Origin of the sequence: Xanthobacter sp. (genome assembly GCF_041911315.1) — a bacterium.
In the GTDB taxonomy this organism is placed as follows: Bacteria; Pseudomonadota; Alphaproteobacteria; order Rhizobiales; family Xanthobacteraceae; genus Xanthobacter; species Xanthobacter aminoxidans.
In genome coordinates this window covers 1-94,959 of the sequence record NZ_JAYRPE010000027.1, presented here as the reverse complement: position 1 = coordinate 94,959, position 94,959 = coordinate 1, and the positions used below count along the sequence as shown (strand labels likewise).

The 94,959-nt window shown below is 67.6% G+C and carries 83 protein-coding genes, 5 tRNA genes and 2 pseudogenes; 34 read left to right on the top strand and 56 right to left on the bottom strand.

Features of this window, described 5'->3' with window-relative positions; all coding sequences use genetic code 11:
• The 8 genes and pseudogenes from ACE3QW_RS10540 to ACE3QW_RS10505 form a co-directional block, all read left to right on the top strand.
• Window positions 1-120 (top strand): annotated as a pseudogene (locus ACE3QW_RS10540) (IS5/IS1182 family transposase); the annotation flags it as partial.
• 229 nt (window positions 121-349) lie between these two features.
• Window positions 350-688: a GCG_CRPN prefix-to-repeats domain-containing protein gene (locus ACE3QW_RS10535; protein ID WP_250167611.1), complete on the top strand. Its 339-nt coding sequence runs from the start codon at window positions 350-352 to the stop codon at window positions 686-688.
• A gap of 49 nt (window positions 689-737) precedes the next feature.
• Window positions 738-1,241 (top strand): Spy/CpxP family protein refolding chaperone, encoded by a 504-nt coding sequence (locus tag ACE3QW_RS10530; protein ID WP_374251457.1) that lies wholly within the window; start codon window positions 738-740, stop codon window positions 1,239-1,241.
• Window positions 1,242-1,288: 47 nt separating this feature from the next.
• Complete coding sequence (locus tag ACE3QW_RS10525; protein ID WP_029557040.1) at window positions 1,289-1,771, top strand: cupin domain-containing protein; 483 nt, start codon at window positions 1,289-1,291, stop codon at window positions 1,769-1,771.
• Between the two features lie 85 nt (window positions 1,772-1,856).
• Window positions 1,857-3,326: an FAD-dependent monooxygenase gene (locus ACE3QW_RS10520; RefSeq protein ID WP_374251456.1), complete on the top strand. Its 1,470-nt coding sequence runs from the start codon at window positions 1,857-1,859 to the stop codon at window positions 3,324-3,326.
• A 78-nt stretch (window positions 3,327-3,404) separates the two neighbouring features.
• Complete coding sequence (locus ACE3QW_RS10515; protein ID WP_374251455.1) at window positions 3,405-4,493, top strand: DUF917 domain-containing protein; 1,089 nt, start codon at window positions 3,405-3,407, stop codon at window positions 4,491-4,493.
• A complete protein-coding gene (locus tag ACE3QW_RS10510; protein ID WP_374251454.1) occupies window positions 4,490-6,040 on the top strand; it encodes a hydantoinase/oxoprolinase N-terminal domain-containing protein in 1,551 nt (516 codons plus the stop codon). Before ACE3QW_RS10515 ends, ACE3QW_RS10510 begins: the two co-directional genes overlap by 4 nt.
• Before the next feature lie 96 nt (window positions 6,041-6,136).
• Complete coding sequence (locus ACE3QW_RS10505; protein ID WP_374251453.1) at window positions 6,137-7,396, top strand: hypothetical protein; 1,260 nt, start codon at window positions 6,137-6,139, stop codon at window positions 7,394-7,396.
• On the opposite strand, the gene ACE3QW_RS10500 is transcribed toward ACE3QW_RS10505, so the two are convergent.
• From ACE3QW_RS10500 to dld, 6 genes are all read right to left on the bottom strand, one after another.
• Window positions 7,368-9,131 carry an NAD-dependent malic enzyme gene (locus ACE3QW_RS10500; RefSeq protein ID WP_374251452.1) on the bottom strand — a complete coding sequence of 588 codons (1,764 nt, stop codon included), beginning with the start codon at window positions 9,129-9,131 and terminating at the stop codon, window positions 7,368-7,370. The two genes, ACE3QW_RS10505 and ACE3QW_RS10500, sit on opposite strands and share 29 nt — an antisense overlap.
• Window positions 9,124-10,935, bottom strand: coding sequence for a CocE/NonD family hydrolase (locus tag ACE3QW_RS10495; RefSeq protein WP_374251451.1), 1,812 nt, complete (start codon window positions 10,933-10,935; stop codon window positions 9,124-9,126). Before ACE3QW_RS10495 ends, ACE3QW_RS10500 begins: the two co-directional genes overlap by 8 nt.
• Window positions 10,936-10,993: 58 nt before the next feature.
• Window positions 10,994-11,362, bottom strand: coding sequence for a hypothetical protein (locus ACE3QW_RS10490; RefSeq protein WP_374251450.1), 369 nt, complete (start codon window positions 11,360-11,362; stop codon window positions 10,994-10,996).
• Complete coding sequence (locus ACE3QW_RS10485) at window positions 11,359-11,694, bottom strand: hypothetical protein (protein ID WP_374251449.1); 336 nt, start codon at window positions 11,692-11,694, stop codon at window positions 11,359-11,361. The genes ACE3QW_RS10490 and ACE3QW_RS10485 overlap by 4 nt, the downstream gene beginning before the upstream one ends.
• A gap of 59 nt (window positions 11,695-11,753) precedes the next feature.
• Entirely contained in the window at window positions 11,754-13,361 is a 1,608-nt protein-coding gene (locus tag ACE3QW_RS10480; protein WP_374251448.1) for a thiamine pyrophosphate-binding protein, read from the bottom strand.
• A 65-nt stretch (window positions 13,362-13,426) separates the two neighbouring features.
• Window positions 13,427-15,226 carry a D-lactate dehydrogenase gene (gene dld / locus ACE3QW_RS10475; protein WP_374251447.1) on the bottom strand — a complete coding sequence of 600 codons (1,800 nt, stop codon included), beginning with the start codon at window positions 15,224-15,226 and terminating at the stop codon, window positions 13,427-13,429.
• 320 nt (window positions 15,227-15,546) lie between these two features.
• Between dld and ACE3QW_RS10470 the strand changes: the two genes are divergently transcribed.
• The 6 genes and pseudogenes from ACE3QW_RS10470 to ACE3QW_RS10445 form a co-directional block, all read left to right on the top strand.
• Entirely contained in the window at window positions 15,547-16,719 is a 1,173-nt protein-coding gene (locus ACE3QW_RS10470; protein WP_374251446.1) for a hypothetical protein, read from the top strand.
• A gap of 104 nt (window positions 16,720-16,823) precedes the next feature.
• Window positions 16,824-17,456 carry a UbiX family flavin prenyltransferase gene (locus ACE3QW_RS10465; RefSeq protein ID WP_374251445.1) on the top strand — a complete coding sequence of 211 codons (633 nt, stop codon included), beginning with the start codon at window positions 16,824-16,826 and terminating at the stop codon, window positions 17,454-17,456.
• Complete coding sequence (locus tag ACE3QW_RS10460) at window positions 17,456-18,937, top strand: UbiD family decarboxylase (RefSeq protein WP_374251444.1); 1,482 nt, start codon at window positions 17,456-17,458, stop codon at window positions 18,935-18,937. The genes ACE3QW_RS10465 and ACE3QW_RS10460 overlap by 1 nt, the downstream gene beginning before the upstream one ends.
• Before the next feature lie 71 nt (window positions 18,938-19,008).
• Window positions 19,009-19,533 carry a phenolic acid decarboxylase gene (locus tag ACE3QW_RS10455; RefSeq protein ID WP_374251443.1) on the top strand — a complete coding sequence of 175 codons (525 nt, stop codon included), beginning with the start codon at window positions 19,009-19,011 and terminating at the stop codon, window positions 19,531-19,533.
• 137 nt (window positions 19,534-19,670) lie between these two features.
• Complete coding sequence (locus ACE3QW_RS10450; RefSeq protein ID WP_374251442.1) at window positions 19,671-20,726, top strand: hypothetical protein; 1,056 nt, start codon at window positions 19,671-19,673, stop codon at window positions 20,724-20,726.
• A gap of 82 nt (window positions 20,727-20,808) precedes the next feature.
• Window positions 20,809-20,973: pseudogene (locus tag ACE3QW_RS10445) on the top strand (DDE-type integrase/transposase/recombinase); the annotation flags it as partial.
• Window positions 20,974-21,400: 427 nt separating this feature from the next.
• Here ACE3QW_RS10445 and ACE3QW_RS10440 read toward each other — a convergent pair.
• From ACE3QW_RS10440 to ACE3QW_RS10405, 8 genes are all read right to left on the bottom strand, one after another.
• Window positions 21,401-21,477: transfer RNA gene (locus tag ACE3QW_RS10440), tRNA-Asp, on the bottom strand.
• A gap of 268 nt (window positions 21,478-21,745) precedes the next feature.
• Window positions 21,746-21,821 (bottom strand) — tRNA-Val (locus tag ACE3QW_RS10435).
• Between the two features lie 355 nt (window positions 21,822-22,176).
• A complete protein-coding gene (locus ACE3QW_RS10430; protein WP_024278722.1) occupies window positions 22,177-22,455 on the bottom strand; it encodes an HU family DNA-binding protein in 279 nt (92 codons plus the stop codon).
• 325 nt (window positions 22,456-22,780) lie between these two features.
• A complete protein-coding gene (gene lon, locus ACE3QW_RS10425; protein WP_024278721.1) occupies window positions 22,781-25,201 on the bottom strand; it encodes an endopeptidase La in 2,421 nt (806 codons plus the stop codon).
• Between the two features lie 417 nt (window positions 25,202-25,618).
• On the bottom strand, window positions 25,619-26,887 hold the full coding sequence (clpX, locus tag ACE3QW_RS10420; RefSeq protein WP_024278720.1) for an ATP-dependent Clp protease ATP-binding subunit ClpX: 1,269 nt from the start codon (window positions 26,885-26,887) through the stop codon (window positions 25,619-25,621).
• A 477-nt stretch (window positions 26,888-27,364) separates the two neighbouring features.
• Window positions 27,365-28,000, bottom strand: coding sequence for an ATP-dependent Clp endopeptidase proteolytic subunit ClpP (clpP, locus tag ACE3QW_RS10415; RefSeq protein WP_024278719.1), 636 nt, complete (start codon window positions 27,998-28,000; stop codon window positions 27,365-27,367).
• A gap of 99 nt (window positions 28,001-28,099) precedes the next feature.
• Entirely contained in the window at window positions 28,100-29,452 is a 1,353-nt protein-coding gene (gene tig, locus ACE3QW_RS10410; protein ID WP_374251441.1) for a trigger factor, read from the bottom strand.
• A gap of 156 nt (window positions 29,453-29,608) precedes the next feature.
• Window positions 29,609-29,693: transfer RNA gene (locus tag ACE3QW_RS10405), tRNA-Leu, on the bottom strand.
• Window positions 29,694-30,150: 457 nt separating this feature from the next.
• On the opposite strand from ACE3QW_RS10405, the gene ACE3QW_RS10400 reads away from it, so the two are divergent.
• Entirely contained in the window at window positions 30,151-31,392 is a 1,242-nt protein-coding gene (locus ACE3QW_RS10400; RefSeq protein WP_374251440.1) for a multicopper oxidase family protein, read from the top strand.
• A gap of 130 nt (window positions 31,393-31,522) precedes the next feature.
• On the opposite strand, the gene ACE3QW_RS10395 is transcribed toward ACE3QW_RS10400, so the two are convergent.
• Entirely contained in the window at window positions 31,523-32,986 is a 1,464-nt protein-coding gene (locus ACE3QW_RS10395; protein WP_374251439.1) for an NAD(P)H-hydrate dehydratase, read from the bottom strand.
• Between the two features lie 249 nt (window positions 32,987-33,235).
• On the opposite strand from ACE3QW_RS10395, the gene ACE3QW_RS10390 reads away from it, so the two are divergent.
• Complete coding sequence (locus ACE3QW_RS10390; protein WP_012115561.1) at window positions 33,236-33,574, top strand: P-II family nitrogen regulator; 339 nt, start codon at window positions 33,236-33,238, stop codon at window positions 33,572-33,574.
• A 61-nt stretch (window positions 33,575-33,635) separates the two neighbouring features.
• Complete coding sequence (gene glnA / locus ACE3QW_RS10385; protein ID WP_024278715.1) at window positions 33,636-35,051, top strand: type I glutamate--ammonia ligase; 1,416 nt, start codon at window positions 33,636-33,638, stop codon at window positions 35,049-35,051.
• Window positions 35,052-35,129: 78 nt separating this feature from the next.
• On the opposite strand, the gene ACE3QW_RS10380 is transcribed toward glnA, so the two are convergent.
• The gene (locus ACE3QW_RS10380) at window positions 35,130-35,981 is read right to left on the bottom strand and encodes an RNA methyltransferase (RefSeq protein WP_374251438.1); all 852 of its coding nucleotides are present in this window, start codon (window positions 35,979-35,981) and stop codon (window positions 35,130-35,132) included.
• Window positions 35,982-36,246: 265 nt separating this feature from the next.
• Here ACE3QW_RS10380 and ACE3QW_RS10375 point away from each other — a divergent pair, with 265 nt between their 5' ends.
• Window positions 36,247-37,461 (top strand): NADP-dependent isocitrate dehydrogenase, encoded by a 1,215-nt coding sequence (locus tag ACE3QW_RS10375; protein ID WP_029558814.1) that lies wholly within the window; start codon window positions 36,247-36,249, stop codon window positions 37,459-37,461.
• Between the two features lie 90 nt (window positions 37,462-37,551).
• Here the strand turns inward: ACE3QW_RS10375 and ACE3QW_RS10370 are convergent, their stop codons facing one another.
• The 6 genes from ACE3QW_RS10370 to ACE3QW_RS10345 all read right to left on the bottom strand — a co-directional run bounded on the left by ACE3QW_RS10370 (window position 37,552) and on the right by ACE3QW_RS10345 (window position 46,483).
• A complete protein-coding gene (locus ACE3QW_RS10370; RefSeq protein WP_081837746.1) occupies window positions 37,552-38,715 on the bottom strand; it encodes a cyclic nucleotide-gated ion channel in 1,164 nt (387 codons plus the stop codon).
• Between the two features lie 7 nt (window positions 38,716-38,722).
• Entirely contained in the window at window positions 38,723-40,465 is a 1,743-nt protein-coding gene (locus ACE3QW_RS10365) for a cation:proton antiporter (RefSeq protein WP_374251437.1), read from the bottom strand.
• A 207-nt stretch (window positions 40,466-40,672) separates the two neighbouring features.
• Window positions 40,673-43,324, bottom strand: coding sequence for an alanine--tRNA ligase (alaS, locus tag ACE3QW_RS10360; protein WP_374251436.1), 2,652 nt, complete (start codon window positions 43,322-43,324; stop codon window positions 40,673-40,675).
• 264 nt (window positions 43,325-43,588) lie between these two features.
• Window positions 43,589-44,674 (bottom strand): recombinase RecA, encoded by a 1,086-nt coding sequence (gene recA / locus ACE3QW_RS10355; RefSeq protein ID WP_029558818.1) that lies wholly within the window; start codon window positions 44,672-44,674, stop codon window positions 43,589-43,591.
• Window positions 44,675-44,952: 278 nt separating this feature from the next.
• A complete protein-coding gene (locus ACE3QW_RS10350) occupies window positions 44,953-45,759 on the bottom strand; it encodes an SDR family NAD(P)-dependent oxidoreductase (RefSeq protein WP_374251435.1) in 807 nt (268 codons plus the stop codon).
• Between the two features lie 16 nt (window positions 45,760-45,775).
• Window positions 45,776-46,483 (bottom strand): glutathione S-transferase family protein, encoded by a 708-nt coding sequence (locus ACE3QW_RS10345; RefSeq protein WP_374251459.1) that lies wholly within the window; start codon window positions 46,481-46,483, stop codon window positions 45,776-45,778.
• A gap of 162 nt (window positions 46,484-46,645) precedes the next feature.
• Here ACE3QW_RS10345 and ACE3QW_RS10340 point away from each other — a divergent pair, with 162 nt between their 5' ends.
• Both ACE3QW_RS10340 and ACE3QW_RS10335 read left to right on the top strand, forming a co-directional pair.
• Window positions 46,646-47,344 carry a glutathione binding-like protein gene (locus ACE3QW_RS10340; protein ID WP_374251434.1) on the top strand — a complete coding sequence of 233 codons (699 nt, stop codon included), beginning with the start codon at window positions 46,646-46,648 and terminating at the stop codon, window positions 47,342-47,344.
• Window positions 47,345-47,410: 66 nt separating this feature from the next.
• Window positions 47,411-47,998 carry a TetR/AcrR family transcriptional regulator gene (locus tag ACE3QW_RS10335; protein ID WP_374251433.1) on the top strand — a complete coding sequence of 196 codons (588 nt, stop codon included), beginning with the start codon at window positions 47,411-47,413 and terminating at the stop codon, window positions 47,996-47,998.
• A gap of 11 nt (window positions 47,999-48,009) precedes the next feature.
• On the opposite strand, the gene ACE3QW_RS10330 is transcribed toward ACE3QW_RS10335, so the two are convergent.
• From ACE3QW_RS10330 to ACE3QW_RS10310, 5 genes are all read right to left on the bottom strand, one after another.
• Window positions 48,010-48,840, bottom strand: coding sequence for an anti-sigma factor (locus ACE3QW_RS10330; RefSeq protein WP_374251432.1), 831 nt, complete (start codon window positions 48,838-48,840; stop codon window positions 48,010-48,012).
• Window positions 48,837-49,481 carry a sigma-70 family RNA polymerase sigma factor gene (locus ACE3QW_RS10325; protein WP_374251431.1) on the bottom strand — a complete coding sequence of 215 codons (645 nt, stop codon included), beginning with the start codon at window positions 49,479-49,481 and terminating at the stop codon, window positions 48,837-48,839. The genes ACE3QW_RS10330 and ACE3QW_RS10325 overlap by 4 nt, the downstream gene beginning before the upstream one ends.
• Window positions 49,482-49,632: 151 nt before the next feature.
• Window positions 49,633-49,980 carry a plastocyanin/azurin family copper-binding protein gene (locus tag ACE3QW_RS10320; protein WP_374251430.1) on the bottom strand — a complete coding sequence of 116 codons (348 nt, stop codon included), beginning with the start codon at window positions 49,978-49,980 and terminating at the stop codon, window positions 49,633-49,635.
• 69 nt (window positions 49,981-50,049) lie between these two features.
• Window positions 50,050-51,018 (bottom strand): metallophosphoesterase, encoded by a 969-nt coding sequence (locus tag ACE3QW_RS10315; RefSeq protein WP_374251429.1) that lies wholly within the window; start codon window positions 51,016-51,018, stop codon window positions 50,050-50,052.
• A gap of 128 nt (window positions 51,019-51,146) precedes the next feature.
• Window positions 51,147-52,094 carry a LysR family transcriptional regulator gene (locus ACE3QW_RS10310; protein WP_374251428.1) on the bottom strand — a complete coding sequence of 316 codons (948 nt, stop codon included), beginning with the start codon at window positions 52,092-52,094 and terminating at the stop codon, window positions 51,147-51,149.
• Window positions 52,095-52,225: 131 nt separating this feature from the next.
• On the opposite strand from ACE3QW_RS10310, the gene ACE3QW_RS10305 reads away from it, so the two are divergent.
• From ACE3QW_RS10305 to mtnK, 7 genes are all read left to right on the top strand, one after another.
• The gene (locus ACE3QW_RS10305) at window positions 52,226-52,789 is read left to right on the top strand and encodes a carboxymuconolactone decarboxylase family protein (protein WP_024278699.1); all 564 of its coding nucleotides are present in this window, start codon (window positions 52,226-52,228) and stop codon (window positions 52,787-52,789) included.
• A gap of 139 nt (window positions 52,790-52,928) precedes the next feature.
• The gene (locus tag ACE3QW_RS10300) at window positions 52,929-53,576 is read left to right on the top strand and encodes a pyridoxamine 5'-phosphate oxidase family protein (protein WP_374251427.1); all 648 of its coding nucleotides are present in this window, start codon (window positions 52,929-52,931) and stop codon (window positions 53,574-53,576) included.
• A 98-nt stretch (window positions 53,577-53,674) separates the two neighbouring features.
• Window positions 53,675-54,493 carry a DUF2064 domain-containing protein gene (locus ACE3QW_RS10295; RefSeq protein WP_374251426.1) on the top strand — a complete coding sequence of 273 codons (819 nt, stop codon included), beginning with the start codon at window positions 53,675-53,677 and terminating at the stop codon, window positions 54,491-54,493.
• 37 nt (window positions 54,494-54,530) lie between these two features.
• On the top strand, window positions 54,531-55,598 hold the full coding sequence (locus tag ACE3QW_RS10290) for a radical SAM/SPASM domain-containing protein (protein WP_374251425.1): 1,068 nt from the start codon (window positions 54,531-54,533) through the stop codon (window positions 55,596-55,598).
• Complete coding sequence (locus tag ACE3QW_RS10285) at window positions 55,599-56,327, top strand: glycosyltransferase family 2 protein (RefSeq protein ID WP_374251424.1); 729 nt, start codon at window positions 55,599-55,601, stop codon at window positions 56,325-56,327.
• Window positions 56,328-56,336: 9 nt separating this feature from the next.
• Window positions 56,337-57,227 (top strand): nucleoside phosphorylase, encoded by an 891-nt coding sequence (locus ACE3QW_RS10280; protein ID WP_374251423.1) that lies wholly within the window; start codon window positions 56,337-56,339, stop codon window positions 57,225-57,227.
• 13 nt (window positions 57,228-57,240) lie between these two features.
• Window positions 57,241-58,503 carry an S-methyl-5-thioribose kinase gene (gene mtnK / locus ACE3QW_RS10275; protein ID WP_374251422.1) on the top strand — a complete coding sequence of 421 codons (1,263 nt, stop codon included), beginning with the start codon at window positions 57,241-57,243 and terminating at the stop codon, window positions 58,501-58,503.
• A gap of 16 nt (window positions 58,504-58,519) precedes the next feature.
• Here the strand turns inward: mtnK and ACE3QW_RS10270 are convergent, their stop codons facing one another.
• Window positions 58,520-58,990, bottom strand: a complete 471-nt coding sequence (locus ACE3QW_RS10270; RefSeq protein ID WP_374251421.1) for a PRC-barrel domain-containing protein — start codon at window positions 58,988-58,990, stop codon at window positions 58,520-58,522.
• A 116-nt stretch (window positions 58,991-59,106) separates the two neighbouring features.
• Here ACE3QW_RS10270 and ACE3QW_RS10265 point away from each other — a divergent pair, with 116 nt between their 5' ends.
• The 3 genes from ACE3QW_RS10265 to ACE3QW_RS10255 are packed head-to-tail and all read left to right on the top strand — an operon-like array spanning window position 59,107 to window position 62,622.
• Window positions 59,107-59,772, top strand: coding sequence for a cytochrome b/b6 domain-containing protein (locus ACE3QW_RS10265; RefSeq protein WP_374251420.1), 666 nt, complete (start codon window positions 59,107-59,109; stop codon window positions 59,770-59,772).
• A gap of 14 nt (window positions 59,773-59,786) precedes the next feature.
• The gene (locus tag ACE3QW_RS10260; RefSeq protein WP_374251419.1) at window positions 59,787-60,578 is read left to right on the top strand and encodes a molybdopterin-dependent oxidoreductase; all 792 of its coding nucleotides are present in this window, start codon (window positions 59,787-59,789) and stop codon (window positions 60,576-60,578) included.
• Between the two features lie 19 nt (window positions 60,579-60,597).
• A complete protein-coding gene (locus ACE3QW_RS10255) occupies window positions 60,598-62,622 on the top strand; it encodes a hypothetical protein (RefSeq protein WP_374251418.1) in 2,025 nt (674 codons plus the stop codon).
• A 74-nt stretch (window positions 62,623-62,696) separates the two neighbouring features.
• Here ACE3QW_RS10255 and ACE3QW_RS10250 read toward each other — a convergent pair whose 3' ends face one another.
• Window positions 62,697-62,966 (bottom strand): hypothetical protein, encoded by a 270-nt coding sequence (locus tag ACE3QW_RS10250; protein WP_374251417.1) that lies wholly within the window; start codon window positions 62,964-62,966, stop codon window positions 62,697-62,699.
• Between the two features lie 247 nt (window positions 62,967-63,213).
• On the opposite strand from ACE3QW_RS10250, the gene ACE3QW_RS10245 reads away from it, so the two are divergent.
• Both ACE3QW_RS10245 and ACE3QW_RS10240 read left to right on the top strand, forming a co-directional pair.
• Complete coding sequence (locus tag ACE3QW_RS10245) at window positions 63,214-63,765, top strand: sigma-70 family RNA polymerase sigma factor (protein ID WP_024278687.1); 552 nt, start codon at window positions 63,214-63,216, stop codon at window positions 63,763-63,765.
• Window positions 63,762-64,400, top strand: a complete 639-nt coding sequence (locus tag ACE3QW_RS10240) for an NrsF family protein (protein WP_250165645.1) — start codon at window positions 63,762-63,764, stop codon at window positions 64,398-64,400. The genes ACE3QW_RS10245 and ACE3QW_RS10240 overlap by 4 nt, the downstream gene beginning before the upstream one ends.
• A gap of 59 nt (window positions 64,401-64,459) precedes the next feature.
• On the opposite strand, the gene ACE3QW_RS10235 is transcribed toward ACE3QW_RS10240, so the two are convergent.
• A complete protein-coding gene (locus tag ACE3QW_RS10235; protein WP_374251416.1) occupies window positions 64,460-65,446 on the bottom strand; it encodes an alpha/beta fold hydrolase in 987 nt (328 codons plus the stop codon).
• 118 nt (window positions 65,447-65,564) lie between these two features.
• A complete protein-coding gene (locus ACE3QW_RS10230) occupies window positions 65,565-66,467 on the bottom strand; it encodes an alpha/beta fold hydrolase (protein ID WP_374251415.1) in 903 nt (300 codons plus the stop codon).
• Window positions 66,468-66,665: 198 nt separating this feature from the next.
• Between ACE3QW_RS10230 and ACE3QW_RS10225 the strand changes: the two genes are divergently transcribed.
• Window positions 66,666-67,241 (top strand): ABATE domain-containing protein, encoded by a 576-nt coding sequence (locus ACE3QW_RS10225; protein WP_374251414.1) that lies wholly within the window; start codon window positions 66,666-66,668, stop codon window positions 67,239-67,241.
• 7 nt (window positions 67,242-67,248) lie between these two features.
• Here ACE3QW_RS10225 and ACE3QW_RS10220 read toward each other — a convergent pair whose 3' ends face one another.
• The 7 genes from ACE3QW_RS10220 to ACE3QW_RS10190 form a co-directional block, all read right to left on the bottom strand.
• Window positions 67,249-69,135, bottom strand: a complete 1,887-nt coding sequence (locus tag ACE3QW_RS10220; protein ID WP_374251413.1) for a putative bifunctional diguanylate cyclase/phosphodiesterase — start codon at window positions 69,133-69,135, stop codon at window positions 67,249-67,251.
• A 215-nt stretch (window positions 69,136-69,350) separates the two neighbouring features.
• A tRNA-Met gene (locus tag ACE3QW_RS10215) sits at window positions 69,351-69,427 on the bottom strand.
• A 193-nt stretch (window positions 69,428-69,620) separates the two neighbouring features.
• Window positions 69,621-69,968, bottom strand: coding sequence for an AzlD domain-containing protein (locus ACE3QW_RS10210; protein WP_250165640.1), 348 nt, complete (start codon window positions 69,966-69,968; stop codon window positions 69,621-69,623).
• Complete coding sequence (locus ACE3QW_RS10205) at window positions 69,965-70,702, bottom strand: AzlC family ABC transporter permease (protein WP_245272239.1); 738 nt, start codon at window positions 70,700-70,702, stop codon at window positions 69,965-69,967. The genes ACE3QW_RS10210 and ACE3QW_RS10205 overlap by 4 nt, the downstream gene beginning before the upstream one ends.
• A 160-nt stretch (window positions 70,703-70,862) precedes the next feature.
• Window positions 70,863-70,947: transfer RNA gene (locus tag ACE3QW_RS10200), tRNA-Leu, on the bottom strand.
• A 143-nt stretch (window positions 70,948-71,090) separates the two neighbouring features.
• Complete coding sequence (locus tag ACE3QW_RS10195; RefSeq protein WP_029558848.1) at window positions 71,091-71,516, bottom strand: DoxX family protein; 426 nt, start codon at window positions 71,514-71,516, stop codon at window positions 71,091-71,093.
• Window positions 71,517-71,650: 134 nt separating this feature from the next.
• Window positions 71,651-72,049 (bottom strand): iron-sulfur cluster assembly accessory protein, encoded by a 399-nt coding sequence (locus ACE3QW_RS10190; protein WP_024278584.1) that lies wholly within the window; start codon window positions 72,047-72,049, stop codon window positions 71,651-71,653.
• 280 nt (window positions 72,050-72,329) lie between these two features.
• Here ACE3QW_RS10190 and ACE3QW_RS10185 point away from each other — a divergent pair, with 280 nt between their 5' ends.
• Window positions 72,330-76,112 carry an EAL domain-containing protein gene (locus ACE3QW_RS10185; protein ID WP_374251412.1) on the top strand — a complete coding sequence of 1,261 codons (3,783 nt, stop codon included), beginning with the start codon at window positions 72,330-72,332 and terminating at the stop codon, window positions 76,110-76,112.
• Between the two features lie 15 nt (window positions 76,113-76,127).
• Here ACE3QW_RS10185 and ACE3QW_RS10180 read toward each other — a convergent pair whose 3' ends face one another.
• The 18 genes from ACE3QW_RS10180 to ACE3QW_RS10095 all read right to left on the bottom strand — a co-directional run bounded on the left by ACE3QW_RS10180 (window position 76,128) and on the right by ACE3QW_RS10095 (window position 94,285).
• Window positions 76,128-76,397 (bottom strand): DUF1467 family protein, encoded by a 270-nt coding sequence (locus ACE3QW_RS10180; protein WP_374251411.1) that lies wholly within the window; start codon window positions 76,395-76,397, stop codon window positions 76,128-76,130.
• 51 nt (window positions 76,398-76,448) lie between these two features.
• Entirely contained in the window at window positions 76,449-76,853 is a 405-nt protein-coding gene (gene mce, locus ACE3QW_RS10175; protein ID WP_029558851.1) for a methylmalonyl-CoA epimerase, read from the bottom strand.
• An 85-nt stretch (window positions 76,854-76,938) separates the two neighbouring features.
• A complete protein-coding gene (locus ACE3QW_RS10170; protein ID WP_024278580.1) occupies window positions 76,939-78,609 on the bottom strand; it encodes a ribonuclease J in 1,671 nt (556 codons plus the stop codon).
• Between the two features lie 211 nt (window positions 78,610-78,820).
• The gene (locus tag ACE3QW_RS10165; protein ID WP_374251410.1) at window positions 78,821-79,588 is read right to left on the bottom strand and encodes a biotin--[acetyl-CoA-carboxylase] ligase; all 768 of its coding nucleotides are present in this window, start codon (window positions 79,586-79,588) and stop codon (window positions 78,821-78,823) included.
• Between the two features lie 3 nt (window positions 79,589-79,591).
• A complete protein-coding gene (gene nuoN / locus ACE3QW_RS10160; RefSeq protein ID WP_374251409.1) occupies window positions 79,592-81,022 on the bottom strand; it encodes an NADH-quinone oxidoreductase subunit NuoN in 1,431 nt (476 codons plus the stop codon).
• Between the two features lie 16 nt (window positions 81,023-81,038).
• Window positions 81,039-82,550 (bottom strand): NADH-quinone oxidoreductase subunit M, encoded by a 1,512-nt coding sequence (locus tag ACE3QW_RS10155; RefSeq protein WP_374251408.1) that lies wholly within the window; start codon window positions 82,548-82,550, stop codon window positions 81,039-81,041.
• Between the two features lie 2 nt (window positions 82,551-82,552).
• A complete protein-coding gene (nuoL, locus tag ACE3QW_RS10150) occupies window positions 82,553-84,478 on the bottom strand; it encodes an NADH-quinone oxidoreductase subunit L (protein ID WP_374251407.1) in 1,926 nt (641 codons plus the stop codon).
• Window positions 84,479-84,482: 4 nt separating this feature from the next.
• Window positions 84,483-84,791 carry an NADH-quinone oxidoreductase subunit NuoK gene (gene nuoK / locus ACE3QW_RS10145; RefSeq protein WP_024278575.1) on the bottom strand — a complete coding sequence of 103 codons (309 nt, stop codon included), beginning with the start codon at window positions 84,789-84,791 and terminating at the stop codon, window positions 84,483-84,485.
• Window positions 84,792-84,802: 11 nt separating this feature from the next.
• Window positions 84,803-85,411: an NADH-quinone oxidoreductase subunit J gene (locus tag ACE3QW_RS10140; RefSeq protein WP_029558857.1), complete on the bottom strand. Its 609-nt coding sequence runs from the start codon at window positions 85,409-85,411 to the stop codon at window positions 84,803-84,805.
• Between the two features lie 196 nt (window positions 85,412-85,607).
• The gene (nuoI, locus tag ACE3QW_RS10135; protein ID WP_024278573.1) at window positions 85,608-86,096 is read right to left on the bottom strand and encodes an NADH-quinone oxidoreductase subunit NuoI; all 489 of its coding nucleotides are present in this window, start codon (window positions 86,094-86,096) and stop codon (window positions 85,608-85,610) included.
• A 43-nt stretch (window positions 86,097-86,139) separates the two neighbouring features.
• Entirely contained in the window at window positions 86,140-87,159 is a 1,020-nt protein-coding gene (gene nuoH, locus ACE3QW_RS10130; protein ID WP_374251406.1) for an NADH-quinone oxidoreductase subunit NuoH, read from the bottom strand.
• Window positions 87,160-87,209: 50 nt separating this feature from the next.
• Window positions 87,210-89,288 carry an NADH-quinone oxidoreductase subunit NuoG gene (gene nuoG / locus ACE3QW_RS10125; RefSeq protein ID WP_374251458.1) on the bottom strand — a complete coding sequence of 693 codons (2,079 nt, stop codon included), beginning with the start codon at window positions 89,286-89,288 and terminating at the stop codon, window positions 87,210-87,212.
• A gap of 117 nt (window positions 89,289-89,405) precedes the next feature.
• The gene (gene nuoF / locus ACE3QW_RS10120; RefSeq protein ID WP_374251405.1) at window positions 89,406-90,710 is read right to left on the bottom strand and encodes an NADH-quinone oxidoreductase subunit NuoF; all 1,305 of its coding nucleotides are present in this window, start codon (window positions 90,708-90,710) and stop codon (window positions 89,406-89,408) included.
• Between the two features lie 5 nt (window positions 90,711-90,715).
• Window positions 90,716-91,405, bottom strand: coding sequence for an NADH-quinone oxidoreductase subunit NuoE (nuoE, locus tag ACE3QW_RS10115; RefSeq protein ID WP_374251404.1), 690 nt, complete (start codon window positions 91,403-91,405; stop codon window positions 90,716-90,718).
• Window positions 91,406-91,479: 74 nt separating this feature from the next.
• Entirely contained in the window at window positions 91,480-92,667 is a 1,188-nt protein-coding gene (locus ACE3QW_RS10110; protein WP_029558862.1) for an NADH-quinone oxidoreductase subunit D, read from the bottom strand.
• Between the two features lie 32 nt (window positions 92,668-92,699).
• The gene (locus tag ACE3QW_RS10105) at window positions 92,700-93,329 is read right to left on the bottom strand and encodes an NADH-quinone oxidoreductase subunit C (RefSeq protein ID WP_024278567.1); all 630 of its coding nucleotides are present in this window, start codon (window positions 93,327-93,329) and stop codon (window positions 92,700-92,702) included.
• A gap of 15 nt (window positions 93,330-93,344) precedes the next feature.
• Window positions 93,345-93,929, bottom strand: a complete 585-nt coding sequence (locus tag ACE3QW_RS10100) for an NADH-quinone oxidoreductase subunit B family protein (RefSeq protein ID WP_024278566.1) — start codon at window positions 93,927-93,929, stop codon at window positions 93,345-93,347.
• Window positions 93,920-94,285 (bottom strand): NADH-quinone oxidoreductase subunit A, encoded by a 366-nt coding sequence (locus ACE3QW_RS10095; RefSeq protein ID WP_024278565.1) that lies wholly within the window; start codon window positions 94,283-94,285, stop codon window positions 93,920-93,922. Before ACE3QW_RS10095 ends, ACE3QW_RS10100 begins: the two co-directional genes overlap by 10 nt.
• Window positions 94,286-94,959: the final 674 nt, after the last annotated feature.

The window sequence follows — 94,959 nt, the reverse complement described above, 5'->3', positions numbered from 1 at the left end:
GTCGAGAACCTGTTCGCCAAGCTCAAGGACTGGCGCCGCATCGCCACACGCTACGACCGTTGCGCTCACACCTTCTTCTCTGCCATCTGCATCGCAGCTGTCGTCATCTTCTGGCTCTGATCAATGAGTCCTGAGCCTAGCTTGATCTGTTCGGCCTCGGCCCCCGGTGGTGCCGATGGTCGCGGCTGTTTTGATGACGGAGCGCCGGGAGACGACAGGGCGCATCACCAGTTCTGTCGATGCGCCGTGAGCGCGGTGGAGATAATTCCCTGGCACCGGGTCCGCAAAGGGGCCCCTTGGTGCGGGCTGCGATCTTCGAGGCCCGGGACGTCTCACTGCGAGTGATCCCATGCGAAACACCTTCGGACTGATTTCCGGCCTGTGGCTCGGTACGCTGGCGGTGCTGCCGGCCTCGGCGATGCCTCTGGCGCGCCCTCCCGTGCCAGAGTCCGCCGTCGTGACCCCCATCGCCCAAGGTTGCGGTCCGGGCTGGTGGCGTGGGCCGTGGGGGCATTGTCGTGACACCCCCTATACCGGCCGCGTGCCGGGCGGCGGGTGGGTCTACGACCTGCCCCCCGCCTACGGCTACTTCGGCAATGGCTGCCCTCCGGGCTACTGGCACGGGCCGTGGGGCCACTGCCGCGACACCCCCTATCACGGTCGGCTGCCCGGTGGCGGATGGCAGTGACGGCAACGGCCGTCTCCTCTCAAATCCAGCGACACGGAAGATCCTGACCATGAACTGCACTCTTGTGGCCGCCCTGACGGGCGCTCTTCTCATCGCCATGCCCGCAGCGCAGGCCCAGACGGCACCGCCGGCCGGCGCGCCGCCGGCGCCGCCCGTCGTGGAACTCTACAGCGCGGCGGATGCCCAGGCCGTGCTCGAGGCGCGCCTTCTCGCGCTGAAGACGGTGATGACCCTCAGTCCCGAACAGCAGAAGCTCTGGCCGCCGGTGGAGGCCGCCATCCGCGCGGTGGCGAAGCTGTCCGCCGAGCGCCGGGCCGAGCGGGCAAAGGCGCCTCCGCCGGCTGATTTCGTCGAGATCCTGGACCGCATCGCCGATGCCGAGGCGCTGCGGGCGCGGGACCTCAAGACCGTGACAGCCGCGCTGAAGCCTCTCATCGCGTCTCTCACGCCGGAGCAGCAGCGGCGCATCCCCGCCTTCCTCGGACTGCGCGAAGGCACCGGCGGCCTGCCCCAGCCCACCGCCGAGATCTGGCTGTTCGAGGAAGAAAACTAGGATCAAATCGATATCATCCCATCACCTGCGGTCTCACGGAGGCTCCCATGCCCATCTCGTTCCTGCATTCGAAAGGAACCGAAGCGCCCATCAAGATCCCCGCCATCGGGCTCGACCTGTTCGTGCGCATGCCGCCGGCGGCGAGTTCGGGCGAGTTCTGCTTCATCGAGACCATCAATGCCCCCGGCGCGGGTCCGCCCCGGCATCGCCACCGCGAGGCGGAGATCTTCCGCGTCATCGAGGGCCGGTATCTCTATGAGGCGGACGGCCAGCGCTTCTATGCCGAGGCCGGTGACGTGGTGAGCATTCCCGGTGGGGTCGAGCACGGCTTCTGCAACGTGACCGACAAGCCCGCGCGCCAGTACATCCTCATGGCTCCGGCGCTTGATGCGGCAGCCTTCTTCACCGAGCTGGCCGGCGTGATGCACGATGGCATCCCCGACCAGGCCGCGCTCAATGCCTTCGGGCTGAAATGGCACGTGGAATTCCTGGGGCCGCCCGTCAACAGGAACGATCAGCCCACGGAATAATGCGCCGCCGCGCAGCCACCATCGACGCAAGATCGAGGTTCGCCCCGCTAGGCGGGCCGAAGCACAACATCAGGGGGAGGACAGGATGAAGGATCCGGTGCTCATCGCCGGCGCGGGGCCGGTCGGCCTGACAATGGCCCTGGAACTGGCCCGATACGGCGTCCCGGTACGGATCATCGACAAGGTCCCCGAGGCGACCCACACGTCCCGGGCCGTCGCGGTGTGGCCACGAACGCTGGAACTGCTCGACCGCTCCGGGGCGGCGGCGGACATCATCGCCATGGGCAACAAGGTCACCGTTGCCAACATCCTGTCGGGTGGCCGTCCGGTGGCCTCGCTGTCGCTCGACCAGATTCCTTCACCCTATCCGTTTGCGCTGATGGTGCCGCAGTACGACACCGAAGCCGTGTTGCGGCGTCACCTCGCAGCTCACGGCGTCACGCCCGACCTCGGCGTCGAGCTCCTCGGTTTCGAGCAGGACGAGGATGGCCTCTCCGCCCGCATGAGGGAGCCCGACGGCACGGAGCGCACCGAGCCATATGCCTATCTGGTGGCCTGCGACGGCGCGCACAGCGTCGTGCGCCATCACCTCGGCCTCGACTTCCTGGGCGATACCCTCGGCCTCGACTGGACGCAGGGTGACTTTCACCTGAGCGGATATCCCTTTCCCTCCTCGCAGATGGCCATCTTCTGGCATGAGGGCGGACCGCTGCTGTTCTTCCCCATGGCGCCCGACCGCGCGCGCATCATCACCAGCCTCGGCCCCTCGACCGCAACGCCGCCCGTCGCGCTGGACCAGGAGGCGTTCCAGAAGATGATCGACGCCCGTGGCCCCGGGGGCATCACACTCACTGGCACGGAATGGGTCAGCGCCTTCCGCATCAACGAGCGGCAGGTGGAGAACTATCGGTCCGGGCGGGTCTTCCTCGCCGGCGATGCGGCTCACATCCACAGCCCGGCTGGCGGGCAGGGCATGAACACCGGCATGCAGGACGCCATCAATCTGGCGTGGAAGCTGGCTCTTGTGATCCGCGGCCTCGCCAGCGCGCCGGCGCTGCTGGAAAGCTATGATCTGGAACGCCGCCCGGTCGGCGCACGGGTGATCGCGGCCTCCGGGCGCATGACCCGGATCGGTACGCTGGCCGACCACACGCTGCAGCATGTGCGCGACTTCGTCGCCCATATCCTGATGGGGCTGTCGCCGGTGCAGCGGGCCATCACGGGGCTGATGGCGGAAGTCTCCATCGGCTATCCGGACAGCCCGCTCAACGGACCCTGCCAAGGCGAAGCGAAGGCCGGCGCGCGGGTGCGGCCGGTAGCGGGGGAGGTGCCGTTCGGCGTGGGCGACACGCCGCTGTTCACCGCCTGCGGTGGTGCTGGCGCAGCCGAACTCGCCGCACGCTTTCCCCGGCTCGTGGCCGCGGCGGCACTGAGATCAGACGGCGGGGGAATCCTGTCGCTGGTCCGTCCGGACGGCTACCTTGCCGCCCAGGTGGAGGATGCGGACTGGCAGGCGCTCGTGCCCTATCTCCAGCGGATCGGGACGGAGCGGTGACCGCCCGTCGCGTGAAACCATCCCCCAATGGCCACGGCGGGCGAAACAACCGCCCGCTTCACAGCTGAAGGACCTGCGATGCCTCGCCTCCTCGATGCGGAAGAGCTTGACCTGCTGGCCATCGGCGCCTGGATTCTCGGGACCGGAGGCGGCGGATCGCCCTATGCCTCCCACCTCGTCGCCCGGCAATTCTATGAGGACGGCGGCCGGATTGCCCTTCTCGATCCCGACGAACTGGCCGACGACGATGTCGTGGCCGTGGTCTCGACCATGGGCGCTCCGCTGGTGTTCCAGGAACGGATGACCGATGCCGCCTTCGCCTTGAAGCCGGTGCGGGTCATGGAGGCTTTCCTCGGCCGGCCGTTCCGCGCCGTGATGACGGTGGAGATCGGCGGCTGCAACGCGTTCCAGCCGCTCCTCGTCGCCGCGGCATCGGGCCTGCCGGTGGTGGATGCGGACGCCATGGGGCGGGCCTACCCCGAGGCCCAGATGCAGACCTTCTCGATTGCCGGGCTGCAGATGGTCCCGCACGTCGTTTCCGACATCCGCGACAATGACGTCATCATCCCCACCGCGTCCGGCTGGCATGAGATGGAGCGCGTGCGGCGCAAGGTCTGCACGGAATACGGTTCGGTCGCCACCACCTGCCAAGCCCCGCGCACCGGCGCGGAGGTGAAGCGTCACGCGGTCCTGCGCAGCCTGTCGCACGCCATCGCTTTGGGGCGCGAGGTGCGCGGCGCGAAGGCGGCGCATGAGGATCCGGTCGAGGCGACCGTGGCCGCCGCCGGCGGGAAGCGGCTCTTCACCGGCAAGGTGACGGATGTGCAGCGCCGCACCACCGAGGGGTTCCTGCGCGGCTCCCTCATCCTCGCGGGCCTCGGCGAGGATGCCGGCGCCTCCTTCGACATCGCCTTCCAGAACGAGTTCACCATCGGGCGGCGCGACGGCGCGGTGATCGTCACAACGCCCGACCTGATCTGCGTGCTTGACACCATCTCGGGCGAGGCCATCGGCACGGAGAGCCTGCGCTACGGCCAGAGGGTGACGGTCATCGCCCTGCCGTCGCAACCGATCCACCGCAGCGCCGAGGGGCTGCGCCATGTCGGCCCGCGCGCCTTCGGCCACGACGTGGAATTTCGCAGCGTCTTCGGGGAGGAGCCGGCATGAGCCGCATCGGAATAGACGTCGGCGGGACCAATACCGATGCCGTCCTGCTCGAAGGCGGCAAGGTGCTCGCCGCGCTGAAGCGACCGACCACCGTCGATGTCGCGGACGGCGTGCGCCAGGCACTGGTCGATCTGGTGGCCGCGGCTGCAGGCCATCCGGCCCTGGGGCGGATCGAAGCGGTGATGATCGGCACCACGCATTTCACCAATGCCGTGGTGGAGCGCCGCCATCTGGACCGGGTCGCTGCTCTGCGCATCGGCCTGCCCGCCAATGCCGGCCTGCCGCCCTTCATCGGCTGGCCGAAGGACCTTGCGGCAGCCATGCGGGGCAGCATCCACATGGTGGCGGGCGGTCACGAATATGACGGGCGGACCCTGGTGCCGCTGGATCGCGCGGCCGTGCGGCGCGAGGCGCAGCGCATCGCGGAGAGCAGCATCAGCTCGGTCGCCATCACCAGCGTGTTCTCGCCGCTCACCGATGCCTGCGAGCGCGAGGCCGCGGAAATCGTGCGGGAGGTGATGCCCGCGGCGCGCATCACGCTCTCCCACGAGATCGGGCGGATCGGCCTGCTCGAACGGGAGAATGCGGCGCTGCTGAATGCCGGGCTGCAGGGGCTTGCCCAGCGCACCACCGCCGCCTTCGTGCGGGCGCTGCGCGAGAGCGGCATCACGGCGCCGCTTTATCTCACGCAGAATGACGGCACCATCATGCAGGGGGCGGTTGCCGAGCGCCATCCCGTCTATTGTTTCGCCTCCGGTCCCACCAACAGCATGCGCGGCGCCGCCTTCCTTTCGGGCCTGACCGACGCGCTGGTGGTGGATGTGGGCGGCACGACCACCGACGTGGGCTGCCTCAAGGGTGGGTTTCCGCGCCAGGCCAATGCGATGGTCGAGATCGGCGGGGTGCGCACGCTGTTTCGCATGCCGGACCTGATCTCCATCGGCCTCGGCGGCGGCACGGAGATCGCCGATGACGGGCGCCGGATCGGTCCGGGTAGCGTCGGCTTCCGGCTGCCGGAAAAGGCGCTGTGCTTCGGCGGCGATACGCTGACCGCCACGGACATCGCGGTCGCGGCCGGACGGATCGCGCTGGGAGAGCCGGGCCTCGTGGGCAGGCTGCCCCGCCCCCTGGTGGCCGACAGCCTCCGACACATGGAACACATGGTTGCGGAGGTGGTGGACCGCATGAAGACCGATGCCGCGCCTATACCCCTCATCGCGGTGGGCGGCGGGAGCTTTCTGGTGCCCGATCACATGGAGGGGGTCTCGGAGGTGGTGCGCATCGAGCACCATGCCGTGGCCAATGCGGTGGGCGCCGCCATTGCGCAGGTGAGCGGCGAGGTGGACCGCATCTTCTCCGGTGTCGAGCGCGACGCGGCGCTCGATGAAGCGCGGCGGGAGGCGACGCGGCGGGCGATTGAAGCCGGCGCTGAGGCGGGCACCGTGCAGACGCTCGACGTGGAGGACATTCCGATCGCCTATCTCCCCGGCAATGCGCGCCGCGTGCGCGTGCGTGTCGTTGGAGAGATCGCGCGGCTCGCCGGGTAGCGCAGGGGGGGGCGGATGGCCAGCGAGCGCCGATCGCCCGAGCGGCGGCCTCCTACATCCTGCATGTTCCGATCTGGCCAAGTTAAGGAACGCCACATGCACAAGGAACTCAGTGAAGCAACGCCGGACGGACAGAGTCGGCCGGTCTCGCGCATGTATCGGGAAGCTTCGCCCACGGAATTGATCTACATTGCCACACGCATGATCGTCGTCAGCCGCAGCAGCATCTCCGGAACGATCGGCAGGGCGCAGTTCGAGGCGGCCGTCGCGCATCTCGAAGCGCGGTATGGAATCCTGCGCTCGGTGGTCGAGGACGGGTATTTCGTGGAGCGGTCCGATGACCGATCGGCGATCGAGGCCTGGCTGCCCGCCGATAGCTGCTCCGCCGAGCCCCTCTACGCCCAGCTGCTGAACGCCGACCTCGATACTTCGAAGACGCTCTATGCCATCCACGTCATCGCCGCCGATGACGCGCTCGATGTCTTCATGCTCACATCCCATGCGATCACGGACGCAATCTCGCTGATCGAGCTGCATTCCTGTCTCGCCCACATGTGCGATTGCGTCGTGCGCAGCGAGGCCCCGGCCCTCGGCGTGCAGCCGTTCCCGACCCCGGTCGATGAAGCTGTGAGCCGCAGCCTGGCGGCGCTTGGAACGAATGCGCCGCCGTCTTCCTATTCCGGAGTGTTCGCCGAGATTCCCATGGCCGCGCCCCATGATGGCGGCCCCGTGACCCATCGGCTCGAACGCGTCGTGATCGGGGCGGATGCGATGCATCGGATCAAGGCGGCGAGCCATGCCACCGGCTCTTCGGTGCACGCGCTGCTGCTGGCCGCGTTCGCGCTCGCCATAGGTGATATCGCGGACGGACACCCGCGTCAGATTCTCATGCGATCATCGGTGGACATGCGCCGGCGGCTCGAGCCCCACGTTTCCCCCGAACTGGTCTTCACCGCCATCACCGGGCACATCACGCCCGTCCCCGACCTCGACCGGCCGATGATCGAGATCGCCCGCTTCATCTTTGACGATGTCCATCAGGGACTGGCCAACGGCAGCATTTTTCACGACTACATCAATTATCCCAGGGCATTCGGCAGCCCACAGCAGGCGCCGGTCGCCATCAATGTTTCCGATATCCAGACGGTGCAGTTCCACTGGCCGGTCGAGCATTTGGCCGTGACCGGATTCGAGTATGCCTTGGGCTGGATGAAGAAATTCCCGAATGTCTCCGTGTCGGTCTACGACGGCACGCTGGTCGCCAACATCGTCTATGTGGAAGAGTTCGCCGCCCCGGCAACGATCCGCGCCATCTCGGACGGCTTCGTCAGGAGGCTCGACTCGGTCTGCGCATAACTGAGGCCATGCGCCGACGCACGCGGCGCGGGTGCCGGGGGCACGTCCCCTGTGCAGTGAGCGGGACGTAACGCGGCGTCCAGACCTTGGCGCGGATGCGTTGCTGGATCTCATCGACCGGGACGTCGGGTGCGGCGCCTTCCCGGTGCGCCTGCATCGCGACCGCGAGGGCGACCTTGGCCGCGACCTCGCGCAGGGCGCTCACCGGAGGCAGGAGATTGTGCTTCGGGTTGCGGCTCGCCGGCGACGCATTTGCCAGCGCCTTCGCTGCCGCCATGAACATGCCATCCGTTACGCGGCTCGCGCCGACCGCCAGAACGCCGAGGCCAACTCCCGGAAAAATGTAGGAATTGTTGGTCTGGTCCACCTTGAAGCGGGTGCCGTCGCGCGGGAGCGGGGGAAACGGGCTGCCGACGCCCACCAGAGCCCGCCCATCGGTCCAGGCCTCGATATCCGCCGGCGTCGCTTCCGCGCGCGAGGTGGGGTTCGACAGGGGAAAGATGACCGGCCGCGGGTTGCACGCGGCCATGGCGCGGACCACCGGTTCACCGAAGGCGCCCGCCTGGCCGGAGACGCCGATCAGCACGGTCGGCCGTGCATTGCGCACCACGTCGAGGAGCGCAATCGTGTCGGGATGGTCGAGCGTCCAGCCTTCGATGGCCCGTCTGCTCTGCACGAAGGGGGTCTGGAAGGGTGCAAGACCGGGCATACCGTCCATCAGCAGCCCATCACGATCGATCATGAAGAAGCGTCGTGCCGCCTCGCTGTCCGACAGGCCGGCATCGCACATGGACGTGCGGATCAGGCCTGCAATCCCGCAGCCGGCCGAGCCGGCGCCGAACACTGCCACCCGCTGCTCGGTCAGTGGCACGCCGGTGACGTTGATGGCCGCCAGCAAGGTGCCGGTCGCCACCGCCGCCGTGCCCTGGACATCATCGTTGAAAGTGCAGAGCCGGTCGCGATAGCGCTCCAGCAGGCGCGTCGCATTGCCCTTGGCGAAATCCTCCCATTGCAGGAGGACCTTGGGCCAGCGCCGGATGACGGCACAGACGAAGGCCTCGATGAAGTCGTCATACGCCTGGCCTCGCACCCGCTCGTGGCGCCAGCCCACATAGAGCGGATCGGCGAGGCAGTCGGCATTGTCCGTTCCCACATCGAGCAGGATCGGCAGGGTGGTCGCCGGATGCAGGCCGCCGCAGCCAGAATAGAGCGCGAGCTTGCCGATGGGGATGCCCATGCCGCCCGCCCCCTGGTCTCCCAGCCCCAGGATGCGCTCGCCATCGGTCACGACGATCGCCTCCACCGCGTCGAAGCGCGGCTGCGCGAAGATCTGGTCGAGCCTTGACTGATGCGGAATGCTGAGAAACAGGCCGCGCGGCTTGTGATAGAGGCGGCTGAACTGCTGGCAGCCGGCGCCGACGGTCGGCGTGTAGACGATGGGCAGCAGCTCTTCCAGGTTCCCGACCAGCGTCGCGTAGAAAAGGGTTTCGTTGATGTCCTGCAACTCGCGCAGGAAGGCATAGCGTTCGAGATCGGTCTCGAACTGGCGCAGCGACTGCAGGGCGCGGGAGATCTGCTCGTCGAGGGTGGAGACATGCGGCGGCAGCAATCCGTGCAGATGGAACGCGTCGCGCTCTTCCTCGGAGAAGGCCGTGCCCTTGTTGAGCTGGGGGTCGGCCAGCAGTTCGTACCCGCTCAACGCGGTGGATACGAGCGCGGGGGTCGCTTCAGACATAAAGATCGCTCCTGCACTCGCCGGCCCGGGCGAGTTCGATGTAGGTGTCATGTCCGTAATGGAGGGTGTTGCGCGCGTAATAGGGCGGCACCTGCATGTCGAACTGCGCGTGCCCGTGGCTGACGTCGCTGCGCAGGAGATCGGTGCGGCTGGCGATGTCGAGGCGCAGCCGCTCGCCTGGCTTCAGCACCAAGGGCTGCGGCGTGAGGCTGAAGCGCAGCGTCACCGGGACGCCGGGGGTGAGCGGCTCGGGCGCATCGATGTCGATGGCGATCTCGGTCGCAGTGGAACGCGCCGCGTCGATCCTGCGGCAGGCAGGGCGGATCGTCCCGATGGAGAGGATCTGGTAGCCGCCGTCTGCCGAGACGATGCCGGTGCGGGCCACCACGTGGGAGTCGATCTCGTTGGAGCTGAAGGAGAGGCTCAGCGTCACCGGGCCGGTCAGCTCCATCTCCTCCTCTATCGGCAGCTCGAAGGTGAGGCGCTGGGTCTCCACCTCGTCGAAACCCGCCGTCACGATGGCGCCGAGGGGCACCGCCGCCCATCGGTTCGCCCCGCCTTCGCCCGGCGCGCTGTCGAGGCGATGGGTTGCAGCGTCGGGGCCATTGGAGGCGGGGTAAAGGCGCAGTGCCGTGCTGCCGGGCAGCGGCCAGTCGGAAGCGCTGCGATAGTCCTTCGCCCCCTCGATCCAGTATCGCACCCGCGGCTGCGCGGCATAGCCGTTGCACGCGCCGTAGACGAGATGGTCGAAGAAGGCCAGCGCCTCCAGCTGCCAGGCATAGACCGGCAGGTCGTAGGTCGCCGGGCCGACGATCAGCCAGCGCCGGTTCCTCGGCGTGCCGGCATTCTCGAACAGATCGTAGGCGCCGAACTGGTGCAGGTTGAGGTACCCGGCATTCTGCACCACCACGAACGGCACCTCGATGTCCCCCAGCGCGCCGGACGGACCGGACGGCAGCACGCTCGTCGCCCGGGTCTTGCCGTCGAGCATGAGGGCGGCGAACAGGCGGCGCGTCTGGAGCGCCGGCACCTCCCGCTGGAAGGTCTTCATGATCCGCGTCATGCGCTTCTTCAGCTGCGGCCACCACAGGTGCTTCAGGGCTGAGTTGGTGATGTGGCTCACCACCGCGCGCAGCAGCGGCGGCACGCGCAGCCTGAACTGCAGGGGCGTGAAGTTCGCCCCCATCCAGAGCGCGAAGAAATCCGGCTGCGGCGCGCCGCCGAACATGGCGATGTGGCGGAAGAAGTCCGTGCACATCTCGTTGGTGAAGAAGCCCTTCAGCGCCGGCGGGCGCAGCCGCGCCACCTGCGGCTGGGTCAGCCCGTAGTATGAAGTGCCGAACAGAACCACCTGCCCGTCGCACCAGGGCTGGGCCGCCGCCCATTGGATGACCTTGGCGTGGTCCTCCACGTCCGTGTCGTTGAGATAGACGGCGTCGGCGCCGCCCGCGCGGCCCATGCCACGGCGGGTGACGATGACATGGGCATAGCCGCGGTCGGTGAAGACCGGCGGGCTGCCAGTCTCGTTGTTGCCGGCAGGCACGCCGGCGGCCTGTAACTCCTTGGAATAGGCGGCGAAGCAGACGACCGCAGGATAGCGGCCGGGTGCCTTGGGCACATAGACATCGGCGGCGAGCGCGATGGAGGGTGCCACCTCGACCATCTGGTCTGCGAGGACGCGGCAGCCCAGCCCCGACTTCGCGGCGGGTCCCGGCGTCCAGCCGGCGAGCTGCGCGCCGAACAGGCCGCCCTTCGGCGCGATGAGATTGTCCCAGAAGCCCGGCTTCCCGGTCTTGGCCGTCATGTGCATCCCCCCCCCCCGGACTCGGGCTCACCGCGCCTGATCTTCGCGCCGGCGCGCCCTACAACTGCGAGATGTCGAGCCCCGTCTTCTTCTGCGCGGCGAGGCGCATCTCTCGCACCACCCATTTCTGCCTGTCGTCCGGGATGAAGAAGCCGCCGATGCCGGACGAAAAGAGCAGGTCGAAGACCCGCTCCGTCACCTCGGTGAGCGCCTGCTCCATGTCCTCACCGGCTTCGGGCGTCGGGGGCACCATGATGACGATGGTGTCCTCCGCTTGCTCGATGATCTCGATCTTGAAATCCGGGCCCGGCGTGTAGCCGAACTCGGCGCAGACCACCCCGACCGGGTCGGCGAGGAGCTTTGCGCGGTAATCGGGATCGGTGGCGATGCGCTCGTAATTCTTCTCGACGAAATCGGCATTGCTCACGGCTGATCTCCCTCGGTGCGGGCCGCGTTGCGCAGGGCCAGCAGCTTGAATTTGGCGGCCACGGGCACGAGCCAGATGAACAGGCCCTGGCTGGACCACAGGTCCATCTGGTTCAGCGGCGCCGGCGGCGGGGGCGATTGCGGTGCGCGGGCGGGCGGGATGGTGAAGTAGACCCGGTCGCGCCGCTGCACCACCACCTTCACCTTGACGCTGGCCGGCACCGCGACGCCCATGGACTTGAGCGCCCCGACCGGGTCGCTCTCCACCTGCGCGGCGAACGCATCGTCGGTCCACACGCGCCGCGTCAGCTCTTTCTCGAAATCTCCGGACACGGATGTCTCCCAATTCTGTTTCGATGGGATGCGGCGGGCGATGAGGCGCCGCCGCTAGCTCACGGCTCGCGATTGATGATCAGGAAACTCGGACCTTGATGCGCCAGCGCGCGGGCGAGCACGTCGCTGACGCTCTCGACAGCGTCGATCGTCTCGACGCGCGCGCCGAACCCCTCGGCAATCTTGCGCATGTCTACATCGGGATCGCTGAAGTCCAGGCCGACGAAGTGCGTGGTCGCGATGGTCGTCCCCATCACGTTGCACCACAGGTCCTTCAGCAGCCGGTATTCGTTGTTTACGAAGCAGATGAAGATGGACGGGATGGAATACTTCGCCGCCGTCCACAGTGCGTGGATCGAGAACAGGCTCCCGCCGTCGCCGACGAAGCAGGCGGCATGCTGGCCGCTCGCTAGGCCGATGCCGACGCCCAGCGGCAGGGCCCAGCCCAGACCGCCGCCGCGCGGCGAGAAATGCACGTTCCGGAAGCCAAGGCTCACCGCCATGTCCTGCACGATGGCGTCCTCGGACGAGCCTTCCGTGATGACGTGGGTGGACCGGTCGAGATGGCGCAGCACCGCCAGGATCAGCGCATCGCTCGCGTGCGCTCCCGAAGCGGGATATTTCGCGTCCAGAGCTGCCTCGTCGACCGTCCGCGCGGCGGCTTGCGCCGTGTCGGCGCCGAGCGCCGTCGCCAACGCATCGAGTGTCGCGCGGATGTCGCCGAGCACCGCCATGTCGCAGGGAAAGTCGAAGCCCAGCTGGCTGGCCGCCGGCGCGATCTGGATGACCTGCAATTCCGGCGGCAGCGCCTGGAGGCCATCATAGGTGAAACTGTCCACCTTCTCGCCGATCAGCAGCATGGTGTGGTAGCGGCCGAGCGTCTTGTTGATCGCCTTCGTGGTGGGCGGAAGCTGGCCGCGGAAGTTCGGATGCAGCGGATCAACCGTGCCCTGCACATGGAAGGGCGCGGCATAGATGTCGGCGCCGAGCGCGCTGGCGATGCGGCTGACGGCGTCTATGCCGTGCGCCGCGCCCACCGCATAGTCGGCGACAATGGCGAGCTTGCCCCTCGGCACCGCTGCGAGGGCGGCGGCCACCTCGCCGATGGCGCGTGGCGCCACATCCTCAATGATGCGCGTCTTCTTGAACGTCGTACGCTCGGTCTCCTCCAGCATGAAGTTCATGGGAATGGAGAGAAAAATGGGACCGGTCGGCTGGAGCCGTGCATGCAGGTAGCAGCGCTGCAGGGCGACGGCGAGATCGTCCGTGCGCGTCACCTCATAGGCATATTTGGTGGCGGTCTCCGCCAACTGGACATTGGGCGCGCCGAGCACCGGATTGTGGATGAGGAACCGGGAATCCTGCTGCCCGTTGATGACCAGCAGCGGCACGCCGGACATGAGCGCGTTGCGCATGTTGAACATGCCGTTGGCGAGGCCGGGATAGGTGTGCAGGCTGACGATGGACGGCTTGCCGGTGATCAGCGCATAGCCGGCGGCGATGCCCACCGCGCTCGATTCATGCAGCGACAGCACATAGGTGGCCTTCGAGGCCGCCACCGCCGCGAGAAAGGTCGTCTCCGTGGTTCCGGGATTGCCGAAAACAAACGGAATTTCATAAGTCTCAAGGAAATCCTGGATGAGCTCGCCACCGGTCCGGGTCGTCATGTTCGCTCCAATGATCTTGCCGGAGCCTGCCGAGTGGCGTGCGCCGTACTTGGTATTTCAAATGGTCAGCCGCCGCACCGGAAGGTGCCGGGTGCACCGGCCTGTCCGCGCGGCATCCAGTGCGCGCATTTGGTGGTGCGACCGATCCCCGGATTGAACGTGTTGCAGGGATCGAGCGCCTTGAAATGGTCGACCATTGCGGGCTTTGCGAAGTAGAGATGCCCCACATTGTGCTCGGCGGGATATTCCGCGCCGCGCTCATCGAGCAGCTTCCACATGGCGTGCTCGATCTCCTCGCAATTGCTGCCCTTTGCCACGATATAGTCCTGGTGGAAGACGTGGCAGAAGAAGTGGCCGCAATAGAGCTCGCGGATCAGGTGCTTCTCGATGTCCGCGGGTAGCGTCTCGAACCAGTTCTCGTCGTTGCGGCGCAGCGCGATGTCGAGCGCCACGATATCCTCCACCTCGCGGTCGTGCACCGCGCGGTAGCGGATCGCCGCGCCGGCAGCGGCAAAGCGGTGCAGGAAGGCCTTGTCGCCTTCATCGGGCGTGCACTCGAAATAGTCGCCGGTCTTCGACGGGAAGATCGACTTCAGATAGGCGCGCGCCTCCGTGATCCCGTCGTCCCCCATCTTCAGAAGAAGATAGTGCTCGAAGCGGTCGCGATAGTCGGTCATTCGCTTAGGCAGATGCTTGGGGAAGAGATGGCTCAGGGCCTGCAGCATCTTGGCGCTGAGGTTCTTCGGCAGAAAGCTGAAGCGCCGGCAGATATTGTCGAACGCCGCCTCAAGGGCGTACAGCCGCGGAATCATGTCCGTGCCGAGTGTGTTGATCACCACGAAGGTGTCCTTGCCATAGACCTCCGCGCAATTGAAGGAGTCCCGGTGCATGTACTCGCCTTCGATCGGCAGATTCTTGAAGTGTCCGAGGATATGGCGGCGGATGCCTTCGAGTTCGCCGGTGTCGTTCGAGCCAATGTAGAAGACGACCTGTTCCTTCTCCTTCGGGAAGGTGTCGAGCCGCACCGCCATGAGCATCACCTTGCCGGCGCTGCCGGAGGCCTCGAACAGGCGACGCGGATCGGCATTGAAGCGGGACGGGGTTGGCGCCGCGATGTCGCGCACATGGTCCGCATAGTCATGGTCGGAGGCGGCACGGGTGGGGTCGTTGACGATGTCGGCGGGGGTGAAATCGCCGCTCTCGACCCGCCGGAGGATCGTCTCCGGATCATTGCCCAGCGCGATGCCGAGATGATTGACGAGATGCAGGCTGCCCGCCTCATCCAGCCGCGCGAACAGAGCGAGCTGGGTGAAGGCCGGGCCACGATGGATCAGGGCGCCGCCGGAATTGTTGCAGACGCCGCCGAACACCGACGCGCCGATGCACGACGAGCCGATCACCGAGTGCGGCGCGCGGCCGATCCTGTCCAGGGCCTTTTCCAGATGGAACAGGGTCGTGCCCGGCAGGCAAACCACCTGCGTCCCGTCGTTGATCAAGTGCAGGCCCTCGATACGCATGGTGTTGATGAGCACGACGCCACGGTCGTAATCGTCCCCGTCGGGGGTCGAGCCGCCGGTGACCCCGGTGTTGGCCGACTGCATGATGACGATCTTGTCCGCCGCGATAGAGGCCTTCAGGACGCGCCATTGCTCCACCAGCGAGCCGGGCCGCACCACGGCGACCACCGGGCCGGAACCGAACCTTATGCCGGTGCGAAAGCGCCGCGTCGCCTCCGGGCTCGTCAGAACGTGCGATCGACCGACGATCTCTTGCAGGACTGCAATGAGGTCCGCTTCATCCGCGACCGTCTTGTGTCCGGCCGCGTCGCGCGTTGGGACGCTCAAATCGAGGAATGCAGCGTCCATGACGACAGGTCTCCCTCACGTCACCTCTGGCTATCAGCCGGATGCGGTAAACGGCTTGATCTGGTGATCGTCCCTGAAACAGATCCGTCGGTGGCTTATGGGCCGCCCGGCGTGGGCTTATGAGACGGCAGCCTATCGCTACGGCATTGGAACGCACATCAACAGAAGTGGTGAGGTGCCCAAGATTGTTGTTCGACTTGAAAGAAGAACGGAGGACCCGGGTAACGCCGCCTTAGCCGCACTCCCTCCTCTAGGTCAGGATGCGTTGTAAGGCCTGCAATTCTCTGGCATCTTCCGGCTACCTTCAAGGTTGCCCCAGCGTGAAAGACACGGAGCGCGAGCTCGCCGATTGCGTCGGCGCTATCTACCAGGCCGGCGCCGGGGACGGCAGTTGGTTCGACGTCGGCGACCGGATTTGCCGGATCATGGATGCCCGGCGCGCCCTGCTGGTCATCGGAGGTCCCGGAGGGGCTCGCAACTTGCTGATGCCTGCCGACGGCAGCGAGACCGCCTATTCGGCCTATTTCCACGCCAGAGACCCCTATGCTGCCAAGGCCCGCTACGACTTTGCGACAGCGCGGGCCCACCACCTCGGCAACGCGAAGCTTGGCGCCGAGCTTGTCGCCGAAACAGAACTCCTCCGCAGCGAATATTACTTCGACTTTGCGCGACATCACGAGCGTCGTCATGTGATCGGCGGCATGGCCGGCCTCACGGAGGCGACTCCGATATTGGTGTCCCGCGGCGACGACACGGGAGCATTCGACGAAACCCATGTCCGCCTGCTGAAGACGCTCATGCCGCACGTGCAGCGCGCCATTGAGCTGCGCGCACGGCTGGGGCGGGACGACGAGGCTGTGGCCCTGACACGGGCCGCCCTGGATGCGCTTCCCGTGGGCGTGAGTGTCGTCGATGCGGGGCTGAAGATCCGCTTCATCAACGATCTCGCCCGCAGGTATCTGGCTGTTCCCGATTCCGGTCTGTTCTCCATGCGCTCGGGTCCTTATGCCGGCAGTGGCGTGTACCTCGCGGCCATGTCCCGCGAAGAGGCCGGCATGCTCCGCAAGCTCGTTGCCTCCTCCACTTCAGGGGGCTCCGGGGGTGCTATGCGTGTCACCTCGCGCAACGGCACCATTGCCGCGCTGACGGTCGCCCCGGCGCCGCGGGGCCTTGCCAATGACGTGAGCGGGCGGGACGAAGGCGATGCCAGGGAGCCCTTGGCCCTCATCCTCCTGCGGCCGCTCAATCGCAAGGTGGTGCCACAGGCGGACATGCTGTGCGAGATGTTCGGCTTCAGCCGCGCTGAGGCGGAGGTCGCCGTCGCGCTCACCGGCGGTGCCAGCGCCGAGGATGTGGCGCGCGGACGCGGTGTCTCGCTCATGACCGTCCGCAGCCAGATCCGATCGATCTTGGGCAAGTCGGATGCAGAGAACCTGCGCGACTTCGAGCGCACCATGGCGACCCTCGGCGCACTCGTGCCGCAACGGCGTTGAAGGGTGTTCGGTCGGCCCGCGTCCCGCATAGACAGTTCTGACGATGAGGCCTATGGCCCGGCTGGCTAGGCTCCGTTCTATCGAACCGGGACCGGACGCACGCCATGCAAGAGCACGTCATCCCTGCGCCACGCCGGCGCATGATCGTCGGGATCAGCGGCGCCACCGGGATCATCTACGGGCTGCGCGCCCTCGAGGTGCTGCGGAGCCTCGACATCGAGACACATCTCGTCATGTCGAAGCCGGGTGAGCGCACCCTTGCCCACGAAACCGAGCTGAAGGTGCGCGACGTCCGCGCCATGGCGGACTTCAACTATCTGGATGCCGACATCGGCGCCGCCATCGCCTCCGGCTCGTTCCGCACCATGGGCATGATCGTCGCCCCCTGTTCGGTACGGAGCCTGTCCGCCATCGCCGCCGGCAACACCGACGGCCTGCTCACCCGCGCGGCCGACGTCTGCCTGAAGGAGCGCCGCCGGGTGGTCCTCATGTTCCGCGAGACGCCCGTGCATGCGGGCCCCATCCGCGCCATGGCGCAGGCCACCGAGAACGGCGCCATCGTCTTCCCGCCGGTGCCGGCCTTCTATGACCGACCCGCCTCGTTGGAGGAGATGGTGAACCATACCGTCGGGCGCGTGCTCGATCTGTACGACCTCGACGCAGGCCTGTTCAATCGATGGGGTAGCCAGCCGGACGCAGTTCCTCCCGCCGCCGCGCGCGCCAGGGGAGACGCCTGATGCCCCTCACCGATCTGCGCCTCTATATCGAGGCCCTGCGCAGCCTCGGGGAAATCCAGGAGATCGACGCGCCGGTCTCCCTCGATCTGGAACTCGGCGCCATCATCCGGCGCTGCATCGAGACCGGGGCGCCGGCGCCCCTGTTCAACGTTCTCTCCGACCACCCCGGTCGCTTCCGCATCCTTGGTGCTCCGGGCGGCACCAGCGCGCAGCCCGGCATGGAGCTCGTGCGCGTTGCTGTCGCGCTGGAGCTGCCGCCGACCACGGGCGGTCTCGCGATCGCCGAGGCCATTGCTGCGAGCCTCGACAGGCCGGCCATCGCCCCCGTGGTCGTGGACGATGCGCCGGTGTTCGAGAACATGCTCACCGGGGACGCGGTGGATCTCGCCGCGCTTCCCGCGCCGCTGCTGCACTATGGGGACGGCGGGCGCTATCTCAACACCTTCGGCTGCATCGTCGCACGCACGCCAGACGCCGCCTGGACCAACTGGTCCATCGCCCGGATGATGGTGGTCGACGGCACGCGCCTCTCGGGCATCGTGGCGCCGGAGCAGCACCTCGGCATGGTGGCGAAGGCCTGGGCGGATCTGGGCAAGCCGATGCCGTTCGCGCTGGCGCTCGGGGTGGAGCCCTCCATTCCCTTCATTTGCGGCATGCCGCTGCCGGCCCATGTCAACGAGAGCGGGCGCCTCGGTGCGCTGATGGGGCGCGCGATCAGGACCGTGCGGTGCAGGACGGTCGAGCTTGACGCTCCCGCCAGCGCGGAGATCCTGATCGAGGGACACCTCCATCTCGACGAACTCGTCGAGGAAGGCCCCATGGGCGAGTTCGCCGGCTACATCCCTCTCGATACGCCAGCGCGCCGGCCCACCTACCGGGTTTCCGCCATCAGCCACCGCGACAACGCCATCCTGCCGGTGGTGGTCGCCGGCGAACCGGTGGAGGAGAACCACACCGCCTGGGGCCTGCCCAGTTCGGCTCAGCTCCTCCACGACCTGCGCCAAAGCGGCATCCCGGCCACCACGGCCTGGATCCCGCTGCAGTCGGCGCTGCACTGGCTGGTGGTCACCGTTCCGCGCGACTGGCGCCGCCGGAGCGGCGTCGGCGAGAGCGAGGCGTTGTGCCGGCGGATCGGCCAGACGGTGTTCGCGAGCAAGGCGGGGGCGGTGATCCCCAAGGTGATCGTGCTCAATGACGACGTCGATCCGACGGACCTGAAGGAACTGGTCTGGGCCTTCGCCACGCGCTGCCATCCCCTGCTCGGCCATGCCGTGTTCGACGACATCGAGGCCGCGCCGCTTCTCGCCTATCTCCGCAGGAGCGAGAAGGTCTCAGGCCACACCGGCAAGGTCGTCTACAACTGCCTTGCACCGGACGAATGGGGCGAAGCCCTGCCGATGCGGGCATCGTTCCGCCATGGCTATCCGGCGGACATTGTCGACCGCGTGCGGCGGCGCTGGAGCGAGTACGGATTCACGTAAACGTCGCCCATCCACCCCACGTCAACAACAGCCGGTCCGGGCATCAGCCCAGCGCCGGAGAGAGGAAAGCCATGACCGACGCATTCGACTCCACCCATACGGCGGAGATCGCCGCCTTCGTGGGCAAGCACATCATCTATACTTATGCCAATGGCTGGCAGTATGAGATGTACTTCAAGAACGACCGCACCATCGACTACCGCGTGCATGGCGGCATGGTCGGCGGGCGCTGGGTGAAGGGCCAGGAGGTCCACATCGTCCGCCTCGCCGACGGCGTGTACAAGGTCTCCTGGCACGAGCCGACCGGCACCTGCGTGAGCGTCGCCTACAATCTCAATGAGAACCGCGCCCACGGCGCCACCTTCTTCCCGCGCTGGATCGAGGAGGAACCGAAGAAGATCATCGGCTTCCAGAACGAAAAGATCGACCTGATGCGCCAGTATCGCGACGCGGAGCCGACCTATCCGACCATGCTCGTCGACGAGTTCGCCGACATCACCTTCGTGGAGGAGTGCGGCCGCGACGACGAAAGCGTCATCGCCTGCGCGCCCGAGGATCTGCCCGCGGGCTATGCGACGCGCCGCAACGTGGGCTGATAGGCTCCGGCGACTGGCGGGACATGGAGCTTTCGACAATGGGTGTCGGGGACCTCAATCGTCGTCAAGCCGCCATGCTCGGTATAGCCTTGGCCGCGGCATGGCGCGCTCCGGCCCAAGCACAGACGAGATCCCCGATGCTCTATCCGGGCGAGGAATTGACCGAGGCGGCCGGCTATCCGGCTCTGGTGCGGTTCGAGCCGGGGCGCGAGGGCCTTCCCCTTGTGGTGTTCGTCACAGGAGGCGGGGTGCTCGGCCGCATCGCCTATGGACCGCCCGGAGGAAGGGCCGCCGATTTCCTTTGCCATTGGCTGCATGAGGATGGCTTCCCGTCGCTGATCCTGTCCTATCCCATCGACAACAGGGCTGTGTTCGACGCCGCATTCCCGCAGTTCTCGGTCACCGACTGGGCTGAGCAAAGCGCCGAGATCATCGCCCGCTACATGGACCGCAATGACCTGCCGGCCAACGCCATCGTGCTCGGCTGGAGCATGGCGGGGCGGATTGCAGAGCCGCTTCATGCCGCCCTGCGCGGCCGGGGAAAGGGCATCGAGCTTTTCATCGCGATGGCCGCCGCAACGGCGCTTCCCAATACCCTGCCCGGCCTCGACCACCTGAAGCCAGCCAAAAGCGGCCTCGCCGCGATCACGGGCGCCTACCTCGACTGGCTGCTCCGATGCCTCGCGGATCAGAACGCGGTGGCGGACCACTTGGTGCTCGATGCCGACGTGTTCGCCCGCGAGATGACCGGCGATTTCCCGGTCGGGCTTGCGGCATCGGCCATGCGCTACCGGGACGAAGCGTTCGTTCCCGACCCGGCCGCAGACGCGCGTGAGGTCGGCACCGCGCAGTATCGCGCCTTTCCGCCGCTCGCCTTAATGACGCATACCTCTGCGATCGACGCCCGGCACGTGCTCACCGACCGCTCCACCTGGGGCGTCTACATCACCCAGCAGCTGTGCGAAGGTCTCGTTTTCTCGCAACCGGACAAGCTCGCCGCGCTTTCCGCCGAGACATGGGCGGCGCTGGTCGAGCACGTCAGGACCGCCGCCCCGCGGCTGAGCGCGACGCTGCCGGGCAACCACATGTTCTTCCTTGGAGAGACTGGTGCGCGCAGAACCGTGCAGACGTTGAAACTGCTCAGGCAGACCGCCGCAGACGTTGCAGGTGAGATCTCACATCTTATGGACTGAAAAATCGTCCATCCCGCCCCCGATTGCGCGAGCGGCATTGTTTCCCCGCCTAATGCTCCTTCAGATTTGCCCCTCGCTGAAACGGCTACGGGACGACCGTCACCCGGCGACGCGGAGCAATGAGACCTGGGCGATGGACTTCGTCCACGACCAGCTCGCCACGGGCCGCAAGAGCCGGGTTTTGACCATCGTCGACACCTTCACGCGGTTCTCGACGGCGATGGATCCTCGGTTCAGCTATCGGGGCGTGGCTGGAGCACGAGGTCGTACGGCTGTATAAGCGCGCCGTTCGGAATAGGTATTGCGGGCTCGCGACTGTGATTGCCGTCGCTCGGGACACTCAACCTGCACCAGTCGACGTTCGGCAGCTGAAGGCCTCTCAGATCGCCCAGGATAGGCAGGGAGGGCTCGCCTTCACCGAGCGCGGGAAATCTCCCCCCAACGTTCCTGTCTGTGAGGTCCTGTCTCTCGGCGTTGAACGCCCTCTTTAAGACCCACGCGCCAGTCAATCTGGCTTCAATTCGAGAGGCTCAGGCAGCACGGCGCTTGGGTCGACCAAAACTGGCAGCCCTCGACAAACCGGAAAAAGTTGGAGCTATGGCTGTTCGAAAGTTGGAACGCCCCCGGAATCACGAACGAAAAGGGGGAAGAGTGATCCACCTCAGCACGAGGGATGGCGGGAGTGACGGGGCTCGAACCCGCGACCTCCGGCGTGACAGGCCGGCGCTCTAACCAACTGAGCTACACCCCCGGACCGGCGGAAGGTCTTGCCGACCGCCGAGGAGAGCGGCGTGGTACGGCACCCCTCCGCCCAAGTCAAGCAAGCCGCGCATTTTTTGCCGGGAAGTTGTCCACAGCCCCCTTAAGATTGAGCGCTGGCAGCACTTTGTGGCGCTGCCGGCATTGCGGGTTCTGACCGATGTTTGCGGGGATTCGCAGGGCGCGCGGAGGCGCGAACGGCCCACGTTCGCGTGGGTGGAATCGCGGATGCCGACGTGGGGAGAGGATGGAGCTGGACATGGTGGGCGGTGACGGGCTCGAACCGCCGACCCTCTCGGTGTAAACGAGATGCTCTACCAACTGAGCTAACCGCCCGGTCGTCGCAGGACCTTCCGGCGCTATAATCCGCCCAGGCCGCAGCGGCAAGGGTGGGAATGCGGCTGGGGCGTGGAACAGCGGCTGCGCGCCGGCATGGCGCGCGTGCCCGTCCGCCGGACGCCTTCAGAAAAAATGGCTTTGGGAAACGTCGGCGCGATGGCCGGATCTCGCGCCTGGCGCGCAGGCGCTTTGTGCGCCCTGAATCCACGAGGCCGGGGCTCGTCGGATCGGGGACGCTCCGCCCGGTACGGCCGGGCCGGGAGCGTCCGGATAGCCCCCCGGACATCGATCCGGAGAGGCACATGCAGCGGCATCACGGCCGGCGCAGCGTGCGCCCGGGCCGAGGGCCGGATCAGTCGTTGACGGCTTCCTTGAGACCCTTGCCGGGGGTGAACTTCGGCGCCTTGGAAGCCTTGATCTTCACCGGCTTGCCGGTGCGCGGGTTGCGGCCTTCACGGGCAGCGCGCGTCACCACGGAGAAGCTGCCGAAACCGATCAGCTTGACTTCCTCGCCATCCTTGAGCGCCTTGGCGATGATGTCGAAGGTCGCGTCCACAGCCGCAGCCGCAGCGGTCTTCGTCAGCTTCGCCTCTTCGGCCACGGCGGCGATCAGTTCGTTCTTGGTGGTCATCTGACCTTTCCTTCCGTTGTCAGAACGCGAATCGTGCAGGGCTAGCCCTGACGAACGGCGCGAGCATCACGGAAAATAAGGCTTTTGCAAGCGCGATTGGCGCCAAACCCGCACCAATGCACGATTTTGCGCTGTGCGCCTGCGAAGAGCCGGGGCGAAGGCGACGCGCGACGACACGCCGGAAGTCCATTTAAGTCATTGAAAAGACTGAGGGCGCGCCCCGCGCTCCCCGAACGTCCGGGGATGGCGGCGACACGCCCTCTGAAAAAGTTTCAGAAACTGTTGAAACAGGCCGGGTTGCGGACAATCCGGCCTGTTTTTCGCGTCAGTGGGCGACCACGCCCGCGTTGTCCTCGTCAGCGACCGGCGGGTTGTTCACCGGACGCTCTTCCCAGGTGATGGGCTCGGGCGGGCGAACCAGCGCATTGGCCAGCACCTCGTCCATGCGCGACACCGGCACGATCTCCAGCGCGTTCTTCACGTTGGCCGGGATGTCCGCCAGATCCTTGGCGTTCTCCTCGGGGATCAGCACCTTCTTGATGCCGCCGCGCAGGGCCGCAAGGAGCTTCTCCTTGAGACCGCCGATGGGCAGCACCCGGCCGCGCAGGGTGATCTCGCCGGTCATCGCCACGTCGCGACGGACGGGGATGCCGGTGATGACCGACACGATGGCCGTGGCCATGGCCACGCCGGCGGACGGGCCGTCCTTCGGGGTCGCCCCCTCGGGAACGTGGACGTGGATGTCGCGCCGCTCGAACAGGGGCGGCTCGATGCCGAAGTCCACCGCCCGCGAGCGGACGTAGGACGCCGCCGCGGAGATGCTCTCCTTCATCACGTCACGCAGATTGCCCGTGACCGTCATCTTGCCCTTGCCGGGCATCATGAGGCCCTCAATGGTCAGCAGCTCGCCGCCCACCTCGGTCCAGGCGAGGCCGGTGACGACACCCACCTGGTCCTCGCTCTCCACCTCGCCGTAGCGGAAGCGCGGGGCGCCGATGAAGTCCTCGAGATTCTTGCCCGTGACCTTCACCGACTTCTTCTTGGAGAGCATGAGCTCCTTCACCGCCTTGCGGGCGAGGGTGGAGATCTCACGCTCGAGGTTGCGCACGCCCGCTTCCCGCGTGTAGCGGCGGATGAGCAGGAGCAAGGCCTCGTTGTCGATGGTCCACTCCTTCTCGGTCATGCCGTGCTTCTGGAGCGAGTTGGGGATCAGGTGCTTGCGCGCGATCTCCACCTTCTCGTCTTCCGTGTAGCCGGCGATGCGGATCACCTCCATGCGGTCCAGAAGGGCCGGCGGGATGTTCAGCGTGTTCGCCGTGGTCACGAACATGACGTTCGAGAGGTCGTAATCCACCTCAAGATAGTGGTCGTTGAAGGTGTGGTTCTGCTCGGGGTCGAGAACCTCGAGCAGGGCCGAGGACGGATCGCCGCGGAAGTCGGCGCCCATCTTGTCGATCTCGTCCAGCAGGAACAGCGGGTTGGACTTCTTGGCCTTGCGCATGGACTGGATGATCTTGCCCGGCATGGACCCGATGTAGGTCCGCCGGTGGCCACGGATCTCCGCCTCGTCGCGCACGCCGCCGAGGGCCACGCGCACGAACTCACGGCCCGTCGCCTTGGCGATGGACTTGCCGAGCGAGGTCTTGCCGACGCCCGGAGGGCCGACAAGGCACAGGATGGGCCCGGTGAGCTTGTTGGCGCGGCTCTGGACCGCCAGGTACTCGACGATGCGCTCCTTGACCTTGTCGAGGCCGTGGTGGTCGCTGTCGAGGATCTCCTGGGCGTAGTTCAGATCCTTCTTGACCTTGCTCTTCACGCCCCACGGGATGGAGAGCAGCCAGTCCAGATAGTTGCGCACGACGGTGGCTTCGGCCGACATGGGCGACATCTGGCGGAGCTTCTTCAGCTCGTGCGTCGCCTTCTCGCGGGCTTCCTTGGTGAGCTTGGTCCGCTTGATGCGGTCCTCCAGCTCCTGCAGATCGTCCTTGCCGTCCTCGTCGCCCAGCTCCTTCTGGATCGCCTTCATTTGCTCGTTCAGGTAGTACTCGCGCTGGGTCTTCTCCATCTGCCGCTTCACGCGGGTCCGGATGCGCTTCTCCACCTGGAGCACGGAGATCTCGCTCTCCATCAGGCCGAGCACCTTCTCGAGGCGATCGGGAACCTTCAGGGTTTCGAGCACGCCCTGCTTCTCGGGAATCTTCACCGCGAGATGCGAGGCCACCGTGTCGGCGAGCTTGGAATGGTCGTCGATCTGGCTGACGACGCCGACCACCTCGGGCGACACCTTCTTGTTGAGCTTCACATAGTTCTCGAACTCGGTGACCACCGAGCGCGCGAGCGCCTCGCCTTCGACGCGGTCACCGACCTCGTCGTCGAGCGTGATGGCCTCGGCCTCGTAGAGGTCGGTCCGCTCGGTGTAGCGGGTCACCTGGGCGCGGCTGACGCCCTCGACCAGCACCTTCACGGTGCCGTCGGGCAGCTTCAGCAGCTGCAGCACGGTCGCGAGCGTGCCCACCGGGAAAATGGCCTCGGGGGCCGGATCGTCATCCGACGCATTTTCCTGGGTGGCGAGCAGGATATAGGTATCGCCGCGCATGACCTCTTCGAGGGCGCGAATGGACTTCTCGCGACCCACGAACAGGGGGACGATCATGTGGGGAAACACCACGATGTCGCGAAGCGGGAGGACCGGGAAGGTCTGGGACACTCCGGCAACGAGCGGCGGGCGCGGCTTCTGGCTCGTCATGACGCAATCCTTTCAAGAAGTGCACGCGCTGGATTTGGGCGCAGAACTGCGTTGCCGCGCGTGCACGCGGCCGGAGACGGGTGTGGATTTTCAATGCTGAAGCGGCTTTCGCCGCAGGAGGCACGAGGTCCGACCCCCGAGACCGGAACTTTCGAAAAGTAGATGGACACGCAACCTGCCCGTTTCAAGGGCACACCATTGACCTCTTTGGAGGATCGGCCCTTCCGGGCAAACGCCCCGAGAAGAGGGCGGACCGGCGCCACGGCCCCGGCCGTCATCTCCCGCCTCATGCCCCGGGCCCTGACCCGAACCGGGACCATCCGCCGGCCGGGAAGGGTCCGGGCCGGTTGAACTCCGGTCGCATCCCGCCCTCTCCCGAAACCGCGAGGTCTGGGGAGAGGCGCGGGGCCCGACACGTCACGCACTGGCGCCTGCGTCGCCGACGCGATCGGCGTAGATGTAGAGCGGGCGCGCATTCTGCTCGACGACTTCCCGGCTGATCACCACTTCCTCGACCCCCTCCAGACCGGGGAGATCGAACATGGTGTCCAGCAGGATGCCTTCCATGATGGACCTGAGGCCGCGGGCGCCGGTCTTGCGCTCGATCGCCTTGCGGGCGATGGCGCCGAGGGCCTCCTCGTGGATGGTGAGGTCCACGCTCTCCATCTCGAACAGCCGCTGGTACTGCTTGACCAGGGCGTTCTTCGGCTCGGAGAGGATCTTCTTCAGCGCCTCCTCGTCGAGATCACCCAGCGTCGCCAGCACGGGCAGGCGGCCGATGAACTCGGGGATGAGGCCGTACTTCAGCAGATCCTCGGGCTCGACCTCGCGGAACACCTCGCCGGGACGACGATCCTCGGGCGGCGCCACCTTGGCCTGGAAGCCGATGGAGGTGGAGCCCTTGGAGCGGGACGAGATGATCTTGTCGAGGCCGGCGAAGGCGCCGCCGCAGATGAAGAGGATGTTGGTGGTGTCCACCTGCAGGAATTCCTGCTGGGGATGCTTGCGGCCCCCCTGGGGAGGAACGGACGCGACCGTGCCTTCCATGATCTTCAGCAGGGCCTGCTGCACGCCCTCGCCCGAGACATCGCGGGTGATGGACGGATTGTCGGATTTGCGACTGATCTTGTCGATCTCGTCGATGTAGACGATGCCGCGCTGCGCCCGCTCGACGTTGTAGTCGGCCGCCTGGAGCAGCTTGAGAATGATGTTCTCCACGTCCTCGCCCACGTAGCCGGCTTCAGTCAGCGTGGTGGCGTCGGCCATGGTGAAGGGCACGTCGAGGATGCGCGCCAGCGTCTGCGCGAGCAGCGTCTTGCCGGAGCCGGTGGGCCCGATCAGCAGGATGTTGGACTTCGCGAGTTCCACGTCGCCGTGCTTGGTGGCGTGGTTGAGACGCTTGTAGTGGTTGTGCACCGCGACGGAGAGGACCTTCTTCGCGTGGTCCTGGCCGATGACATAGTCATCGAGGACCTTGCGGATCTCCTTCGGGGTCGGGATGCCATCCCGCGACTTCACCAGAGAGGACTTCGACTCTTCCCGGATGATGTCCATGCACAACTCGACGCATTCGTCGCAGATGAACACGGTGGGTCCGGCGATGAGCTTCCTGACCTCATGCTGGCTTTTGCCGCAGAACGAGCAATAAAGCGTGTTCTTGCTGTCGCTGCCGCCGGTCTTGCTCATCTCACGTCTCCTAACGCCCTCACGAACCGGACATTTGGACCGGCCGTCCCGTCAGGGCCTCTTATGGGTTTTGCACGAAGCAAAAACCTCGCCAAACCCGAATGTGGTGATCGACTTTGCAAAAGCCAATCACCCTGAGGCGACGCGATCAAGGCAGGCTGGCGACATTCCCCAGACCAAGGGATGCACCGCCGCCGACCCTGGGGTCGCGCCGTCCGCCGATCGTCTGCCCACGACCTTTCGCAAATCTGAACCCGGAACTCATTACGAACTCCGGACCCCGATGGTTCATGGCCCTGAAACGCGAAGGCCCCCACCATCAGGCGGGGGCCGACAACGCGGCATCCGATGCCGGCTTAACGACATGCAAGCGCGATCTTGCACCGCACGCAAGTGGGGCAATGCGAGAACGCCGGACGTGTTGCCCAACTATCGCTATCGCCCCGCCCGGCCTTGCGGCCAAGCTCGTGCTCGACCTCAGGCGGCCTTGGCGGCCTCGTCGGTCGGGCGCTTGTCGATCACGGAATCGATGAGCCCGAACTCCTTGGCGGCCTCGGACGTCATGAAGTTGTCGCGCTCGAGGGCGTTCTCGATGGCCTCGAAGGGCTGGCCGGTGTGCTTCACATAGATTTCATTCAGCCGCTTCTTGAGGCTGAGGATTTCCTGCGCGTGAAGCATGATGTCCGTCACCTGGCCCTGGAAGCCGCCGGACGGCTGGTGGACCATGATTCGGGCGTTCGGCAGCGCGAATCGCATCCCCTTCTCGCCCGCGGTCAGCAGCAGCGAGCCCATGGAGGCCGCCTGGCCGATGCAGAGCGTCGACACCGCCGGCTTGATGAACTGCATGGTGTCGTAGATGGCGAGGCCCGACGTCACCACTCCCCCGGGGGAGTTGATGTACATCGAGATTTCCTTCTTCGGATTGTCCGCCTCGAGGAACAGCAGCTGCGCCACCGCGAGGGTGGCCATGCCGTCCTCGACCGGGCCGGTAAGGAAAAGGATGCGCTCCTTCAGGAGGCGGGAAAAGATGTCGTAGGACCGCTCGCCACGGTTGGTCTGCTCGACCACCATGGGGATCAGGTAATTCATATAAGTATCGACTGGATCACGCATCTTAAGACCCCCAGGGGCGCATAGGGAGGGCGCGGGTAGAGGCACGCCGCTGCCGGCGTGCCGCGCGAATTCGTCGCAGGACGGATCGCGACCCGAGCCTCAGGCCGCCTTCTCGTCCTCGTCATCCTTGAAGAGCTCTTCCTTGGTGACCGTCTTCTCGGTCACGTTGGCGAGCTCCAAGAGGAAGTCGACGACCTTCTCCTCGAACAGGGGGGCGCGCACGGACGCCAGAGCCTCGGGGGTGCGGCGGTAATAGTCCCACACCTGCTGCTCCTGGCCGGGGAACTGGCGGGCCCGTTCGACCACCGCGCGCGTCACCTCGTCGTCGGAAACCTGGATATTGTTGCGCTCCCCGATTTCCGCAAGCACCAGGCCGAGGCGCACGCGACGCTCGGCGATGCGACGGTAGTCCTGGCGGGCCTCGTCCTCGGTGGTGCCTTCATCGGCGAAAGTGCGGCTCTGGGCGGCGAGATCCTCGTTCACCCGGCTCCACACGCCGTAGAATTCCTGCTCCACGAGGCCTTCCGGCACGTCGAACTTGTGAGTCGCGTCGAGGCCGTCGAGCAAAGCGCGCTTCACCTTCTGGCGGGCGGCGCCGGCATATTCCTGCGCAATGCGGGCCTTCACGGTCTCGCGGAGCTTCTCGAGGCTCTCCTGGCCGAGGGTCGCGGCGAAGGCGTCATCGAGCGCGATGGCGCCGGGCGCGTCGACGGACTTCACGGTGACTTCGAAGGTCGCGGCCTTGCCGGCGAGTTCCTTGGCGGCGTAGCCCTCGGGGAAGGTCACGTTGAGGGTGCGGTTCTCACCGGCGGAGGCGCCGACGAGCTGCTCCTCGAAGCCGGGGATGAAGCCCTTGGAGCCGAGCAGGACGTCGATGTCCTGGCCCTCGCCGCCCTGGAACTTCTCGCCGTCCACATAGCCGGTGAAATCGATGGTCAGGCGGTCGCCGTCGGCGGCCGGGCCTTCCTTCGTGGCGAAGGGGCGGTTGGCGTCGGCGATGCGCTGCACCGCCTCGTCCACCTCGGCCTCGGTCACTTCGACCACGGGCTTCTCGACGGAGATGTCCTTGAAGTTGCCGAGCTCGATCTTCGGCAGGATCTCCAGCTCCACGTCGTAGGCGAGGTCCTTGCCGCCATCGAGCAGGGTCTGGAACTGCGGGTCCTCCTCGGGACCCTTGATCCGGGGCTGGAGCGCGAGCTTGAAGCCGTGCTCCTCGACGATCTTGCCGTTGGTCTCGTTGACGGTCTGCTCGATGATCTCGGACATCACGGACTTGCCGTAGACGCGCTTGAGATGGGCCACGGGCACCTTGCCGGGGCGGAAGCCGTTCAGCTTCACCTGGCCCTTGAGCTCGTTGAGCCGGGCGTCGGCCCGGGCGTCGAGGTCGGCGGCGGACACCACCACACGGAAAGCGCGCTTGAGGCCCTCGGCCCCGGTCTCGGTCACCTGCATCGTCTTGCCTTCACATCCTCATCGCGCCAGGCGCGTTAACTTGAATTCAGCGCTGTCACCGGCATCCCGCGGCAATCGCCGGAGGCCGCGCGGCACGGTGGACCTGCCCCGACCGGACCGCCTTGCGGCGACCGACGCGCGGGCTTGCGGCGGCATTGGTGCGGGCGGAGGGTTTCGAACCCCCACGACTTGCGTCACGGGAACCTAAATCCCGCGCGTCTACCAGTTCCGCCACGCCCGCGGCCCCGTCTCGCCAAAGGCCCGTCGCGCCCAAAGGCCCGTCATGCCTGCGAGGTGTCGCCGGGCACGGGAACGGCACCGAAGCGCTTGAACGCACGACGCCTCCGGGCACAGCTCCACCGCTCGCGCACGAGGCCGCACGCGCCGTTCGGGTCGCGGCTTATATCATGCCCGTGCGGTCGCGCAGCAAGAAAATGGCGCCCGCAACCGCACGCTCCCCATGGCGCTCGCCTCACGGCACGACGCCGCATCTCCGCCCGCGAAGCAGGCCGGCGGAGCGTATGGCCCGGCGGACGGAAGATTGAGAGCTGCCAAGCTCCCGCTCGCAGACGCGATCAACGCACGCGTGGCGCCGACGGCGCGGTCCGTGCCGCGGCGCTGGGGAGAGCGCGAGCAAAGCCGCTTGCCCTTTTTCCGGCCGCGTAACATGGTCCACCCACCCCGCCAGGAGATGCAGCGTGAGCCCGTCGATTCCCTCTCGTCGCAACGTTCTCAAGGGGGCTGCGGCCCTGTCGTTCGCCGGCGCTGCCGGTGCCCTGTTGCCGGACTGGGCGTTGGCGCAGGGCCAGGGCGCTAGCCCCGTGGCGCTCGCGGCCGCGGAAGGCAGCCGGCCGGAGATCGCCGGTCAGGGCAACCTTGCGCTCTTCAACGATTCTCTGCCGGGCCCTGTCCTTCGCGTGACGAAGGGGAGCGAGCTTCAAGTCCAGTTCGCCAATGCGCTCAAGGAGAGCGTGGCCCTCACGTGGCAGGGCGTACGGATGCCGGCGGATGCCGCGACCGCCGCCTCCGCTGCCGTCGCGGGCGGGCAGAACAAGCTCATCCGGCTCGCGCCCAAGGATGCCGGCACCTTCTGGTACCACGCGACATCCCCGGCCCTCGCCCGCCGCGCGCTCTCCGGCGCGCTCATCGTGGCCGAGCCCGGAACCCCGGCCTACGCTTCGGACAATCTCCTGTTCATCCAGTCGTTTCCGCCCGAGAGCGGGGTGCCGATCTTCCCGGTGAACGGCGAGTTCTCGCCGACCTTTCAGGGCCCGGCCAGCGGCCGCAGCCGGCTGCGGCTCGTGAATGCCACACCCCTGTTCCTGCGCCTGCGCCTGAAGGGCCCGGCGGCCTACGCCATCGCCATCGACGGGCAGCCGGTCGCCCAGCCTTTCGAATTGAAGGATGGCCGCCTCCAGATGCCGCCGGGCGGGCGGATGGATGTCGCCGCCACCATCGACGACGCGGATGCCACCATCATTGAGGTCGAGACCGCCCAGGAGCCGATCCGGCTCGCAGTGGTCACGCCCGTCGGCCCCGCCGGCCCGATGCCGTCCGGCCCGCCCGCGCCGCTCCCGGCAAACGATTTGCCGGCTGATATTCCCCTCAAGGACGCCGTTCGCGTGGAACTGCCCATCGGGGGGAAGAGCGGCGCCCCTGCCTCGCTCGGCACCGTGAAGTCAGGCAAGGCAATGGTTCTGACCCTGGCCAACAGCCTCGACGCTCCGGTTTCGGTCTATGTCGCCGGCCATGCGGTGCGGCTGCTTGATAGCCTCGACGATGGCTGGAAGCCGTGGTGGCACGACACAGTTCCTGTGCCGGCTAAAGCGACAGTAAGGGTGGCCCTTCTGGCCCAGGCGACCGGGACATGGAGCGTCACGGCGCAGCGGGGCGGCGATGGCGAGGTGGTCGCCTCGGCCACCTATCAGGTCACGGCCTGACCGGTTTTCACTGTCGAATCACAGATCTATCCCGCCGGGACCACCCGGCGGCCGGGCGCATGCGCTCCGCCGCGGCACGCGAGGTTGTCACGGGCCAGACAAGGCGTTAGCTCCGATTCGTTTTCGGACGTCAAGTTTTTTCGATGGCGGCATATAGCCGGCTATAGACCCCACGCAGCCCCTCGGGCAGATCGTCTGCGATGAGCCCCGGCCCCGCCTCACGGGCGGCCTCTCCGTGAAGCCACACGGCAGCGCACGCCGCCTCGAAGGGCGGCATGCCCTGCGCCAGCAGGCCGCCTGCGATGCCGGCCAGCACATCGCCTGCCCCGGCTGTCGCCAGATAGGCCGGCGCGTTCTCCGCGATGGCGGCACGGCCGTCGGGATGGGCGATCACCGTGTCGGCGCCTTTCAGCACCACCACGGCCCCGAGCCTGCGCGCGGCGGCACGGGTGCGGGCGAGCTTGGAGGATGCCTCCAGCACCTCCTCGTCGCCACGGAACATGCGGGCGAACTCCCCCTCGTGCGGCGTGACGATGAGGCCATCGCTGCACGCGGCCACCTCCGCCAGCGCCCAGGGCACGCCCTCGTAGCTGGTCAAGGCATCGGCATCGAGCACCAGGCGCCGCCCCGGGGCGGCCACGTCGATCTTGGCCCGCGTGTGCTCCCCACCGCCGAGGCCCGGCCCGAGCACCACCGTGTTCAAGCGCCGGTCGGCCAGCAGCTCCGCCAACTCCCCTGCGCCGTCCACGGGGCGGGGCATGATGGCGGCATAGGAAGCCGCCTGCAGCGGCAGGGCATCCCGCGGCAGGGCGATGGTGACGAGCCCGGCGCCAGCCCGCAGCGCCCCGCGGGCGGAGAGGCGGGCGGCGCCGGAGGTCCAGGCCGCTCCGCTCACCACGACGGCGTGGCCGCGGGAATATTTGTGCCCGCCGGCAGTGGGAACGGGGAAGGCGTCGCGCCAGAGGGCCGGCATGTCGACGAACGTCTGCGGGCGAATCGTGTCCAGCGCCTCGTCGGGAATGCCGATGTCGGCCACCCGCACCCGGCCGCACAGGCTGCGCCCCGGCTCCAGCAGATGCCCCGGCTTGCGCCGGAAGAATGTGACCGTCTCCACCGCCTGCGCCGCTGCGCCGCGCACCTTGCCGGTGGCGCCATCGAGGCCCGATGGCAGGTCCACGGCGACGATGGGCTTGCCGGACTGCGCCATGCGCTCCACCAGCGCCCGCGCCGCGCCATCGAGGTCGCGGGCGAGGCCGGCGCCGAACAGGGCATCCACGATGACGCCCGCCTCGTCGAGATCGACGGCGGCCGGCTCCTCCACCGCGCCGCGCCAGCGCTCGGCGGCCCGGCGCGCGTCGCCGGTGAGCTTGTCGCGGTCCCCCAGCAGGGCGAGGCGCACCTTGAAGCCCCGCTGCGCCAGCACCCGCGCGGCGACGAATCCGTCGCCGCCGTTGTTCCCCGGCCCGCAGAGGACGAGGATGCGCGTGGGATAGGGGTAGCGCGCAACCGCATCGGCCACGGCGGTGCCGGCGCGGTCCATCAGCGCCATGGACGGCGTGCCCATTTCGACGGCGAACTTGTCCGCGCGCGCCATTTCGTGTGGATCAAGCAGTGCGTACACCGATGCCCCCGTCCTCAGATGCTCAGATCATGCTCACGTCGGCGAACTGAAAACCCGCAGATAGGCCCAATATTTCATCACATCGACTAAGAAATATGCACATCATCCGACCAACGCTGCCTGTCTTCTGCATGGGCAAATGACGCAAGGCATGGCACATATCATGCTTACAAATGGCGTCTCGACCGTACGGCGGCGGATCGGGTCAGGGAGACGGAGCGGATGAAGAAGATCGAGGCAATCATCAAGCCCTTCAAGCTCGATGAGGTGAAGGAAGCCCTCCAGGACGTCGGCCTGCAAGGCATTACCGTTACGGAGGCCAAGGGATTCGGCCGCCAGAAGGGCCATACGGAGCTCTACCGCGGTGCCGAATATGTGGTCGATTTCCTGCCTAAGGTGAAAATCGAGGTTGTCCTCTCCGACGATATGGTAGATCGAGCCGTCGATGCCATTCGCCGCGCGGCCCAGACCGGGCGGATCGGAGACGGGAAGATCTTCGTGTCGTCCATCGAAGAGGCGATCCGTATCCGGACCGGCGAATCCGGCCTCGACGCGATCTGACGCGTCCAAAACAAACCGTCCAAGAAACGAACTGCAGGCCAGCAGAAAGGTAGCAATCCCCATGACGACCAAGACGGCCAAGGACGTCCTCGACCTCATCAAGAGCGAGGACGTGAAATATGTCGACCTGCGCTTCACCGATCCGCGCGGCAAGTGGCAGCATGTCACGTTCGACATCAGCATGGTCGACGAGGAATTCCTGACCGAAGGCACCGCCTTCGACGGTTCGTCCATCGCCGGCTGGAAGGCCATCAACGAGTCCGACATGCTGCTCATGCCGGATCCGACGACCACCTGCATCGACCCCTTCTTCTCGGAGACCACGCTCTCCATCGTCTGCGACGTGCTGGAGCCCACCACGGGCCAGCCCTACGGCCGCGACCCCCGCTCCATCGCCCGGAAGGCCGAGGCCTATGCCAAGTCCACCGGCGTGGGCGACGCGGTGTATTTCGGCCCCGAGGCCGAGTTCTTCATCTTCGACGACGTGCGCTTCAAGGCGGACCCGTACAACACCGGCTTCAAGCTCGACTCCATCGAGCTGCCGACGAACGGCGACACCGAGTATGAAGGCGGCAACCTCGGCCACCGCGTGAAGACCAAGGGCGGCTACTTCCCCGTGCCCCCCATCGACTCGGCGCAGGACATGCGCTCCGAGATGCTGGCCGCCATGGCCAAGATGGGCGCCAAGGTGGAGAAGCACCACCACGAGGTGGCCTCCGCCCAGCACGAGCTCGGCCTCAAGTTCGGCTCGCTCGTGACGATGGCCGACCACCTGCAGGTCTACAAGTACTGCATCCACCAGGTGGCCAACATCTACGGCAAGACGGCGACCTTCATGCCGAAGCCGGTGTTCGGCGACAACGGCTCGGGCATGCACGTGCACCAGTCGATCTGGAAGGAGGGCAAGCCCCTCTTCGCCGGCGACAAGTATGCCGACCTCTCCGAGTACTGCCTGTGGTACATCGGCGGCATCATCAAGCACGCCAAGTCGCTGAACGCCTTCACCAACCCGCTGACCAACTCCTACAAGCGTCTGGTCCCGGGCTATGAGGCCCCCGTGCTGCTCGCCTATTCGGCGCGCAACCGTTCGGCGTCCTGCCGCATCCCCTACACCAACAACCCGAAGGCCAAGCGCGTCGAGGTTCGCTTCCCCGATCCCGGCGCGAACCCCTACCTCGCCTTCGCGGCCCTGTTCATGGCGGGCATGGACGGCATCCTGAACCGGATCGACCCCGGCCAGGCCATGGACAAGGATCTCTACGACCTGCCCCCGGCCGAGCTGAAGCAGATCCCCACCGTCTGCGGCTCGCTCCGCGAGGCGCTCGCCTCCCTCGAGGCGGATCACGAGTACCTGCTGAAGGGCGACGTGTTCCAGAAGGACTTCATCGAGTCCTACATCGACCTGAAGATGGCCGAGGTGATGCGCTTCGAGATGACGCCGCACCCGGTCGAGTTCGAGATGTACTACTCGGTCTGATCGACCTTCCTCCCAAAGCAGAACGGGCGCCCTTCGGGGCGCCCGTTTTCGTTTGTGGTGTCTGTGCTTAAGCGGGGCTCAGCCGGCCTCGCCGCTCCCTGCGGTCCCACTACCGGCCTTGCGGGCGGCGGCGCGGGCGTTGTTCTCGGCCTTGCGCGCCTCGCGCCCTTCCCTGCCCTCCTCCAGCGCCGTCACCGCGCCATGCAGGGTGGCGAGGTCCTGCCGGGTGAGACCCAGCCGGTGGAAGATGTTGCGCAGGTTGCGGATGGTGGAGGGCGCCTTCTCCGGCGAGCGGAAGAAGCCGGAGGTCTGGAGCGCCGTCTCCAGATGGTCGAAGAAGGCGAAGAGATCGCCCTTGTCGGCCAGCGGCGAGCGATCCGGTGGGGCGAACGGCAGGGCGCCGCCGCTTTCCGCCTTCGACCATTCATATCCCGCCACCGCCACGCAGGTGGCGAGGTTCAGCGAGGCGAACGCCGGGTTCACCGGAAGGGTGAGGATGGCATCGCACAAAGATACCTCCTCCGTGTAGAGGCCGGTGCGCTCACGGCCGAACACCAGCGCCACCTCCTCGCCGGCGGCCATGCGGCTGCGGGCCTCGGCCACGGCTTCATCCGCTCCGAGCACCCGCTTCGCCATGCCACGCTCGCGGGCGGTGGTGGCGAAGGCGAACTTCACGTCATGCAGCGCCGCGCGCAGGTCCGGGAAGAGCTGCGCCTCGTCGAGGATGCGGTCGGCTCCGGCGGCGAAGGTGCGCGCCCGGTCGTTGGGCCAGCCCTGGCGGGGGTTCACGATGCGCAGGCGCGACAGGCCGAAATTGCCCATGGCGCGCGCCGCCGAGCCGATGTTGTCCCCAAGTTGCGGCTCCACCAGGATGATGAGCGGCCCCCCCGCCGTCCACGGCTTGGTGCTGTCGGTACCCGAACCCGGCATGTGGTCTCCTTGTCCGCGCCTTGGTCGCATACGGCGCCCGGACGTGTCGATACCCGGACGAAAGACGGGCCAGGAGATGCCGATGGCCCGACCGCCGGAGCGGGCGGGCGTGGGAAACGATCTCACGGCATTAGCCGGGTTTCCGTCTTGCGCCGCACTGCACCGGTGCTATAGCGGCCCGTGCCGGAGGCCGGTGGCGCCGCAACGCCGCCATCGCCTCCCCCGATTTACCAAGGCTCATTGAGCAGTCGCGAAAGGCCGTCCCATGGCGAAGATCAAGGTGGCAAATCCGGTCGTCGAGCTCGACGGCGACGAGATGACCCGGATCATCTGGCAGTACATCAAGGACAAGCTGATCCACCCCTATCTCGACCTCGACCTCGAGTATTACGACCTTTCCGTCGAGAACCGCGACGCCACCAACGATCAGGTCACGATCGCCGCCGCCGAGGCCATCAAGAAGCACGGCGTGGGCGTGAAGTGCGCCACCATCACGCCGGACGAGGCCCGCGTGAAGGAATTCAACCTCAAGGAAATGTGGAAGTCGCCCAACGGCACCATCCGCAACATCCTCGGCGGCGTGATCTTCCGCGAGCCCATCATCTGCAAGAACGTGCCGCGCCTGGTGCCGGGCTGGACCCAGCCCATCGTCGTCGGCCGTCACGCCTTCGGCGACCAGTATCGCGCCACCGACTTCAAGGTGCCCGGCAAGGGCAAGCTGACCATCTCCTTCGTGGGCGAGGACGGCACGAAGATCGAGAAGGAAGTCTACAGCTTCCCCGGCGCCGGCGTGGCCATGGCCATGTACAACCTGGATGAGTCGATCCGCGAGTTCGCCCGCGCCTCGCTCAACTACGGCCTGCTGCGCAACTATCCCGTCTACCTCTCCACCAAGAACACGATCCTCAAGGCCTATGACGGCCGCTTCAAGGATATCTTCCAGGAAGTCTACGAGGCCGAGTTCAAGGCGGAGTTCGAGAAGCGCGGCCTCACCTACGAGCACCGCCTCATCGACGACATGGTGGCCTCGGCCCTCAAGTGGTCCGGCGGCTATGTGTGGGCCTGCAAGAACTATGACGGCGACGTGCAGTCCGACATCGTGGCCCAGGGCTTCGGCTCGCTCGGCCTGATGACCTCCGTGCTGATGACGCCCGATGGCAAGACGGTGGAGGCGGAAGCCGCCCACGGCACCGTCACCCGCCACTATCGCGAGCACCAGAAGGGCAAGGAGACCTCCACCAACTCCATCGCCTCCATCTTCGCCTGGACCCGGGGCCTTGCCCATCGCGCCAAGCTCGACGGCAACGAGGACCTCGCCAAGTTCGCCGCGACGCTGGAGAAGGTGTGCGTGGACACGGTCGAGGCCGGCGACATGACCAAGGACCTCGCGCTCCTCGTCGGCGCCGACCAGAAGTGGCTCTCCACCACCGGCTTCCTCGACAAGGTGTCGGAGAACCTCACCAAGGCCATGGCGGCCTGAGGCAGACGACATTTGGCGGCAGCCCAGGCTGCCGCCGCAATCCCGAAGGGGTCGCCACGCGCGGCCCCTTTTCTTTTTAGCGGGAAGGCGTCAGGCGGCGGGGGCGTCGGTCTCGGGCTTCACGTCCGGATGCAGTTCCGAGAGCCGGCCGATCACGTCAGGATGGCGCAAGGCGAGCATGTACAGCTCGTTCTCCTCGATGGAGAGGATCTTGGTCTTCGCCACTGCCCGCACCGTCGCCGGATCGGGCTTCGTGTGACCGGGCAGGAGCCCGAACACCTCGCCCGGCCCCAGAGAGCGGATACCGTCGGGGCTTTCCATCTCCACCCTGCCCTCCAGCACCACGAACAGGTGCGCCGCTTCCTCGCCGCGCCGCACCACATGGTGGCCGCGGTCGTAACTGCGGGAATGCAGAACGGGCAGGATGTCGCCCAGCACGGGCGCATCGAGATCGGAAAAGGGCGGCAGCCGCGCGATCATGGAGAAGGTGACGACGAAATTGTGCTTCGAGATCACCTCGGCAAAGGAGCCGGCGATGATGGCGATGGGCAGTGCAAGCATCATCAGGCCGGAGATCATGGTGAGGCCGCCGATGACACGGCCGAGATTGGTCACCGGCACCACGTCGCCATACCCCACCGTGGTGAGGGTGGTGATGGACCACCACATGGCCAGCGGGATGGACCCGAACTTGTCCGGCTGCACATTCCGCTCAGTCAGGTACATGGCGGTCGCCGACATCAGCACGCCCGAGCACAGGATGATGAGGCAGGAGAGCAGCGCGTAGCGCTCGCGCCTGATGGCGAGATAGAGCGCGTTGAAGCCGGAGGAATAGCGCGCCAGCTTGAGGAAGCGCACGAGGCGCAGCACCAGCAGGGCGTGGGGATCAAAATCGGTGGCCAGCGCCACGAACCACGGCAGGATGGCGATGAGGTCGATCAGCGCCGGCACGGTCAGCATGTAGCTGAGCCGCGCGCGCGTATTCGACATGCCGCGCCGGAGCGGGTGTTCCGGTGCCACCCACAGCCGGAACCCGTATTCCACCGTGAAGATCAGCAGCCCGCAGAACTCGCCGACCCTGAACCACCACGCATCGCGAATTTCCAGGGATTGCACGGTTGCCAGCACCGCGCCCGTCACCGACAGCAGCACCGTTCCGATCAGGAAATAATGGACGAAATCCGCTGTCCGGTCGCCGGGAAGGTCTCGCTCCAGGATGTCGAACACACGTCGCCGGGCCGATTGCTCCTTCATCTCGTCCTCAAATCCCCTGCCCGCCTTGGCTTCGCGCGCGACCGAGTGCTGTCTCGATGCGGGCCCGGGCGCGCTCGGTGCGCGCCACCACCACCTCGTCCGGCAGACCGAGCTGCGTCAAGAGGCGGGCGGCGAGTTGCAGGCTTGCTTCCTGCGCCTCCGGTATCACGCCCGCCACCCCGAGCGCCGACAGCCGGTGGGCATGCTCGGTATCCTTGGCACGGGCGATGATCGCAGCCGTTGGCCAGTGCTGGCGCACGGCGCTCGCCATGCGTTCGGCCGCATTGGGCGCATCGAGTGTCACCACGAACACGGTCGCCCGCTCCGCGCCCAGGCGCGCCAGCATCTCTGCACGGCCGGCATCGCCGAAATAGACCGGCAGGCCGGCGCCCCGCGCCTCGGCCACCCGGCGGGGATCGTTGTCGAGCGCCACATAGGCGACGCCCTCTTCCTCCAGCGCATCCGCCACCATGCGGCCCACCCGCCCGAAGCCACCGATGACCACATGGCCCTCGGCGCTGCTCTGCGCAGGCGCGGCGAGGTTGTCGTTGAGGCGGGCATCCAGCGTCCGCCCCAGCCGCCGGCCCAGCCGCGCGAGGAACGGCGTTGCCGCGAGGCTGAGGCCGACCATGGCGATGAGGACGCCGGCATCGGCCCGCGGCAGCGCCCCGTTCGCCGCCAGGAGCGCCAGCACCACGAGGGCGAATTCCCCCGTCTGCGCCAGCAGCACGGCCGCCTCCGCCGCAGCCGGTGGCGCGACTTTCATCAGGCGGCCGGCGGCATAGGTGAAGACGATTTTCACGGCGAGGATGCAGGCGACACCGCCCAGCACCCAGCCGAGCCGCGGCAGCACCACGGCGAAATCGATGCTCATGCCCACGGTGACGAAGAACACGCCGATGAGTAGGCCCTTGAACGGCTCGAGATCCACCTCGATCTGGTGCCGGTAGGCCGTTTCCGACAGCAGCATCCCGGCGAGGAAGGCCCCGAGCGCGCTGGACAGACCCGCCCGATGGGTGATCGCCGCCGAACCCACCACCACCACCAGCGTGATCGCCATGATGAGGTCGCGCGACCGGGTGGAAGCCGCCGCCGCGACCAGCGGCGCCAGCACGAAGCGCCCTGCCACCAGAATCAGCGCGACGGCGCCCACCGCCTTGACGAGCGCAAGGGCGGCCAGCGTCAGCACGTCCGGCGCATTGCCGGTGAGAAGCTCGGCCGCCAGCAGGATCGGCACCACCATCAGGTCCTGAAACAGCAGGACGGCGATGACGAGCTGGCCGAGCGGGGCAAGGGCGCGATGCTGATCGATGAGCAGCTGGCTCACGACCGCCGTGGACGACAAAGCGAGCGCCGAGCCCAGCACCAGCGCCACACCCGGCGGGTATCCGATGAGCACCGCACCCAGCGCCAACGGGACACCGCAGAACACCACCTGCAGGCAGCCGACGCCGAACACCTCCCGCCGCAGCGCCCACAGGCGCGCGGTGGAGAATTCAAGCCCAAGCAGAAACAGCAGGAAGACGATGCCGAGTTCGCCAAACGGCGCCGCCCGTTCGGGACTGGAAATGGTGACGAAGCGCACCAGCGGCAGTGTATCGGCGAGGTGCCCGAGCCCGTGGGGGCCTAAGAGCGCACCCACCGCGATGAAGCCCACCACGGCACCGATACGGGCGCGGTGGAAGAGCGGCACCAGCACCCCAGCGGCGAGGAGATAGACGAACGCATCCTTGAGGAAGCTGTCGTTCAATGCCCCGCCACTCCGCTACCGTTCGCCCGCGCCCCTTCCCTGTGTGGCAAGAATGACTGACGCTGCGCAAGGGGCCTGGATCAAATCAGCCCCCAATACGTCGGAGAACGGTCTCTGAACCCGGACCTTGCCTGACCAGGCTCGGCCCATCAGCGATCCTGTCCTTTGACGCCGCGGTACGGCGGGGCGGCGAACCGCCCCGGCCGTTCAGCCCGCGAGGGCCGCCTCGATGGCGGAGAGGGCCGCGTCCGCCTTGTCGCCGTCGGGTCCGCCGGCCTGGGCCATGTCGGGCCGGCCACCGCCGCCCTTGCCGCCCAGCGCCTCCGCGCCCCGTCGCACCAGCGCGACGGCATCCACGCGGGCGGTGAGGTCGGCGGTGACGCCCACTACGATGCCGGCCTTGCCGTCGGACGTGACGCCGACGATGGCCACCACGCCGGAGCCGATCTGCTTCTTGCCCTCGTCCACGAGGCCCTTGAGATCCTTGATCTCGATGCCTTCCACCTGCCGCGCCAGGAGCTTGATATCGCCGACCGTGCGCACGGCGTCGGCCGCGCCCTGGTTGCCACCCATGGCGAGCTTCTTGCGGGTCTCAGCCAGCTCGCGCTCCAGCTTGCGCCGCTCCTCCACCAGCGCGGCGACACGCGCCTCGACCTCCGCCACCGGCGCCTTGAGCGCGGAGGCGGTGGCGATGAGCGCGGCGTTGGCGCCGTTGAGATGCTTGCGGGCCGAGCGGGCGGTAAGCGCCTCGATGCGGCGGACGCCGGACGCCACTGCGCCCTCGGAAACCACCGAGATGAGGCCGATGTCGCCGGTGCGCTTCACATGGGTGCCGCCGCACAGCTCCACCGAATAGGGCGCGCCGTTGCCGTCGTCGGTGCCCATGGAGACGACACGCACCTCATCGCCATACTTCTCGCCGAACAGCGCGCGGGCGCCGGACTTGATGGCGTCGTCCACCGCGAGGATGCGGGTCTCCACCGGCTCGTTGCGCAGCACGAAGCGGTTGGCGATCTCCTCCACTTCCGCCACCTCGGCCTCGCTGAGGGGCTTGGGGTGGGAGAAATCGAAGCGCAGGCGGTCGGGGGCGACCAGCGAGCCCTTCTGCGCCACATGCTCGCCGAGCACCCGGCGCAGCGCCTCGTGCAGGAGATGGGTGGCGGAATGGTTGGCGCGCACCGCGGCACGGCGGTCGTGATTGACCTCCAGCACGAGGGCGGTGCCGGGCTTGAGCGTGCCGCTCTCGACCTTCACATCGTGCAGGAACAGGTCGCCCAGCTTCTTCTGGGTCGCCCGGACTTCCACCACGATGCCGCCCTCGCCGGTCATGCGGCCGGTGTCGCCCACCTGGCCGCCGGATTCGGCATAGAAGGGGGTCTGGTTGAGCACCACAAGGCCGGTCTCACCGGCATTGAGGGTCGCGACCTCAGCGCCGTCGTGCACGAGCGCAGTGACAACGCCTTCGGCCTTCTCGGTGTCGTAGCCGAGGAAGTCGGTGGCGCCCACCTTGTCGCGAACAGAAAACCACAGCGTGTCGGTCGCCGCCTCGCCGGAGCCGGCCCAGTTGGCACGGGCTTCCGCCTTCTGGCGGGCCATGGCGGCGTCGAACGCGTCGGTGTCGACGCTGATACCGCGGGCGCGCAGCGCGTCCTGGGTCAGATCGAGCGGGAAGCCGTAGGTGTCGTAGAGCTTGAACGCCACCTCACCCGGGAAGCTCGCGCCGGAGACGAGACCCTGGCTCTCTTCCTCGAGGATGGAGAGGCCGCGCTCCAGCGTGCGGCGGAAGCGCGTCTCCTCCAGCAGCAGCGTCTCTTCGGCCAGCGGCTCGGCGCGCACGATCTCGGGATAGGCCCGGCCCATCTCGCGCACCAGGATGGGCACGAGGCGGTGCATCAGCGGGTCCTTGGCGCCGAGCAGCTGCGCGTGGCGCATGGCGCGGCGCATGATGCGGCGCAGGACGTAGCCGCGCCCCTCGTTGGAGGGCAGCACGCCGTCGGCGGTGAGGAAGACCGACGCGCGCAGGTGATCGGCGATCACCCGGTGGCTGGCCTTCTGCGGCCCTTCGGGATCGACGCCGGTGAATTCCGCGACCTCGGCGATGAGGGCGCGCATGAGGTCGGTCTCGTAATTGTCATGCGTGCCCTGCAGCACGGCCGAGATGCGCTCGAGGCCCATGCCGGTGTCGATGGACGGCCGCGGCAGGCCGACGCGCTCGCCACCCGGCAGCTGCTCGTACTGCATGAACACGAGATTCCAGATCTCGATGAAGCGGTCGCCGTCCTGGTCCGCCGAGCCGGGCGGGCCACCGAAGATGTGCGGGCCGTGGTCGAAGAAGATTTCCGAGCAGGGTCCGCACGGGCCGGTGTCGCCCATGGACCAGAAATTATCCGAAGACGCGATGCGGATGATGCGGTCGTCGGACAGGCCAGCGATCTTCTTCCACAGGCCGTAGGCTTCCTCGTCCTCGCTGTAGACGGTGACGAGCAGGCGGTCCTTCGGCAAATCGAAGGTGCGGGTCACGAGGTTCCAGGCGAGCTCGATCGCGCGATCCTTGAAATAGTCGCCGAACGAGAAGTTGCCGAGCATCTCGAAGAAGGTGTGGTGCCGCGCGGTGTAGCCCACATTGTCGAGGTCGTTGTGCTTGCCGCCGGCCCTGACGCACTTCTGCGACGTCGCCGCCCGCGAATAGGGCCGCTTCTCGACGCCGGTGAAGACGTTCTTGAACTGCACCATGCCCGCATTGGTGAACATGAGCGTGGGGTCGTTATGCGGCACGAGGGGCGACGAGGCGACGGCCTCGTGGCCCTCCTTGACGAAGTAGTCGATGAAGCTCGACCGGATCTCGTTGACGCCGCTCATGTGCCGGCACTGTCCCTCGGAGGCCGGGCCTTGCGGCGGCCGGCTCTGGTGATCGCTGCGCGCGCCAGCGCCTCGGGCCGAGCTTGGGGCCATCCCTCGGGTGTCGCGCGGTTCCCTCGACCGATGCGGCCGGCGGAACCGGGTTCGTTTAACGATGGGCCCGCCGCTTGTCCAGAAACGCGAGGGCGCAAGACGAAACGGGCGGAGACCATCCGGCCCCCGCCCGCACCGAAATCCGTCAAGGCGCCGTCCGCGCCCGGCGCATCAGGCGTCAGCGGCGGACCCTTCGGCGTCCTCCTCCGGATCGCCAGCGAGGATCTTCTCGGCGATGAGGCCGGCATTCTGGCGGATGGCGGCCTCGATGCGCCCGGCGATCTCCTGGTTCTGCTTCAGGAAGGTCTTGGCGTTCTCGCGACCCTGCCCCAGGCGCTGGCTGTCGTGGGAGAACCAGGCCCCGGACTTCTCCACCACGCCAGCCTTGACGCCGAGATCGAGCAACTCGCCCGTCTTGGAGACACCCTCGCCATACATGATGTCGAACTCGACCTGCTTGAACGGCGGCGCCAGCTTGTTCTTCACCACCTTCACGCGGGTCTGGTTGCCCACCACCTCGTCGCGTTCCTTGATGGCGCCGATGCGGCGGATGTCGAGGCGGATCGAGGCATAGAACTTCAGCGCGTTGCCACCCGTGGTGGTCTCCGGTGAGCCATACATCACGCCAATCTTCATCCGGATCTGGTTGATGAAGATGACCATGGTGTTGGACTTGGAGATGGAGGCCGTGAGCTTGCGCAGCGCCTGACTCATGAGGCGAGCCTGAAGGCCCGGCTGGTTATCGCCCATCTCGCCGTCGAGCTCGGCCCGGGGGGTGAGGGCCGCCACCGAATCGACCACCAGCACGTCGACGGCACCGGAGCGCACCAGCGTGTCGGCGATCTCCAGCGCCTGCTCGCCGGCGTCGGGCTGGGAGATAAGCAGGTCGTCGAGGTTCACGCCCAGCTTGCGGGCATAGATCGGGTCCAGCGCGTGCTCGGCGTCGATGAAGGCGCAGGTGCCCCCGCGCTTCTGCGATTCGGCGATCGTGTGAAGCGCGAGCGTGGTCTTGCCCGAGGATTCGGGTCCGTAAATCTCCACGACGCGTCCCTTGGGCAGGCCGCCGATGCCCAGTGCGATGTCGAGCCCCAGCGAACCGGTGGGAATGCTCTCAATCTCAAGGGCTTTCCCGCCCTTGCCGAGCCGCATGATGGAGCCCTTGCCGAAATGCCGCTCGATCTGCGAGAGCGCGGCATCCAGCGCCTTGGTCTTGTCCATGGAAGAACCTTCGACGAGTCGGAGTGTCGCCTGAGTCATCGCCGCGCTCCGGTGCGGGTGCAAGGGGAATTAAGAACGTTATGCTTGTACCCTTTTTGTTCTCCGTTCGCAATATGTTCTCATTTGTCCCCGACGTGCGGTGGAAGCGCGATCGCTCTTGTCGCTGGAGCACCATCAGGATTCCGGAATTAAATGTCGCTGACGCCGGGCATTGAAGGACCTCAATGCGCTCATAACCGGAGCAGGTCGGCACCACCGCCGCCCTGTCGGGGATCGACCGGCAGGGCGACGTGGCATCGGCGTGGAGGCGTGAGCGCCTAGAGGGCGGCGTGGTCGCGCACGGCTTCGCCGAGGGCGTCCTTGAGGGTGGCGAAGCGGGCATCGAGGGCGAGCGGGTCGGCGCGGTTGAGCGCGATCATCTGCGCCCGGGCCTCGCCGCCCCGCACCACCTCGAAGGCATCGGCCGCGATGCCGGCCACGACCGCTTCGGCCACCGCCTCGGCAGGCTCGCGGCTGAAGCCGACCTCCGGTCCGGCGCGGCTGCTGCGCATCATCGGCGTGTCGGTGGCGCCGGGATAGACGGTGAGGACGCGCACGCCTTCTCCCGCGAGTTCCCGCCTGAGCGCCTCGTCGAAGCGCGCAAGGCCAGCCTTCGCCGCCGCATAGGTGGCGTAGAACGGCATGCCGATGAGCGCGATGGCGGAGGTGATGTCCACGATCAGTCCCTCCCCGCTCGCCCGCAGCGCCGGCAGCGCGGCGCGGGTGAGGAGGATGGGCGCGATCAGGTCCACTTCGATCATGGCGCGGATGTCGGCCTCGCTCGTCTCCTCCAGCCGGCCGGCGCGTACGCCGCCTGCGTTGTTGATGAGGATGTCGAGCCCGCCCAGAGCCGCCACCGCGCCGTCCAGCATCGTCGTACGGTCCGCAGGATCGGTCACGTCGCCGGGGATGCCGTGGACCTCGGCGCCGGACGCCTTGAGCGCGCCCACCGCCTCCGCCAGCACCTCTGGCCGGCGGCCGGTGAGCACGAGGCGCGCGCCGTCCGCCGCCAAAGCGGTGGCGATGGCGCGGCCGATGCCGCTCGATCCGCCAGTGAGGAGGATTCGCTTTCCCTTGATCTTCATGGCGTTGCCTGCCCCTTCACTCCGCAGCCGGCGGATAGTTGGAGGGGAAGAGCGCCTTGCGCGATTCCTCATCGCCCATGGGCTTGAAGGCGTGATCGGTGCCCACCGCGCGGGCGCGGGCGGCGGCGGGACGGGCGTCGATCTCGGCGAACCAGCGCTTGATGTGCGGGAAGCGCGCCAGGGGATCGTCCTCGCCCTTCAGCACACGCGCCGCGCGAAGGACCCACCCCCAGGCCGACATGTCGGCGATGGTGTAGTCCTTGCCGGTGATGTAGGGGCGGGTGGCGAGCAGGTCGTCGAGCACCTGATAGTGCCGTTCCGCCTCGCGACGGTACCGGTTCACGGCATAGCCGAGCCCCTCGGGCGCGGCGTGCTGGAAGTGCACCGCCTGACCGGAGAACGGCCCGAGGCCGCTGGCGAGGAACAGCAGCCAGGAGAGCAACTCCGGCCGGTCCTTGGGATCACCGCCGAAACGGCCGGTCTTCTCCGCGAGATAGATAAGGATCGCGGTGGAATCGAACACCCGCGCCTCGCCGCCGCCCGGCCCGTCCGTATCGACGATGGCCGGCACCTTGCCGTTGGGATTGATGGCGCGGAACGCCGGCAGGTGCTGCTCGCCCTTGGCGGTGTCGACCGGGACAATCTCGTAGGGAAGGCCCGTCTCTTCCAGGAAGAGCGCGACCTTGGCCGGGTTGGGCGTGGGATGGAAATAGAAGCGGATCAACGGGATCACCCTTCGCTGGCACCGCCGAAGCGGGCACGTTTGCGTTTTAGAACGACTGATATAGAATGCACGCATCGGACACCTGCGCAAGCTGTCCGCATCGCAAAATACTGCCGCATGCCAGATCTCGACGGCGGCACGACATGTCATGGATGATCCCGAATGATCGACCTGCATTATTGGCCGACCCCGAACGGTCACAAGATCACGATGTTTCTCGAAGAAGCGGGCATCGACTACAATATCGTCCCCGTGGACATCAGCGCAGGCGACCAGTTCAAGCTGGATTTTCTGGCCATTGCCCCCAACAACCGTATGCCGGCCATCGTCGATCATGCCCCTGCCGATGGTGGCGCGCCCATCCCGGTGTTCGAATCCGGCGCAATCCTGCTCTATCTCGCGGAGAAGACGGGCCGCTTCATTCCCGCCGACGTGCGCGGGCGCAAGAGCGTGCTGGAATGGCTGTTCTGGCAGGTGGGCGGGCTGGGCCCCATGGCCGGGCAGAACCACCATTTCGTCCAGTACGCGCCGGAGCGCATTCCCTACGCCATGGAGCGCTACGTGAAGGAGACGAACCGTCTCTACGGCGTGCTCAACACGCGCCTCGGCAAGAGCGCGAACGTGGCGAGCGAGGATTATTCCATCGCCGACATGGCCATCTACCCCTGGATCGTGCCGCACCAGCGCCAGCAGCAAGACCTCGACACCTTCCCGCACCTGAAGCGCTGGTTCGAGGCGGTGGCAGCGCGTCCGGCCACCATTGCCGCCTATGCCAAGGGCGAGCCCTTCACCAAGCGCCCGACGGTGACCGAGGAAGGCAAGAAGATCCTCTTCGGCCAGACCGCACGGCAGGCCGGATGACGCCTCGCCCGGCGCGGGTTACGCTGCGCCGGGCGTCGCGGAAAGACGCGGGAAAGACGGGGTATCATGGCGCGGCCGAGGGCGTTCAACGAGGGCGAGGTATTGGACGCGGCGCTGCGCTGTTTCTGGACCCGCGGCTACGAGGCGACCTCCGTGCGCGATCTCGCCTCCTCCATGGGCCTCACCGGCGCCAGCCTCTACAACGCCTTCGGCGACAAGCGCACGCTCTATGAGAAAGCGCTGGAGCGCTACGCCAGCCACAGCATGGCGGAACGCATCCGCCGGCTGGAGGCGCCCGACATAGCCCCGCGCGACGCCATATCCTCCTTCTTCCGGGAGACGCTGGAGCGCGCGCTGGACGACCCCGAGATGAAGGGCTGTTTCGTGGTGAACGCGGCGGTGGAGATGGGGCCGCACGACCCCGAACTGCGCGCCGCCGCGCTCGCCTCCCTCGGCGAGGTGGAGGCCTTCCTCACCCGCCGCATCGAGGCCGGCCGCACGGACGGTACGATCCAGAGCCGGGAGACCGCGCAGGAACTGGCGCGCATGCTCCTCGGCGTCCACCTTGGCCTCCGGGTACTGGCGCGCCTGCGGCCCGGCCGCGAATTGCTGGAAGGGGTGATGAAACCCGCCCTCGCCGCCCTCGATCCGTGAGGACGCGCGCGCTATTTCGGCAGCGCCTCGGTGAAGTCCTCCTGAAACTCCTTCAGCTCCACCGGATTGAGGTCAGACACCGCCCAATAGGACAGCCCCGCCTCGCTCCAGCCCATGAGCGTGTAGCCGTCGCGGCCCTTCACCGTGTGTGCGCCGGATGCGCCCGGCCAGACGAAGACGTTGATGACATGGCCATTGCGGCGATAGACGAGCGCCGCGACCACCCGTCCCCCCACATAATCGAGGCGCCCGCCCACGAGCGGAAACCCGCGCGCAGCGAGGTCCACCACCGGCGGGGAGAAATCGATCCGGCCGCCGAACCACGGCTTCACCGTGTGCTGGTTGGACGAGGCCACGTCGGTGAGATGATCGGCGAGCAGTGATCGGACATGGCCTGCGACCAGTTCGTCCTCCAGGGCGCCCCCGCGCGGCGGCAGGACGGCGATGACGAGAGCCACGGCCAGCACCGCGAGGGAGGGCACGAGGCTCCACCGCGCGAACCGTTCGCGCATCACGGTGCGCCCCGCGTCGCCCCACAGGCGCCGCCACAGCGCCGCCGGGCTCCAGCCCGCCGCCGGCGCGGCATTGGCCGCCTCCGCCGCGAGGGCGGCGACCACGCTCTCGCGCAGCCCCTCCGGCACCGGCCAGCGTGCCTCCCCGGAGGCGAGGAGCGTGTGCGTGTTTTCCAGCCCCCGCAGGTGCGCGGCGCAGGCCGGACAGGATGCCAGATGCCGCTCCACCTCCAGGACGTGGACGGCGTCGAGTTCCCCGTCGAGGTAAGAATTGAGCCGCGTGTCCCAGTCGGCGCAGGGCTCCGGCGCGCGATCCGGACCTTCGCTCATCGCACCGCCTCCGGTCCGGCGGCAACGCGCTCCCACAAATCGGCGAAATGGCGCCGCGCGCGGGACAGGCGCGACATGACGGTGCCCACCGGCACGCCCGCGACGTCGGCGATCTCGCGATAGGAGAGTTCATCCAGCTCGCGCAGCACCAGCACCTCGCGCAGGGGTTCTGGGAGCAGTTCGAGTGTGCCGCGCACCCGGTCGGCCTGCGAACGGCGCAGCAGGATGGTCTCCGGCGTCTCGCCGTCCACCAGCAGATCGAGCGCGTCGTCCGTGTCGCCGCCGTCCTCTGCGGCCACCGCGTCCGGCGCGCGGCGCTGCATCTCGCGGCGTCGGTGATCGCGCCAGGTGAGGTGGCAGTTGCGCACGATGGCAAGCAGCCAAGCCCGAGCGCTGCCGCCCTTGAAATCGGCGAAAGCGCGATAGGCGCGCAGATAGGCGTCCTGCACGATATCCTGCGCGGCATCCGCATCGCGGGTGAGATAGCGGGCAAGGGTATAGGCGGCGTCGAGATGGGGCAGCATGCTGGCGCGGAAGTGCGCCGCCTCCATGGCGGTCAGCGGCCGACCGGGCCGCGCCTCCTCGGCGCGCCCCGCAGCTCCCTCCACCGATGCCGCGGCCACGGCGAAGAGCGCGCGCATCGCATCCGCGACGGCGATAAAGACGCCGCGCGGCCGGCTCGCGCCCGCGCCCCGCCACCGCCGCCCGCCTGCAAGCGGAAAGGTCGCAATCGAGATCATTCCATGTCCGTTCCGGATGGAGGGGGCGGCCGGAGCCGCCCCGGACCGAGCATCAGCCGCCCGCTTTCACGATGACCTTTCCGACCATGTGCGGGTGAAGGGAACAGAAATACGAGTAATCTCCCGCATTCGTGAAGGTGAAGGAGAATTTGCCTTCCGTATCGAGAGCCTTCGACCGGAAGGCCTGCTTTTTATCCACCACCGTGTGGGGAATATCGTCGTTGTTGATCCAGGTCACAGTGGTACCTGGCGTGACGGTGACTTCGGCCGGCGTGAAGGTAAAATTGTCGATGCTGACTGTGACCTCCTCGGCAGCGGCCGGCGTCGCGAGGGCGCCGAGGGCAAGACAGATGGCGAGCGCCGCAACCTGCGGCGGAAGGGGAAGACGCGATCGTTTCACGGATGAAGCTCCTGACGGATGACGCCGGCCGCAGCCGACCATGACGAATGAAGGGCGACGGGGGGCGGCTCAGCCTTCGAGCGGCGTGTCGATAATGGCGAGCGGCTCGGAGCCGCGGACGAAATTGACCGTCGCGATGCCGAGATTCTTCCTCAGCTCGCCCGCCGGCAGCTTCAGCGGCCCGGGCGAAGGCGCGGTGCCGGGGGCGGGCTGCGGGAAGGCCGTGGACCGTGCGGTGTGGAAGGAGACGTTGCCTTCCACCTTCTGCATCACCTGGTGGATGTGCCCGTTGAGCACCGTCACGGAGCCGAACCTTTTCAGATAGGACAGGGCCTCCAGCCCATCGGCGGTGCCCCAGCCCCATTCGGGATAGACGGTCCACAGCGGGATGTGGGCGAACACCACGAGGGGCATCGAGGACGGCAGGCCGGCGACGTCATTCTCCAGCCATTCCAGCTGCTCGGCGCCGAGATTGCCAAGACCGCCAGCCTTCAGGTTCACCACGTTCACAAGCGCGATGAAATGCACGCCGCCATGGTCGTAGCTGTACCAGCCGGCGCCCTTTGCGCCCTTGCCGTAGCGGTCGAGATAGGCCTTGCCTTGACCGTCGTCGAGGAGGTCGTGCTCGCCCGGCACGTAGAAGACGGGGATGCCGGCCTCCTTGATGATCTGGTCGGCGTCGTCGAATTCCTTGTCCTTGGACAGGTGGCTGATGTCGCCGGTGTGGATCATGAAGACGGGTTTCTCCTTCAGCGTCCGGATACGGGCCACCGCTTCCCGCAGCGTGCCCAGCGCATCCGGATTGGCGGCCTTGTCGAAGCCCACATGGCTGTCGGAAATCTGCAGGAAGGTCAGCGCCTTCACCGGCTCGGCCGCGAGCGCGCGCCCGAGGCCCACGCCGCTCGCGACGCCGCCGGACATGGACCACAGGATTCCGGTGCCGGCCCAGGTCATGCACTCAAGGAAGCCGCGCCGGTCGATACCGTCGGCGTCAGGGCGGGGGGCGGTCTCGGACGACGGCCGTTCGTGTCTGCTCATGGATCTCTCCGCATGGCGCCGGGCACTGCCGGCGCTGCGACCGCGCGCCTGCATGGGGCGCCGCCGGCCGAGGCGTGGGCGTCGCCTCAGGGCGTCCCACATGGGCCAAGACCGGGGAGAGCGCCGGTTTATTCCCGACCGGAGAGATTTTTTGCGGCTGACGACACCGGCAAAGCGGCGAGCCGGTTTCGCAGGCGGGGCACGGTGAAGGTCACGAAGGCCCGCAGCTTCGCCGCCGGCAGGCGCGCCTCTGGATAGACGATGGCCACCGGCAAGGGCGGGCCTTCATACTCCTCCAGCAGCAATGCGAGGCGCCCGGCGGCCACCGCCTCCTCCACCTGATAGGAGAGCACCCGCGTGATGCCGCGGCCGCGCACGGCGGCATCGATGGCCGCCTCGGCGCCGTTCACCACATAATGCGGGCGCACCGTCACCTGCTTGCGGGAACCGCCGCCGGGACCGGGCGCGAAGCTCCAGATGGAATTGTCGGTGATCTGGGAGAAGGAGACGATGCGGTGGCTGGCGAGGTCCGCCGGTACGAGCGGCACGCCCTGGGCGGCGAGATAGGCGGGGCTCGCGCAGACCACGCGGCGCACCTCCCCCACCCGTGTCGCGACGAGGCTGGAATCCGGCAGATGGCCGATGCGCACCGCCGCGTCGTGGCCTTCGTCGATCAGGCTCACCACGCGATCCACCAGCAGCAGCCGCGCCTCCAGCTTCGGGTTTGCCTCCAGGAGGTCCTCCACCAGCGGCGCCACATGCAGCCGGCCGAAGGTGACGGGCGCTGTGATGGAGAGGAGGCCGCGCGGATCGGTGCGCTCCCCCGCTGCGAGCTGATCCGCCTCGGCGAGCTCGGCGAGGATGGCGCGGCAGGCGGCGAGATAGCGCTCGCCCGCCTTGGTGAGGTGCAGCGCGCGCGTGGTGCGGTGAAGGAGGCGGGTGCCCAGCCGCTCCTCCAGCAGCGCCACGGCCCGCGTGATGGCCGCCGGCGAGCGCCCGAGGCGCCGCGCCGCCCCGGCAAGGCTCCCTTCGTCCAGCGCGGCGACGAAGGCGGTCATGGCGTCGATGCGGTCCATCGCTCGATTTCAGAAAGTGAAACAATAGCTTTCAGATTATAGCCATTCTGCACAAGAGCGGGAAGCCCTAGCTATTCCTCACCGAGCCGCGAACAAACGCCGGCCCGAAGCGAAACGCGAAAGGCGCCCCCGTGAACCACTCTTCCAGCCGCATCCCGGCCCTCGACCCCGCCACCACCACCGGCAAGGCGAAGGACCTGCTCTCCGCCGTCCAGGCGAAGTTCGGCGCCACGCCGAACCTGTTCAAGGTCGCCGCCAACGCGCCCGCCGCTCTGGAGGGCCTCATCGGCCTGTCCGGCGCGCTGGGCTCTGGCGCACTGCCGGCGAAGACGCGCGAAAGCCTCGCCATCGCCGTCGCCGAGGTGAATGGCTGCGACTATTGCCTCTCCGCCCACAGCCTCATCGGCAAGGGCGCCGGCCTCTCCGACGCCGATATCACCCTCGCCCGCGCCGGCCGCGCGGCGGACAGCAAGGCGGAAGGCGCCCTCGCCTTCGCCCGCGCAGTGGTCGCCAAGCGCGGCCAGGTGAGCGACGCGGACCTTGCCGCCGCCCGCGCCGCCGGCCTCGACGACGGCGCGCTGGTGGAAGTGGTGGCGCATGTCGCCGTGAACATCTTCACCAACTACCTCAACAACGTCGCCGGCACCGAGATCGACTTTCCCGTGGTGCGCTCCGGCACGCCGCGGGCCGCCTGAGGCCTGCGGCCGGCATCCGAACGCGCTCCGCCGGACGAACCGCCCCTCAAACGGCGGAGCGTGGGCGGGTGCCAGCCGAAGCCTCACAGCCGGGCCCCTCCGGGGGCCCGGCACCTCGTGTTTTCCGAAGGAGGCTGCCATGTCCGAACCCCTCGCAATCACGCCCTCCAGCGATGTCGCCTTCACGGCGGCGGTGAAGGCGGCGCAGCAGGCGCGCGGCTCGCGCCAGGCCTATGCCCGCGTCGAGGCGCGCGGCGGCTTCCGCACGGAGCTGACGCCGGATTTCGTGCAGTTCCTCGGCGGGATCGACACCGCCTTCCTCGCCACCGCGAATGCCGCCGGCCAGCCCTATGTGCAGCATCGCGGCGGGCCGAAGGGCTTCATCCGCGTGCTGGACGCGCGCACCCTCGGCATGGCGGATTTCAGCGGCAACCGGCAGTACATCACGGTCGGCAATGTCTCGGAAAACCCGAAGGGGTTCCTGTTCCTGATGGACTACACCCACCGCCGCCGCATCAAGGTGTGGGGCGAACTCTCCATGGTGGAGGGAGATGCGGACCTCGTGGCGCGCCTGATGCCGGAGGACTACGGCGCCATTCCCGAGCGTGCCCTGCTGTTCCACGTAACCGCATGGGACATCAACTGCCCGCAGCACATCCCGCAGAAGATCGACGCCGCGCTCGTCGCCGCCGCCTTGCAGGAGCGTGAGGCGCGCATCGCTGCGCTGGAGATGGAGGTCGCTCGCCTGCGCGGCCTCACCGGCGAGGGCGATGCCGCAGGCGTGTGAAGCAAATCCTCCGTTCACTCGTTCGTGAACGGCGTAACGGGGGCCGCTTCCGCCGCGAATTCACTCACAGACAAGCAAAACCGGAACGGGGACGAGCCATGATCGACCTGCGCGAGGGCGTGCGCACACGCGCCCCGGGGTCTGGAGACCTGTGCGCCATCGCCGTGATGGCGAAGGCGTCGGCGCCCGGACGCACCAAGACGCGGCTCTGCCCGCCGCTCGATCCCACGGAGGCGGCGGCGTTCAACACCGCCTTCATCCAGGACATCGTGGGCAACATCCTCGCCGCCGGTCGAATAGCGCCGGTCTCTGCCTACGTCGCCTATGGGCCCGCAGGAGCCGCGCATTTCTTCGATGCCGTGCTGCCGCCGGGCGTCGGGCGGATGGAGGCGGTAGCCCCCGGATTCGGCGCCTGCCTGACGATGACGCTCGCCCACCTCTTCGCCCTCGGACATCCGGCGGCAGCGGTGCTGAATGCCGACAGCCCGACGCTGCCCCCTGCCCTGCTCGCGGAACTTGCCGACGTGCTCGCCCAGCCCGGCGACCGCGCCGTGCTCGGCCCGTCCACGGACGGCGGCTATTACGTGCTCGGCCTGAAGGCGCCGCACTGGCACCTGTTCGCGGACATCGACTGGAGCACCGAGCGCGTGTTCGAGCAGACGCTGGCGCGCGCCGCCGAGATCGACCTTCCCGTCCATGTGCTGCCGCCCTGGTACGACGTGGACGACGCCCACGCCCTGCGCCTGCTCCATGGCGAACTGGTCGCCGGCGTACCCTTCGGCACCGCGCCCCTCGCCCGCGGCGCGGCGCGCAACAGCGCGGACCTGCTCCGGCGCCTTCTCAGCCACGAACGCCTCGCGGAACGGCTCGGCCTGCCCGTGGCCGACATCGATCCTCCCTGCCGCCGCGCGTCCTGATCGCGGCCGCCTCCCCTTCCAGCAACGGATCTTGCCGATGAACGCTCTCACCCCCGGCGCGCCCGCCGTCTCCCGCCGCTATTTCGAGCGGGCGGAAACGGACCGCACCAGCGTGCCGGTCCGAAAGCCGGTGTGCCTCTATCTGGAGACCACGAACCGCTGCAACCTGCTCTGCACCACCTGCCCGCGCACCTATGAAGAGCTTGAGCCGCCGGCGGACATGAGCTGGGAGCTGTTCACCTCCATCGTGGACCAGATCCCCGATCTCGAACGCTGCGTGCTGCACGGCGTCGGCGAGCCCATGCTGGTGCCCGACCTCGACCGCATGGTCCGCTACCTCAAGGATCGCGGCACCTATGTGCTGTTCAACACCAACGGCACGGTGCTGACCGAGAAGAACGGCCGCGCCATGATCGCCGCCGGCCTCGACGAACTGCGCGTCTCCCTCGACGCCGCCAACTCACATTCCTACCGCGCCATCCGCGGCAAGAACTACTTCGACCGCATCCTGAAGAACGTGCGCGCCTTCCGCGACCTTCAGGAGCGCGAGGGCCACACCAATCCCCGCGTCTCCGCCTGGCTCACGGGCCTGAAGGAGACGATCTCCGAACTGCCCGACTTCGTGCGCGTGGCGGCGGAACTGGGGGTGCGGGAAGTCTATCTCCAGCGCCTCGTCTTCTTCGAACAGGAAGCCATCGGCCGCGCCCGCCCGGATCAGGCGCTCTACGAGCAGATCAACACCGATGAAGCCGCCCATATCGCCGAGGCTGCGCGGGTGGCGGCGGAGCTGGGGATGGTCTTCTCCGCCTCCGGCGCAGCCTCCGAGCCGGGCATGAGCCTGAAACGGCCGGAGAAGGGCTCGCCCTGGTCCATGTGCCGGCGGCCCTGGACGGTGATGTACTTCACCGCCAACGGACGGGCCCTGCCCTGCTGCATCGCGCCCTTCTCCCAGCGCGGCTACGAGAACTACACGCTGGGCGACGCGACGACCCAGTCCCTCTCCGACATCTGGCACGGCGACGCCTACAAGGCGTTCCGCGCCGGCCTCCTCTCCGAAACGCCGCCGGCCGCCTGTGCCAATTGCGGCCTGCGCTGGAGCCTCTAGATGGCCCGCGCAGGCGCTCCGAGGGTCGCCCTCGTCATCCCGACGCTGAACGAGGCCGAGGCCATCGCCGCGACGCTCGCGGAGATTCCCACCGGCGTCGTTGATCTCGTGGTGGTCGCCGATGGCGGCTCCACCGACGGCACGCAGGAAATCGCGGCAGCCGCAGGGGCCACCGTGCTCGCCTCCGGCCGCGGCTTCGGCCGCGCCTGCCTCGAAGGCGTGTGCGAGGCCCGCGACGCCGACATCATCGCCTTCATGGATGCGGACGGCGCGGATGATCCGGCTTTCCTGCCGGCTCTGCTCAGGCCGCTCGCCGAGGGCAAGGCCGACTTCGCCATCGCCTCCCGCACCCGCGGCGTGCGCGAGCCCGGCGCCATGGCCTGGCATCAGGTGGCGGCGGGGCGCGCGGCGGGCCTCGGCATCCGCGCGCTCTACGGCGTCGCCTATTCGGACATGTGCACCTTCCGCGCCATCCGCCGTGAGGCGCTGGTCGGGCTCGGCATGCGGGAACTCACCTACGGCTGGAACATCGAGATGCAGATGCGCGCCGCCCGTGCCGGGCTCGCCATCGTCGAGATTCCCGTCGCCTACCGCCGCCGCAGGGGCGGCGTTTCCAAGGTCGCCGGCAACCTCTCCACCACCCTGACCGCCGGCACCCGCATCGTCTCCACCTTCCTGCGGGTCGCGACCCAGAGCGCCGCGCCCGCCGTCGCGCCGAACAAGATGTGAGTGATCGCCATGCTGCTGCAGCCTCTCGACGAAGCCGACGACATCTCGCGCATGCGCGCCGTGCCTGTACCCTCCGGCTTCCTGCCTTCCGGTTTCCTGCCGCTGATCGAGCGGGCGGACCATCGCGCGCCATCGGTGTTCCGGCCCGAGAACATGATGCGCGAGGCGCGCCGCCAGAAAGGGCTCGACGCCGGCCCCGTTCCGCGCGTGGTGCTGCTCGATCCCGACGGCGACATGGTGGACTATGTGCGCGCGCATTTCGGCGCCGTCCGCTCGCCCTACTGGGCCTGTTACCACACGGACATGTGGACGTGGGAGGCGGAGGGCCTCTCCTTCGGCATCGTCGGCTATGCGGTGGGGGCGTCCTTCTCCGTGCTGGTGGCGGAGCAGGCCTTCGTCTGCGGCTGCGAGCTTTTGATCTCGGTCGCCTCCGCCGGGCAGATCGCCGAGCACGCGCCGCCCTCCTACCACATCATCATCGACCGGGCCCTGCGCGACGAGGGCACGAGCTACCACTATCTGCCGCCCGCCCCCTTCGCCCCGGCGAACCCGGAGGTGATCACCATCGCCCGCGCCGCCTGCAGCGAGGCGGTGGGACCGGTGCTGACCGGCGCCACCTGGACCACCGACGCGCCGTTCCGCGAAACCGAGGCCGCCATCGCCCGCCGCAAGGCCGAGGGCCTGCTGGCGGTGGAGATGGAGGCGGCCGCGCTCTACGCCTTCGCCCACGCGCAAGGAAAGCCGGTGCTGTGCCTCGCCCACGTCACCAACCAGCTCGGGCGGGTACATGGCGACTTCGAGAAGGGCGACCACAACGGCGCCTCCCGCTCCATCGCCCTCGCCGCCGGCTTTGCCACCGCCTGGATGGCGCACTGCGCCCAAACCGTTCACCCCCGCTGAGAGGCCGGCCTCGATGCTCGACCGCACCGCCTATCTCGCCCTCGACGCATCGAGCCTGCCGCGCCGCCTCGGCGGACGGCCGGAGCTTCTGGACCGGCTCGGCCCGGCCGAGGCCTGGCAGGTGCGGGAAGTGGGGGACGGCAACCTCAACCTCGTCTTCATCGTCGAGGGGCCGAAGGGCTCCGTCGTGGTGAAGCAGGCGCTGCCCTATGCCCGCGTGGTGGGCGAGAGCTGGCCCATGTCCCTCGACCGCGCCTTCTTCGAGCATGAGGCGCTGTCGCGTCTCGGCGCGCGCGATCCCGGCCGTACGCCGGAACTCCTCTTCTTCGATCCCGCCCAGGCGATGCTCGCCATGGAGCACCTGACCCCACACAAGGTGGCGCGCCGCGCCTTCATGGCGGGGGAGGAACTGCCGCTGCTCGGCACCCACCTCGGTCTCTACCTCGCCCGCACGCTCTTCCGGGGCTCGGACTGGTCCATGCCCACGACGGCGCGCAAGGCCGATCTCGCATTGTTCGCGGGCAATGCGGAGCTTGCCGGCATCACCGAGGAACTGGTCTTCTCCGACCCGTTCAAAGCCGCCCCCCTCAACCGGCATACGCCGGGACTCGATGACGTCGCGGGCGCCTTCCGCGCAGACCGCCCGCTGAAGCTCGCGGCTGTGGAGATGAAGGCGCGCTTTGCGACCTGCGCCGAGACCCTGCTGCACGGCGACCTGCACACCGGATCGGTGATGGCGACGCCCACCGACACGCGGGTGATCGACGCCGAGTTCGCCCTCTACGGCCCCATGGGCTTCGATGTGGGCGTGTGCCTGGCCAACCTCTGGATGGCCGCCTTCGCGCAGGAGGGCCACCGCGCCGACGCGCGGGCGGCAGCCGCCTATTGCGAATTCCTGCTGGCCACCGCCGGCATCCTGTGGCGGACCTTCGAGGCGGAATTCTCCCGCCTCTGGACGCACGAGCGCACCGGCATCCTCGGCGGCTCCGACCTGTTCGAGGCTCAGGGGGACGAGGCCGGCGCGAAGGTGGCGCTTGCGACCCATCTGACTTCCGTCTGGCAGGATGCGCTGGGCTTCGCCGGCATGGAGATCAGCCGCCGCATCCTCGGCCTTGCCCATATCGCCGAGTTCGAGACCATCGCGGACATCGGCCTGCGCGCGCGGCTGGAGCGGCGCGCGCTCGCCTTCGGCCGGCATTTGGCGCTGAACCGGCGGCAGATCCCGTCCATCGAGGCGGCGAACCTGCTGGTGGAAACGCAAAGGGCGCGGCCATGACCGCGCCCCTTCCCAATCAGCGCCGAGTGATGGCGATGCGGATGATGTCGTCCGCCGGCACGCTCTGGCCGGCAGCAGGCGTCCAGGACGCGAGCTTCGGCAGGTCGTCGCGCGGGATGTCCAGAAGCGCGATCTGCCGGCCGAGGATCGCCACCGTCTCGAGGGGCACCGGCACCGGTCGGCCGCCGTGGCCGAACCAGCCGCCCACCGGCACCACGAGCACGATGCCGCCCTCCGGCGTGCGCGCCACCTCGGTGACGAACCCCAGCGTGCGGTCGTCGAAATCGAGCAACGGCAGGCCCACGAGATCGCCCACCCGCACCTTCTGGGGAAAGCGCTCGGCCATCCGCTCGGCGGGGGTGAGGTCATCCTCACCCGGCGCGGTCTGGGTGTTGGCGTGGGGCGGACCGCCCGCGAAGGCCGGCGCGCCGATGCCGGTCGCACCGAGAACGAGGGCGAGCGCCAGAACAGGACGAATGGGGTTCATGCAAAGACTCCATGAGTTTTTATCTGACGATATACATCGTCATATACGAATCTCGGTCAACATTTATTACAAGACGCAAAAATAAATACGCAAAGTCCGAAAAGAAAGCGATGCACATGAAAGAACACACATCAAGACGCATGCATCCGCTTGCCTTGCGGATCATGCACTGGACCAACGCCATCGCCATGATCGTCATGATCGGCAGCGGCTGGAAGATCTACAATGACGAGGTGATCTTCGGCTTCCTGCACTTCCCGCAGGCGATCGTGCTCGGCGTGTGGGCGCAGCACGCCTTGCAATGGCACTTCTTCGGCATGTGGGTGCTGGTGCTGAACGGCATCGCCTATCTCACCTACGGCATCGCCACCGGCCGCTTCGCCCGCCTGCTCTTCCCCATCCGCCCGCGCGAGGTGATTGCCGAGGCCGTCGCCGCCTTGACCTTTCGGCTGAAGCACCAGGATCTGACCCACTACAACGCGGTGCAGAAGCTGCTCTATGTGGGCGTCATCACCATCATCGTGGTGCAGGTGGCCTCGGGCCTCGCCATCTGGAAGCCAGTGCAGTTTTCCGGGCTCGCCTCGATGTTCGGCGGCTTCCAGTCGGCGCGGCTCATCCACTTCCTCGGCATGGCGGCCATCGTGCTGTTCATGGTGGTGCATGTGGCCCTCGCACTGCTGGTGCCGAAGACGCTGCTCGCCATGTTCACCGGCGGCCCGCGTCTTGCCGATCCCGACACCCTCCCTGCCGATGGCGCGCCCGCGCCCGATCCCTCGCGCTGACCTGAGGCAAGCCCATGTCCCTCCGCTCCTTCTTCCGGCCAAACCGGGCCTCCATCGCGCGGCCCGACCAGAGCCTCATGGTCGAGAACCGTGCCCTTCTCGAGCGCATCGACCGCCGCAAATTGCTGCGCGGTTCGCTGAGCCTTGGCGCAATGTCGCTCCTCGCCGGCTGCGACATCTCCAATCGCGAAGAGGTTCAAGGGGTTCTTCGAACCGTCTCCGACTTCAACGACGGCGTGCAGGCCGCCCTGTTCGACCCGAAGCGGCTCGCCCCCACCTATTCCCGCGACCTCGTGGTGAAGCCGCCCCGCTTCAACGCCTATTACGAGATCGACGAGGTGAAGCCGGTGGACCTCTCCACCTGGCAGCTGGAACTCTCCGGCCTCGTCAAGGACAAGCGGCCGTGGACGCTGGATCGCATCAATGCGCTACCGCAGCAGGAAGTGATCATCCGCCACATCTGCGTGGAAGGCTGGGACTATATCGGCCAGTGGTCCGGCCCGAACCTCAGGGACTTTCTCACCCGCATCGGCGCCGACCTCACGGCGAAGTACATCGCCTTCTACGGCAATGACGATTACATGGAGAGCATCGACATGGCCTCGGCGCTCCACCCGCAGACCATCCTCGCCACGCACTATGCGGGCGAGCCCATCACGGACCCATTCGGCGCACCCATGCGGCTGCGCACGGCGGTGAAGCTCGGTTTCAAGAATCCCAAATGGATCCGCGCCATCGAGGTGACCAACACCTACCCCCTCGGCTTCTGGGAGAAGCAGGGCTTCAACTGGTTCGCTGGCCTGTGACGGCCGGCGCCGCCCGCTGATGGTGTCCCTCCCGAGCCTTCTCCTGTGCATCCCGCTGGCGCTTGTCCTGTGGGGAATTCCCGGCTGGCTTCTGGCGCGCGGACTGGGGCAAGATCGGACGGCGGCGCTGGCGTTGGCGCCTGCGCTCGGATGGGCCACGCAGACACCGGCCGCCGCCGCCTTGGCCCATCTGTTCGGCCTCTCGCCGGTCGTCATCATCGGATCAGCGGCGCTGGTAAGCCTGTGCGCGCTCGCCCTTCCCCGCGCGCCGGCCGGTGGTCGCTTTCCGCTCCTCGCGCTCGCGGTCGCCGGGCTACTGGCGCTGGTGCCGATGCTGGGCGTGCTGCCGAAGATGATGCCGGATGGCGCCATCGCGCTCGCCTCCCCCATCTACGACCACGCCAAGATCATCCTCATCGACGAGATCGCGCAGAACGGCATCATCCCGCCCGCCAATCCCGTGTTCGGGGCGGGCGGCGCGGCGGGGACGGTGGCCTATTATTATCTTTGGCACTTCGGCGCGGCGGAACTCGCCCTCCTGTCCGGCGCGCACGGCTGGGCGGCAGATGCGGCCGCCACCTGGTTCACCGGCTTCGCGGCACTCGCGCTCGTCGCGGGGCTCGCCTTCCGCCTGCGCCCCGGCGCATCCGCCCCGCTCCTCGCGCTGCTTGCCGTGTCGGCGGGCTCGTTGCGGCCGGTGACGTCTGCGCTGTTTGGCGGCGCCCGGGTGGATCTTGCGCTTGAACCCGCATCGGGCCTCGCCGGGCTCCTCTACCAGACGAGTTGGAGCCCGCATCATGTCGCCTCGGCCACGGCCTGCGTGATCGCGGTGCTGCTGATGGCGCGGTTGCGCGCGGGCTCCGGTGCCGGGCAAGGGGCGGTGCTCGCGGGGCTGATCGGGCTCACCGCAGCGGCGGCCTTTGGCAGCTCCCTGTGGGTGGGCGGCGTCACCTTCGCGCTGGCTGGGACGGCGGCGGCGCTGGTGCTGGCATTCTCGCGCCCGGCGAAGGGCCGCCTGTGGTTCCTCGCGACGCTGGCCGGCGCGGCGCTGGTGGCGCTGGCGCTCGTCGCGCCACTGCTGATGGCGCAAATCCATGCGGCGGCAACGCGGGGCGGTGGAACTCCCGTCCAGCTCACGCCGCTGCCCGTGTTGGGGCCGGGATGGCCGGATGCGGCACGCGCGGTGCTCGACCCGCTCGCCTACTGGCTGGTGCTGCTGCCGGTGGAATTTCCGGGCATCCTGTTCGCCGGCGTCGCGGGGCTTGCGCTGGTGTTCGCCGGGCGCATGGGCGGTCGGTCGGGCCGGCAGATCGCGCGCCCGCTGGCGGCGCTGGCCGTCGCGGCGCTGGCGGTGAGCGCCACCCTGCAAAGCACGGCGGGGGAGAATAACGATCTGGGCTGGCGCGCCGTGCTGCCCGCCGTTCTGGTGCTGGCAGCCTTCGCGGGCGCGGCGTTATCCGAGGCGCTGTCGATGGCGCGTCTCTGGGCCATGCGGACACTGCGCATTCGGGAGGGCCGCGCCCTTCTCGCCGCCGGCCTCGCTCTTGTCGCCCTCGGACTGCCGGACACCCTCGCCCTCGCCCACCGCAACATCACGGGCGAACCGAGCGTGGACGGCCGCGTCTTCGCCGGTGATCCGGCGCTGTGGCGGGCGGTGCGCCGGGCGGTCGGGCCGGAGGTGCGGATCGCCAGCAATCCGGCGCGGCTGGAGAAGCTGACGCCCTGGCCCATCAACCTGTCGTGGGCGCTCCTGTCGCGCCGCCGCTCCTGCTTCGGCGGGCAGGAGATGGCGCTCGCCTTCGCGCCCCTCTCGGCATCGGAGCGTGTGGACGCGGCAATGCTCTTCGACCGGGTTTTTGCCGGCACCGGAACGGCAGAGGACGTGGCGACCCTGCGCTGGACCTTCGGCTGCGGCGCCATCGTCGTCACCGCGCAGGATGGCGCCTGGAGTCCCGATCCCTTTGCGTCCAGCGCACTCTATCGGCTGGCAGAGGAAGAGGATGGGCGATGGCGCATCTATGTGGCGAGCGCGGTCGCCCGCTGATTTCCTTGCCCCTTTCAGACGCGAAAAGCCGGCCGCGATGGAGAACCACCGCGGCCGGCTTTTGTGAGGCCCGATCAGCTGTTGCCGAGGCCGCGATCACCGAGCTTGAACAGCGCGCGGTCGGCATCGGAAAGGGCGTGCTCGGCGTTCTGCGCCCCGGCAAAGCCGTGGTGCACCCCGGTATCCGCACCATAACCGAGCGGCGCGGGATCGGTGTGGGTGATGCCGGCGGCGACGCGCACGCTCTCGCGGTTCACGGCGGTCTCGGTCTCGTCCGCGAAGGCGGCAGTGCCCAGGGCCAAAGCAGAGGCGAGGACGGCGAGGGAGAGGATCGACTTACGCATGTATTTTCTCCAGTATCGAAGCGTTGATGCTGGATATTCCGCAAGTCGAACCTCTCAGGTTACAATCAGTTCGAAAGACCTGTTCAACAGATTTTGAGATCACGAAAATCCTCCGCGCAACGCTGCGGAAACACTGTCGGGACCAAGGTCTCCGCGGCACGTCCCGGCACCCTCGCATCCTCGTGATCGCGCCGCATGTAACCTTTCAGCACCGCCCCGCGAATTCGTGCTCATGAGGGGGAATTTCATGAGCCGAGAACCCGACCTGGAAGCGCTGATGCGCGCGAGCCAGTCCGGCGATGCCGAGGCGCACCGGGCGCTTCTGCAGCATGTGTCCGTGCGACTGCGCAGCTATTTCCGCAACCGCCTGCGCCGCAGCGGTGCCGGGACGGACGATGCGGAGGATCTGGTGCAGGACACCCTTCTGGTGCTGCACACCAAGCGCCATACCTATGATGGCTCCTCGCCCGTCCTCGCCTGGACCTACGGCATCGCCCGCTACAAGCTCATCGACCACCTGCGCCTCAACGCGCGGGCGCTGCGCAACGTGCAGATCGACGAGATGGACGATCTCGCCGACGTGGACAGATATGAAGCGGTGGATACATCGCGGGAACTGCACCGGGCACTGGATACGCTGCCCCGGCATTTCCGGCTCCCCATCGAATACGTGAAAATCGAGGGCCTCAGCATCGCCGAGGCCGCAGCCCGCATCGGCATGACTGATGCGGCGGTGAAAATCGGAATCCATCGCGGCATGAAGAAGCTTGCTGCCCTTTTGTCGGAGGCACGCCCATGAACACCGACGACCTCATCGATTTCCTCGCCACCCGCGTCGAGGCGGTGGACCCGGGCCGGCAGGACCGGCTGCTGACGCTCGCCATGGCCGGCTCGCTCTGCCTCGCGGCTCTCGCCTGCATCTTCGCGCTGGGGGTGCGGCCGGACCTGTTGCGGGCGATGGGCACATTCGATTTCGTGCTCAAGGTCGGCTTCCTCGCCGCGATGGTCGCCATCGCCGCGCACGGGCTGCGCCGGGCGGCGCGGGCCGGCCGGGCGAGCGGCAAGCTGCTCCGCCTCGCCCTCCTTCCGCTGGCGCTGGTGTGGTTCGCCGCGGTTATGCAGATCGTCGCCACGCCCGCGACCAGCGGCATGGCGACCATGTTCAACGACTGGTTCGTCTGCGTGCTCGCCATCCCGCTCCTGTCGGTCATTCCGCTCGTGGTGCTCACGCTGGTGCTGCGCGAGACGGCGCCGACGGACCTGCACTATTGCGGGGCGCTGCTCGGCCTCGTGGCCGGCGGCATCGGCGCGCTCGCCTATGCGTCCTTCTGCGTGAATGATGCGCCGGTCTATGTGGGCATCTGGTACGCGGCGGGCCTCGCCATCGTCACCGGCTTCGGCTGGCTGACAGGACCGCGTTTCCTCAAGTGGTGATCCTGGCCCCGGCCGCTGCCCGCGCGGAAAAGGCGGACAGCGGCCGGGGCATACTAAACTCAACGCGCGGCAGCCTTGCCGGGCGCTGTAGCGGGGAGCGAGCGCGCGAGGAAGTCGCGCATCAGGACGGCGATTTCGGCGCCCTTGTCTTCCAGGGCGAAGTGGCCGCTGTTCAGCAGGTGAAGCTCCGCCTTCGGCAGATCCCTGAGATAGGCCCGCGCGCCGGCGGCCGGGAAGATCTCGTCATTGGCGCCCCAGACGATCAGCGTCGGCGGCTTCTTCTCCCGGAAGAAGGCGTGGAACTGCGGGTAGAGGGCGATGTTGCTGGCATAATCCTTGAACAGATCGAGCATGATCTCGTCCACGCCGGGCCGGTCGAGCAGGGCCTGATCCACCAGCCAGGTGTCGGGATCGATGCGGGAGACGTCGGCGACCCCGTTCACATATTGCGAGCGGGTCGCCTCAGGGGTGAGGCCCGCGCGCAGCGCCTCGCGGTTGGCCTGTGAGCCGTCCGCCCAATAGGCCTTGAGCGGCGACCAGAAGGGGCTCAGACCGTCCTCATAGGCATTGCCGTTCTGCACCAACAGCGCCGTCACCCGTTCGGGGTGCTTGAGCGCCAGCCGGTAGCCCACCGGCGCGCCGTAATCCATCACGTAGAGCGCATAGCGCTCGGCCCCGAGGGTGCCCATGAGGCTGTCCACGAGATCGGCGAAGGCGGCGAACCCGTAGGTGAACTGCGCGCGGTCCGGCACGCCGCTGTGGCCGAAGCCCGGATAGTCCGGCGCGATCACATGGTAGCGGTCGGCAAGCAGCGGGATGAGGTTTCGGAACATGTGCGAGGACGAGGGAAAGCCGTGCAGCAACAGGAGCACCGGCGCATCCACCGGCCCCGCCTCGCGATAGAAGATCTCGACGCCGGCGATGCTCTTCGAGCGGTAATGGACCGTGGGCGAGAGGGCGGCCGGCACCGTCGCCGTGGCGGCGGCCGGGGGCGGCGAAGCAGCAGAGGTGGGGGTCGGCAGCGACAGGGCGACGAGGACGGCCATCGCGGCGAGCGAAATCCGTCCCGACACCGAAGTTGGGGAAAGCGTCAGGGGCACGAGGCTGGCTCCATTGGAGGGCGGCCGCGCCGGATGGTCCGGCGCGGCGCTGTCGGGAACGATGTCAGGCGACGCGGGCGAGGAAGCCGCGGATGGCGCCGGCAATCTCCGGCAGGTGGGTTTCCAGCGCAAAATGGCCGGCGTCGTAGGCATGCACCTCGGTCGCGGGCACCAGTACCTTGAACAGGTCGCGGCCCTCGGCGGTGAAGAAGGGGTCGTTGTCGCCCCACACCACCAGAATGTTGGGCTGGCGGTCCTTCAGATAGGCTTGGAAGGCGGGATAGGCGCCCACGTTGTCCTGGTAGCGATAAAGCAGTTCCAGCTGGATGCGGTCGTTGCCGGGGCGGTCGAGCAGCGCCTGGTCGTGGGTCCAGGTGTCGGGCGAGAGGCGGTCGGCGCGGGTGGACGAGCCATGCTCGTACTGGAAGCGCGTGGTCTCGGCGGCCAGGAAGCTGCGGACCGGCTTTTCCGTCTCCGCGTTGCGGTCGGTCCAGTAGGGGCCGAAGGCGGCGGCGGCATTGGCGTGGAAGCCTTCGAGGTTCGCCACCGCATTCTGCACGATGAGCCCCGTCACCCGCTCGGGATGCCGGGACGCGAGCCGGAAGCCCACCGGACCGCCGTAATCCTGCATGTAGAGCGCATAGCGACGGATGCCGAGGCCTTCGAGCAGCGCCTCAACCACGTCGGCGAGCGTGTCGAAGCTGTAGGCGAACGCCTCCGGCGCTGGCGCGCTGGACTGGCCGAAGCCGGGATAGTCGGGCGCGATCACCCGGTAGCGGTCGGCGAGCGCGGGAATGAGGTTGCGGAACATGTGCGAGGAGGAGGGAAAGCCGTGCAGCAGCACGACCACCGGCGCGTCGGCCGGGCCGGCTTCCCGGTAGAAGATGTCGAGCCCCCGGATGGCGGCACGGTGATAGGCGACCTCGGTCCCGGCGCCGGGGCGCGTGGCGGTGTTGACGGCATGCATGGGATGTCTCCACGTAACTGGCTTAATGCCACTTATGGGGTTACATGCCACAAATAACCTGTCAATATCATTTTAAATGGTTACGTCGGCGGTGTGCGCTTGTGTCCACCCGGTAATCGCCTATCTTTCCGGTTACACGCCCGCCGACGCTGCGCCGGCAGCGGGCAGGATCAGGCGGCAGACAGAGAAGAGGATCGTGTGAACACACCGCAGGAGAGCGACTTCCGCGACGGGATGCCCTTCCTCGGCAGTCGCCTGTGGATCGATCTCGTCAATTCCGCCCCCGCTGCGCTGGGGGATTTCCTGGCCACCGAGGATGGCTGGCAACGCTGGCTCAAGGCGGCGGGGCTTGATGCCCACGCCGCCCCCGCATTGCGGCCGCAGGCCCTCGCATTACGTGAGGCGCTCGCCCGCCTGTTCGAATGCCTCAGGACCGGCAGCAAGCCCAAGCCGGCCGACCTTGATTTGGTCAACGCCCTGCTGGCGGCGGGCGCACCCCAGCCGCACCTTGCGTGGCGGGGCGGCGCGCTTGTGGTGGAGGAACACCCGCCCGAAAGCGCGGGTCCCCTCCCCGCCATCGCCGCAGATTTTGCCGATTTCGCCGCCCGCCACGAGCCGGCGCGGCTCCGGCATTGCGCCAATCCCGAGTGCAGCCTCGTTTTCTACGACACCGCCCGCAACGGCACCCGGCGCTGGTGCTCCATGGCCGCCTGCGGCAACCGCAGCAAGGTGCGCAGCCACCGCTTGCGCGCTTCGGCGGTCACTGAGGGATAGGCCCCGTTCAGCAGGCTCGCGAGCCCGCGTCCCGTTCTGCCGCCCCCTGCGGCACGAAGGCTGTCGCCTGGCCAAGGCGCGCCTCGAACTCCTCCGCAGGCATCGGCCGGCCGAACAGATAGCCCTGCCCTTCCGGACAATGGCGCGCAGCGAGGTAGGCACGCTGTGCCTCGGTCTCGATACCCTCGGCGATCACATCCATGTCGAGAGCCCGCCCCATCTCGAGAATGGCAGCGATGACCGCCGCCTCGCGCGGCGCCTGCAGCATGGCCTGAACGAAGCTGCGATCGAGCTTGATGCAGCTCACCGGAAACCGGGTCAGCAGGCTGAGCGACGCATAGCCGGTGCCGAAATCGTCGAAGGCGATGTGGACACCCATCTGCCGCAGCCGCGTCAACGCGTCGATGGAGGTGGAATGGTCCGAGAGCACGATATTCTCGGTGATCTCGAGCTCCAGCGCCTCCGGCGGCAACCTGTGCCGCGCCAGCGACTCCTCCACCTCGCGGGGCAGATCGCCGGTGCGAAACTGCGAGGCGAAGAGATTGACGGCCATGCGGAAATCGGCAGCGCCCTGCTGTCGCCAGCGGGCCGCCTGGGCGCACCCCCCCTCGATGACCCAACGCCCGACCTGGGGCGCCAGCGCGCTCCCCTCCAGCGCCGGCAGAAAGGCGGCCGGAGACAGCAGGCCGCGGCTGGGATGCATCCATCGGATGAGCGCTTCCGCGCCGACCAGCGCCCCGTCCGACAGGCGCACCTGCGGCTGATAGAAAAGCACGAACTCCCCGTTCGCCACTGCCCGGTGCAGATCGATGCTGGAGAGGCGACGGTCCAGCGCATCGGTGCGCAGCGCCGGAGAATAGAGCGCGACGTTTGCCGTCGCCTGGGCCTTGGCGGCGTGGAGCGCGAGGTCGGCATCGCCGATCAGCTCCACCGGTTCCTGCGCATCACGAGGGAACAGCGCGATGCCGCAGCTTGCACTGATCCGCATGTCTTCATGCCCCATGGGGGCGAGCTCGGATATCTTGGCGAGGAGCTGGCGGGCGAAGGGCTTGGCCGCCTCGGCCGTCAGCCCGCAGACCCGCATGGCGAACTCGTCTCCGCCGATACGCGCGACGGCGGTGCCGCTCGATGCCTCGGCGACCAGAAGCTGGCCGATCGCCCTCAACACATCATCGCCCGCGGCAGGTCCGAGGATGTTGTTGATGTCCTTGAAGCCGTCCACGTCCACCATCAGCAGTCCGCAGGCCCGGCCGGTGAGAAGCGCCGCCTCGACCGCCCGGTAGAACTGGCGGCGATTGGGCAGACCGGTCAAGGCGTCGATCTGGGCGAGGTGCGCGAGGTGCTCCGGCCCCACCACCCGCTTGGGCACCGCCGTTCGGCCCGCCGACGCGGCCATGGCGAGGCGGCGGATCTCCAGCCGATCCATCACCATGTGGGCCAGATCGCTCAGGCGGACACGATCCTCGGCGCCGAAGCCGTCATAGGGCACCGTATCGAGGATGCAGAGCACGCCGATGGCGTGGCCGTCCGCCGAGAGCAGGGGTGCGCCGGCATAGAAGCGGATGTTGGTGGCGCCGGAAACCAGCGGATTGTCGTGGAAGCGCTCGTCGTGGGTCGCGTCCGGCACGACCATGGTGGCGCCCTGAAGGATGGTGTGGGCGCAGAAGGAGACCTCCCGGCGCTTGTCAACATCATCGCCGAACCCGGCGCTCGCCGCGAAGAACACGCTGTCGGTGCCGATCATGTTCACGGCCGCCATCGGCACGTTGAAGATGCGCAGGGCCATCTCGACCAACGGCGTGAGGTCGGCGACGGACCCCTCGCCGGCAAGCACATAGCTATCGAGCGCCGCGAGACGATCTTTCTCGTGCGGAGGTATTGGAGGGCACTTCATCCCTTTTCCCCCTTTCGTCAGCAGCTTAGGCCAAGCGAAATCGGGCATTCATTCGCCTCAAAGTAGCACGATGCGACCTTGAACGCGAGCAAGGGGTGTCCTGAGCCGTCTCGGGATTGATGCGTAGCCGTGTGCCTACCCGGCTCCCGCCCTCGGAGCCAAAACGCAAAAGGGCCGCCTTGCGGCGACCCTTTTGCGACCTTGAAACCAAGGTTTGGTTGCGGGGGCAGGATTTGAACCTGCGACCTTCAGGTTATGAGCCTGACGAGCTACCGGGCTGCTCCACCCCGCGTCAGAACCGAGAGTTTGCCGGCGAACCGGTGTTCGGCGAGGCGTATGTAGCAACCCCCGCCCCCGATGGAAAGGGCACGGGCGATAATTTGTGGTCCCGCCCCCCTGCCCTGTGGACGACGCACGCCTCGCAATACCACTCGTCCCGCGTCAAAGCCTTGCCCCGCAAGGTGCAGTGCGGAGGTCGCCACGCTTCAGCCGTGGAGAAAATAAGCGCCGCCCATGAGCACGATCTCGCCCACCACCACCCCGGCGAACACGGAGCGGCGCACCACGAGGAAGCCCGCCACCCCTGCGAGCACGGCCCCGAGGCGCAGCGCCAGCGGAACCTCGGCGAGGACGCCGGCCGGCGCGAACAGGAGCCGCGCGATCACCGCAGCCAGGAGGGCGGTGGCCACCGCCCGCACCCAGTGGAAGACGGCGCTGCCCTCCTCCACGCGGCGACCGGCAATGACCGCGAGGGTACGCCACACCTCCGTCGGCAGGAAGCCGAGGAGAATCACCAGCAGCAGGGCGGTGCCCTCGCTCATCGGGGCGATCATCGGCGCCGCTCCAGCAGGCGGCCGGCGATGAAGGCGAGCGTACCGCCGCCGATGCCGGAGATCATCAGATCGAGCCCGCCCCCAAGGTTCAGCGTCAGCGGCATCAGGATGAGGCCGGCGGCGAGCGCCAGCCAATCGGTGGCGGAGACGGCGTTGCGCACCATCAGCACGGTGAAAGACAGGGGCGTGAGCAGAAGCAGCCCGGCCGCGATCCAGCCCGGCACCTCGCCGGCCATGGTGTAGCCCGTCACCGTGCCGAGGCAGCTCACGCCGATCAGCGAGAGGCCGAGCCCGAGGGTGAAGGGCACGCGCGCCTCACCGGGCAGGTGCGGCAGCATGCGGAGCCCTTCGAGCCAGACCGTCATCGCGACGAAATGGGCACAGACCAGCTCCCAGAAGAGACTGCGGCGCGGCCCGCGCATGTAGGGCGCCACCGAAACCACCATGGGCAGGAGGCGCATGGAGGAGAGCCCGACGGCGAGCGCAATGGCCGGCAGCGCCGTGCCCGCCGCAAGGCCACCGATGAGGATCAGCTGCGCCGGCAGGGCCCACACGAGCAAGGTCGAGGCTATACCGGCCCCGAGGGGAAATCCCACCCCATGCAGCACCGCGCCGAAGCCCAGATAGCTCGCGAACAGCACCAGCGCGGGCACCGACACGGCCTTGCGCATGCCCTGGAGGAAATACACCGGCGGCGCATGATGCGCATGGTGAAGGGAAGGCGGGGCGTTCACGAGGGAGGATCCGGGGCGAGGGGCAGATGGGCGCACGGGTCGCCCGTAGCAGGCGAATGCCTCCAAATAGCAGCTTCGCCCGAAGCCGGGGAGTGATCCCGCCGCAGGGCGCTGGCGCCGGCCATGCGGGAACGGAACGTCTGGTGCGGGACTCTACGGCTGGTGCGGACGGCGGGACTCGAACCCGCACGCCTTGCGGCGCAAGATTTTAAGTCTCGTGCGTCTACCGGTTTCGCCACGTCCGCGGGACCGGGCGCGGGGCCCGGCGGACGTGTCTTAGAGCATGTTTCGCGGCGGGAGTGTACCTCCTGCCGCGCCGGCTTCCACCGCGGCTCGGCGCGTGCCGATGGGCGCGTGCCGTCAGGCGCGGGGTCGCGCTTCGCGCTCGTCAGGCGCGGGGTCGCGCTTCGCGCTCCAGGCGCCAGCACAGGATGGCGCCGATCATCAGGCCGCCGATCAGGCTGATGTGCTCCACCACCACGTGGAACTCGAACAGGCGCTGCTCGCCCTGCATGGTCCAGAAGGGATGGGCGATGGGAATGGTCAGCGCGGTGAACACCGCCAGCATCCCGAAGCCGAGCCAGGCCATGCGGTTGGCGATGACCATGGCCGAGCCACCGAGCAGCACGACGATGGCGAGCGGCACGAAGAACAGGGCCGGTTTCACGCCGAAGAAGTCGAACAGCGCCAGCGCCTCGCCGAAGTTGAACAGCTTGTCCAGGCCCGCGCCCCAGAAGATGAAGGTGAGCAGGGCACGGGCGACGATGCCGAATGCAGGGCTCGACAGGAGGGCGGCGATGGGACGAGGGGTCAAGATGGCACCTGTGGGCAGTTATGGCGGCGCGCGACCGCCGGCCGGAGCCGGGATCCGCGCGATGTGCCACTCTTGCCGCGGCCAAACTGAACGGCGGCTGAACCGCCCTGCCCCGTTCGGCGCCGAAGCGCCGCTCAGGACGCGTCGGCAGCCGCCGGCGTGATGGCGACGGATTCGCCGCAGCCGCAGGAGGAGGTCTGATTGGGATTGTTGAAGACGAACTGGGACGAGACCTTGTCCGTCTTGAAATCCATCTCGGTGCCGATGAGGAAGAGCACCGCCTTGGAATCCACCACGACCTTCACGCCCTTGTCCTCGACGACGGAGTCGAGCGGCGCCACGTCGGTGGTGAAATCGAGCTTGTAGGACATGCCGGCGCAACCGCCGTTCTCGATGCCCACCCGAACGGCGGTGCCCGGCTCGGCATCGGCGAGAATCTCGCGCAGGCGCTCGGCGGCGATGTCGGTGATGCGGATGACCGGCGGCGGGCTGCGCCGGGCGGGGCGCACGGGGGGTGTTTCAGCGACACTCATGGCAGACCTCCAGACCCGGCCGATTCAAGGTCGGCGGGCCAGCTTCCTACAAATGGTGGATGATCGCGGCAGGAGCAAGTCTCACGATCGAGTCTCGCGATAAGGTATCGGCGGAAGGCTCTGGCCGCCGGGCAGTGGCTTTGCCGGCATTTGGCAGGTATTTTACAACCTTATCGAAGGGAAATTCCGCGATTTCGCTTTTTCCCACCAACGGCCAAGATATAGGTCTCGAAGCGGCGGCGGCTTGACTGCCGGATCGAGGGCAGCAGGACGAGGCATCATGAGGGCGCAACCGGCCAAAGGGCGGTTCCGCGCAGCGACCGTGCTCACGGCGGTGGCAGCGCTGTGGAGCCGTGCGGCCGAAGCGCAGCCCTCCCTCGCCACCGGCGGCTTCGGTGGTGCGCCGACGCTCAAGACCACCCTCATTGCCCTCGTCGCCGCAGCCGTGATCGGCACTGCTGCGTTCATGGCGACGCTCTTCGTCGCCCGGCGCCGTGCGGCGGCCGCGACGACAGCCCGGACCACCACCGACGTGGCTCCCGCGCCGCGCAGGACCGGCACGGTCGGTGTGGCCTCCACTGTGCCGAACTCCATCGGCGCCATGCGCGCCGTGCTCCTGCTGCTGGGCCTCGGCGCCATCCTTCTCGTGGTGACGGTGCTCGTCTATCAGGCGAGCGTGCAGTCGGCGATCTCCGACACACGGCGGCTCCTCGGCACCCTTGCGGAAGTACAGGTGCGCAACCTCGCCCAGGAGCGCCAGCGGCTGGAGACGGGCGCACTGGCGCTGGGATCGAGCCGCTTCCTCGCCGACGACGTGGCCGGCTGGCACGCCGAGCCCTCTTCCGAGCGCCGCGAGCGCCTGCGCCTGCTGCTGGGCGAGAGCGCGCGCGCCTTCGGCTTCACCGGCGCCGAGCTGTGGGCCAACAACGGCGCTTTCATCTTGTCCTCCGGACCGGAGCCGGGCCGGCCCGACATGGCGGAGATGGTGCGGGAGGTCGCGGCCACTGGCCAGATGGCGGAAGCCCCGCCGCCGCGCGACACCACGCGCACAGGGGGCTTCGCCTTCCTCGTCAACGTGCCGGTACGCGGGGCCGAGCATGATCCCTGCTGCGTCCTGTTCCTGCAGTCGGCGGTGCGGCCGGAAGCCCATCCCATGCTCTCGGCCGTGTTCCGCACCGCCCGCAGCGCCGAGGCGCTGCTGGTGGCGCCGGACCCGCGTGGCGGCGTGCGCGTCACCTCGGCGGTCTCGCGCGATCAGGCCGCCCCGCTGCCACGGACCTTCGTGGCCGACCCCTATCCCTTCGCCGCCGGCACCGACAGCCCCGGCGCGACCGGTGCCGGCGCCGATCCCTCCGGCCGCGCCGTTCTGGCGGTGCGCACGCCCATCCCCGGCGACCAGTCCTCCCTCGTGCTGAAGGTGGACCGCGACGAGGTTCTGGGCGGCGCCCGCACCTCCGCCTTCTTCTCGGCGGCGCTCGCCTGCGTGCTGCTGCTGCTCGCCGTGGCGGTGGGGCGCGGCCTGCTGCAGAAATCGCGGATGCGCGAGGCGGCGCGCGAGCTTTCGGCCGCCCGCGCGGTGGGCGAGGCCGAAGCGCGCTTCCGCGCCGCCTTCGACCAGGCCGCGACCGGCATCCTCCACCTCGACCTCGACGGCACCATCCTGCGGGCCAACGGCAAGGCCTGCCGCATGCTCGGCCGGCCGGCGAGCGCGCTGATCGGCGAGCGCATGTGGCACTTGCGGGAGCCGGACCCCGCCTCCGGCGGCGCCGATGTGATCGGCCCGCTCCTCGACGGCCGGTCGGCCGAGATCGAGACGGAGGAAAGCCTCGTGCGCCCGGACGGCTCGGCCGTCTGGCTGGCCTTCACCTTCTCTCTGGTGCGCAACGCCGATGGCGCGGCAGACCACCTCCTGCTGGTGGCGCAGGACATCTCCGCCCGTCGCGCGGCCGAGGCCGCCCTGCGCGAGAGCGAGGAGCGCTTCGGCCTTGCGGTGAAGGGCTCTGACCAGGGCGTGTGGGATCTCAACATCCGCACCGGCAGCCTCTATCTCTCGCAGCGGGCACGGGAGATGCTCGGCGTCGGCGCCGACGAGGCCGTGGACATCCAGCGGCCGTGGCACGAATTGCTCCACCCGGACGACCGCCGCAAGGTGGCGGCTGCGTGGAAGGCCTTCCTGAACGGTGGGGCGCCCACGCTGGAGCTGGACATCCGCCTGCGCCGGCCGGACGGCAGCTATCACGACTTCCGCTGGCACGGCCTCGCCGCCCGCGACGCCGTCGGCGCCCTCAGCCGCGCCGTCGGCCTCCTCGCCGACATCACCCGATCGAAGCACACCGAGCGCCACCTGCGGCTCGCCGCGGCCGTGTTCGCCAATTCCTATGACGGGCTGGTGGTGACGAATCTCAAGTCCGAGGTGTCCGCCGTCAATCCGGCCTTCTCGCGCATCACCGGCTACAGCGAGGAGGAAATCCTCGGCCAGAACATGCGCCTCCTTCATTCCGGCCGGCACGACCGCGACTTCTACCGCAGCCTGTGGAACGAGCTGACCACCGCCGGCTCCTGGCAGGGCGAGATCTGGAACCGCCGCAAGAACGGCGAGATCTTCCTCCAGCAGCTCAACATCACCACGGTGTATGACGACAGCGGTGCCGCGCAGAATTTCGTCGGCGCCTTCCAGGACATCACCCAGGCCAAGCATTCCGAGTTCGAGCTGGACCGCATCGCCCACTACGACCCGCTCACCGATCTGCCGAACCGCACGCTCCTCGCCTCGCTGCTCGACCTCGCGCTGAGCCGGCCGGGATCGCGCTGCGCGGTGCTGTTCGTGGACCTCGACCGCTTCAAGACCGTCAATGACAGCCTCGGCCACATGGCCGGCGATGCCGTGCTCCAGATGGCCGCCCGGCGCATTCAGGATGAGCTGGAGGCCGGCGCCACGCTCGGGCGCCATGGCGGCGACGAGTTCGTCATCATCCTCGAAGGCATCTCCGGGCCGGAGGATGCCGCCACCCTCGCCAACCACGTCATCCAGGAGATGGGGCGCCCCTTCTCCATGCCCGGAGGCGGGGAAATCTACCTCGGCGCCAGCGTCGGCATCAGCCTGTTCCCGGAGGATGCCGAGACGCCGGCGAGCCTGCTCCAGCACGCGGATTCAGCGCTGGCAGAGGCGAAGTCCCACGGCCGCGGCGGCTACGCCTTCTACACCCAGGCGCTCACCCGCGGCGCCCGCGTGCGCATGGAGATGGAAGCGGATCTGCGGCGCGCCCTCGCCCGCGACGAGTTCATCCTGAACTTCCAGCCGGTGGTGAACCTCGCCACGGGCCGCATCACCGGCACCGAGGCGCTGGTGCGCTGGCAGAGCCCGACCCACGGCCTCGTCACCCCCAACCGCTTCATCCCGCTCGCCGAGGAGACCGGTCTCATCGAGCCTCTGGGCAATTGGGTGATGGAGGCCGCCTGCCGGCAGATGGCAGAATGGCTCGACAAGGGCGCCGACCTCGACTTCATCGCGGTGAACCTGTCGCCGCGCCAGTTCCAGCGCGGCGCCCTGTGCGAGTTCGTGGACGACGTTCTGCGCCGCACCGGCCTGCCGGCGCACAAGCTGGAGGTGGAGATCACCGAGAGCCTGCTGTTCGACGCCCGCGCGGCGGCCGAGCGCAAGCTGCGCCAGCTGAAGGACACCGGCGTGCGCATCGCCCTGGACGATTTCGGCACCGGCTATTCCTCGCTCGCCTATCTCAAGCGCTTCCCCATCTCCAAGCTGAAGATCGACCGCAGCTTCGTGCGCGACCTGCCCCGCGCCGCCGACGCGGAGATCGCCACAGCGATCATCTCCATCGCCCGCGCGCTGGGCTTCTCGGTGGTGGCGGAGGGGATCGAGGACCCGCGGCAGCACGACTTCCTGAAGGCGCGGGGCTGCGACTTCGGCCAGGGCCACCTGTTCAGCCGCGCGGTCACGGGCGACCGCCTGCTGCGCCTTGCGCTGAGCGGCCCTCTGGCGCCGGGGCCTACCCCGGGCGCGCCGCGCGGCGCGGGCGCGATCAGCAGCACCTCCCTGCACTGATGCCGGTAGGTGGGCCTATTCCGCGGTCTTGAAGGGCAGTGGAATGTCTTCCAGCGCGATGATGCCGCTGGTCATGACGTAGACGATGCCGGCGGTGACCACGAGCGCGATGAGGCTGGTGGCGATCACCTTGTAAAGCATCAGCGGCCGCACCGGCGCGCCGGGATCGGTACCCGGCGTGACGTCTGCGCTCTCGGCCTGGGAGCGCACGCCCCACGGCAGCACGGCGAACAGGCTGGTCCACCACACGATGAAATAGATGGCGACGACGGCACCGACCGACACGGCGTCTTCCTTGACTGGCGGCGCCGGGGTTCCGGCGCCGCGAGGGGGGGATCAGGCCTGCTCCAGCTCGACCAAGGTGCCGTTGAAGTCCTTCGGGTGAAGGAACAGCACCGGCTTGCCGTGGGCGCCGATCTTCGGCTCGCCGGAGCCGAGCACGCGCGCGCCCTTGGCCTTGAGCTGGTCGCGGGCGACGATGATGTCGTCCACCTCGTAGCACAGATGGTGGATGCCGCCGTCCGGATTGCGCTCCAGGAATTTGGCGATGGGCGAATCCGCGCCGAGCGGCTCCAGAAACTCGATCTTGGTGTTGGGCAGGGTCACGAATACCGTGGTCACGCCGTGCTCCACCTGGGGCACGGCGGCGGAGACCTCCGCGCCGAGCGTGTCGCGATAGAGCGCCGAGGCGGCCGCGATGTCGCGCACCGCGATCGCCACGTGGTTGAGCCGTCCGATCATGTTTCCCTCCGGTTCGTCACCGATCCATAGCGCAACGGGGCGGGCCGAGAAACACGACCTCCGCAGGAGAGAAGGTGGAGAGAACTCACACCTCCAGCACGTGGACGTGGCAGACCGGCTTCTTGCCCCACACCGCGTTCACCGCCGAACGCACGGCCCGCTCCAGGCTCTCCGCCAACGCTTCCGGGTCGCGGCGGCGGGCCTTGGGCAGATTGTCGAGGGTGGCGACCACCGTGTCGAGCACGTGGTCGAGCATGTCCACGCCCCCTTCCCCGCGCTCCGGCACGCCGGTGATCTCGACGGAGGGATCGCCGGCAAGGCCGCCCTGCTTGTTCACGGCGACGGCGATGGAGATGGCGCCTACGAAGCTCAGCTTGCGCCGCTCGGGAATGGCGCGCGCACCTTCGGCCAGCAGCAGGCGGCCGTCCTTGTAGAGGCGGCCGAAGGGCACGTCGTCCACCCGCTCGGCCGGGCCCGGCGCGAGGCGGATGACGTTGCCGTCATAGCAGTTCAGCACCTCCGGCACGCCGAGACGGCGGGCGAGCAGAGCGTGCTCGTGCAGGTGCAGCGCCTCGCCATGCACCGGGATCGCCACCTGCGGGCGGATCATGCGGTACATCTCCTCCAGCTCGCCGCGGCGGGGATGGCCGGAGACGTGGACGAGAGCGGTGCGATCGGTGATGACCTCCACCCCGCGCTTGATGAGCGCGTTGACGATGTGGTTCACCACCTTCTCGTTGCCGGGAATGGTGCGCGAGGAGAACACCACCTGGTCGCCGGGCGACAGGGCGATCTCGGGATGGTCGTCATCGGCGATGCGGCGCAGCGCGGCGCGCGGCTCGCCCTGGCTGCCGGTGAGGATAGCCACCACCCGCTCGCGCGGCAGATATCCATAGGCGTCCGCGCCGCGGAAGGCGGGAATGCCGTCCAGCAGCCCCTGCTCGCGGGCGACGCCGATGACGCGCTCCAGCGCCCGGCCCACCAGCACCACCTCGCGGCCATTGGCATAGGCCGCCTCGGCGATGCCGCGGATGCGGGCCACGTTGGACGAGAAGGTGGTGAAGGCGATGCGGTGCTTCGCCTTGGCGACGATGGCCTTCAGCGAGGCTCCCACGTCGGCCTCGGACGGGGAGATGCCGTCGCGGATGGCATTGGTGGAATCGCAGATGATGGCGCGCACGCCCTCATCGCCCAGCGCCTTCAGCCGCGCGATGTCGGTGGCTTCGCCCACGAGGGGGGTCGGGTCGAGCTTCCAATCGCCGGTATGAACCACCAGCCCCGCTTTGGTGCGGATGGCCAGGGCATGGCTGTCGGGGATGGAGTGCGACACCGGCACGAATTCGACGCTGAACGGCCCGATCTGCACCGGCTGGCGCGCGCGCACCACCTCGATGGGCAGCTCCGAGGGAGCGCCGGGCTCCCCTGCCCGCTTTGCTTCCAGCAGGCCGGCGGTGAAGCGCGTGGTGTAGATGGGGCACTTGAGGCGCGGCCAGAGGTCCAACACCGCGCCGATATGGTCCTCATGACCATGGGTCAGCACGAGGCCGGCGATCTTCTTGCGCTCGGATTCCAGGAAGCGGATGTCGGGCAGCACAAGGTCGACGCCGGGCGCCTCATCCCCGGCGAAGCTCATGCCGAGGTCGACAATGAGCCATTCCCGCGCCTTCTTCGGGCCGAAGCCGTAGAGGCCGAGGTTCATTCCGATCTCGCCCACGCCGCCGAGAGGCGCGAAGACCAGTTCTTCCGAGGGTGCCATCAAAGGGTCACTTCCAAACGCGGCGCCCGCAATGCCGGCTGCCCCGGAGCGCGTCTGCCCCGGGACGCACCGACAGCGCGTGGCGCGCCAAACACAAACAGCCCCACGGCGCGGGGCTCATGAAAAGGCGGGCGGCCGCATGATGGAGGCGCGCCGCCGCAATGCAAGCCTTCAGCACACGCGCGCGACGATACGCACGTGCGCGGGCAAGTCAGTCCGGCTTGCCGAGGGAGACATCGCCCGCGGTGATGATCTCGGCCACGCCGTCGCGACGCCGCAGCATCATGGCGCCGCGGGTGTCGATATTCTCGAAGCGGCCCACCACCTCGCGCTCGCCGATCTTGACGCTCACCTGATCGCCCATGCCCAGGGCGTGGCGCATCCAGTCCGAGCGAATGGCGGGAAAGCCGGCGCCGGCGTTCCACTGGTTGAGGCGAACCGCCATGGCGAGGTCGAGCGCTTCCAGCATCCGGTCGGGCGCGGTGGGCGCGCCCAGCGCCTCGAGGCTGGTCGCCTTGTAGGGCAGGTCCTCGGGATGGTGCAGGCAGTTGACGCCGAAGCCGATGACCGCGGCGGGGCGGCCGTGCGGATCGGTACCGCCCTCCACCAGGATGCCGGCCACCTTGCCGCCCTCGATCAGGAGGTCGTTCGGCCACTTGAGCTTCATGTTGTCCGTCGCGATCTGCGGCGCGGCGGAGATCACCGCGTCCCGCAGCGCAAGGCCGGCGACGAAGCAGAGCTGTGCAAGGTTCGCCACCGGCGCCGGATTGGGCAGCACGAGGGTGGCGAAGAGATTGCCGAGCTCAGACGTCCACGGACGGCCACGGCGTCCCCGCCCGGCCGTCTGGATGTCGGCGACCAGCCACACCGGGAAGGTCTCGCCCCGCTGCAGGCGTGCCATCCCCTCGGCGTTGGTGGAGCCGATCTGGGTGAAGCGGACGATGGGAACCGTGGAACCCTGGAATTCGTAATGAGCCATCGTTCAGAAAAGCGAACGGGCGGCGACACTCGCTGCCTCAATGAGAGGAGCGGGATAGACGAAATAGAAGATGGTGAAAAGCCCGCTCACCGCCAGCACCGCCTTCAGCTCGGTCGGCATGGGGTCAAAGGCGTCCACCGGCTCGTCGAAATACATGATCTTGACGACGCGCAGGTAATAGAAGGCGCCCACCACCGAGGCGAGCACGCCCACCACGGAGAGGCCATAGAGGCCCGCCTGGATGGCGGCGACGAAGACGTAGTACTTGGCGAGGAAGCCCGCGAGCGGCGGGATGCCGGCCAGCGAGAACATGAGCGCGCCCAGCATCAGCGCCATCAGCGGATTGCGACGGGCAAGGCCGGCGAGATCATCCACCGTCTCCACCGCCTGGCCCTTGCGGCGCATGGTGAGGACGCAGGCGAAGGTGCCGAGCGTCATCATCAGATAGATGGCCATGTACAACAGCACGCCGCGCACGCCCTCGGCGGTGCCGGCGGCGAGGCCGACGAGGGCGAAGCCCATGTGGCCGATGGAGGAGTAAGCGAGCAGTCGCTTGATGTTGCGCTGGCCGATGGCGGCGAAGGCACCGAGCACCATGGAGGCGAGCGAGACGAAGGCGACGATCTGCTGCCACTGGTGCGAGACGTGGGGGAAGGCCTCGATCAGCACCCGCACGAAGATCGCCATGCCGGCGACCTTCGGGGCGGAGGCGAAGAAAGCGGTGACAGGCGTGGGCGCGCCTTCATAGACGTCCGGCGTCCACATGTGGAAAGGCACCGCCGACACCTTGAAGCACAGGCCCGCGACCAGGAAGACGAGGCCGAAGATGAGGCCGATGCTCGGCTCCTTCGCGATCGACGCGATCTGCAGGAAATTCACCGAGCCGGTGAAGCCATAGATCAGCGAGGCGCCGTAGAGCAGCATGCCCGAGGATAGCGCGCCGAGGACGAAATACTTCAGGCCCGCCTCGGTGGAGCGCACCGAGTCGCGGTTGATGGCAGCCACCACATAGAGCGAGAGGCTCATCAGCTCGAGGCCGAGATAGAGGGCGATGAGGTCGCCGGCCGACACCAGCATGAACATGCCGAGCGTGGCGATCACCACCAGCACCGCATATTCGAACTTCGCCTGCTTCTCCCGCGCCTGCCAGTCCACCGACATGATGAGGGAGACCAGCGCGCCGATGGAGACCAGCACCTTCATGAAGCGGCCGAAGGGATCGATCACCAGGGAGCCGTTGAAGGCGGAGACTTCGGCGCCCGGCTGAAGCAGCACCAGCACGCCCGCCGCGGCGAGCACCGCGATGGCAAGGCCCGTGACCAGATTGGCCGAGCCCTCCCCGCGGAACGCGCCGATGAGGATCAGCGCGATGGCCGAGACGGCGAGCACCAGTTCCGGCAGGACCGCGCCGAGGGGAGGCAGGAGCTGCGACATGAGGCGTCCTCGAAAATCAGAAGCTCAGCAGCAGGGCGGTCTTCACCGCGCCGGCCACGGAATCGGTGCGCGCGACGACCGCGTTCACCGCATGGGATGTCATGTTGAGGATGGGCGCGGGCCACACGCCGAACAGGATGGTGAGGATCACCAGCGGGACCATGATGGCGATCTCGCGGGGCGAGAGATCCATCATGGACTTCAGCTTCTCCTTCTCCAGCGGGCCGAACACCACGCGCCAGTAGAGCCACAGGGCATAGGCCGCGGAGAGGATCACGCCGGTGGCCGCGAAGAAGGCAACCCAGGTGTTGCGCTCGAAGGCGGCGAGCATGGTGAGGAACTCGCCGATGAAGCCCGACGTGCCCGGCAGGCCCACATTGGCCATGGTGAACACCATCAGCACCGTCGCGTAGAGCGGCATGCGCTTCACGAGGCCGCCATAGGCGGCGATCTCGCGGGTGTGCAGCCGGTCGTAGATCACGCCGACACACAGGAACAGCGCGGCCGAGACGAAGCCGTGGGAGATCATGAGGAACATGGCGCCCTGCAGGCCCGCCTCGTTCATCGCGAAGATGCCCATGGTCACGAAGCCCATGTGGGCGATGGACGAATAGGCGATGAGCTTCTTGATGTCCTCCTGCACCAGCGCGACGAGCGAGGTGTAGATGATGGCCACCACCGAGAGGGTGAACACCAGAGGCGCGAAATAGTGGCTCGCCTCCGGGAACATGGGCAGCGAGAAGCGCAGGAAGCCGTAGCCGCCCATCTTCAGGAGCACGCCGGCCAGGATGACGGAGCCGGCGGTGGGCGCCTCCACGTGGGCGTCGGGCAGCCAGGTGTGCACCGGCCACATGGGCATCTTCACGGCGAAGGAGGCGAAGAAGGCCAACCAGAGCCAGTACTGCATGCCCGACGGGAAGCCGAACTGCATCAGGGTGGGCACGTCGGTGGTGCCGGCCTTCCAGTACATGGCCATGATGGCGAGCATCATCAGCACGGAGCCGGCCAGCGTGTAGAGGAAGAACTTGAAGGCCGCGTAGATGCGGCGCGGCCCGCCCCACACGCCGATGATGAGGAACATCGGGATGAGGCCGCCCTCGAAGAAGAAGTAGAAGAGGACGAGGTCGAGGGCCGTGAAGGTGCCGAGCATCATGGTCTCGAGCACCAGGAAGGCGATCATGTATTCCTTCACCCGCTTATGCACGCTCTCCCAGGAGGCGAGGATGCAGAAGGGCATGAGGAAGGTGGTGAGGATGACGAAGGGCAGCGAGATGCCGTCCACGCCCATGTGGTAGGAGGCGAGATCGCCGAGCCACGCCTTCTTTTCCACGAACTGGAAGCCGGGAGCCGCGGCATCGAAGCCCGGCAGCAGCAGCAGCGACACCAGGAAGGTGACGAGCGTCGTCCACAGCGCCACCCAGCGGGCGTTGCGCGCGGAGACGTCGTCGTCGCCCCGCACCACGAGGATGAAGAGCGCCCCGACCAGCGGCAGGAAGGTGACGACGGAGAGGATGGGCCAGTCGGTCATCGTCACACTCCGGCGAACATGAACCAGGTGATGAGGGCCGCGACGCCGATCAGCATCACGAAGGCGTAGTGGTAGAGGTAGCCGGTCTGCAGCCGCACCACCCCGCGGGTGATGTCGAGCACGCGGGCGGAGACACCATCCGGTCCCAGCCCATCGATGATGGTGCCGTCACCGCGCTTCCACAGGGTGCGGCCAAGCCAGAGGGCCGGGCGCACAAAGAGGAAGTTGTAGATCTCGTCGAAGTACCACTTGTTCAGGAGGAACTGGTACAGCGCGTCCTGCGACTTCGCGAGCGCCGGCGGGATCTTCGGGTTCACGAGATAGAACCAGATGGCGATCAGCGATCCCACCACCATCATCACCGTGGGGGCGAAGGCCGCCCAGCCGGGGATGTCATGCATGGCGTGGAGAATGTGGTTCTCCGCGCCCATGAAGATGGAATGGCGGAAGAAGTCGTGCACACCCTCGCCCACGAAGATGCCGTGGAAGGCCCAGCCCGCGAAGATCGCGCCGAGGGACAGCACGCCAAGCGGAATGGTCATCACCAGCGGGCTCTCGTGCGCGGCCTCATAATGATGATGGTCGTGCGGGTGACCCCAGAAGGTGAGGAAGATCAGGCGCCAGGAATAGAAGGCGGTGAGCGCCGCGGCGATCACGGTCATCCAGTAGCCGTAGGTGCGGAAGTAGTTGTGGCTCGCATAGGCCGCCTCGATGATGGCGTCCTTCGAGTAATAGCCGGCGAGGAACGGGAAGCCGGTGATGGCCAGCGTGCCGATCACCATGGTCCAGTAGGTGTAGGGGATCTTCTTCCGAAGGCCGCCCATGTGCCGCATGTCCTGCTCGTGGTGCATGGCGTGGATGACCGAGCCGGCACCGAGGAACAGCAGCGCCTTGAAGAAGGCGTGCGTCAGCAGGTGGAACATGCCGATGGAATAGGCGCCCGCGCCCATCGCCACGAACATGTAGCCGAGCTGGGAACAGGTGGAGTAGGCGATCACCTTCTTAATGTCGTTCTGCACCAGGCCGACGGTGGCGGCGAAGAATGCGGTGGTGGCGCCCACCAGCATCACCACGTTGAGCGCGGTCTGCGACAGCTCGAAGATGGGCGACATGCGCGCCACCATGAACACGCCGGCGGTCACCATGGTGGCGGCGTGGATGAGGGCGGAGACCGGGGTCGGGCCTTCCATCGCGTCCGGCAGCCAGGTGTGCAGCATGAACTGGGCCGACTTGCCGCACGCCCCGACGAACAGCAGCAGGGCGATCACGGTCGGCGCGTCCCAGTGGTGGCCGAGGAAGGGAATGGTCTTGCCGGCGAGGCCCGGTGCGGCCGCGAATACCTGCTCGAAGCTCACCGAGTTGGTCATCACGAAGAGGGCGAAGATGCCCAGCATGAAGCCGAAGTCGCCCACGCGGTTCACCACGAAGGCCTTCATGGCCGCCGCGTTCGCCGAGGGCTTCTCGTACCAGAAGCCGATGAGCAGATAGGAGGCGAGGCCCACGCCTTCCCAGCCGAAGAACAGCTGGAGCAGATTGTCCGCCGTCACCAGCATGAGCATGGCGAAGGTGAACAGCGAGAGATAGGCGAAGAAGCGCGGCCGGCTCGGATCCTCGTGCATGTAGCCGATGGAGTAGAGATGGACGAGCGAGGACACGGTGGTGACGACGATCAGCATGATCACCGTCATGGTGTCGATGCGGAACGCCCAGTCGACCTTGAGGTCGCCGACGTAGATCCACTTCATCACCTGCACGCGCGTGTCGTGGTCGCCGAAGCCGACCGAGAAGAACGCGATCCAGGCGAGCAGGCACGCGACGAACAGGAACGAGGTGGTCACCACCTCGCTGGCGCGGTCACCGATCTTCTTGCCGAACAGGCCGGCGATGAGAAAGCCGAGAAGGGGGAGGAAGACGATCGCCTGATACATGGCCTCAGCCCTTCATGGCGTTGATGTCCTCGACGGCGATCGAACCGCGGTTGCGGTAGAACACCACGAGGATGGCGAGGCCGATGGCCGCCTCGGCTGCGGCGACGGTGAGCACGAGCAGCGCGAACACCTGTCCCGTCAGGTTCCCGAGGAAGGCGGAGAACGAGACGAGGTTGATGTTCACGGCGAGCAGGATCAGCTCCACCGACATGAGGATGACGATGACGTTCTTCCGGTTGAGGAAGATGCCGAGCGTCCCGAGCGTGAACAGGATCGCCGCGACGGTCAGATAGTGGGAGAGACCGATGTCCATGCCCATCCCCCTCAAAGGCCCTGGCCGGGACGCACCTTCACCACCTCGATGGTGGAGGAGCGCGTCACCTGAGCCGTGATGTTCTGCCGGCGCACGTTCACCTTGTGGCGCAGCGTGAGCACGATGGCGCCGATCATGGCGACGAGCAGCACGAAGCCGGCGGCCTGGAAGAAGTAGATGTAGTCCGTGTAGAGCACGGCCGCGATGGCGCGCACGTTGCTCTCGGTGGCGATGCCGCCCGGCGCGGACTGCACCGCGGAGGCGACCCCGGGGCCGGTCGCCCATGCGCCGACCACCAGCACCAGCTCGGCGAGGAAGATCATGCCGACCACCACGCCCACCGGCAGGTATTGCAGGAAGCCCTGGCGCAACTCCACGAAGTCCACGTCGAGCATCATCACGACGAAGAGGAAGAGCACCGCCACCGCGCCCACATAGACCACGACCAGGATCAGCGCGAGGAACTCGGCGCCGATGAGGATGAAGAGGCCCGCCGCGTTCACGAACGCGAGGATGAGGAACAGAACCGACTGCACCGGGTTGCGGGAGGAGATCACCATGAAGGCGGACGCCACCAGCACGAAGGCGAAGAGATAGAAAAACGCTGCCGCGACGCTCATGCGCGTAGCCCCCCTGCCCGCGGCGCGTCCGCGCCGGTCATGTCCGGCCCCGCAAGGCGGCCGGCCCCTCTGATGTCCTGACGCATCCCGAAAACCCGACGCATCCCGAAAGTCCGATCTATGGCGCCGCGCGCATGGCGCGTCGCCGGTCCCGTTTCAGAAGGCCGGCAGGATGCCGGCCGATGTCTCACGCCCCTCAGCGGTACGGCGCATCGAGTGCGATGGACCGCGCGATCTCGCGCTCCCACCGGTCGCCGTTCGCGAGCAGCTTTTCCTTGTCGTAGTAGAGTTCTTCGCGCGTCTCGGTGGCGAACTCGAAGTTCGGTCCCTCGACGATGGCATCCACCGGGCACGCCTCCTGGCAGAAGCCGCAATAGATGCACTTCACCATGTCGATGTCGTAACGGGTGGTGCGGCGCGTGCCGTCGTTGCGGCGCGGGCCGGCCTCGATGGTGATGGCCTGCGCCGGGCAGATGGCCTCGCACAGCTTGCAGGCGATGCAGCGCTCTTCCCCGTTGGGATAGCGGCGCAGGGCATGCTCGCCGCGGAAGCGCGGCGAGAGCGGGCCCTTCTCGAAGGGATAGTTCAGCGTCGCCTTGGGCTTGAAGAAATAGCGCATGGCGAGGAAGAAGCCCGAGACGAGCTCGGTGAGAAAGATGGCGCGCGCGGCCTGATCGAGCTTCACAGGCGCTCTCCCCGAAGGCTGTGCGAAAGGGCGGAAGGAACGGTCATTGCGGCGCCGTCCCGGTGAAGTGCAGCACGCCCGCGACCACCACGACGGCGACGAGGGAGATCGGCAGGAACACCTTCCAGCCGAGCCGCATGAGCTGGTCGTAGCGATAGCGGGGCACCATGGCCTTGGCCATCGCGAACAGGAAGAACATGAAGCAGAGCTTGATGACGAACCACACCAGCCCCGGCACCCAGGTGAAGGGCGCGAACGGGATGGGCGAGAGCCAGCCGCCGAGGAACAGGATGGTTCCCATGGCGCACATGGTCATGATCGCCACGTACTCGCCGAGCATGAACAGCAGATAGGGCGTCGAGCCGTATTCGGTCATGAAGCCCGCCACCAGCTCCGACTCCGCTTCCACGAGATCGAAGGGCGGGCGGTTCGTCTCGGCCAGGGCCGACACGAAGAAGATGACGAACATGGGCAGCAGCGGCAGCCAGTACCAGCCGAGGATGCCGAAGCGGCCGTTCTGCGCCTCGACGATCTCGGAGAGGTTCAGCGAGCCGGCGCACATCAGCACGGTGATGATGACGAAGCCGATGGAGACTTCGTAGGACACCATCTGCGCCGCCGAGCGGAGCGCGGCGAGGAAGGGATACTTCGAGTTCGAAGCCCAGCCGCCCATGATGATGCCGTACACGCCGAGCGACGAGATGGCGAAGATGTAGAGCACGCCGACGTTGAGATCGGCGATGACCCAGCCCTGCGCGATGGGCACCACCGCCCAGGCGGCGAGCGCGAGCACGCAGGTGACCAGCGGCGCGAGCAGGAAGATCGCCTTGTTGGAGCCCGACGGGATAGTCGGCTCCTTCAGCACGAACTTCAGAAGGTCGGCGAAGGACTGGAAGAGGCCGAACGGCCCCACCACGTTGGGGCCGCGGCGCAGTTGCACCGCCGCCCAGATCTTGCGGTCCGCCAGCAGGATGAAGGCGATGAAGATCAACAGCGCCACGAGCAGAGCAAGGCTCTGCCCGAGGATGATGAGCACCTGGATGAGGGTGTCCTGCCAGTTCATGTCCGCGTTTCCGTGAAGCTCGCAGCCGTCCGGTTCACCGTGCCCATCGCCTACTCCGCCGCTTCCGCCGCCGCCGCAAGGCGCAGCGCGGAGCATTCGGCCATCACGGCGGAAGCCCGCGCGATGGGGTTGGTGAGGAAGAAGTCCTCGATCACCGGCGCGAACGCCGCCTTGTCCACGCTGCCGCCGACACCCGCGAGGGTCGACACGGCGCCCGCGTCCGCCACCGCCGCCTCGTCGATATGGCCGAGGTGGGGATAGGCGGAGACGAGCTGGGCGCGCAGCGCCTGCATGTTGTCGAAGGGCAGCGTCTGGCCCAGCACCTCGGAGAGCGCCCGCAGGATCGCCCAGTCCTCGCGCGCCTCGCCGGGCGGGAAGGCGGCGCGGTTGGCGAACTGCACCCGGCCTTCCGTGTTCACATAGATGCCGCTCTTCTCGGGATAGGCGGCGCCGGGCAGGATCACGTCCGCCCGGTGGGCGCCGCGATCACCATGGGTGCCGAGATAGACGACGAAGGCGCCGGGGGCGACTTCAACCTCGTCCGCACCCATCAGGAAGGCCACGTCCAGGGCACCGGGGGCGGTCATTCCAGCCACGTCCAGCCCGCCGGGGCCGGGCACCGCACCCACATCGAGGGCACCGACGCGGGCGGCGGCCGTGTGCAGCACGCCGAAGCCGTTCCAGCCGTCCTTCACCGCGCCCACCGCCACCGCCACGCGGGCGGCCAGCGAGAGCACCGCCGCGCCATCCGGCCGCGCCAGCGCGCCCTGGCCGACGATGACCAGCGGCCGCTCGGCCTTGCGCAGGATATCCCCAAACGCGGAAGAGCCGGCGAGGTCGGCGAGGCTGTCGGGGCCGGCGCCGAGATAGTCGTAGCTATAGGTGAGGTCCACCTTGGTGCCGATGAGGCCGATCTTCAGCCCGCCCTGGCGCCAGCGCTTGCGGATGCGCGCATTGATGACGGACGCCTCATGCCGGGGGTCGGTACCCACGAGGAGGATAGCGTCCGCCTGCTCGATGCCGGAGATGGTGGGGTTGAACACATAAGTTGCGCGGCCGAGCGCCGGATCGAGCTTGGCGCCATCCTGGCGCGCGTCGATGTTGGCGGAACCGAGCTTGCCCATGAGCGTCTTGAGGGCGAACACCTCTTCCACGCTGGCGAGGTCGCCGATGATCGCGCCGATCTTCGCGGGGGCGGTGCCCTTCACCTTGGCGGCGATGGCGGCGAACGCCTCGCTCCAGGTGGCGGGCACAAGCCGGCCGTCCTTGCGCACATAGGGGCGATCAAGGCGCTGGACCTTCAGACCATCCCAGACATAACGGGACTTGTCGGAGATCCACTCCTCGTTCACCGCGTCGTTGTTGCGCGGCAGGAAGCGCATGACTTCGCGGCCACGGGTGTCGATGCGGATGTTGGAGCCCACCGCATCCATGACGTCGATGGACTCGGTCTTGATCAGCTCCCACGGCCGGGCGTGGAACTGGTAGGGCTTGTGGGTGAGCGCGCCCACCGGGCAGAGATCCGCCACGTTACCCTGCATCTCGGAGCGCATGGCATGCTCGAGATAGGTGGTGATCTCCATGTCCTCGCCGCGGCCGATGGCGCCGAGGTCCGGCACGCCGGCGACTTCAGTCGAGAAGCGCACGCAACGGGTGCACTGGATGCACCGGTTCATGGAGGTCTTGACCAGCGGGCCGATGTACTTGTCTTCCACGGCGCGCTTGTTCTCGGCGAAGCGCGAGGTGTCCGCGCCGTAGGCCATGGCCTGGTCCTGCAGGTCGCACTCGCCGCCCTGATCGCAGATCGGGCAATCCAGCGGGTGGTTGATGAGCAGGAACTCCATCACCCCTTCGCGGGCCTTCTTCACCATGGGGCTCTTGGTGAGCACCACGGGCGGCTCGCCGTTGGGGCCGGGGCGCAGGTCCTTCACCGCCATGGCGCAGGACGCCGTGGGCTTGGGCGGACCGCCCTTCACTTCCACAAGGCACATGCGGCAGTTGCCGGCGATGGACAGCCGCTCATGGAAGCAGAAGCGCGGAATCTCGACGCCCGCCGCCTCGCACGCCTGAAGCAGCGTGTATTCGGCAGGTACATCGACCTCGGTTCCGTCGACGACGATCTTCGCCATCACTTCCACCTCACCTTGAACCGCGCCGGGCGCGGCCGGAGCCGGACGCACGGCGCCCGCTCCCTAGGACAACTCCCCTCCCCGCCCGTCGCGTCAGCGCGCCCGGCGGGGTGCTCTTCACTCCGCCGCCACCGGAACCACCGGTTCCGGATGCGGGTTGGCGGCATACTGGTCGATGCGCGCCTCGATCACATGACGATAGTGCCGGATGAGGCCCTGCACCGGCCACGCGGCGGCGTCGCCGAGCGCGCAGATGGTGTGGCCCTCGATCTGGGTGGTGACTTCCAGCAGCAGGTCGATCTCGCGCTTCTGGGCGCGGCCCTCGGCCATGCGGTTGACCACGCGCCACATCCAGCCCGTGCCCTCGCGGCACGGCGTACACTGGCCGCAGCTCTCGTGCTTGAAGAAAGCCGAGATGCGGGCGATGGCCTTGATGATGTCCGTGGACTTGTCCATCACCAGCACGCCGGCCGTGCCGAAGGACGACTTCACGGCGCGGGTGCCGTCGAAGTCCATGATGAGGTCTTCGCACTGCTCGCCGGGGATCACCGGGCAGGATGCGCCGCCGGGGATGATGCCGAGCAGATTGTCCCAGCCGCCGCGAATGCCGCCGCCGTGCTTCTCCACGAGCTCCTTGAAGGGGATGCTCATGGCCTCTTCCACCACGCAGGGCGTGTTCACGTGGCCGGCGAGGGAGAACAGCTTGGTGCCCACATTGTTGGGGCGGCCGATGGAGGAGAACCAGGCCGCGCCGCGCCGCAGGATGGTGGGCGCGACCGCGATGCTCTCCACGTTATTCACCGTGGTGGGGCAGCCATAGAGGCCCATGTTCGCGGGGAATGGGGGCTTCAGGCGCGGCATGCCCTTCTTGCCCTCGAGGCTCTCCAGCAGCGCGGTTTCCTCGCCGCAGATATAGGCGCCGGCACCGTGGTGGACATAGAGGTCGAAGGGATAACCGTGGACGTTGTCCTTGCCGATGAGGCGCGCCTCATAGGCCTGGTCCACCGCCGCCTGCAGGCGTTCGCGCTCGAAGATGTATTCGCCGCGGATGTAGATATAGGCCGCATGGGCGCCCATGGCGAAGGAGGCGATCAGGCAGCCCTCGATCAGCGTATGCGGATCGTTGCGCATGATCTCCCGGTCCTTGCAGGTGCCGGGTTCGGATTCGTCGGCGTTCACCACCAGATAGTGGGGGCGGCCATCGGACTGCTTGGGCATGAAGGACCACTTCATGCCGGTGGAGAAGCCGGCGCCGCCGCGGCCGCGCAGGCCCGACGCCTTCATCTCGTTGATGATCCAGTCGCGGCCCTTCTCCAGGATGGCCTTGGTGCCGTCCCAGTTGCCGCGCTTGAGGGCGCCCTCAAGACCGAAGTCGTGGAAGCCGTAGAGATTGGTGAAGATGCGGTCCTTGTCGGCGAGCATGGGCGTCACTCCCCGGAAGTCGGCGCGGGCGCGCCGGATGTGGGGGCCTCGTCCGCGGGTGCCGCTTCCTGGCCGATCTTCACGTCGTGCGCATACAGCGCGGGATCGAGCAGCACACGCGGGCCGCCCTCGGGCTCCGAGCCCTTGCGCGAATTCTGCGGACCCACCTTCACCGGACGGCCGGCGGCGAGATCGTCGAGCAGCTTCTCGAAGTTCTCGGGGGTCAGGTCTTCGTAATAATCGTCGTTGATCTGCACCATGGGCGCGTTGGTGCAGGCGCCGAGGCACTCCACCTCGAGCCAGGAGAAGGTCCCGTCGGCCGAAACATGCCGCTCGTGGCCGATCTTCTTCTCGCAGACGTGCTTGATGGCTTCCGCGCCGCGCAGCATGCAGGGCGTGGTGCCGCACAGCTGGACGAAATACTTCCCCACCGGCTCAAGGTTGAACATGGTGTAGAAGGTGGCGATCTCCAGCACGCGGATGTTCGCCATGCCGAGGCGCTCGGCGACCGCGCGGATGGCAGGCTCGGGCAGCCAGCCGCCGGCGGCCTTCTGGGTTTCCCACAGCAAGGGCACCACGGCGCTGGCCTGCCGGCCTTCCGGATATTTGGCGATCAGCTTCTGCGCGATGGCCTCCAGCTCCGGCGTGAAGCTGAAGCTCTCGGGCTGCTCGGCGGCGAGGCGGCGGACGGACATGGTTCAGATCCCGGAAGAAGCCGCGCGCAGGCCGCGCGCGAGCATCGGGCAAAGGGCGAGAGGAAGGCGGGCCATCAGCGGTCCACCTCCCCGAACACGATGTCGAGCGAGCCGAGCACCGCGGAGACGTCGGCCAGCATGTGGCCGCGATTGAGGAAGTCCATCGCCTGAAGGTGCGCGAAGCCCGGAGCGCGGATCTTGCAGCGGTACGGCTTATTGGTGCCGTCCGAGACGAGATAGACGCCGAACTCGCCCTTGGGCGCTTCCACCGCGGCATACACGTCGCCTTCCGGCACGTGGAAACCCTCGGTGTAGAGCTTGAAGTGGTGGATGAGCGCTTCCATGGAGCGCTTCATCTCGGCCCGCTTCGGCGGCGCGACCTTGTGGTCCTGGGTGTGGACCGGGCCGCTCTCCTTCAGCAGGCGCTCGACGCACTGCTTCATGATGGCGGTGGACTGGCGCATCTCCTCCATGCGGACGAGATAGCGGTCGTAGCAGTCGCCGTGCTTGCCCACCGGAATGTCGAAATCGAGTTCCGAATAGCACTCGTAGGGCTGCGCGCGGCGCAGGTCCCACGCCGCGCCGGAGCCGCGCAGCACCGGGCCGGAGAAGCCCCAGGACAGCGCCTCGTCCACCGAGACGATGCCGATGTCCACGGTGCGCTGCTTGAAGATGCGGTTGTTGGTGACGAGGGCGTCGAGGTCCGCCACCAGCTTCAGGAACGGGTCGCAGAAGGCGCCGATATCTTCCACCAGAGCGCGCGGCAGATCCTGGTGGACGCCGCCGGGCCGGAAGAAGGCGGCATGCATGCGGCTGCCGGAGGCGCGCTCATAGAAGATCATGAGCTTCTCGCGCTCCTCGAAGCCCCACAGCGGCGGGGTCAGCGCGCCCACGTCCATGGCGAACGTGGTCACGTTGAGGAGGTGGGAAAGCAGACGCCCGATCTCGGAATAGAGCACGCGGATGAGCTGGCCGCGCTTGGGCACCTCGATGCCCAGCAGCTTCTCCACCGCGAGGCAGTAGGCGTGCTCCTGGTTCATCGGCGCGCAATAGTCGAGCCGGTCGAAATAGGGCACGGCCTGAAGATAGGTCTTGGCCTCGATCAGCTTCTCGGTGCCGCGGTGCAGCAGGCCGATGTGCGGGTCCACCCGCTCCACCACCTCGCCGTCCAGCTCCAGCACAAGGCGCAGCACGCCGTGCGCCGCAGGATGCTGCGGGCCGAAATTGATCTGGAAGTTGCGGACCTTGTCCGCGGGCTTCATCTCGTCGGCGACATCAACCATGAGACGCTCCCTCACCCGGCCTTGGGCGGCGCGGGCGGCTGGCCCGAGGCCTTCTCGTCACCGGGCAGGACGTATTCGACGCCCTCCCACGGCGAGAGGAAGTCGAAGTTCCGGAACTCCTGCGGCAGGCGGACCGGCTCGTAGACCACGCGCTTCTGGGCGTCGTCGTAGCGCACCTCGACGAAGCCCGTGGTCGGGAAGTCCTTGCGCAGGGGGTGGCCGTCGAAGCCGTAGTCCGTCAGCAGGCGGCGCAGCTCCGGGTGGCCGGTGAACAGGATGCCGTACATGTCGTAGGCCTCCCGCTCGAACCAGTTGGCCCCGGGGAAGACACCGGTGATGGAGGGCACCGGGGTGTCCTCGTCGGTGGCGACCTTGAGGCGGATGCGGGCGTTCTGCTTCACGGAAAGCAGGTGGTACACCACGTCGAACCGCTTCTCGCGGGCCGGATAATCCACGCCGCACACGTCCACGATGCAGGTGAACTGGCAGGCCGGGTCATCCCGGAGGAAAGTCACGGCCTTGACGATCTGCGACGGCTCGATGAAGAGCGCCAGCTCGCCATAGGCAATCTCGGTGCCGGTCACCACGCCCGGCAGGGCGCCCGATACGTGGGCGGCGAGGTCGTTGAGGGTCTCGTCCATCACACCGGCTCCCGATCAGCGCTCGATGGTGCCGATGCGGCGGATCTTCTTCTGCAGCAGCAGGATGCCGTAGAGCAGCGCCTCCGCGGTGGGCGGGCAGCCCGGCACGTAGATGTCCACCGGCACGATGCGATCGCAGCCGCGCACCACCGAATAGGAGAAGTGGTAGTAGCCGCCGCCATTGGCGCAGGAACCCATGGAGATGACGTAGCGCGGCTCCGGCATCTGGTCGTAGACCTTGCGGAGCGCGGGGGCCATCTTGTTGGTCAGCGTGCCGGCGACGATCATCACGTCCGACTGGCGCGGCGAGGCGCGCGGCGCGAAGCCGAAGCGCTCCACGTCGTAGCGCGGCATGGAGGCCTGCATCATCTCCACCGCGCAGCAGGCGAGACCGAAGGTCATCCACATGAGCGAGCCGGTGCGCGCCCAGGTGATGAGGTCGTCGGCGGTGGTGAGGAGGAAGCCCTTGTCCGCCAGCTCGTTGTTGATCTCCTTGAAGAAGGGATCATCAGCGCCGACGGGACGGCCGGTGGAGGGATCGACGATGCCGGTGGAGGCGCGTGCGATCTCGGGCTTGGTGGCCGAAGGGGTCAGTCCCATTCCAGAGCTCCCTTGCGCCATTCGTAGATGAACCCGACGGTGAGCACGCCGAGGAAGATCATCATCGACCAGAAGCCGAGGTCGCCGAGGCCACCGAAGCTGATCGCCCACGGGAAGAGGAAGGCGACCTCGAGGTCGAAGATGATGAAGAGGATGGACACCAGATAGAAGCGCACGTCGAACGTCATGCGCGCGTCGTCGAATGCGTTGAAGCCGCACTCGTACGCGGACAGCTTCTCCGGGTCCGGATTCTGGTAGGCGACGATGAAGGGCGACACCAGCAGGGCCAGGCCGATCACCGCGGAAACGCCGATGAAGATCACCACCGGCAGATAGTCCATGAGCAACGCGTTCATCTTGCTCGCACCTCGGAGCGCTCGGTCGGTGCCGTGGGCAGCGCGCTTGGCTCACCCATCAGGGTCAAAAGGAGCTTGAAACGGCTGATCGCCTGAAGCGTTACCGCGCCGTCCGGCTAGAGAAGTTCGAAACGACGCGAGAGCCTTATCGCAGCGCCAGAAGGGAGGCAAGTGCGCGGATCGGCCAAGGTGTCATGCCTTTGGTAGCGGATCGCGGGTGTGCCCGGTGCAGCCCGTCCGCGACCGCCGCGCCGCCCCTTTCGCAGCGCCGCGAAAGCTGGGCCGGAGCCGGCTTGCGGTTCTCTCACGGGAGGTAGATCGGGAGGGCCTCAATTCTGTGCAAGATGCAGTTGCGGGCGACTGTTGCATCCGTGCGACACAATGCCGTGTGCATCTTCCAGCCTTCCCCGGCCCCGCGGAGCGGCGAAGGCCCCGGCCGCAGCCCCAGCCAATCCATCAGCCAGCCTCCCGGCGCGAGCGAGTCGCACCGGGCGCGACCGCAGTGCCGGGGCGAATCCGCCACGGCGATTCTGCGTGAGGTCGGTGCCGGGGCGTGCCCGGCACCGGTTCAGCGATGGGGACGTGCGCCGCCCGCGCGGCCACCGCCGCCGCCGACGCGTCCGCCGCCACCCTGGAGCTTGGCACCACCGCCGCCACCGCTGCGGTACTGCTTC

What these genes read in the sequence shown, in the direction of transcription:
- ACE3QW_RS10535 (WP_250167611.1), top strand. Translation starts at nt 350, where the DNA reads ATGCGAAACACCTTCGGACTGATTTCCGGCCTGTGGCTCGGTACGCTG.
- ACE3QW_RS10530 (WP_374251457.1), top strand. Translation starts at nt 738, where the DNA reads ATGAACTGCACTCTTGTGGCCGCCCTGACGGGCGCTCTTCTCATCGCC.
- ACE3QW_RS10525 (WP_029557040.1), top strand. Translation starts at nt 1,289, where the DNA reads ATGCCCATCTCGTTCCTGCATTCGAAAGGAACCGAAGCGCCCATCAAG.
- ACE3QW_RS10520 (WP_374251456.1), top strand. Translation starts at nt 1,857, where the DNA reads ATGAAGGATCCGGTGCTCATCGCCGGCGCGGGGCCGGTCGGCCTGACA.
- ACE3QW_RS10515 (WP_374251455.1), top strand. Translation starts at nt 3,405, where the DNA reads ATGCCTCGCCTCCTCGATGCGGAAGAGCTTGACCTGCTGGCCATCGGC.
- ACE3QW_RS10510 (WP_374251454.1), top strand. Translation starts at nt 4,490, where the DNA reads ATGAGCCGCATCGGAATAGACGTCGGCGGGACCAATACCGATGCCGTC.
- ACE3QW_RS10505 (WP_374251453.1), top strand. Translation starts at nt 6,137, where the DNA reads ATGCACAAGGAACTCAGTGAAGCAACGCCGGACGGACAGAGTCGGCCG.
- ACE3QW_RS10500 (WP_374251452.1), bottom strand. Translation starts at nt 9,131, where the DNA reads ATGTCTGAAGCGACCCCCGCGCTCGTATCCACCGCGTTGAGCGGGTAC.
- ACE3QW_RS10495 (WP_374251451.1), bottom strand. Translation starts at nt 10,935, where the DNA reads ATGACGGCCAAGACCGGGAAGCCGGGCTTCTGGGACAATCTCATCGCG.
- ACE3QW_RS10480 (WP_374251448.1), bottom strand. Translation starts at nt 13,361, where the DNA reads ATGACGACCCGGACCGGTGGCGAGCTCATCCAGGATTTCCTTGAGACT.
- dld (WP_374251447.1), bottom strand. Translation starts at nt 15,226, where the DNA reads ATGGACGCTGCATTCCTCGATTTGAGCGTCCCAACGCGCGACGCGGCC.
- ACE3QW_RS10465 (WP_374251445.1), top strand. Translation starts at nt 16,824, where the DNA reads ATGCAAGAGCACGTCATCCCTGCGCCACGCCGGCGCATGATCGTCGGG.
- ACE3QW_RS10460 (WP_374251444.1), top strand. Translation starts at nt 17,456, where the DNA reads ATGCCCCTCACCGATCTGCGCCTCTATATCGAGGCCCTGCGCAGCCTC.
- ACE3QW_RS10455 (WP_374251443.1), top strand. Translation starts at nt 19,009, where the DNA reads ATGACCGACGCATTCGACTCCACCCATACGGCGGAGATCGCCGCCTTC.
- ACE3QW_RS10450 (WP_374251442.1), top strand. Translation starts at nt 19,671, where the DNA reads ATGCTCTATCCGGGCGAGGAATTGACCGAGGCGGCCGGCTATCCGGCT.
- ACE3QW_RS10430 (WP_024278722.1), bottom strand. Translation starts at nt 22,455, where the DNA reads ATGACCACCAAGAACGAACTGATCGCCGCCGTGGCCGAAGAGGCGAAG.
- lon (WP_024278721.1), bottom strand. Translation starts at nt 25,201, where the DNA reads ATGACGAGCCAGAAGCCGCGCCCGCCGCTCGTTGCCGGAGTGTCCCAG.
- clpX (WP_024278720.1), bottom strand. Translation starts at nt 26,887, where the DNA reads ATGAGCAAGACCGGCGGCAGCGACAGCAAGAACACGCTTTATTGCTCG.
- clpP (WP_024278719.1), bottom strand. Translation starts at nt 28,000, where the DNA reads ATGCGTGATCCAGTCGATACTTATATGAATTACCTGATCCCCATGGTG.
- tig (WP_374251441.1), bottom strand. Translation starts at nt 29,452, where the DNA reads ATGCAGGTGACCGAGACCGGGGCCGAGGGCCTCAAGCGCGCTTTCCGT.
- ACE3QW_RS10395 (WP_374251439.1), bottom strand. Translation starts at nt 32,986, where the DNA reads ATGGCGCGCGCGGACAAGTTCGCCGTCGAAATGGGCACGCCGTCCATG.
- ACE3QW_RS10390 (WP_012115561.1), top strand. Translation starts at nt 33,236, where the DNA reads ATGAAGAAGATCGAGGCAATCATCAAGCCCTTCAAGCTCGATGAGGTG.
- glnA (WP_024278715.1), top strand. Translation starts at nt 33,636, where the DNA reads ATGACGACCAAGACGGCCAAGGACGTCCTCGACCTCATCAAGAGCGAG.
- ACE3QW_RS10380 (WP_374251438.1), bottom strand. Translation starts at nt 35,981, where the DNA reads ATGCCGGGTTCGGGTACCGACAGCACCAAGCCGTGGACGGCGGGGGGG.
- ACE3QW_RS10375 (WP_029558814.1), top strand. Translation starts at nt 36,247, where the DNA reads ATGGCGAAGATCAAGGTGGCAAATCCGGTCGTCGAGCTCGACGGCGAC.
- ACE3QW_RS10370 (WP_081837746.1), bottom strand. Translation starts at nt 38,715, where the DNA reads ATGAAGGAGCAATCGGCCCGGCGACGTGTGTTCGACATCCTGGAGCGA.
- alaS (WP_374251436.1), bottom strand. Translation starts at nt 43,324, where the DNA reads ATGAGCGGCGTCAACGAGATCCGGTCGAGCTTCATCGACTACTTCGTC.
- recA (WP_029558818.1), bottom strand. Translation starts at nt 44,674, where the DNA reads ATGACTCAGGCGACACTCCGACTCGTCGAAGGTTCTTCCATGGACAAG.
- ACE3QW_RS10350 (WP_374251435.1), bottom strand. Translation starts at nt 45,759, where the DNA reads ATGAAGATCAAGGGAAAGCGAATCCTCCTCACTGGCGGATCGAGCGGC.
- ACE3QW_RS10340 (WP_374251434.1), top strand. Translation starts at nt 46,646, where the DNA reads ATGATCGACCTGCATTATTGGCCGACCCCGAACGGTCACAAGATCACG.
- ACE3QW_RS10335 (WP_374251433.1), top strand. Translation starts at nt 47,411, where the DNA reads ATGGCGCGGCCGAGGGCGTTCAACGAGGGCGAGGTATTGGACGCGGCG.
- ACE3QW_RS10330 (WP_374251432.1), bottom strand. Translation starts at nt 48,840, where the DNA reads ATGAGCGAAGGTCCGGATCGCGCGCCGGAGCCCTGCGCCGACTGGGAC.
- ACE3QW_RS10325 (WP_374251431.1), bottom strand. Translation starts at nt 49,481, where the DNA reads ATGCGCGCGCTCTTCGCCGTGGCCGCGGCATCGGTGGAGGGAGCTGCG.
- ACE3QW_RS10315 (WP_374251429.1), bottom strand. Translation starts at nt 51,018, where the DNA reads ATGAGCAGACACGAACGGCCGTCGTCCGAGACCGCCCCCCGCCCTGAC.
- ACE3QW_RS10310 (WP_374251428.1), bottom strand. Translation starts at nt 52,094, where the DNA reads ATGGACCGCATCGACGCCATGACCGCCTTCGTCGCCGCGCTGGACGAA.
- ACE3QW_RS10300 (WP_374251427.1), top strand. Translation starts at nt 52,929, where the DNA reads ATGTCCGAACCCCTCGCAATCACGCCCTCCAGCGATGTCGCCTTCACG.
- ACE3QW_RS10295 (WP_374251426.1), top strand. Translation starts at nt 53,675, where the DNA reads ATGATCGACCTGCGCGAGGGCGTGCGCACACGCGCCCCGGGGTCTGGA.
- ACE3QW_RS10290 (WP_374251425.1), top strand. Translation starts at nt 54,531, where the DNA reads ATGAACGCTCTCACCCCCGGCGCGCCCGCCGTCTCCCGCCGCTATTTC.
- ACE3QW_RS10285 (WP_374251424.1), top strand. Translation starts at nt 55,599, where the DNA reads ATGGCCCGCGCAGGCGCTCCGAGGGTCGCCCTCGTCATCCCGACGCTG.
- ACE3QW_RS10280 (WP_374251423.1), top strand. Translation starts at nt 56,337, where the DNA reads ATGCTGCTGCAGCCTCTCGACGAAGCCGACGACATCTCGCGCATGCGC.
- mtnK (WP_374251422.1), top strand. Translation starts at nt 57,241, where the DNA reads ATGCTCGACCGCACCGCCTATCTCGCCCTCGACGCATCGAGCCTGCCG.
- ACE3QW_RS10270 (WP_374251421.1), bottom strand. Translation starts at nt 58,990, where the DNA reads ATGAACCCCATTCGTCCTGTTCTGGCGCTCGCCCTCGTTCTCGGTGCG.
- ACE3QW_RS10265 (WP_374251420.1), top strand. Translation starts at nt 59,107, where the DNA reads ATGAAAGAACACACATCAAGACGCATGCATCCGCTTGCCTTGCGGATC.
- ACE3QW_RS10260 (WP_374251419.1), top strand. Translation starts at nt 59,787, where the DNA reads ATGTCCCTCCGCTCCTTCTTCCGGCCAAACCGGGCCTCCATCGCGCGG.
- ACE3QW_RS10255 (WP_374251418.1), top strand. Translation starts at nt 60,598, where the DNA reads ATGGTGTCCCTCCCGAGCCTTCTCCTGTGCATCCCGCTGGCGCTTGTC.
- ACE3QW_RS10250 (WP_374251417.1), bottom strand. Translation starts at nt 62,966, where the DNA reads ATGCGTAAGTCGATCCTCTCCCTCGCCGTCCTCGCCTCTGCTTTGGCC.
- ACE3QW_RS10245 (WP_024278687.1), top strand. Translation starts at nt 63,214, where the DNA reads ATGAGCCGAGAACCCGACCTGGAAGCGCTGATGCGCGCGAGCCAGTCC.
- ACE3QW_RS10240 (WP_250165645.1), top strand. Translation starts at nt 63,762, where the DNA reads ATGAACACCGACGACCTCATCGATTTCCTCGCCACCCGCGTCGAGGCG.
- ACE3QW_RS10235 (WP_374251416.1), bottom strand. Translation starts at nt 65,446, where the DNA reads ATGGCCGTCCTCGTCGCCCTGTCGCTGCCGACCCCCACCTCTGCTGCT.
- ACE3QW_RS10230 (WP_374251415.1), bottom strand. Translation starts at nt 66,467, where the DNA reads ATGCATGCCGTCAACACCGCCACGCGCCCCGGCGCCGGGACCGAGGTC.
- ACE3QW_RS10220 (WP_374251413.1), bottom strand. Translation starts at nt 69,135, where the DNA reads ATGAAGTGCCCTCCAATACCTCCGCACGAGAAAGATCGTCTCGCGGCG.
- ACE3QW_RS10210 (WP_250165640.1), bottom strand. Translation starts at nt 69,968, where the DNA reads ATGATCGCCCCGATGAGCGAGGGCACCGCCCTGCTGCTGGTGATTCTC.
- ACE3QW_RS10190 (WP_024278584.1), bottom strand. Translation starts at nt 72,049, where the DNA reads ATGAGTGTCGCTGAAACACCCCCCGTGCGCCCCGCCCGGCGCAGCCCG.
- ACE3QW_RS10185 (WP_374251412.1), top strand. Translation starts at nt 72,330, where the DNA reads ATGAGGGCGCAACCGGCCAAAGGGCGGTTCCGCGCAGCGACCGTGCTC.
- mce (WP_029558851.1), bottom strand. Translation starts at nt 76,853, where the DNA reads ATGATCGGACGGCTCAACCACGTGGCGATCGCGGTGCGCGACATCGCG.
- ACE3QW_RS10170 (WP_024278580.1), bottom strand. Translation starts at nt 78,609, where the DNA reads ATGGCACCCTCGGAAGAACTGGTCTTCGCGCCTCTCGGCGGCGTGGGC.
- ACE3QW_RS10165 (WP_374251410.1), bottom strand. Translation starts at nt 79,588, where the DNA reads ATGGCTCATTACGAATTCCAGGGTTCCACGGTTCCCATCGTCCGCTTC.
- nuoN (WP_374251409.1), bottom strand. Translation starts at nt 81,022, where the DNA reads ATGTCGCAGCTCCTGCCTCCCCTCGGCGCGGTCCTGCCGGAACTGGTG.
- ACE3QW_RS10155 (WP_374251408.1), bottom strand. Translation starts at nt 82,550, where the DNA reads ATGACCGACTGGCCCATCCTCTCCGTCGTCACCTTCCTGCCGCTGGTC.
- nuoL (WP_374251407.1), bottom strand. Translation starts at nt 84,478, where the DNA reads ATGTATCAGGCGATCGTCTTCCTCCCCCTTCTCGGCTTTCTCATCGCC.
- nuoK (WP_024278575.1), bottom strand. Translation starts at nt 84,791, where the DNA reads ATGGACATCGGTCTCTCCCACTATCTGACCGTCGCGGCGATCCTGTTC.
- ACE3QW_RS10140 (WP_029558857.1), bottom strand. Translation starts at nt 85,411, where the DNA reads ATGAGCGTCGCGGCAGCGTTTTTCTATCTCTTCGCCTTCGTGCTGGTG.
- nuoH (WP_374251406.1), bottom strand. Translation starts at nt 87,159, where the DNA reads ATGAACTGGCAGGACACCCTCATCCAGGTGCTCATCATCCTCGGGCAG.
- nuoG (WP_374251458.1), bottom strand. Translation starts at nt 89,288, where the DNA reads ATGGCGAAGATCGTCGTCGACGGAACCGAGGTCGATGTACCTGCCGAA.
- nuoF (WP_374251405.1), bottom strand. Translation starts at nt 90,710, where the DNA reads ATGCTCGCCGACAAGGACCGCATCTTCACCAATCTCTACGGCTTCCAC.
- nuoE (WP_374251404.1), bottom strand. Translation starts at nt 91,405, where the DNA reads ATGTCCGTCCGCCGCCTCGCCGCCGAGCAGCCCGAGAGCTTCAGCTTC.
- ACE3QW_RS10110 (WP_029558862.1), bottom strand. Translation starts at nt 92,667, where the DNA reads ATGAAGCCCGCGGACAAGGTCCGCAACTTCCAGATCAATTTCGGCCCG.
- ACE3QW_RS10105 (WP_024278567.1), bottom strand. Translation starts at nt 93,329, where the DNA reads ATGGACGAGACCCTCAACGACCTCGCCGCCCACGTATCGGGCGCCCTG.
- ACE3QW_RS10100 (WP_024278566.1), bottom strand. Translation starts at nt 93,929, where the DNA reads ATGGGACTGACCCCTTCGGCCACCAAGCCCGAGATCGCACGCGCCTCC.
- ACE3QW_RS10095 (WP_024278565.1), bottom strand. Translation starts at nt 94,285, where the DNA reads ATGAACGCGTTGCTCATGGACTATCTGCCGGTGGTGATCTTCATCGGC.